This is a genomic window from Lachnoclostridium sp. An14 (genome assembly GCF_002160755.1).
Taxonomy (GTDB): domain Bacteria; phylum Bacillota; class Clostridia; order Lachnospirales; family Lachnospiraceae; genus Lachnoclostridium_A.
Genome location: NZ_NFLE01000001.1, coordinates 1 through 115343, shown reverse-complemented (window position 1 = coordinate 115343; position 115343 = coordinate 1). Strand labels below are relative to the sequence as shown.

General features: G+C 57.9%; 101 protein-coding genes and 1 riboswitch (1 of these 102 running past the window's edge). Of the genes, 7 read left to right on the top strand and 94 right to left on the bottom strand.

Going from position 1 to position 115343, the window contains the following annotated elements; translation table 11 throughout:
* From B5E84_RS00500 to B5E84_RS00340, 33 genes are all read right to left on the bottom strand, one after another.
* On the bottom strand, nt 1-855 hold the 5' portion of the coding sequence (locus B5E84_RS00500; protein ID WP_442911382.1) for a D-alanyl-D-alanine carboxypeptidase family protein. 111 nt of this gene lie to the left of the window's left edge; only the first 855 of its 966 coding nucleotides appear in the window; it begins with the start codon at nt 853-855; its stop codon lies beyond the left edge, outside the window.
* Nucleotides 852-1247, bottom strand: coding sequence for a methylglyoxal synthase (gene mgsA, locus B5E84_RS00495; protein ID WP_087217678.1), 396 nt, complete (start codon nt 1245-1247; stop codon nt 852-854). The genes B5E84_RS00500 and mgsA overlap by 4 nt, the downstream gene beginning before the upstream one ends.
* 18 nt (nt 1248-1265) lie before the next feature.
* The gene (locus B5E84_RS00490) at nt 1266-2390 is read right to left on the bottom strand and encodes an FtsW/RodA/SpoVE family cell cycle protein (RefSeq protein WP_087217677.1); all 1125 of its coding nucleotides are present in this window, start codon (nt 2388-2390) and stop codon (nt 1266-1268) included.
* A gap of 2 nt (nt 2391-2392) precedes the next feature.
* On the bottom strand, nt 2393-2668 hold the full coding sequence (minE, locus tag B5E84_RS00485; protein ID WP_087217675.1) for a cell division topological specificity factor MinE: 276 nt from the start codon (nt 2666-2668) through the stop codon (nt 2393-2395).
* A 12-nt stretch (nt 2669-2680) separates the two neighbouring features.
* A complete protein-coding gene (gene minD / locus B5E84_RS00480; protein WP_087217673.1) occupies nt 2681-3472 on the bottom strand; it encodes a septum site-determining protein MinD in 792 nt (263 codons plus the stop codon).
* Between the two features lie 68 nt (nt 3473-3540).
* Nucleotides 3541-4206 carry a septum site-determining protein MinC gene (locus B5E84_RS00475; RefSeq protein WP_087218198.1) on the bottom strand — a complete coding sequence of 222 codons (666 nt, stop codon included), beginning with the start codon at nt 4204-4206 and terminating at the stop codon, nt 3541-3543.
* Between the two features lie 104 nt (nt 4207-4310).
* On the bottom strand, nt 4311-7187 hold the full coding sequence (locus tag B5E84_RS00470; protein WP_087217671.1) for a penicillin-binding transpeptidase domain-containing protein: 2877 nt from the start codon (nt 7185-7187) through the stop codon (nt 4311-4313).
* Complete coding sequence (gene mreD, locus B5E84_RS00465) at nt 7177-7698, bottom strand: rod shape-determining protein MreD (RefSeq protein WP_087217669.1); 522 nt, start codon at nt 7696-7698, stop codon at nt 7177-7179. Before mreD ends, B5E84_RS00470 begins: the two co-directional genes overlap by 11 nt.
* A complete protein-coding gene (mreC, locus tag B5E84_RS00460; RefSeq protein ID WP_087217667.1) occupies nt 7695-8705 on the bottom strand; it encodes a rod shape-determining protein MreC in 1011 nt (336 codons plus the stop codon). The genes mreD and mreC overlap by 4 nt, the downstream gene beginning before the upstream one ends.
* Nucleotides 8706-9395, bottom strand: coding sequence for a RadC family protein (gene radC / locus B5E84_RS00455; RefSeq protein ID WP_087217665.1), 690 nt, complete (start codon nt 9393-9395; stop codon nt 8706-8708).
* Between the two features lie 92 nt (nt 9396-9487).
* Nucleotides 9488-9739 carry a DUF4321 domain-containing protein gene (locus tag B5E84_RS00450; protein ID WP_087217663.1) on the bottom strand — a complete coding sequence of 84 codons (252 nt, stop codon included), beginning with the start codon at nt 9737-9739 and terminating at the stop codon, nt 9488-9490.
* A gap of 67 nt (nt 9740-9806) precedes the next feature.
* Entirely contained in the window at nt 9807-11087 is a 1281-nt protein-coding gene (locus B5E84_RS00445) for a methionine gamma-lyase family protein (protein ID WP_087217661.1), read from the bottom strand.
* A complete protein-coding gene (gene miaA, locus B5E84_RS00440; protein ID WP_087217659.1) occupies nt 11084-12031 on the bottom strand; it encodes a tRNA (adenosine(37)-N6)-dimethylallyltransferase MiaA in 948 nt (315 codons plus the stop codon). Before miaA ends, B5E84_RS00445 begins: the two co-directional genes overlap by 4 nt.
* Nucleotides 12028-12609, bottom strand: a complete 582-nt coding sequence (locus B5E84_RS00435; protein WP_087217657.1) for an HD domain-containing protein — start codon at nt 12607-12609, stop codon at nt 12028-12030. Before B5E84_RS00435 ends, miaA begins: the two co-directional genes overlap by 4 nt.
* A 206-nt stretch (nt 12610-12815) precedes the next feature.
* Nucleotides 12816-15047: a DNA mismatch repair endonuclease MutL gene (gene mutL / locus B5E84_RS00430; protein ID WP_087217655.1), complete on the bottom strand. Its 2232-nt coding sequence runs from the start codon at nt 15045-15047 to the stop codon at nt 12816-12818.
* Nucleotides 15048-15057: 10 nt separating this feature from the next.
* Nucleotides 15058-17700, bottom strand: coding sequence for a DNA mismatch repair protein MutS (mutS, locus tag B5E84_RS00425; protein WP_087217653.1), 2643 nt, complete (start codon nt 17698-17700; stop codon nt 15058-15060).
* 24 nt (nt 17701-17724) lie between these two features.
* A complete protein-coding gene (gene miaB, locus B5E84_RS00420) occupies nt 17725-19170 on the bottom strand; it encodes a tRNA (N6-isopentenyl adenosine(37)-C2)-methylthiotransferase MiaB (RefSeq protein ID WP_242963195.1) in 1446 nt (481 codons plus the stop codon).
* Between the two features lie 490 nt (nt 19171-19660).
* Nucleotides 19661-20785, bottom strand: coding sequence for a M20/M25/M40 family metallo-hydrolase (locus tag B5E84_RS00415; RefSeq protein ID WP_330374136.1), 1125 nt, complete (start codon nt 20783-20785; stop codon nt 19661-19663).
* A gap of 151 nt (nt 20786-20936) precedes the next feature.
* Nucleotides 20937-22583 (bottom strand): ABC transporter substrate-binding protein, encoded by a 1647-nt coding sequence (locus B5E84_RS00410; RefSeq protein WP_087217651.1) that lies wholly within the window; start codon nt 22581-22583, stop codon nt 20937-20939.
* Nucleotides 22584-22872: 289 nt separating this feature from the next.
* Entirely contained in the window at nt 22873-23856 is a 984-nt protein-coding gene (locus B5E84_RS00405; RefSeq protein WP_087217649.1) for an ABC transporter ATP-binding protein, read from the bottom strand.
* Nucleotides 23857-24840 carry an ABC transporter ATP-binding protein gene (locus B5E84_RS00400; RefSeq protein WP_087217647.1) on the bottom strand — a complete coding sequence of 328 codons (984 nt, stop codon included), beginning with the start codon at nt 24838-24840 and terminating at the stop codon, nt 23857-23859. It lies immediately after the preceding gene.
* Between the two features lie 12 nt (nt 24841-24852).
* Nucleotides 24853-25746, bottom strand: a complete 894-nt coding sequence (locus tag B5E84_RS00395) for an ABC transporter permease (RefSeq protein WP_087217645.1) — start codon at nt 25744-25746, stop codon at nt 24853-24855.
* A 3-nt stretch (nt 25747-25749) separates the two neighbouring features.
* Nucleotides 25750-26766 carry an ABC transporter permease gene (locus tag B5E84_RS00390; RefSeq protein ID WP_087217643.1) on the bottom strand — a complete coding sequence of 339 codons (1017 nt, stop codon included), beginning with the start codon at nt 26764-26766 and terminating at the stop codon, nt 25750-25752.
* A 192-nt stretch (nt 26767-26958) separates the two neighbouring features.
* Entirely contained in the window at nt 26959-28605 is a 1647-nt protein-coding gene (locus B5E84_RS00385) for an ABC transporter substrate-binding protein (RefSeq protein ID WP_087217641.1), read from the bottom strand.
* Between the two features lie 817 nt (nt 28606-29422).
* Nucleotides 29423-30667 carry a glutamate-5-semialdehyde dehydrogenase gene (locus tag B5E84_RS00380; RefSeq protein WP_087217639.1) on the bottom strand — a complete coding sequence of 415 codons (1245 nt, stop codon included), beginning with the start codon at nt 30665-30667 and terminating at the stop codon, nt 29423-29425.
* A gap of 1 nt (nt 30668) precedes the next feature.
* Nucleotides 30669-31241 carry a 5-formyltetrahydrofolate cyclo-ligase gene (locus tag B5E84_RS00375; RefSeq protein WP_087217637.1) on the bottom strand — a complete coding sequence of 191 codons (573 nt, stop codon included), beginning with the start codon at nt 31239-31241 and terminating at the stop codon, nt 30669-30671.
* A gap of 4 nt (nt 31242-31245) precedes the next feature.
* Nucleotides 31246-31467, bottom strand: coding sequence for a DUF896 domain-containing protein (locus B5E84_RS00370; protein WP_087217635.1), 222 nt, complete (start codon nt 31465-31467; stop codon nt 31246-31248).
* 320 nt (nt 31468-31787) lie between these two features.
* Nucleotides 31788-32639 carry a glutamate 5-kinase gene (gene proB, locus B5E84_RS00365; protein ID WP_087217633.1) on the bottom strand — a complete coding sequence of 284 codons (852 nt, stop codon included), beginning with the start codon at nt 32637-32639 and terminating at the stop codon, nt 31788-31790.
* Nucleotides 32636-34279: an NAD(P)/FAD-dependent oxidoreductase gene (locus B5E84_RS00360; protein WP_087217631.1), complete on the bottom strand. Its 1644-nt coding sequence runs from the start codon at nt 34277-34279 to the stop codon at nt 32636-32638. The genes proB and B5E84_RS00360 overlap by 4 nt, the downstream gene beginning before the upstream one ends.
* Nucleotides 34280-34506: 227 nt before the next feature.
* A complete protein-coding gene (locus B5E84_RS00355; RefSeq protein WP_087217630.1) occupies nt 34507-35751 on the bottom strand; it encodes a BaiN/RdsA family NAD(P)/FAD-dependent oxidoreductase in 1245 nt (414 codons plus the stop codon).
* Between the two features lie 39 nt (nt 35752-35790).
* On the bottom strand, nt 35791-37191 hold the full coding sequence (locus B5E84_RS00350) for a L,D-transpeptidase family protein (protein WP_242963193.1): 1401 nt from the start codon (nt 37189-37191) through the stop codon (nt 35791-35793).
* Nucleotides 37192-37272: 81 nt separating this feature from the next.
* Entirely contained in the window at nt 37273-37677 is a 405-nt protein-coding gene (locus B5E84_RS00345; protein ID WP_087217628.1) for a hypothetical protein, read from the bottom strand.
* A 72-nt stretch (nt 37678-37749) separates the two neighbouring features.
* Nucleotides 37750-38835, bottom strand: coding sequence for a penicillin-binding transpeptidase domain-containing protein (locus B5E84_RS00340; RefSeq protein WP_242963191.1), 1086 nt, complete (start codon nt 38833-38835; stop codon nt 37750-37752).
* Nucleotides 38836-39156: 321 nt separating this feature from the next.
* Between B5E84_RS00340 and B5E84_RS00335 the strand changes: the two genes are divergently transcribed.
* Entirely contained in the window at nt 39157-39930 is a 774-nt protein-coding gene (locus tag B5E84_RS00335; protein ID WP_087217625.1) for a hypothetical protein, read from the top strand.
* Nucleotides 39931-40105: 175 nt separating this feature from the next.
* Here B5E84_RS00335 and fucO read toward each other — a convergent pair whose 3' ends face one another.
* The gene (gene fucO, locus B5E84_RS00330; RefSeq protein ID WP_087217623.1) at nt 40106-41254 is read right to left on the bottom strand and encodes a lactaldehyde reductase; all 1149 of its coding nucleotides are present in this window, start codon (nt 41252-41254) and stop codon (nt 40106-40108) included.
* Nucleotides 41255-41766: 512 nt separating this feature from the next.
* Between fucO and B5E84_RS00325 the strand changes: the two genes are divergently transcribed.
* Nucleotides 41767-42156, top strand: coding sequence for a helix-turn-helix transcriptional regulator (locus B5E84_RS00325; RefSeq protein ID WP_087217621.1), 390 nt, complete (start codon nt 41767-41769; stop codon nt 42154-42156).
* Nucleotides 42157-42203: 47 nt separating this feature from the next.
* Here B5E84_RS00325 and B5E84_RS00320 read toward each other — a convergent pair whose 3' ends face one another.
* The 6 genes from B5E84_RS00320 to B5E84_RS00295 all read right to left on the bottom strand — a co-directional run bounded on the left by B5E84_RS00320 (nt 42204) and on the right by B5E84_RS00295 (nt 48653).
* Nucleotides 42204-42899: a metallophosphoesterase family protein gene (locus B5E84_RS00320; RefSeq protein WP_162612778.1), complete on the bottom strand. Its 696-nt coding sequence runs from the start codon at nt 42897-42899 to the stop codon at nt 42204-42206.
* Between the two features lie 12 nt (nt 42900-42911).
* Nucleotides 42912-43472 carry a TetR/AcrR family transcriptional regulator C-terminal domain-containing protein gene (locus B5E84_RS00315; RefSeq protein ID WP_087217617.1) on the bottom strand — a complete coding sequence of 187 codons (561 nt, stop codon included), beginning with the start codon at nt 43470-43472 and terminating at the stop codon, nt 42912-42914.
* Between the two features lie 9 nt (nt 43473-43481).
* Nucleotides 43482-44417, bottom strand: coding sequence for a CPBP family intramembrane glutamic endopeptidase (locus tag B5E84_RS00310; protein ID WP_087217615.1), 936 nt, complete (start codon nt 44415-44417; stop codon nt 43482-43484).
* A 217-nt stretch (nt 44418-44634) separates the two neighbouring features.
* Nucleotides 44635-45579, bottom strand: a complete 945-nt coding sequence (locus tag B5E84_RS00305) for a CPBP family intramembrane glutamic endopeptidase (RefSeq protein WP_087217613.1) — start codon at nt 45577-45579, stop codon at nt 44635-44637.
* Between the two features lie 29 nt (nt 45580-45608).
* Nucleotides 45609-46199, bottom strand: a complete 591-nt coding sequence (locus B5E84_RS00300) for an SOS response-associated peptidase (RefSeq protein ID WP_087217611.1) — start codon at nt 46197-46199, stop codon at nt 45609-45611.
* Between the two features lie 354 nt (nt 46200-46553).
* Entirely contained in the window at nt 46554-48653 is a 2100-nt protein-coding gene (locus B5E84_RS00295) for an elongation factor G (RefSeq protein ID WP_087217609.1), read from the bottom strand.
* Between the two features lie 256 nt (nt 48654-48909).
* Here B5E84_RS00295 and aroF point away from each other — a divergent pair, with 256 nt between their 5' ends.
* Genes aroF through aroA form a run of 3 tightly spaced genes read left to right on the top strand, consistent with a single transcriptional unit; the run spans nt 48910 to nt 52365 of the window.
* A complete protein-coding gene (gene aroF, locus B5E84_RS00290) occupies nt 48910-49935 on the top strand; it encodes a 3-deoxy-7-phosphoheptulonate synthase (protein ID WP_087217607.1) in 1026 nt (341 codons plus the stop codon).
* 43 nt (nt 49936-49978) lie between these two features.
* The gene (locus B5E84_RS00285) at nt 49979-51073 is read left to right on the top strand and encodes a prephenate dehydrogenase (RefSeq protein ID WP_087217605.1); all 1095 of its coding nucleotides are present in this window, start codon (nt 49979-49981) and stop codon (nt 51071-51073) included.
* 17 nt (nt 51074-51090) lie between these two features.
* Nucleotides 51091-52365 carry a 3-phosphoshikimate 1-carboxyvinyltransferase gene (gene aroA, locus B5E84_RS00280; RefSeq protein WP_087217603.1) on the top strand — a complete coding sequence of 425 codons (1275 nt, stop codon included), beginning with the start codon at nt 51091-51093 and terminating at the stop codon, nt 52363-52365.
* 143 nt (nt 52366-52508) lie between these two features.
* Here aroA and B5E84_RS00275 read toward each other — a convergent pair whose 3' ends face one another.
* The 21 genes from B5E84_RS00275 to B5E84_RS00180 all read right to left on the bottom strand — a co-directional run bounded on the left by B5E84_RS00275 (nt 52509) and on the right by B5E84_RS00180 (nt 73811).
* A complete protein-coding gene (locus tag B5E84_RS00275) occupies nt 52509-53744 on the bottom strand; it encodes a Zn-dependent hydrolase (RefSeq protein WP_087218187.1) in 1236 nt (411 codons plus the stop codon).
* Between the two features lie 30 nt (nt 53745-53774).
* Complete coding sequence (locus B5E84_RS00270; protein ID WP_087217601.1) at nt 53775-56009, bottom strand: transglycosylase domain-containing protein; 2235 nt, start codon at nt 56007-56009, stop codon at nt 53775-53777.
* 135 nt (nt 56010-56144) lie between these two features.
* Entirely contained in the window at nt 56145-56717 is a 573-nt protein-coding gene (locus B5E84_RS00265) for a manganese efflux pump MntP (RefSeq protein ID WP_087217599.1), read from the bottom strand.
* A 382-nt stretch (nt 56718-57099) separates the two neighbouring features.
* Nucleotides 57100-57915, bottom strand: a complete 816-nt coding sequence (locus B5E84_RS00260) for a hypothetical protein (protein WP_087217598.1) — start codon at nt 57913-57915, stop codon at nt 57100-57102.
* Entirely contained in the window at nt 57896-58465 is a 570-nt protein-coding gene (locus B5E84_RS00255; protein ID WP_087217596.1) for an RNA polymerase sigma factor, read from the bottom strand. Before B5E84_RS00255 ends, B5E84_RS00260 begins: the two co-directional genes overlap by 20 nt.
* A gap of 124 nt (nt 58466-58589) precedes the next feature.
* The gene (locus tag B5E84_RS20515) at nt 58590-58754 is read right to left on the bottom strand and encodes a hypothetical protein (protein ID WP_162612777.1); all 165 of its coding nucleotides are present in this window, start codon (nt 58752-58754) and stop codon (nt 58590-58592) included.
* Nucleotides 58755-58786: 32 nt separating this feature from the next.
* Nucleotides 58787-59332, bottom strand: a complete 546-nt coding sequence (locus B5E84_RS00250; protein ID WP_087217594.1) for a nitroreductase family protein — start codon at nt 59330-59332, stop codon at nt 58787-58789.
* A gap of 46 nt (nt 59333-59378) precedes the next feature.
* A complete protein-coding gene (locus tag B5E84_RS00245) occupies nt 59379-59978 on the bottom strand; it encodes a nitroreductase family protein (RefSeq protein WP_087217592.1) in 600 nt (199 codons plus the stop codon).
* Nucleotides 59979-59980: 2 nt separating this feature from the next.
* On the bottom strand, nt 59981-60442 hold the full coding sequence (locus tag B5E84_RS00240; RefSeq protein ID WP_087217590.1) for a MarR family winged helix-turn-helix transcriptional regulator: 462 nt from the start codon (nt 60440-60442) through the stop codon (nt 59981-59983).
* A gap of 226 nt (nt 60443-60668) precedes the next feature.
* Nucleotides 60669-61700 (bottom strand): sugar kinase, encoded by a 1032-nt coding sequence (locus B5E84_RS00235; RefSeq protein WP_087217588.1) that lies wholly within the window; start codon nt 61698-61700, stop codon nt 60669-60671.
* A 61-nt stretch (nt 61701-61761) separates the two neighbouring features.
* The gene (locus B5E84_RS00230; RefSeq protein ID WP_087217586.1) at nt 61762-62406 is read right to left on the bottom strand and encodes a bifunctional 2-keto-4-hydroxyglutarate aldolase/2-keto-3-deoxy-6-phosphogluconate aldolase; all 645 of its coding nucleotides are present in this window, start codon (nt 62404-62406) and stop codon (nt 61762-61764) included.
* A 58-nt stretch (nt 62407-62464) separates the two neighbouring features.
* The gene (locus B5E84_RS00225) at nt 62465-63100 is read right to left on the bottom strand and encodes a GNAT family N-acetyltransferase (RefSeq protein ID WP_087217584.1); all 636 of its coding nucleotides are present in this window, start codon (nt 63098-63100) and stop codon (nt 62465-62467) included.
* Complete coding sequence (locus B5E84_RS00220) at nt 63093-65093, bottom strand: M28 family peptidase (RefSeq protein WP_242963189.1); 2001 nt, start codon at nt 65091-65093, stop codon at nt 63093-63095. Before B5E84_RS00220 ends, B5E84_RS00225 begins: the two co-directional genes overlap by 8 nt.
* Nucleotides 65094-65450: 357 nt before the next feature.
* Nucleotides 65451-66179: a YebC/PmpR family DNA-binding transcriptional regulator gene (locus B5E84_RS00215; protein WP_087217582.1), complete on the bottom strand. Its 729-nt coding sequence runs from the start codon at nt 66177-66179 to the stop codon at nt 65451-65453.
* 66 nt (nt 66180-66245) lie between these two features.
* Entirely contained in the window at nt 66246-67574 is a 1329-nt protein-coding gene (locus tag B5E84_RS00210; RefSeq protein ID WP_087217580.1) for a hemolysin family protein, read from the bottom strand.
* Between the two features lie 157 nt (nt 67575-67731).
* Complete coding sequence (locus tag B5E84_RS00205) at nt 67732-68079, bottom strand: type II toxin-antitoxin system PemK/MazF family toxin (RefSeq protein WP_087217578.1); 348 nt, start codon at nt 68077-68079, stop codon at nt 67732-67734.
* 251 nt (nt 68080-68330) lie between these two features.
* Nucleotides 68331-69512, bottom strand: a complete 1182-nt coding sequence (alr, locus tag B5E84_RS00200; RefSeq protein WP_087218182.1) for an alanine racemase — start codon at nt 69510-69512, stop codon at nt 68331-68333.
* A gap of 178 nt (nt 69513-69690) precedes the next feature.
* Nucleotides 69691-71169, bottom strand: a complete 1479-nt coding sequence (locus B5E84_RS00195; RefSeq protein ID WP_087217576.1) for an NAD(P)H-hydrate dehydratase — start codon at nt 71167-71169, stop codon at nt 69691-69693.
* Nucleotides 71166-71534 carry a holo-ACP synthase gene (gene acpS / locus B5E84_RS00190; protein WP_087217574.1) on the bottom strand — a complete coding sequence of 123 codons (369 nt, stop codon included), beginning with the start codon at nt 71532-71534 and terminating at the stop codon, nt 71166-71168. The genes B5E84_RS00195 and acpS overlap by 4 nt, the downstream gene beginning before the upstream one ends.
* Complete coding sequence (locus B5E84_RS00185; protein WP_442911381.1) at nt 71531-72187, bottom strand: redox-sensing transcriptional repressor Rex; 657 nt, start codon at nt 72185-72187, stop codon at nt 71531-71533. Before B5E84_RS00185 ends, acpS begins: the two co-directional genes overlap by 4 nt.
* A 139-nt stretch (nt 72188-72326) precedes the next feature.
* Complete coding sequence (locus tag B5E84_RS00180) at nt 72327-73811, bottom strand: glutamate synthase-related protein (protein ID WP_087217571.1); 1485 nt, start codon at nt 73809-73811, stop codon at nt 72327-72329.
* Between the two features lie 263 nt (nt 73812-74074).
* Here B5E84_RS00180 and B5E84_RS00175 point away from each other — a divergent pair, with 263 nt between their 5' ends.
* On the top strand, nt 74075-75988 hold the full coding sequence (locus B5E84_RS00175; RefSeq protein WP_087217569.1) for an ABC transporter ATP-binding protein: 1914 nt from the start codon (nt 74075-74077) through the stop codon (nt 75986-75988).
* A gap of 102 nt (nt 75989-76090) precedes the next feature.
* Here B5E84_RS00175 and B5E84_RS00170 read toward each other — a convergent pair whose 3' ends face one another.
* The gene (locus tag B5E84_RS00170; RefSeq protein ID WP_087217567.1) at nt 76091-77404 is read right to left on the bottom strand and encodes an amidohydrolase family protein; all 1314 of its coding nucleotides are present in this window, start codon (nt 77402-77404) and stop codon (nt 76091-76093) included.
* 167 nt (nt 77405-77571) lie between these two features.
* Between B5E84_RS00170 and B5E84_RS00165 the strand changes: the two genes are divergently transcribed.
* Nucleotides 77572-77844, top strand: coding sequence for a hypothetical protein (locus B5E84_RS00165; RefSeq protein WP_087217565.1), 273 nt, complete (start codon nt 77572-77574; stop codon nt 77842-77844).
* A 2-nt stretch (nt 77845-77846) separates the two neighbouring features.
* On the opposite strand, the gene B5E84_RS20510 is transcribed toward B5E84_RS00165, so the two are convergent.
* The 32 genes from B5E84_RS20510 to B5E84_RS00005 form a co-directional block, all read right to left on the bottom strand.
* The gene (locus B5E84_RS20510; protein WP_087217563.1) at nt 77847-78935 is read right to left on the bottom strand and encodes a choloylglycine hydrolase family protein; all 1089 of its coding nucleotides are present in this window, start codon (nt 78933-78935) and stop codon (nt 77847-77849) included.
* Nucleotides 78936-79143: 208 nt separating this feature from the next.
* Nucleotides 79144-80418, bottom strand: a complete 1275-nt coding sequence (locus B5E84_RS00155) for an adenylosuccinate synthase (protein WP_087217561.1) — start codon at nt 80416-80418, stop codon at nt 79144-79146.
* A gap of 97 nt (nt 80419-80515) precedes the next feature.
* A complete protein-coding gene (locus tag B5E84_RS00150) occupies nt 80516-81439 on the bottom strand; it encodes a LysR family transcriptional regulator (RefSeq protein WP_087217559.1) in 924 nt (307 codons plus the stop codon).
* Nucleotides 81436-82218, bottom strand: a complete 783-nt coding sequence (locus B5E84_RS00145; RefSeq protein ID WP_087217557.1) for a hypothetical protein — start codon at nt 82216-82218, stop codon at nt 81436-81438. Before B5E84_RS00145 ends, B5E84_RS00150 begins: the two co-directional genes overlap by 4 nt.
* The gene (locus B5E84_RS00140; protein WP_087217556.1) at nt 82215-83111 is read right to left on the bottom strand and encodes a DMT family transporter; all 897 of its coding nucleotides are present in this window, start codon (nt 83109-83111) and stop codon (nt 82215-82217) included. The genes B5E84_RS00145 and B5E84_RS00140 overlap by 4 nt, the downstream gene beginning before the upstream one ends.
* A gap of 339 nt (nt 83112-83450) precedes the next feature.
* Complete coding sequence (purB, locus tag B5E84_RS00135) at nt 83451-84881, bottom strand: adenylosuccinate lyase (protein ID WP_087217553.1); 1431 nt, start codon at nt 84879-84881, stop codon at nt 83451-83453.
* 121 nt (nt 84882-85002) lie between these two features.
* A complete protein-coding gene (gene purC / locus B5E84_RS00130; protein WP_087217551.1) occupies nt 85003-85710 on the bottom strand; it encodes a phosphoribosylaminoimidazolesuccinocarboxamide synthase in 708 nt (235 codons plus the stop codon).
* 136 nt (nt 85711-85846) lie between these two features.
* The gene (locus tag B5E84_RS00125; RefSeq protein WP_087217549.1) at nt 85847-86248 is read right to left on the bottom strand and encodes a hypothetical protein; all 402 of its coding nucleotides are present in this window, start codon (nt 86246-86248) and stop codon (nt 85847-85849) included.
* Between the two features lie 209 nt (nt 86249-86457).
* The gene (locus tag B5E84_RS00120; protein WP_087217547.1) at nt 86458-87564 is read right to left on the bottom strand and encodes a M20/M25/M40 family metallo-hydrolase; all 1107 of its coding nucleotides are present in this window, start codon (nt 87562-87564) and stop codon (nt 86458-86460) included.
* Nucleotides 87565-87619: 55 nt separating this feature from the next.
* On the bottom strand, nt 87620-88450 hold the full coding sequence (locus B5E84_RS00115) for a hypothetical protein (RefSeq protein WP_087217545.1): 831 nt from the start codon (nt 88448-88450) through the stop codon (nt 87620-87622).
* A 123-nt stretch (nt 88451-88573) separates the two neighbouring features.
* Nucleotides 88574-88876, bottom strand: coding sequence for a hypothetical protein (locus B5E84_RS00110; protein ID WP_087217543.1), 303 nt, complete (start codon nt 88874-88876; stop codon nt 88574-88576).
* A gap of 67 nt (nt 88877-88943) precedes the next feature.
* Entirely contained in the window at nt 88944-89699 is a 756-nt protein-coding gene (gene dapB, locus B5E84_RS00105) for a 4-hydroxy-tetrahydrodipicolinate reductase (RefSeq protein ID WP_087217541.1), read from the bottom strand.
* Between the two features lie 15 nt (nt 89700-89714).
* A complete protein-coding gene (gene dapA / locus B5E84_RS00100) occupies nt 89715-90602 on the bottom strand; it encodes a 4-hydroxy-tetrahydrodipicolinate synthase (RefSeq protein WP_087217539.1) in 888 nt (295 codons plus the stop codon).
* A 208-nt stretch (nt 90603-90810) separates the two neighbouring features.
* Nucleotides 90811-90983: riboswitch (Lysine riboswitch) on the bottom strand.
* 250 nt (nt 90984-91233) lie between these two features.
* Nucleotides 91234-91719 (bottom strand): cob(I)yrinic acid a,c-diamide adenosyltransferase, encoded by a 486-nt coding sequence (locus tag B5E84_RS00095; protein ID WP_087217537.1) that lies wholly within the window; start codon nt 91717-91719, stop codon nt 91234-91236.
* Between the two features lie 102 nt (nt 91720-91821).
* Entirely contained in the window at nt 91822-92448 is a 627-nt protein-coding gene (locus B5E84_RS00090) for a single-stranded DNA-binding protein (protein ID WP_087217535.1), read from the bottom strand.
* 133 nt (nt 92449-92581) lie between these two features.
* Nucleotides 92582-93349 (bottom strand): hypothetical protein, encoded by a 768-nt coding sequence (locus B5E84_RS00085; protein ID WP_087217533.1) that lies wholly within the window; start codon nt 93347-93349, stop codon nt 92582-92584.
* Nucleotides 93350-93418: 69 nt separating this feature from the next.
* Nucleotides 93419-98293 carry a PolC-type DNA polymerase III gene (locus B5E84_RS00080; RefSeq protein ID WP_087217531.1) on the bottom strand — a complete coding sequence of 1625 codons (4875 nt, stop codon included), beginning with the start codon at nt 98291-98293 and terminating at the stop codon, nt 93419-93421.
* Nucleotide 98294: 1 nt separating this feature from the next.
* The gene (ispG, locus tag B5E84_RS00075; protein ID WP_087217529.1) at nt 98295-99386 is read right to left on the bottom strand and encodes a flavodoxin-dependent (E)-4-hydroxy-3-methylbut-2-enyl-diphosphate synthase; all 1092 of its coding nucleotides are present in this window, start codon (nt 99384-99386) and stop codon (nt 98295-98297) included.
* Between the two features lie 24 nt (nt 99387-99410).
* A complete protein-coding gene (locus B5E84_RS00070) occupies nt 99411-100466 on the bottom strand; it encodes a M50 family metallopeptidase (RefSeq protein ID WP_087218180.1) in 1056 nt (351 codons plus the stop codon).
* A gap of 4 nt (nt 100467-100470) precedes the next feature.
* The gene (locus B5E84_RS00065; RefSeq protein ID WP_087217527.1) at nt 100471-101613 is read right to left on the bottom strand and encodes a 1-deoxy-D-xylulose-5-phosphate reductoisomerase; all 1143 of its coding nucleotides are present in this window, start codon (nt 101611-101613) and stop codon (nt 100471-100473) included.
* Between the two features lie 41 nt (nt 101614-101654).
* Nucleotides 101655-102467 (bottom strand): phosphatidate cytidylyltransferase, encoded by an 813-nt coding sequence (locus B5E84_RS00060; protein WP_087217525.1) that lies wholly within the window; start codon nt 102465-102467, stop codon nt 101655-101657.
* A 19-nt stretch (nt 102468-102486) separates the two neighbouring features.
* Nucleotides 102487-103212, bottom strand: a complete 726-nt coding sequence (locus B5E84_RS00055) for an isoprenyl transferase (protein ID WP_087217523.1) — start codon at nt 103210-103212, stop codon at nt 102487-102489.
* Nucleotides 103213-103297: 85 nt separating this feature from the next.
* Complete coding sequence (frr, locus tag B5E84_RS00050; protein ID WP_087217521.1) at nt 103298-103855, bottom strand: ribosome recycling factor; 558 nt, start codon at nt 103853-103855, stop codon at nt 103298-103300.
* Between the two features lie 12 nt (nt 103856-103867).
* Nucleotides 103868-104569 carry a UMP kinase gene (gene pyrH, locus B5E84_RS00045; RefSeq protein WP_087217519.1) on the bottom strand — a complete coding sequence of 234 codons (702 nt, stop codon included), beginning with the start codon at nt 104567-104569 and terminating at the stop codon, nt 103868-103870.
* Between the two features lie 392 nt (nt 104570-104961).
* Nucleotides 104962-106332, bottom strand: a complete 1371-nt coding sequence (locus B5E84_RS00040; protein WP_204248514.1) for a UPF0236 family transposase-like protein — start codon at nt 106330-106332, stop codon at nt 104962-104964.
* A gap of 385 nt (nt 106333-106717) precedes the next feature.
* Entirely contained in the window at nt 106718-107932 is a 1215-nt protein-coding gene (locus B5E84_RS00035; RefSeq protein ID WP_087217516.1) for a metal-dependent hydrolase family protein, read from the bottom strand.
* A gap of 16 nt (nt 107933-107948) precedes the next feature.
* Nucleotides 107949-109163: a metal-dependent hydrolase family protein gene (locus B5E84_RS00030; protein WP_087217514.1), complete on the bottom strand. Its 1215-nt coding sequence runs from the start codon at nt 109161-109163 to the stop codon at nt 107949-107951.
* Between the two features lie 226 nt (nt 109164-109389).
* Nucleotides 109390-110604, bottom strand: a complete 1215-nt coding sequence (locus B5E84_RS00025; RefSeq protein WP_087217512.1) for a hypothetical protein — start codon at nt 110602-110604, stop codon at nt 109390-109392.
* Nucleotides 110605-111058: 454 nt separating this feature from the next.
* Nucleotides 111059-111697: a type I phosphoribosyltransferase gene (locus B5E84_RS00020; RefSeq protein WP_087217510.1), complete on the bottom strand. Its 639-nt coding sequence runs from the start codon at nt 111695-111697 to the stop codon at nt 111059-111061.
* A 107-nt stretch (nt 111698-111804) separates the two neighbouring features.
* Nucleotides 111805-112902 carry an aldo/keto reductase gene (locus B5E84_RS00015; protein WP_242963185.1) on the bottom strand — a complete coding sequence of 366 codons (1098 nt, stop codon included), beginning with the start codon at nt 112900-112902 and terminating at the stop codon, nt 111805-111807.
* A gap of 3 nt (nt 112903-112905) precedes the next feature.
* Nucleotides 112906-114039: an aldo/keto reductase gene (locus tag B5E84_RS00010; protein ID WP_087217508.1), complete on the bottom strand. Its 1134-nt coding sequence runs from the start codon at nt 114037-114039 to the stop codon at nt 112906-112908.
* Nucleotides 114040-114408: 369 nt separating this feature from the next.
* Nucleotides 114409-115278: a DUF1266 domain-containing protein gene (locus B5E84_RS00005; protein WP_087217506.1), complete on the bottom strand. Its 870-nt coding sequence runs from the start codon at nt 115276-115278 to the stop codon at nt 114409-114411.
* Between the last annotated feature and the right edge of the window lie 65 nt (nt 115279-115343).

The following is a 115343-nucleotide window of genomic DNA, read 5'->3' as shown; positions in this document are numbered from 1 at the left end:
AATGATCAGGCAGTATCCGGCGGCACTGGTGGTGCCGGTCTTTCCGCCTGTCACGGTCACTCCCTCAGGAGTTTCCCGGTCTCCGGTCAGAAACTGGTTTCCCATCTTCCATGTCTGCGTTACGGTCTCCCCTGCTTGGTCCACGTATTCCGCATAGTAGGAAGGTGTCCCCACGATCTTCCGAAATTCCGGCTCCTTCATCGCTTCATTGTAAATCAGGTACAGATCATAAGCGGTGGTATAGTGATCTTCATCCGTTAATCCATGGGGATTGGTAAAATGGGTGCCGGTGGCGCCGATGGCCTTCGCCTCCTCGTTCATCATGGCGGCAAAATCCGGAATGCTCCCGGCAATATGTACGGCAATGGCTGCCCCGGCGTCGTTTCCCGACGGCAGCATCAGCCCGTAAAGGAGCTGTTCTAAGGTCAGCTGATCTCCCGGATGGATGTTGCACAGGGAGGCGCCCGCCTCCGTGATCACCGCGTCCTCTGTCACAGTCACCAAATCGTCCAGATTCCCATGGCGGATTGCCACCAGGGCCGTCATCACCTTGGTGATGCTGGCCGGATAAAGCCGCTCGTACATATTTTTATAATAGGGAACGGTTCCGTCTGAGAGGGAGAACAGGGCCGCCGCTTCCGCAGTGACCGTCCCGTCTTCATAAGCTCCGCTCCCGTCGGGCACGCACAGATCCGCCGCGAAAAGCTCCGCCTGAGGAAAGCCGTCGGAGGAAAATTCCCGCTCCGCCAGCGTATAAGGCCGCTCTGTCACCTCTCCCCGGCAGCCGGTGAGGCCTGCTGCCGCGAAAAGAAGAACCGCCGCCCCTATCCGCGCCCGTCGTTTTAACGTAGTTATCTGTATGCTTCTCTCCATTCCATATCTCCACGGTCCAGGGACTTGATGAGCAGCTCTGCCGTAGCCACATTGGTAGCAAGGGGAATATTGTAGAGGTCGCAGAGGCGGACCACGTCATTGACATCCGGCTCGTGCTCCTTCGGATGGAGCGGATCCCTCAAAAAGATCACCAGGTCAATGGTGTTGTGCTCGATCTCCGCGCTGAGCTGCTTGTTGCCGCCTAAATGGCCGGCCAGAAACTTGTGTACGTTTAAGTTTGTGACCTCCTCGATGAGGCGTCCTGTGGTCCCCGTCGCATACAGGACATTCCTGCTTAAAATCCCCCTGTAGGCGATGCAGAAGTTCTGCATCAGCTTTTTCTTTGAATCATGGGCTACTAAACCGATATTCATTTACGAAATCCTCCTTCTTTAATGCTTATTTCTCTGAAGTCCAACATTTAATAAAACCCCCAGCCCGATGTACATACTGACAAGCGAGCTCACTCCGTAGCTGATGAACGGAAGGGGAAGCCCCGTATTGGGGAAGATCCCCGTGGCCACAGCGATATTGGCAAAGGTCTGGAAGGCTAAAAGCGCCGACACCCCACAGCAGATCAGCTTTCCCGACAAATCCCTCGCCCGGTGGGCCATCCAAAGACATTCAAACACCAGCACGGCAAACAGCGCGATCACCAGCACGCAGCCGATAAAGCCCAGCTCCTCGCCGATGACGGCAAAAATAAAGTCCGTCTGCTCCTCGGATAAAAAGTTTCCGTTTTTCACAGACGCCAAGGTATTGTTATTCAGCCCCTTTCCCTTTAGCATCCCTGAGCCGATGGCCATAATGGAATTGGCCTGCTGATAGCCGGTGGACGCGTAGTCGTCAGGGTTTAGCCAGGCCATCACGCGGGTGATCTGGTAGCCCTGAAGGAACGGAATCTTCGTGAGGATGTCCGTGAACCTGGCCAGATAGATCAGCAGTCCGCCTACGGGCAGAACCACCGCCAGGGCTCCGAAAATCCATTTATAGCTCAGGCCCGCCATGTATACCATGCAGGCCAGAACAAACAAAAGTACCAGGGTGGTGGAGAGGTTCGGCTCCTCCAGAATGAGGAAGGCCGGCACCGCAAACACCGCCGCCGTTAAAAGCAGGGTCCGCACCGAGTTCAGGGACTCCCGGTTTTTTGACAGAAACCAGGAGCCAAACACGATCATGCCGTGCTTGACAAACTCCGAGGGCTGGAACTGGATGCCGCCGATCTTGATCCAGCGGGTGGCACCGTTTACGTTTTCACCGAAAACGAGAACCGCCAGCAAAATCAGGATGCAGCCGGCGTAGATGACCCAGCTGTAAATCTGGAGTTTCTGGTACGGGATCAGGGAGATCACCAGGGCCATCACAAGGCCCAGGGCAATTCCCACCGCCTGCTTTCCCACCATCCCCGCGTCCTGCCCGGAGGCACTGTTGATCACCAGCAGTCCGATGAAATTCAGCGCCAGCACGTACAGGATCAGACGGATGTTGTAGTTTCTGAAATTGTAATCAAACAGCATAGTTAAAATGTCCCCTTATTTCCCATATGCAGGATTGGTATATTGGCATAAAGGGCCGGCATTTTTCTTCCGGCAGCAGCAGTCTCCTGCCGGATCTGTATCTCAATTCCCCCCTGGTCGATCTCCATGTAGCGGGAGACGGCGACCGCAAGGTCCTCTTTTACCATTTCGATCAGCTCTGGGGAACAGTCTGTCCTGTCTGCCGCCAGGATGAGGCGCAGCCTGTTTCTGGCCAGCTCCCCGGAATTTCTCCTCCGGAATCCGGATAACCACCTCATGCTCACTCCCCCTTACGCCCGTTTCAGAAAACCGGACAGCCGGCGGATGATGCTTTTGGATGCCTCCAGATTCATGAGGGGAACATTCTCCCCCACAAGCCTTCTGCATATATTCATGTAAGCCTGTCCCGCCAGGGATTCTCTCCCCGCCAGGGGCTCTCCCTGGTTGGTGGAAATGACGATGTCCTCGTCATCCGGGATGGCTCCGATCATATTGACGGAGAGGATGTCCACCACATCTCCCACCGACATCATGTCGCCGCGGCGCACCATATCCATGCGCACCCGGTTTACGATCAGGTCGATCTCGCCCATGTCCTCCGCCTCCAAAAGACCGATGATCCGGTCGGCGTCGCGGATGGCGGATACCTCCGGGGTGGTCACCACAAAGGCCCGGTCCGCTCCGGCTACGGCGTTCTTAAAGCCCCGCTCAATGCCGGCGGGACAGTCTAGGAGAATGTAGTCGAAATCGCCGCGGAGGTCGTTGACCAGCTTTTTCATTTGGGCCGGGTTGACAGCGGTCTTGTCCCGCGTCTGGGCCGATGGCAGTAAATACAGGTTGGGATATCTTTTGTCTTTAATCAGGGCCTGCTTGATCCGGCAGTTTCCCTCCACGACGTCCACCAGATTGTAGACGATGCGGTTTTCCAGGCCCATCACCACATCCAGGTTGCGCAGTCCGATGTCGGTATCAATCAGGACTACCCGGTAGCCTAAGATGGCCAGGCCTGTTCCCACGTTCGCGGAGGTGGTCGTTTTGCCTACCCCGCCTTTTCCGGAAGTAATCACAATGACTTCACTCATAATGAATATCCTCCTGATATGAAATTGCCATAGTATATTGTAGCAAATTTTCTGGAAATTTTCCAGTATTAAATAAAATTAATCCGGCTGAGAAGGTTCTTTTTCAGAGATTTCACCGCGATGCGGCCATTCTCAATGCCGGCGATCATGGGGCCGCGGCCCAGGCGTCTGGGACGGTCCCCGAATTTTTGCTGGATGCCCGCGATTTTTATCTGTATGGGAGCCATCTCCAGGGCTACGGCCACCGCTTCAAAATCTCCGGCGGCGCCGGCGTGGACTGTTCCCCGCAGCTCGCCGAGGACGATGATGTTTCCCTTGGCGGTCACCCGCGCTCCCTGGGCCACATCCCCGATGACCACGATGCTGGCCTCTGACTCCAGGGTTTCCCCAGGGGCCAGGCTGCCTTTGTAAAAGTTGCCGGTCCGGGAGTTTAACTCCATGAGCTTGTCGTTTAAGGCCTTCTCGCACCGCTCAATGCGGTGCACGTCCCGGTCTAAGAGGCAGAGAATCTCAATCTGGGAGTTTTCTGTGATGGTGTTCACCACCGCGAATTCTTCCTCCGGCGTCATCTTCCGCCCCTCTAAGGTCAGGGCCATCTGGACGGAGCCCCAGAATTTGGCGCTCTCCCGGAATTTGGCGGCCACGTCCGCCAAAAGCTCCTCAAAGGGAGGGGCCGGGTCCAGAAAGACCGTAAGCCCCGATTTGTTTCCTTTTATCACCACCGTATTGTGCATCATGCTGATCCCTCCCAAGCGCAGGCAGCCCATTTGCCGCCGGAGCGTCCATTTTTCTAATCCCCGCTGCGGGTCTTTTCTGGTGTTGGTCTCACGCGTCCGGGTTAGTCCCGGATGTTGACGTTGGTGGCCTCCGAAGCGCCGGTGTTTAGGATCTGATCCAAGGGCGTGTAGCCGAAGTAGAATTCGTACACGTTTTTGGCCAGGGCCGCCGCGTTTCCGGAGGTGTATCCGTTGGGAATGTTTACCGTCACGCTGATCTGCGGGTCCTCGTAGGGGCCGTAGGAAATGAAGAAGGCGTGGTTGGCATGGCCGCTGGTCTCCTGGGCCGTACCGGTCTTTCCTGCCACGCTCACCTCCAGATCCTTGAAGATGCGGTTGACGGAGCTGTTGGTAATCACCTGCCTCATGCCCTGCTGGACGGTGTTCCAGGTGGAATCCGCCACCTCCACCTGAGAGTAGACCTCAGGGGTGAAATCCTCGATCAGATTTCCGGAGGCGTCCGTCACCTTGTCGATCAGGCTTAAGTTGTAGACCGTGCCCCGGTTGGCCAGGGCGGTGACGTAACGGGAGAGCTGGACGTTGGAGTAGGCGTTGGTGGCCTGTCCCATGGCGGAACGCTCCGGGTCCTCCGTGGTCATATGGGGGGCTACCTCCGGCAGCTCCACTCCGGAGGTGCTGTCCAGGCCGAATTTGGCGGCGTACTCCCGGATGATCTCCACGCCCCTGGACGGGGTGTAGAGCCCGTTTTCATCCATGGAGAGACGGTGTCCCATCTCGTTGAAGTAGTAGTTGCAGGAATTCTGGATTCCCTCAGCCATGGTCTGCGCCCCGTGGTTTCCCGGATAGATGGAGCAGCGGATGGGCTTTGCCACCTCCTCGTACACGCCGGTGCACTCGATCAGCTCTCCGGAGGAAACGACTCCCTCCTCCAGGGCGGCGATGGCGGTAATCGGCTTAAAGGTGGAGCCGGGAGCCTTTACCACCTGGGTGGCGTTGTTGTACAGGGGGTTGGACAGGTCGTTTAACAGGCTGTTGTAGTAAGCCGTGTCCATGGTTCCGGACAGGCGGTTGTTGTCATAGCTGGGGTAGGTTACCAGGGCTAATACCTCCCCCGTATCCACATCCGTGACGGTCACCCCGGCAGTGCAGGGCTCCAGGGCCATCTGGGCCGGGGTCAGCTCGATGTTGGAAATCTTTTTCTTTATGAACTGGAAGGCGTACTCCTCTCCGTTTCCGGTGAGGGCGGCGACTTCCGCTGGATCGTATTCCAGGACGCCCTGGTCGTAGAGGGCCAGGCACAGCTCCCGCCCGGTGATGGTCCCGCCGTGAATCAGATAGTCGTAAATCTTTTTGTCGAAGGCGGAATCCCCGTAAAGGCCGGCCAGAGTCTCCTCCACCAGGACGGAGTAGATGTCGTCGGCGCTGGAGTATTTGTTGTCGATTTCCAGCTTGGAGGTGTCGATCCAGCTGCCGGCGATGCCGGCGTAAAGGTATTCCCGCAGGCTGCAGGTGTTGTTCTTCCACGCCTGATAGGCCTCGCTCTCCTGATCCACATTCTTTGTCACCAGGATGCCCACTTGGTCAGAGGCCAGGTAGGAGCTGATGTAGGACATATAGTCAGCCATGTCCTCCGGGAGCTGATCCATGGGGGTGGGATGGCTGCTGTAAAGCTCATTTCTCAGCCGCTCAAAGATCTGGTCCTTGGAGGAGGTAAATTTCCGGTAAATGCCCGCCTCTGTCCCGGAGGCGTCCTCCGCCGCGAAGTGGCTGGCGGAGAGCACGTTGTTGTTGATCAGCTGGAAATAGGCGTCGGCGATGGGGATCAGACGGCTGGAGCTGTCCCGGGTGGCGTTGACGCTCTCGTCGGCGTTTACCAGCTTGGAGGCCACGATGCCGGCCAGCTGTTTCTCCACCAAATGGTAGATGCCCTTCTGCAGGTCCCGGTCCAGGGTCAGATACACGTCCTGCCCTGCCTCCGGATCCGTCTGGGACAGAACCTCCATTACCCGTCCCACGTTGTCCACACAGATGGTCTGGTGGCCTTTTTTGCCCTGGAGAGCCGTTTCCATATCGGCCTCGATGCCGGTTCTTCCCACGATGTCCGTGAGCTCGTAGTCGGAATTTTCCGCTTTTAAAAGCTCCAGCTGGTCCTCCTGCACCTTTCCGGTGTAGCCGATGATGGGAGCGAAATATACGCTGTCGTTGTAAACTCGGATGGTGGTCTCCGCCACGTCCACCCCTAAAAGCTCCGCGGAGTGCTCCGTGATGTCGGCCATGGTCTCCTCGCCGATGTAGGAGGTGACCTGGGTGGCCTCGTATTTGCGGTAGGCCGTCAGGCCCATGGTGTAGCGGATGTTGATCACCTGGAGTGCCTCCTCGTCGGTCATCTCCACCGGATTTCCGTCCTCGTCCTTTAAGTCGTTTAAGCCGTACTCTTTCATCCTGTTTTCAAACAGCTCCCTGGCGGTGACGTCCGGGTATTTCCCGTCGGGGCCGGTGAGCTCGTCGATGGTCTTTAAGCCGTAGAGATCGCTTAAAAACCGCTTTCTGGAGGTCTCTGACGTGGAGGTATAGTACATTTCCCCGCTCTCGTCTATGGCCACCTCAAACCGTCCGATGACGCTTTCGCCGTGGCGGTTTAAAATGCGGACCAGGCGGAGGAACATATTGTTTTTCTCCGCGGAGGTGGAATACTCTCCGTTGTCCTGGATGGTGACCACGTAGGCCAGCTCGCTGTAGGCCAGGACGTTGTCGTTGCGGTCGTAGATATTGCCCCTGGTGCCGGGGGTGCTCACCTCCCGCTCCGTCAGCTGGATGTAGTCCCGCAGGTAATCCTCGCCGTGGACGATCTGCAGATCGAACAGCTTGGAAATGAGGACCGCGAACATCCCGGAAAATACAATGGCCATGACGGCCAGCCGGGAGGAAATGAATTTTCCCGCCAGGGTCTTTATCAGATCAAGAATGTCATGAAACAAAATCCGTATCTCTCCTTTTTTCCAGCTCCTCCATCTTCCTGGTGATAAACAGGAACACCCGGTAGATCACCAGGGTCATAAGCGTGGTGAAAATCACCTCCGGAAGGATGATTTCCCGGAAATAATACAGGAAATGCAGCCGGTTCCGGATCAGAAAGAGGAAGATGTAAATGTAAAGGTTGTAGGCCAGATCGTTGACCAGGCTCAAAATCAGGGGCAGGGGAATGTAATCCTCATAGTAGTATTTGGTAAAAATCCCGTTTGCATACCCCATCCATACGTAAAACAGGGTGTGAAACCCAAAGGGGCCGCTGTAAAATAAGTCCATCAGGACTCCGCAGAGAAAGCCGCAGAGCATCCCCGCGTCCTTGCCGCAGATGAACCCGAAGGAGAAGGTCAAAATCAGCATCAGGTTGGGCGCCGCGGAGAGGAAAGGGATCTGGGGGAAGACGCAGCTTTGAATGATAAAGGCCGCGATGGCCAGCACCAGATTGATCACCAGCCGTCTCATGCCTCGCCCTCCGTGCCGGCGGATGTGGATCCGGCATCCTCTGCCGTGTCACCGGAGGCGTCTGCCGCAGTTTCCGCGGAACCGGTTCCGTCTTCCGGCGCCGTGCCCTCGGAGGTTCCGTCCTCCGCGCCCTCTCCTGCGGTTTCCCCTTCCGCCGGGGCAGTCTCCCCGTTTTCTGACAGCTCACTCTTTAAGTCGGTGATCACAAGTACCTCCTGAAGGGTGTCAAACTGGGCGGCCGGGATGAGATAGCCGGACCGGGTCACCCGGTTGTTGTCAATGGAAATGTCGGCGGCGTAGCCGATAAACAGGCCCGGCAGGAAGACGGAGCTGATATTGGAGGTGACAATGCGGTCCCCCTCCTTTACATCTCCCTCTAAGGGGATGTGGGTCAGGCGCAGCCTTCCTTCCTTATATAATGTGAGATCGCCCTCCACCACGCAGTTCACACCGGACTGCATGGCCATGGAATAGACCTCGCTGGAATCGTCAATGATGGAGCGGACGGTGGCATAGTTTGCCCCCACGTCCGTCACGATCCCTACCAGGCCGCCTCCGGCGATCACGTTCATGTCCTTACGGATGCCGTCGTTGGAGCCCTTGTCAATGCGGAAGATCTGGAACCAGTCCCCGGAGTCCTTGGCAATGACCCGCGCGCCCACCTTCTGGTACTGCATATATTCCTGGTCCAGGCCGTAAAGGCTGCGGAGCCGGTCCAGCTCAAACTGCTCCTGCTGCAGCCGTCCGTTCTCCTCTGTGAGGGCGGCAACCTGGCTTTTTAACTCCTCGTTTTCCTGGAGGGCGTCCTGCAGATTGGAATAGTTCCGGAGCTTTTCGTAGGCGGCCGATCCGGCCCGGTTTACTCCGGACTGGATGGGCGTGAGCACGTAGCCCACCCCGTTTCGCAGAGGGGCCAGAAAGCCATCGTTTACGGAAGAAATTCCGATCAGCAGGATGCAGAATACACTCAGTCCGATCAAAATATATTTGCTGCGCTTTGATTCCATCTATAACATTCCCCGTTCTTTTAAACTCATAAATGCGTTATCTCCGATAATGATGTGATCCAGCAGGGCGATGCCTACCACCTCTCCCGCCAGACGCACCCGTTTCGTAAAAGCCACGTCCTCCCGGCTGGGAGAAGGATCTCCGCTGGGATGGTTGTGGACTAAAATCAGGCTCACCGCCCGGTAGCGCAGAGCCTCGATGAAGATTTCCCTGGGGGTGGCCAGGGAGGCGTTCACCGTGCCTCTGGAGACCAAAAGCTCTTTGATGAGCACCTGCTTGGTGTTGAAAAACATGGCCCGAAGCTCCTCCTGCTCCCGGTGGCGCATCTCCTCCATGTAGTAGCCGGCGATGGCTTCGGGGCTGTGAAAAGACAAGGTCTCTCCCGACGCCGCCTGGCGCCAGATCCGCCTGGACAGCTCCCCGATGCAGAGCAGCTGGCTGGCCTTTACGGGACCGATCCCGCGGATCTCCATCAGCTCCGGCAGGGAGCGGTGGAGAAGGCTTAAAAGCCCGCCGTCCTCTCCCTCCAGAATCTTTCTGGAGAGGGCCAGGGAGCTGTCTTTTTTCGTCCCAGTGCGGATGATGACGGACAAAAGCTCCGCGTCGCTTAAGGCCTCCGGGCCGTGGGTAAAACATTTTTCGTAGGGGCGTTCCTCCAGGGGAAGCTCCTTCATGGTAATCTCGCTCATCGTTCCTCCTGTTCTGACGTGACTCTCCAGGTACGCGTTTCAGGAGCGCCGGATGGGTTTCCGGCAGATAAGCCGGCGAAATCCCGCCGGACCTAGATCCAGCGGAATACCAGCAGGGCGATGACGACTCCGATGATGCTGGCCATGGTGATTTTGATGCTCAGTCCAAAGGTGATCACCAGGATCCCCAGATCTAAGGTCATGGCGGGGGTGATGCCGAAGGACTGGCCGAAGTTTAACCAGGACAGCATGGGGATGCCGGCCGCCAGATTTCCCATAAAGCCGCCCAGCACGATTCCCGCCAGAAGAAGGATCAGAAGGATCCAGAAATTTTTATTTCTCATTGGTAAGCACTCTCCCATTTTAGTTCGTACTATTCTATCACAAGATTTCCTTCCTGTATAGACCGATTTACAGGCGCACGATGCCGGCGTCCGTCAGTTTCTGTAAGGACATGAGGATGCCGAGCTTGGCGTGATACCAGGTGAGGCCGCCCTGGAAATAGACGGCGTAGGGAGGCTTTATGGGGCCGTCGGCGGAGAGCTCGATGGAGGAACCCTGGACGAAGGCGCCTGCCGCCATGATCACCGGGGCGTCGTAGCCAGGCATATCCCAGGGCTCCGGGGTCACAAAGCTGTCCACCGGGGCTGCAGCCTGGATGCCCTTGCAGAAGGCGATGACGCCCTCCGGGGTGCCGAAGGTCACGGCCTGGATGATGTCGTGGCGGGACTCGGTGCTGTCTGGCACCACGGAAAATCCCAGCTTTTCATAGATGTTGGCGGCGAAAATCGCCCCTTTTAAAGCTCCGGCCACCACGGTGGGGGCCAGGAAAAAGCCCTGGAAGAAGGACTGGTTAAGGCCTAAGCTGGCGCCCACTTCCTTGCCTAAGCCGGGGGCGGACAGGCGGTAGGCGGCCCGCTCCACGCACGCTTTCGTGCCCACGATATAACCGCCGATGGGGGCTAAGCCGCCGCCGGGGTTCTTGATCAGGGAGCCTACCATCATGTCGGCCCCCACCTCCATGGGCTCTATGCGCTCCACAAACTCTCCGTAGCAGTTGTCCACCATGCAGATGATCTCCGGCTTGATGCCTTTGATGAAGGCGATCAGCTCTCCGATCTGGGACACGGATAAGGTGGGGCGGGTGGCGTAGCCTTTGGAGCGCTGGATGGCCACCAGTTTCGTCCGCTCGTTGATGGCGGCGCGGATGCCCTCGTAGTCAAAGGAGCCGTCCGGCAGCAGGTCCACCTGGCGGTAGGTCACGCCGTACTCCTTTAGGGAGCCGGCGGCGTCCCGGATGCCGATGACCTCGTCCAGGGTGTCGTAGGGCTTTCCCACGGGGGAGAGGAGCTCGTCCCCGGGGCGTAAGTTTCCGGACAGGGCGATGTGCAGGGCGTGGGTGCCGCTCATCACCTGGGGGCGCACCAGGGCGTCCTCCCCGTGAAAGGTTTTGGCGTACACCTCCTCCAGCACGTCACGGCCCAGGTCATTGTAGCCGTAGCCGGTGGTGGCGGCAAAATGGATGTCGCTGACCCGGCACTCCTGCATGGCCCGGATGACTTTCATCTGGTTGTACTCCGCCGTCTCGTCGATGGCGGCAAACCGCTCCTTTAACTGTTTCTCTATGTCCAGTCCGAACTCCAGCACGGCGTCGCTGATGCCGAGGGATCCGTACATTTCTTTCATTTTCATTGTATCTCCTTCTCGCAGTCGGAACAGATTTTCTGCAGCATCCGACTGCTGTTAAACTGATATTCTTCCTGGGTAAGCCAGCGGGTGTCCCGCTCCCGTTTAAACCAGGTGAGCTGCCGCTTGGCGAAGTGGCGGGTGTCCCGCTTGATGATTTCCACCGCCTCCTCCAGGGTGCAGTCCCCGTTTAAGTAGTCTAAGATCTCCTTGTAGCCCAGTCCCTGCATGGAGACCATGTCTCTGGTACAGCCCATTTCCTTCAGGCGGCGCACTTCCTCCACCAGCCCCTGTTCCACCATCTTGTCCACCCGCAGGTCAATGCGCTCATAGAGAGCCGCCCGGTCCATGGTGATCACATAATATAGGAAATCATAGGGAGAGGTCCTGGCTTTCTCCTCCCGGTTGTGGTCGGACATCCGTTTTCCTGTCTGGCGGTAGTATTCGATGGCGCGGATCACCCGTTTCCGGTTGTTGGCGTGGATGGCGGCGGCGGATTCCGGGTCGATTTCCGCTAACATCTCGTGCAGGTACTCCGCCCCTTTTTCCTCTCCCAGCCGCTCCAGCTCTCTGCGGATGGTGCCGTCTTCCTCTGTCTCCTGGAAATGGATGTCGTAGAGGAGGGCCTGGATGTAAAATCCGGTCCCTCCCACGATGATGGGCAGCCGTCCGCGGCTTCGGATGTCCTCCACCGCCTGGCGGGCCATGTTCTGGAAAATGGCCACGTGAAACGGCTCCCACGGCTCCAGCACGTCGATGAGATGGTGGGGAACTCCGTCCATCTCCTCCTTCGTCACCTTGGCGGAGCCGATGTCCATGTGGCGGTATACCTGCATGGAGTCGGCGCTGATCACCTCCCCGTTTAAGGCCTTGGCGGCCTGGATGGAGAGGGAGGTCTTTCCCACTGCCGTGGGGCCGGTGATGATTAAAAGGGGACAGCGGGCGCTCATGGCTGATCTTCCTTTCCACCCTCCCTGCGGATTTTTTCCAGGCAGGCCTCTTTTAAGGTCTCCTGAAGGGCTTTGGTGTAAGGAGAAAAGGCGCACTGCTCTTTTCCGTAGACCAGGTTCAGCTCATATTCCAGAGGCAGCCAGGTGGAAATCGGGGCCTCATTGTGCTGGACAATGGCCTCCATCCGGTCCAGGGACTTGTAGAGTTTGGCCTCCTTCGTCTCCTGGGCGTCCATTTCCCGGTAGAGCTCCCTCATTTCCGTACAGAAAGGCTCCGGAAGGCTGGCCACCCACTCCGCCAGCACCTCGGCCTCGTGGATCTCGTTTTCCCCGGTTTTTAAGAACGTGGGGATGTCCCCGGTGAAGGCCTCTCCCAGATCGTGGATCAGGCACATCCGAATGACCTTGTCCATGTCCAGGTCCGGGTATTCGTCCTTTACAAAGTAGGCCATGAGGGCCACCCGCCAGCTGTGCTCCGCCACGCTCTCGTGACGGTTTTCAGAGGTCCAGGAATGGCGGGTATTGTTTTTCAGCCGTTCCGCTACGGCCAGAGCGTCGATAAACGCTTTGATCTCCATAAAACTCCTCTCTCCGGAGGAATCCGCCCGCTGTAATCAATATATGATGGTTCCAGGAAAAATAGACGGGGGAATCCAGCCGGTGCTCCTAGTATAGCATGGAATGAATTGGTTATTTCTTACAATTTGCGTAAGATTCCTTTTATAGTTTACATAAAATTATTATGTAAACTATTTTCTGCTTTTCGTGTTGGATGCGCCCGCGTTTATACGATGCGCTTAAACTTCTTTTCCAGCTCGTATTTGCTCATGGAAATAATGGTGGGCCTGCCGTGGGGGCAAGCGTAGGGGTTTTCCAGGGTCAGGAGCTGGTCGATGAGCTCGTTGGCCTCCGCCGCTGACATCCGGTGGTTTCCCTTTACCGCCGCCTTGCAGGACATGGAGGCCACCCGCTCGTAGATCATGTCCGGATCCGTCACGGAGGAGTCGTCGGAGAGCTGGTCGATCATCTCCATGAGGAGCTCCTTCTTGGCGATGGAAAATAAGTTGGCAGGGACGCCGCTGACGGCGTACTCCCGGCCGCCGAAGGGCTCGATCTCGAAGCCGATCCTGGTGAAGTAGTCCATGTATTTTTCTAAGAGCAGCTGCTCGTTTCCGCTTAAGGTGAGAATGATGGGCGGGCTCACGGCCTGGGAGGTGTACTCTCTGCTCTTTAGGGATTTCATGGTCCGCTCGTAAAGCACCTTCTCGTGGGCGGCGTGCTGGTCGATGATAAAGAGCTGGTTGTCAAACTCCACCAGCCAGTAGGTGTCAAACAGCTGGCCGATGAGCTTGTGGCGCAGGCGGGAGCTGGGCTCCAGCAGCTTTTCCCCAAAGAGGTTTAACTGTTCGGCCGTCTGCTGGGGGGACGTCTCCCCGGAGGAAACCGTTTCCGCCCGGGAGATGGTTTCGCCTGCCGGAAGATGTTTCTCCGGGGAAAGAGTTCCAGCAAAGGGGGCGTCCGGATGGGGTTCACCTGCCGGGAGTGCCGCCGCGGAACCCGCGTTTTCGGCTGTTTCCGTTTTCAGCGTTTTTTTCCGTTCCGTCGCGCTTTCCGGTTCCGCCGGGGCTTTGCCTGCCTGGTATTCCCCGCTCTCCTCTCTCACTCCGCCAAAGCCTTCCGTTATGCTAAAGCCTCCGGTTATGCCGGTGCCGGGGCGAAAGCCGGAGCCGGTTGCGGAGCTGCCGCTTTCATCATTTCCGGTGCCGGAAACCGGCCGGCGGCCCGCTGTCACGGCTCCTAAAAGGCTGTATGGCTTTTCCGCCCCAAACCGTCTCCCGACGGCTCCGGCGGCCTCTGTCTCCGCCTGCACCTGGGCGGCGTCCTTTGGGCGGATGCGGAGGGATTCCATCCGGCTTCGCTCAAAGGGTTCCACGAAATGCTCCTTTTTCCGCAGCTCCTCCGCCTGGCGGCGCAGCTCCAGAGCGTCCCGCTTGTCCTGAGCCGCCAGATCCACCTCCGGGATCAGCTCCTTGTGGGCCAGGGCGTTCTGGAGGGCGGTAAAGACCATCCGGTACATCCCCTCCCCGTCCCGAAACCGCAGCTCCATCTTCGTGGGATGGACGTTTACGTCCAGGAAATCCGGCTGAATCTCAAAGTGCAGCAGGGTAAAGGGATATTTGTGCTGCATCATAAAAGGCTTGTAGGCGTCTTCGATGGCCTTGGCGATGATGCTGCTCTTGATGTAGCGCCCGTTGATGTAGTAGTTTTCATAGTTCCGGTTGCTGCGGGCGATTACCGGCTTGCCGATAAACCCCTTTACCTTCACCGGCCCGCCCTCCGCCTGGATGGACAGCAGGTTGGCGGCGATCTCCCGGCCGAAGACGGTGTAGATGATGTCCTTTAGGTTGTGGTTTCCGGAGGTGTGGAGCTTATTCTGGTTGTTCTGGATAAACCGGATGGACACCTCCGGGTGGGACAGGGCGATCTTTTCCACCAGATCGGCCACGTGAGCCCCCTCCGTCTGCGCCGTCTTTAAAAATTTGCGCCGCACCGGCGTGTTGTAAAAGAGGTTGCGGGCGATGAAGGTGGTTCCCTCCGGCGCCCCCACCTCCTCCAAGGACTTCTCCGCGCCGCCCTCGATCTGATAGCGGACGCCCGTCAGCCCCTGGCTCGTCTTGGTGATCACCTCCACCTGGGCTACGGCGGCGATGCTGGAAAGGGCCTCGCCCCGGAAACCTAAGGAGGAGATGGTAAACAAATCCTCCACGGAGGAAATTTTGCTGGTGGAGTGGCGTAAAAAGGCGGTGGCCACCTCCTCCTTGGGGATTCCGCAGCCGTTGTCCGTGACCCGGATAAAGGAGATCCCCCCTTCCCGGATCTCCACGGTGACGGCGGTGGCTTTGGCGTCGATGGCGTTTTCCAAAAGCTCCTTCACCACGGAGGCCGGCCGCTCGATCACCTCGCCGGCGGCGATTTTATTGATGGTATTCTGGTCCAGTACAGTGATATGAGGCATGGATTCCCTCCTATTTTCCGTCCCAACGGTTCTTCAGCCGGGTCTGCAGCCGGTACAGGGTGTTTAAGGCGTCGATGGGGGTCATGCTCCCCAGCTCCATCTCTCCGATCTCCTTTATGATGTCGTCTTCCCGCACCGTGTCAAAGAGGGTGAGCTGGGAGAGCTCCACGTCGTCCGGTCTCGGCACCGGTTTGCGCTGGCTGGCGTTTGCGTTCGCCTCGGCGATCTCCTTGGCCTTGGCGGTGATGTCCGCGTTTGACAGCTCCTCCACCAGCTCCTTGGCCCGCTGGATCACGCCCTCCGGGACGCCGGCCAGTTTCGCCACCTGGATGCCGTAGCTCTTATCCGCCCCGCCTTTTATGATCTTTCGCAGGAATACGATGTCGTCCCCCTGCTCCTTCACGGCGATGCAGTAGTTGTTCACCCCGGCGAGAGCGCCCTCTAATTCCGTCAGTTCGTGGTAGTGGGTGGCAAACAAGGTTTTTGCCCCCAGAATCTTCGTGTTGCAGATGTATTCCACCACGGCCCAGGCGATGGCCAGACCGTCGAAGGTGCTGGTGCCCCGGCCGATCTCGTCTAAAATGAGCAGGCTGTGCTTGGTGGCGTTTCGGAGAATGTTGGCCACCTCCGTCATTTCCACCATGAAGGTGCTCTGCCCGGAGGCCAGGTCGTCCGACGCCCCTACCCGGGTGAAAATCCGGTCGCAGAGGCCGATGTTCGCCTCCTCCGCCGGCACGAAACTGCCGATCTGGGCCATGAGCACGATGAGGGCCGTCTGGCGCATATAGGTGGATTTTCCCGCCATGTTGGGGCCGGTGATGATGGAGATCCTGTTTTTCCCGTTGTCTAAGTAGGTGTCGTTTGCCACGAACAGGTCGTCCCGCATCATCTGCTCCACCACCGGGTGGCGGCCGTTTTTGATCTGGATCACGCCCTTTTCATTGATTTTGGGCTTGCAGTAGTTGTTTCTCGTGGCCACTAAGGACAGGGAGGCGAACACGTCGATGCCGGCCACGGCCTTGGCCGTCTTCTGGATGCGCAGCACCTCCGCTGCGATCTGGTCCCGCACCTGGCAGAACAGCTCGTACTCTAAGGACACCAGCTTGTCCTCCGCTCCCAGGATCACGTCCTCCAGCTCCTTTAGCTCCGGGGTAGTGAACCGCTCGGCGTTTACCAGGGTCTGTTTGCGGATGAAATAGTCCGGCACCAGGTCCTTGAAGGAGTTGGTCACCTCAAAATAGTAGCCGAACACCTTATTGAACTTGATTTTCAGGTTTTTGATGCCTGTCTTCTCCCGCTCCTTCACCTCCAGCTCCGCCAGCCAGGTCTTGCCCTCGGTCTTGGCGTTGCGGAGGCGGTCAGTTTCCTCGTGAAATCCTTCCCGGATCATGCCCCCTTCCCGCACGGAAATGGGGGGCTCGTCCACGATGGCCGCGGCGATCAGGTCCCGGATGTCCTCCAGGGGGTCTAAGTCCTCCCAGATGTTCTTTAAGATCTGGGAGGTGAAATCCTTTAACAGATCCTTGATGTAAGGCAGCATATCCAGGGAGTTTTTAAAAGCCAGCAGATCCCTGGGGTTGGCCGTCTTATAGCTGATGCGGCCGATGAGCCGCTCTAAGTCGTAAATGGAATTTAAGTATTCCCGCAGCTCCTCCCTGGAGATGTAGTTGAGGTTTAGCTCCTCCACCGCGTTCTGCCGGTTTAAAATCTCCTCCCGGCGGATCAGGGGCTGTTCAATAAAGCTGCGCAGCAGCCTGGCGCCCATGGCGGTCTTTGTCTTATCTAACACCCAGAGCAGGGTCCCCCGTTTCTGCTTTTCCCGTAGGGTCTCCAAAAGCTCCAGGTTCCGCCTGGTGGAAATGTCTAAGACCATGAACTGTCCCGTGGAATAGGGGGTGATGGCGGTGATGTGGGAGAGATCGCTTTTCTGCGTCTCGTACATATACTCCATGACTGCTCCGGCGGCGATAGTGCCCACGGGGTAAATCCCAAGGCCCAGTCCCTCTAAGGAGGCCACGCGGTAGTGTTCCTTTAGCACCTTCCGGCACCCTTCATCAGAAAAGAACCGGGGGTCCAGGGAAGACAGATAAGCCTGGCACCGGTTCTTCAGTTCGTCCATGTCAATGCCGGACATGAAAAAGGCGTCGTTGCAGACAATCTCCGACGGGGTGAAATGGGCCAGCTCGTCAAAGAGCTCCCGCTCTGATTTCACCTCCGTCACAAAGAAATCTCCCGTGGTGATGTCGCAGGAGGAGATGCCGAAACAGTCTCCCATGTAGACGATTCCCATGAGGAAATTGTTCTTCGTCTCGTCCAGGGCCTGGCTGCTGGTAAGGGTTCCCGGTGTCACCACCCGGATGACCTCCCGGCGCACCAGCCCCTTGGCCTGCTTGGGATCCTCCATCTGCTCGGCGATGGCCACCTTGTAGCCCTTCTGCACCAGCCGCGTCAGGTAGGACTCCAGGGCGTGGTAGGGGACGCCGCACATGGGCGCCCGCTCCTCCAGGCCGCACTCTTTGCCGGTGAGGGTGATCTCCAGCTCCCTGGACGCCGTCAGGGCGTCGTCAAAGAACATCTCATAGAAGTCCCCCAGCCGGTAAAACAGGATGCAGTCCTTGTACTGCTCCTTGGTCTTTAAATATTCTGTCATCATTGGTGATAGCTTTGCCACTGTCTCTTAAACCTCCCGGCGTCCCATATAGTAAAAGCCTTTGGATTCTTCCAGATACACGTCCGCAAGGGTGCCGATGAGTTCCTCTCCCCCCGGGAAATGCACCAGAGTGTTGTTGCTCATCCGGCCGGTGACGTAGCCGTCCATATGGCTGTTTTTCTCCTCCACCAGCACCTGTTGCACCGTGTGGACATCCCGGCCGCAGACCTCGGAGGAAATCTGCTGCACCTCCTTTAACAGCCGGTCAAACCGCTCTTTTACCACCGCCTCCGGCACCTGGTTTTCCATGGCTGCGGCTGGGGTGCCGGTGCGCTTGGAATAAATAAAGGTAAAAGCGCTGTCGTAGCGGACCTGGCGCACCACGTCTAAGGTATCCTCAAAGTCCTCCTCCGTCTCCCCGGGAAAGCCTACGATGATGTCTGTGGTCAGGGAAATGTCGGGGATGGCCTCCTTGATCTTAAAGGCCAGCTCCAGATACTGCTCCTTCGTGTAGCGGCGGTTCATTTTCTGTAAAATATCGGTGCTTCCGGACTGCACCGGCAGATGGAGGTGGCGGCAGATCTTTTTGGACTGTCTCATCACCTGGATCAGCTCGTCGGAGAGATCCTTTGGATGGGAGGTCATGAAACGGATCCGCTCAATGCCCTCGATCTCCTCCACCCGGCGCAGTAACTCCGCAAAGCTGATGGGAGTGCTCAAGGTCTTTCCGTAGGAATTCACGTTCTGCCCTAAGAGCATCACCTCCACCACGCCGTCCGCGGCCAGGCGGCGGATCTCCTTTAAAATCTCCTCCGGCTCCCTGCTTCTCTCCCGGCCACGCACGTAGGGGACGATGCAGTAGCTGCAGAAATTGTTGCAGCCAAACATGATGTTGACCCCGGATTTGAAGGGGTATTTCCGCTCCGCGGGAAGGTCCTCCACGATCTCCGTGGTTCCCTCCCACACGTCCACCTCCATATGGCCGCTCATCAGGCGGTCATAGAGCAGCTCCGCCAGCTTGAAAATGTTGTGGGTGCCGAACACCAGATCCACGAAACGGTAGTCTTTGCGGATCTTTGCCACCACCTCCGGCTCCTGCATCATGCAGCCGCACAGCCCCACCAGCATGGAGGGGTGTTTCTTTTTCAGGCTGTGGACGTAGCCTAAGTGGCCGTAAACCTTCTGGTTAGCGTTCTCCCGGACGGTACAGGTGTTGTAGAGCACAAAGTCGGCGTGCTCTGACTCCACCTCTGTAAACCCGGCCTTTAACAGGATTCCGCACAGCTTTTCCGAGTCCTTGGCGTTCATCTGGCAGCCGTAGGTCTCAATGTGGAAGGTAGCTGAGAACCCTTCCTCGGCTTTCTTCTTCTCCACCACTTCCCGAAGGCGGTCCAGGAAATAATATTGGCGCTCCGGCTCTCCCGCCGGGGCGCGGTCTAAGGTTTCTGCAAACTGCTGTCTTGTATTATTCACGCGTATATTCACTCCAATATCCTTTGTCCCGCATATGCGGGTTCTTCTTTCCGTGCCCGCAGGCACACTCCATTAAATTATAGAACAGAATCAGGGGGAGGTCAAATGGTTTTGGGAAGAAATAAAAATGAGAAAAAAATGGAGCGCGGCAGCAGCAGGATGATGGCCTGCCGCCGCGGCGCTCCGTTCGCTATGGGAAATCGTTGTAGTTTCCTGCCTTACACAGGCTGAGGTGCCCCGCCATCCGCGGCGCCGGTGGATTCCCATCTGCCCCGCAGGCCTGCGGGCGGGACACCCCAAGTTGGAAGTGGCAGCGGTATGTCAAGGAACGCAAACCGCTTTAACGGAAACAACGTGATCGTCATACCCTTATCCTACCAGGAAAATCTAAAGATTCTACTGGTATAATTCTGAAGAAATCTGAAGATTTCCCGGCGGGGATGTCTGACACGGCCCGTTCCCTTGGAAAATGCTGCCGCCGGACCGTCCTCTACTGAAAATAAGACAGCACCGTATCAAAGGCCACCTGGTATCCAAGCTCCAGGGAGTCTTTCTCCACGTATTCCTCTCTGGTATGGGCCCCGTCCCCGTAGTAGGTGCCAAAGCACACGGCGGGGATGCCGAGAGACAGGGGGATGTTGCAGTCTGTGGAGCCAGGCTCCCGTTTCGACCGTTTTCCCGTGATCCGCTCCATGCGGGCCTCTGCCTGGCAGATCAGCGCCTCCCGCTGGGCCTCCGCCTCTGGGCTTAAATTTTCGCAGGGCCGCTCTCCCACCAGCTGTACCTCGATCCCCGGCCGGTCAAAGATGGCCCGGAACTGTTTCTCCATAAATGCCAGCCCCTCTTTGTTGTCAGAGCGGAATTCGCAGAGCATATGGGCCTCCTGGGCGATGGTGTTGACGGAGGTGCCTCCGGAAATGGTGCCCACGTTGTAGGTGGTCTTTCCCTCTTTCGGCACCTGGATGGCGTAAATGTCGCCGATCACCTTCGCCAGCGTCTGGATGGCGTTCTCCCGGCCGAAGTTTCCGTAGGAGTGGCCGCCCTCGGTGCGGGCCGTCACCAGGAACCGGTGGGAGCCCACTGCCCGGCTGATCACCTCGTCCATCCGTCCGTCAAAGCTGTAGAAGGCCTGGATGCGGGAGCCGTAGGTCTCGCAGATCTTCCGGCTGCCTTTTAAGTTTCCCAGCCCTTCTTCCCCGGAGTTGCACACGAACAGGATGCCGGCATCTTTTGGCTTCAGCCCGTTTTCCGTCACGAACTTGGCGGCCATCAGGATGTTTACCAGGTTGGCGGTGTCGTCTCCCACGCCGGGACAGCAAAGCCGTCCGCCCTCCTCCTTCCAGGGAAGGGGCGTCAGGTCGGGAAACACCACGTCCATGTGGGCCATGAACACTACCACCGGCCCGTTCTCCGTGACGCCGTAAGGGTAGATCACATTCATAGCCTCGTCGGTGAACACTCCCTGGGCCCCCATTTCCTCCAGCCAGTGTCTGCAAAATTCCATCCGCCGCTCCTCCCGGTTGGACGGGGCGGGGATCTGGGCGATGGTCTTTAAAAGCTCCAGCGCCTCCTCTCTGTGAGTCTCAATAAAGGCTGCTGCCAATTCTGAAAGCATGGTAAAATCCTCCTTCTTTTTATGGATCTCGGAACGGTTTTCTGTCAGTGGTTCCGGTCCGGCTCCAGGCTTTTAAAAGCCGAAAGCCGTTTAAAAAGGGCGCCCCGGCCAGGCAAGGCCTGGGGGACACCCTCGTTTTCGTCTCCGTCAATTAGTTCTTATAGGTCTTGCTTAAGAACACGTTTCCGGTGGGATGATAGATGAAGTTGTTTACGTTAGACACGTAGGCGGATAAGCTCTCCTGATGGGAGATGGGCAGCCATACGCACTCGTCTGCCAGTTTCTGCTCCATGGCAGCGTAGGCAGCGTTTCTCTCGTCGCCGTTGGGCAGGGCAGCCGCCTCGGCTAACATCTGCTTGTACTCCTCGTCGTTGTAGTGAGCCACGTTCATACCCGGATCCTCATGAGCCAGCAGGTACATGAAGTTGTCGGGGTCGCCGTTGTCGCCGTTCCAACCGTAAAGACATACGTCGTAGCCCCCGGCGTTGACCTTATCCTTGTAGGTGGTCCAGTCGTAGGAGTCAATGGTGCACTCCACGCCTACCTTTGCCCAGTAGCCCTGGATCGCCTCTGCCAGGGTCTGGCCCGTAGCGGTGTTGTAAGGTCTGGGGTTGGTGTAAGCCAGCATATGGATCTGGGTTACGCCCTTCTCCTGTAAGGTGGCCTGAGCTGCCTCCGGATCGTAGGACGGTCTGGTGATGCCATCGCTGTAGCCCGGCATAAAGCTGGGAAGAATGGTGGTCGCCTCGGTGGCGTAGCCTCTGTACAGGCTCTCCACCAGCTCCGGAACATTCACTGCCTGAGACAGTGCCTTGCGCACCTCCGGATCGGTGATCACATCGGTGTTAAAGCCTAAGTAGTTGATGTTCATGCCCTCTACTTTATTTAATACGCAGCCGGCAGCGGTGATCTGATCCACCACGTTGGCGTCGATGCCGTCGATGATGTCTACCTCGCCGTTGGTAAGGGCTACTACGCGGGCGGAGTTGTCGGTGATGGTGCGGAATACGATATTCTTCGCAACGCCCTTCTCACCCCAGTAATCCTCGTTTCTCTCCAGGACAACGGCCTCGTTCTTATCCCATCTTACGAACTTGTAGGGGCCGGTTCCCACAGGGTTCTCGTTTAAGTTGTTGCCGTACTGCTCGCAGGCCGCCGGGCTTACCATGGGCGCGCCTAAGGACATGGCCAGGTTGTTTAAGAAGGGGGTGCTGGCCTTGGTCAGCTTGAACTCTACGGTGTAGTCGTCAATGACGTTGCACTCCGCCACGTCGCCGTACACGAAGTCGCCGTAGGTCATATCCACCGTCTTGTTGATGGTCTGGCGCTCTACGTTGAATTTCACCGCCTCAGCGTTGAAATCGGTGCCATCGTGGAACTTTACGCCCTCTTTCAGATGGAAGGTGTAGGTCAGGCCGTCATCGCTGATGTCCCAGCTCTCTGCCAGGCAGGGCTCTACTTCCGTGTTGGAATCGCCGAATTTTAACAGGCCCTCATACATCTGTACAATGGGCTTGGAAGACTCACCGTCGTCTACGATGGCCGGGTCCAGTCCTCTGGGATCTGCGCCCTGGGCGAAGGTGATGGTCTGCTCTCTGTCCACATCCTCCGGAACCTCGCCGAAGGCTGTCAGGGCCTCTCCCGCTGCCTGGGTCTCCGGTGCGGCCGCCTCGGTCTGCTCTCCGGATGCGCCCTGGGTGGAAGTCCCTGTGGTCTCGGATGTACCCTGTCCGCCGCAGGCAGCCAGGGAAACAGCCACAGCCGTGCACAGCAGCGCGCTGACTACTTTCTTTCTCATAATTTGCTCCTCCTGTTTTTATTTTTCGTCCCGGTTTTTTGCGCTCCATTATCACGGCAGCACGTTAAAATCGGGACGTGTTAAACACCATTATATTACCATTTCAGGGAAAACTCAACCATTTTCCCGCGGTTTTGCCTGATTTTCCAGGCATTTCCTTCTGTCACAGGAACCTGCGCCCCTGTGGCAAAAGCGTTTCCAAGGGGGATGCGCGCAAAGGAATATGGCTGTTTACGCAGCCGCGCTCCGGCGCGAGTGTGCGCTGTTGCGCACACTTTTTACGTTCCTCTTACTGGTCGTAGAGATGGCAGGCCACCATATGGCCGCCGCCCACGTCTTTTAACTCCGGGACCACGTCGTCGCAGCCCTGGCACTTTTTAAAGCACCGGGAGCAGAACCGGCAGCCCTTCGGCGGGTTGATGGGGGTGGGCACATCGCCGGTGAGGATGATGCGCTCCTTCTTTTTCGTGATGTCCGTGGACGGAATGGCCGACAGCAGGGCCTGGGTGTAGGGATTTAACGGGTTGTCGTAAATCTCGTGCTTTCCGGCTACCTCCATCAGCTTTCCCAGGTACATAACGCCCACCCGGTCGCTGATGTGCTTCACCACGTTCAGTCCGTGGGCGATGAACAGGTAGGTCAGTCCAAACTGCTCCTTTAAGTCGTCCAGAAGGTTTAACACCTGGGCCTGGATGGATACGTCCAGGGCGGAAACGGGCTCGTCGCAGACGATCAGCTTCGGCTCCACCGCCAGGGCCCTGGCGATGCCCACGCGCTGGCGCTGGCCGCCGGAAAACTCGTGGGGGTAGCGGTTTCTCTGATGGTTTGCCAGTCCCACGCAGTTTAACAGGTAGGTGACCCGGTCCTCAATCTGGTTTTCCGGAAGGAGGTGGTTGATGCGGATGGGCTCCGCGATGATGTCCCCGATGGTCATGCGGGGATTTAAGGAGGCGTAAGGATCCTGGAAAATCAGCTGGATGTCCTTGCAGTATTTCCGCCTCTCCCTGGGAGAAAGCTTGGAAATGTCCACTCCGTTGTATAAGATTTCCCCCTCTGTGGGCTTATAAAGGTCCACCAGCATTTTTCCGATGGTGGACTTTCCGCAGCCGGACTCTCCCACCAGGCCGAAGGCCTCGCCCTTGTAGATTTTAAAAGAGACGTCGTCCACGGCTTTTAAGATCTGGGTGGGTTTTCCAAAAAAGCTGGTCTCCACCGTGAAATATTTTTTCAGGTTCTTGACCTCTAACAGAACCTCTCTCGTTTCTTCGCTCATTTAGTTCTCCCCCTCCACTTCCTCGTCGTCGCTCACCAGGAAACAGCGGACTTGCCTGCCGTCCTCTGTGGTCACCAGCTTGGGCATATGCTCCTTGCACTTTTCCATGCAGTGGTCGCAGCGGTCCGCGAAGGAGCAGCCCTTGGGCAGCCTGGTGGGATCGGGCACGATGCCCTTGATCATGTAAAGACGCTCTCTGTCCTCGTCCATCTTGGGGATGGAGTCCAAAAGGCCCTGGGTGTAGGGATGCAGCGGTTTTGTAAAGAGCTGCTGCACCGTGGCCTGCTCTACCACCCGGCCGCAGTACATTACCACGACCCGGTCCGCCGTCTCCGCCACCACGCCCAGATCGTGGGTGATGAGGAGAACGGCCATGCCCAGGTCATTTCTCAGACGGTTGATCAGATCCAGGATCTGGGCCTGGATGGTCACGTCCAGAGCGGTGGTGGGCTCGTCGGCGATCAAAAGCTCCGGGTGGCAGGAAAGGGCCATGGCGATCATCACCCGCTGGCGCATACCGCCGGACATCTGATGGGGGTAGTCGTGGGCCCGTTTCTCCGGGTCCGGGATGCCCACCAGATCCAGCATTTTCACGGCCCGCTTGTAGGCCTCCTCTTTTGATACCTTTTCATGGGTCAGGATGTTCTCCATGATCTGGTCCTTGATCCGGTACACCGGGTTTAAGGAGGTCATGGGCTCCTGGAAAATCATGGAGATCCTGTCACCGCGGATTTTCTCCATTTCCTTTTTCGATTTCTTTAACAAATCCTCGCCGTTAAACAGCAGCTCGCCTCCCGCTACACGGCCGGGGCTCTGGATCAGTCCCATAACGGAGAGGGAGGTAACGCTCTTTCCGGAGCCGGACTCTCCCACCACCGCCAGGATCTCTCCTTTATCCACCTGGAAACTGACGCCGTTTACGGCTTTGACAGTTCCACGCTTGATCTTAAATTCTGTCTCCAGATTCTTTACTTCCAATAACATGACGGCTCCTCCTTATACGCGTTCCTTCGGATCCAGGGCATCTCTCAAGCCGTCTCCGAACAGGTTGAAGGCCAGCACCGCCAGGGTGATGGCAAGTCCCGGGAAGATCAGGGTGTAGGGGGCGGAGAAAATGTAGGTTCTCGCCCGTCCCAGCATATCGCCCCACTCGGCCATGGGCGGCTGAACGCCCATACCCAAAAATCCCAGGGCCGCCGTGTCCAGAATGGCGGTGGAAATCCCCAGGGTGGCGCGGACCACGATGGAGGATACCACGTTTGGCAGGATATGGCGGAAAATAATGCGGCGGTCGGAGTTTCCGATGACCTTGGCCGCGGCTACGTAGTCATTCTCCTTTACGGAAAGAATGGAGCTTCGCACAATGCGGGCATACTCCGGGATGGAGACGATGCCGATGGCGATAATGGCCTTGTCCAGTCCCTTTCCCAGGGCTGCCATCAGGGTGATGGCAAGAAGGATGGAGGGAATGGAGAGCATAATATCCATACATCTCATGATGAAACCGTCCACCCGGCCGCCGAAGTACCCGGCCACAGAGCCTAAGATGGTCCCGATAATCAGGGAGAAGGCCACGGCGCACAGTCCCACCATCAGGGAGATCTTCGTTCCGGACAGCACCCGGGAGAAAATATCCCTTCCCAGCTGGTCCGTTCCGAACAGGTACTGGGAGCAGGGCTTTACGAAGGTGTGGGCCATGTCGGAGTACTCCGGGTCATAGGGAGCCAGAAGGTCCCCGAAAATGGCTAAAAATACGAGAAGGACGATAACCACCAGGCCGCCTAAGGCCGCTTTGTTTTTCTTTAAGGTGTCCCACATCATGCGGATCTGGGACTCCGGTTTTTCGATGACCTCTCCGGCCACCACTTCTGTACGTCTTTTCTTACCCATGGTCTACGCCTCCTTTCCGGAATATTTAATCCTGGGATCGAGGAAGGCGTAGATCACATCCACGATCAGGTTCATCAGCACGAAGATCACGGCAATGAGCAGCACCACGCCCTGCACCACCGGGAAATCCGATTTCATAATGCACTGCACGGTGTAGTTGCCGATGCCCGGCCAGGAGTACACAGACTCCGTCAGCACGGCGCCGCCTAACAGGGAGCCGAGCTGCAGGCCGATCACGGTGGAAACGGGAAGCATGGCGTTTCGCAGCGCGTGGCGGCGGTTTACCTTTCCGTCAGCGACGCCCTTGGCGCGGGCGGTGCGGATATAGTCCTGGTTTAAGGTCTCCAGCATACTGGAGCGGGTCATTCTGGCGATGATGGCCATGGAATACAGGCTTAAGGTTACCGCCGGCAGCACCAGATGGCGCAGTACGTCCACCAGGGCCTCTGTATCTCCGGAGATGATGCTGTCAATAATCATAAAGCCTGTCACCGTATCCGGACGCAGCGCCGGATCCACCCGTCCCGTGGAGGGCAGCCAGTGCAGAGTGCCGGAAAACAGGATGATGAGCATGATGCCCAGCCAGAAAATCGGCACGGAAACGCCCACCAGGGACAGGAGCATTCCTCCGTTGTCGAAGATGGAGTTTTTATGTACCGCGGAGATCACTCCGACGATGATTCCGAATACGGATGCCAGGATGATGGCGATGATGGCTAACTCCACAGTGGCCGGGAACCGGGACATGATCTCCTGGGTCACCGGGGCCTTGGTGTAGTAGGACGTTCCCAGGTCGCCGGTAAAGGCTCCCTTCATGAAGTCCACGTACTGGACGACCACCGGATCATTTAAGCCGTTGGCCTCTCTCCATGCGTCCATGCTCTCCTGGGTGGCGTGCTGGCCCAGTACGATGGGGGCCGGATCCGGAGCGCAGACGCGCATCAGGAAGAACACGATGAGGGACACCCCGAACAGCACCGGGATGAGCAGGAGCAGTCGCTTGATAATGTACTTGATCATTTCTTCTACCTCTCTTTTTTTGATACGGTGGTACGGGCGGAGCAATCCATTTCTGAACCGTTCATCCCCATTTCAGCTCAGAAACGGACTGTTCCACCGGAACCGGCCGAACCGCCTTTTTCCAGGTTTCCCCAGACATCAGTAAGGGCAGATCGCTCTGCCCTTACCCAAAGGCCGGTCCGTCCTCCGGCTTTAGTTTTTGTAGGTCTGGCTTAAGTAGGTGTTGCCAGTGGGATGATAGATGAAGTTCTGCACGTTGGACACGTAAGCAGCCAGGTTCTCCTGGTGGGAAATCGGCAGCCATACGTTCTCGTCGGCAATCTTCTGCTCCATCTCCCCGTAGGCAGCGTTTCTCTCATCCCCGTTGGGAAGGGAGGCGGCTGCAGCCAGCATCTGGGAGTACTCCTCGTCGTGGTACTGAGCCAGGTTGATCTCGATGTCCTCGGAATCCAGCAGGTTTAAGAAGTTGTCCGGGTCGCCGTTGTCGCCGATCCAGCCGTAGAGGCAGACGTCGTAGTCGCCGGTGCCGATCTTCTCCTTGTAGGTGGTCCAGTCATAGGCGTCGATGGTGCAGGTGATGCCCACCTTGGACCAGTAGCCCTGCAGAGCCTCCGCCAGGGTCTGGCCCGTAGCGGTGTTGTAGGGTCTGGGGTTGGTGTAAGCCAGCATATGTAACTCGGTTACGCCCTTGTCCGCCAGAACCTTCTGAGCCTCCTCCGGATTGTACTCCGTCTGGGTCACGTCCGCGCTGTAGCCCGGCATGAAGGACGGCAGGATGGAGGTTGCCTGGGAGGCGTAGCCTCTGTATAAGCTCTGTACCAGCTCCGGAACATTCACAGCCTGAGAAAGGGCTTTTCTCACTTCCGGATCGGTGATGCGCTCCGTGTTGTAGGCCAGGTAGTTGATGTTCATTCCCTCGGTCTTGTTTAACAGGCAGCCGGCAGCGGTGATCTGATCCACCACGTTGGCGTCGATGCCGTCGATGATGTCCACCTCGCCGTTGGTAAGGGCTACCACACGGGCGGAGTTGTCGGTGATGGTGCGGAATACGATTTCTTTGGAAACGCCCTTGTCGCCCCAGTAATCATCGAATCTCTCTAAAACCACAGCCTCATTCTTATCCCATCTCACAAACTTATAGGGGCCGGTTCCGCAGGGGGCCTCGTTTAAGTTGTTTCCGGCAGCCTCACAGGCAGTGGGGCTTACCATGGGCGCGCCCAGGGACATGGCCAGGTTGTTTAAGAACGGGGTGCTGGCCTTGGTCAGCTTGATCTCCACGGTGTAGTCGTCGATGACGTTGCACTCTGCCACGTCGCCGTATACGAAATCGGCGTAGAGCATATCTTCCGTCTTATTGATGGTCTGGCGGTCGATGTTGTACTTTACGGCCTCAGCGTTGAAATCGGTGCCGTCGTGGAACTTCACGCCCTGTTTCAGCTTGAAGGTGTAGGTCAGGCCATCATCGCTGATCTCCCAGCTCTCTGCCAGGCAGGGCTCTACCTCCGTATTGGAATCGCCGAACTGGGTCAGGCCCTCGTACATCTGTACAATCGGCTTGGAAGACTCGCCGTCATCCACCAGCGCCGGGTCCAGACCTCTGGGATCCGCGCCCTGGGCGAAGGTAAGGGTCTGCTCTCTGTCCACGTCCTCCGGAACCTGGGCAAACTCCGTCAGGTTCTCCGCCGCTGCCGCGGTGGCAGCCTCCGTGGTCTCTGCTCCTGCCGCGTCTGCGGACGTCTGAGCCGCGTCCGTAGCCGGCTCGCTCTTGCCGCCGCATCCGGAAAGTACAGCCGCGGTCATGGCGGTGCAAAGCAGTGCACTGACTAACTTCTTTTTCATAATAGCTCCTCCTTTTCCTTTTTCCATCCGGCCGGCAACATTCTGCTACTACTTTAATGTGCCAAAACCGCAATGTTGAAACCGATTATAGCCCGAACGCAGGCAAATTACAACTGTTTCTTGCAAATTTGTTCATTTTTGTATAAATATACAACAATTTGGCGCCTGCTCCCCATATTTTATCGTATTTGGTAAACGGGCATCTGTGCGCATATTGCATACAAACTATGCGCTGGGAGGGGAAATGTATCAGGATCGGGCGGATGTCCGCGTATAGCGCACATTCTCTCGGGGAAACCGGAGGACTGGCGATCTAAAAGAGGATGGGAAAAAGCGGGGCAGCATATTTTTTGTGTTTTTATGCGTTCCTGGAAATGGCTTGAAAATGCGGAGAAAAATCGGAACCCTTCCAGCTCTCTCCGCCTGGGTCCGGCGCGGAAAAAGGGAAATGGCTCTTGCGGCACAGGGAAACCGGGGGATGGCCATTTAAGACGAGCTGGCGGAATGTACGCTGTATGCGTACAGATGACTTGGAGACGGAGAATGAGATTGTACGGACTGGCGTGCCCGCTCCAGGCAGTTCCGCCGCGGCCAGGCTGCACCGGCAGTGATGTTCCCGGGGCAAAAAAGTATACGCCGCAGCGCACACTCGCGCCGGAGCGCAGCTGCGCCGGCAGCCATCTTCCTCTGCGTGGAATGTGCATTTCGCCGGAGGCTTTTGTGTCATGGGGAACGCAGTTTCCTGTTGATACAAAAACGGCCCTTTGGGGAGAAGGCGATCTCCCTCCCAAAGGGCCGTTTCCGGCTGACAAAAGCCTTACGGGCGTACCTGCCCGTTTCCGTAGATGATGTATTTGGTGGTGGTCAGCTCCCGCAGGCCCATGGGGCCTCTGGCGTGGAGTTTCTGGGTGCTGATGCCGATCTCCGCCCCGAACCCGAACTGGGAACCGTCGGTGAACCGGGTGGAGGCGTTTACGTACACCGCCGCCGCGTCCACCTCGTCTAAAAACCGCTGGGCGTTTTCATAATCTTTGGTGACGATGGCCTCGGAATGGCCGGTGCCGTAGCGGTTGATGTGGGCGATGGCCTCGTTTACGCTGTCCACCTGTTTCACCGAGAGGATGTAGTCCAGATACTCCGTTCCCCAGTCCTCCTCCGTGGCGGGAACCATGTCGGGAAGAATGCGGCGGCTGTCCTCGTCTCCCCGCAGCTCCACCGCCTTTTCCTCCAGGCGGGCCTTTAAGAGGGGAAGGAACTCCCCGGCCACAGACCGGTGGATCAGCAGGGACTCACAGGCGTTGCAGACGCTGATGCGCTGGGTCTTGGCGTTGTAGATGATGTCCGCGGCCATGGAAAGATCGGCGGTGGCGTCCACGTAGACGTGGCAGTTTCCCGTGCCGGTCTCGATCACCGGGACGGTGCTGTTTTCCACCACGGAGCGGATCAGCCCCGCTCCCCCTCTGGGGATCAGCACGTCCAGGTAGCCGTTGAGCCGCATCAGCTCCTTCGTGGTCTCCCGGCTGGTGTCTGTGATCAGCTGAATGGCCTCTCCAGGCAGGCCGCAGGCGGAAAGCCCCTCCTGGATGGCCTCCACAATGGCCACGTTGGAACAGAGGGCGTCGCTGCCTCCTTTTAAAATCACGGCGTTTCCCGATTTAAAGCAGAGGCCGAAGGCGTCCGCCGTCACGTTGGGCCGGGCCTCGTAAATGATGCCCACCACTCCTAAGGGAACCCGCTTTTTGCCGATGAGCAGGCCGTTGGGCCGTTTTTTCATGGACTCCACCTCTCCGATGGGATCGTCCAAAGCGGCCACGTCCCGCAGGCCGGCGGCCATGTCCGCCACCCGCGCCGGGGTCAGGCGGAGCCGGTCCACCAGACCGGGGCTCATGCCCTTCTCCACCGCTTTCTCCACGTCTGTTTCATTGGCCGCCAGGATGGCCGCCTCCCGGTTTAACAGGGCGCTGGCGGCCGCCTCCAGGGCGTCGTTTTTCTGCTGCTGTCCCAGTTTCCCAAGAAGGCGGGACACCTCCTTCGCCTTTGCTCCGATTTCTTTCAGATTCATCCTATCCCTCTTTTCTCCGCGCCTTCGCGCAGTCATAAACCCGTTCCTCTGTGACGATCCGGTCCACCGGGCGGTCATGGGGAGAGAGGGCGATCTCCTCTCCCATCACCTGAAATGCAAAGCACAGCCCAATGGCCGGGTGATTCCCTTCCCTGGCAAAAAAGCGGTCGTAGTAGCCGCCGCCGTAGCCGGCACGCCCTCCCGTCCGGTCAAAGGCCAGGCCGGGGGTGATCACCGGCGCCGTGGGACAGGAAAGCTCCCGGCAATGGGAACGGGGCTCTCGGATGCCCATGGCTCCCGGCTCCAGATCTTCAAGGGAAGTTACCTGGTAAAATGCCATCTCCTGCCCCTGCACCCGCGGCAGGCCCACCTGGACGCCTCTGGCCCAGAGGGCTGCTAAAAGCTCCTCCGTCCCCGTCTCCCGCGGCAGGCTGGCGTAGCAAAACACCGTCTGTTCTCCCTCTAAAAGGGGAAGGAGGCGGCGGACGGCCAGGCGGCTCTTTTCCCGCCCTTCCTCCTCCGTCAGGCGGCGTCTCCCCTCCCGCGCCAGGGCTCTGGCCCGTTCTTTTTCCATGGGCTTACACGTCCTTTACGCCGCCGAATTTCTTCCCCAGGTCGGTGATGGTGCCGTCCTTTTCCTGGATGGAAATGTTGTTTAAGCTGCCCCGCAGGCTGGCGCGGATGGCGGCCACGTATTCCTTCCGCAGGCGGGCCTGCTCCTCTTTCTCCTCCTCCGTCAGTCCCACGGACTGGGATTTGTGGTACAGTGCGTTGATCCGGTCAATGTCTTCCTGTCTCATATTCGCTCCTTACTTTGAAAGCCCCGGATGGCGACGATATAGATAGGCGTGCTCGCACGCACAGATATATCGGCATCAGACGGGCTTTCATGATTTGTTATGGTATTATCAGTATGATGTTGGGGGCAAAAGGTATTTTACCCCCTTTGATCCCGGATTGTTTCGCACTGCGTGTTTCCGCAATCCTTAAAAACATTCATAATCCGCTCATTTTTCTGCGAAAAATGGCTGCTTATTCATGTTTTTGGCGGGTCCCAAGGTCAAAAATCCTCTTGCAAGCAAGCTTGCATCGGATTTCCGGCCGTTTGACCCTGGTATCGTCAATATTCGTTGGTTATGTAATGGATTAAGTCAAAATCCAGGTTTTCATGGGCGAAAAACAGGGTTCCCCGCTCCTCTCCCTCCAGGATTTCCTCCACCACCTCCACCCGGTCCCCGTTGGCGATCACCATGTCGGAGCCGGAGTCGGTGGCGATGCGGGCGGCCGCCAGTTTGGCAGACATCCCGCCGGTGCCCACGTCGCTTCCGGTGGTGTCCTTTCCCATCCCCAAAAGCTCCGGGGTGATCTCGTCCACCGTGCTGATGAAACGGGCTTCCGGATGGGTTTTGGGATCGTCGGTGTAAAGGCCGTCGATGTCGGAGAGCAGGATCAGAAGATCCGCCCCGATGAGGGCCGCGACGATGGCGGAGAGCCGGTCGTTGTCGCCGAACTGAATCTCGTGGGTGGAAACGGTGTCGTTTTCATTGACAATGGGAATGGCCCCCAGTTTCAACAGTTCGTCGAAGGTATTCTGGGCGTTGTACCGGGAATCCTCCACGATGATGGTATTTTTCGTCAAAAGCACCTGGGCGGCCGTCTGGTTGTACTCGGAAAACAGTTTCTGGTACACCATCATCAGCCTGGCCTGGCCTACGGCGGCGTAAGCCTGCTTTTCTGAGACGGTCTCCGGCCGTTTCCGGTTTCCCAGGGCCTGGCGGCCGGCGGCGATGGCTCCGGAGGAGACTAACACCACCTCCTTGCCCTGGCCCTTTAAATCGCTGATCACCCGGATCAGCTTTTCTATTTTCATCAGGTTTAAATCTCCCGTCTCCGGATGGGTCAGGGAGGAAGAACCGATCTTGATCACGATCCTTTTTTTATTCTGTAAATGTTCCCGTCTTACGCTGTTCATGGCTGTGTGGGCTCCTCCTTTGTGTAATTCCTGCTGTCATGGCGTTCCGTGGGCGGCGGGGCGTAGCGCCGGACCAGCTCCTCCGCCACCCGGACGCCGTCCATGGCCGCGGAAGTGATTCCACCGGCGTAGCCCGCTCCCTCCCCGCAGGGAAAGAGCCCCCGGACGGCGCTCTCCAGGTTCTCGTCCCTGGGAATCCGCACCGGGGAGGAGGTGCGGCTCTCCACTCCCGCCAGAATGGCGTCCGGTCGGTCAAAGCCGCGGATCTTGCCGCCGAAGGCCTCTACTCCCTCAATGAGGGCCTGGGAAAGAACCTCCGGAAGGACGGTCCTTAAGTCGGCAAAGGCCCAGCCCCCCTTCATCTCCGGCGTCACCTCCCCCAGGGCTTTGCTGGGGCGGTGTTCTTTAAAGTCCTCATAGAGCTGGATGGGGATGGCCCCCTTTCCCGCCTCATAGGCCCGTTCTTCCAGGCGGCGCTGGAACTCCACCCCCGCCAGGGGGCCGTCCCCGCCGAAATCCTCCGGGGTGACAGTGACGATCAGGGCGCTGTTGGCATTTTTTCCGCCCCGGTCGTGGTTGCTCATGCCGTTTACCGCCAGGCGGCCCTCCTCGGAGGAGGCGTTTACCACGTAGCCGCCGGGGCACATACAGAAGGAGTAGACACCCCGGCCGCCGGAGGCCTGATGGGTGAGCTTATAGCTGGCGGCACCCAGGTGCTTTGCCCCCTCCGGCCCGTACTGGGAAAGGTCGATGAGGGCCTGGGGATGCTGGATGCGTAGCCCTACGGCGAAGGGTTTCGGCTCCATGGGGATGCCGCGGGCAAGAAGGGACTGGAAGGTGTCCCTGGCGCTGTGGCCCACCGCCAGCACCACCGCCTGGGCGGGGATCTGCTCCCCGCTCTTTAGGATCACGGCGGCGACAGCCCCGTCTTTCAGCTCTAGATCCGTCACCTGGCTGGAAAAGCGCACCTCTCCTCCCAGGCGCAGGATCTCCTCCCGGATGGCCCGTACCACGCCGCTTAAGACGTCGGTGCCGATGTGGGGCTTGGCCTGGTAGGTGATGGCAGGATCCGCCCCGAACGCAGCCAGGGTCTCCAGCACCAGCCGGTTTCTCCCCGTCCGGTCCTTTACCAGGGTATTGAGCTTTCCGTCGGAAAATGTCCCGGCCCCGCCCTCTCCAAACTGCACGTTGGAATTGGGGTCTAGGGGGCCGCCGGCCCAGAAGGCCTCCACCCGTTTCGTCCGCTCCTCCACCGCCTCTCCCCGCTCTAATAGGAGGGGACGGTAGCCGGCCCTGGCCAACATCAGGCCGCAGAACAGGCCCGCAGGCCCTTCTCCCACGATCACCGGGCGGCAGGAAAGCGGCTCTGTCCCCGGTTTCGGGAACCGGTAGGGCCTCTCAGTGGAGAGCTGGACGTTTTGGTCCTTGGCCCGTCTTACCACCTGGCTCTCCTTTTCCGTCTCCACGTCCACAGCGTAAATATACCGTAGCTCCTCTTTTTTCCGCGCGTCCACGGACTGGCGAACCAGCCGCCAGCTCTTAATTCTTTCCTTTGGCAGCCGCAGGGTCTTTTCTATTTTTTTCTCCAAATCTTCCTGGCTGTGGGTCACAGGAAGCTTTAACTGGTTGATTCTGATCATGTCTGTCTCCGTATGCTTTTTACTGTGAAAGCCCCGGATGGCGACGATATAGATGGGCGTGCTCGCACGCACAGATATATCGGCATCAGACGGGCAAGACGGTATGAGAAAGTAGGGCGATAGCCCGGATTTCGAATACCGTCGGCAGATGGCGGGAACGCCGTAGGCGTGGAGCCATCTGGCTTTCATGATTCGGGATGACCGCGTTAGCGGTCATGTCCGTTTTATCAGTGATTCCGTCCGGCCGCGCTTCGGCCTGCCAGAATGCCGGTGGACCAGGCCCACTGCAGATTGTAGCCGCCGCAGATGCCGTCGATGTCCAAAAGCTCTCCTGTCAGGTAGAGGCCGGGAACCAGCCTGGACTCCATGGTGGCAGGATCCACCTGATCCACGGAAACGCCTCCGCAGCAGATCTGGGCGCTGTCAAAGGACTTTGTGCCGGTGATCTGGGCGGGAAATGCCTTGATCTGGCCCGCCAGGCGCTCCAGTTTCCGGTCGGGGATCTGTCCCGCTGGGTCTGTGAGGGAGATGCCGGAGGAAGAAAGCAGGACGCAGCCCAGCTTTTTGGCAAAGATGCCGGTGAGGAACTCCTCTCCCGTCCGGTAGGGCAGCCGGTCTCTCCGCTCTCTTAAGAAAGAGAGTACCTGACTCTCCTCCCGGTCGGGCCAAAAATCCAGCTCTGCCTCCACCTTTCGTCCCTCTGCCAGGCCTACGGAGGCGTACCGGCTCACCTGAAATACCGGGATCCCGGAGATTCCATAGTCTGTAAGCTGCAATTCGCCCCGGTCCCTGGCGGCTAAGGTTCCGTCCAGATATAGGCGCACCTCCCCTTCTGCCCGGATCCCCGCCAGCTGCCGGAACACCTTTCCACGGCAGATTACCTGCACCAGGGCCGGCAACGGGGGAATGATGGTATGGCCCAACGCCTCTGCCAGCCCGTAGCCGCTGCCATCGGAGCCGGTGGCGGGAGCCGCCTTGCTGCCGGTAGCCAGAATTACGCAGTCCGCCGGGATGTTTATATCCCCCTCCGGGGAGGCGGCCCGCACCAGAAAGGCGCCGTTTTTTCGTTGTTCCACCTGGCGGACGTGGACGCCGCAGAGCAGCCGCGCCCCCAGATGTTCCGCCTCCAGGATTAAGGTGTCCGCCACCGCGGCCGCCTGGGCGGAGCGGGGATAGACGTAGCCGTCCCGGTCCCGCACCGGCAGGCCCATATCCTCAAAAAAGGCCAGGGTCTCCTCCACGGTCACCTTAGACAGCACGGAGGTCGCAAAGCCGGGAGTGCCGCCGCGGTAGCCGGTGTCCGGGTCCAGACGCAGGTTGGTTAAGTTGCAGCGGCCGTTTCCCGTGGCCAGGATTTTTTTTCCGGGCCGCTCCTTGTGTTCCAGCACGGTCACCTGGCAACCCTTTCTGGCGGCAGTGATGGCGGCCGCCAGTCCGGAGGCCCCGCCGCCCACGATCACGATTTTTTTCATGTGTCCTCCATCTGTGCCTGATTTGTGCCGGGAACGCCTTTAGCTGTGACAGATCACAGGCACATTTTTATATAAGTAGTCGTAAAGCTCTTTGACCTGGCTCGGGGGAAGGTTTACGCAGCCGTGGGAACCGTTTGTCTCGTATATGGTCCCGCCGAACTTGCTCCTCCAGTTGGCGTCGTGGAGGCCGATGCCGCCGTTAAAGGGCATCCAGTAATCCACCGGGCTTTCGTACTCATAAGAGCCGTCTGCCTGCTTGGCCCCCCGCAGCACCTTGTCCTTCTGCTTGTAGTAGAGGCCGTAAATGCCGTCGGGGGTTCCGTAATTCTTTGCCAGGTTTCCGGTGACGCAGGGCGCGTCCCACACCAGTTCGCCGTCCTTGTAAAAATAGACGTGCTGGCCGGCGATGTCCACTTCCACATAGGTGGTTCCGTAATCGTTTCCGTCGTGGGAGGCCGCCTGGGAGGTGTAAACCGGCTCCCGGCTCCCGCTCTCCCCGGCCCGGATGGCGGCGATCAGGCTGTCGGTCTCCGCCGCCTGGTCGATGGTCCATCCGTAAGGCCCTGTCAAGGTCACGTCCGTTCCTCTGGTGGTGTGGAAGACGCGGGCCGTTCCGGCGGTGTCGTAGGTTTCTGCCAGGGTTTTTACAAAGGCGGCGGCTGCCTCCCGGTCCACCTCCATCTCCGCCCCCGTCCCCGGTTTCAGCCAGGAGGCGATGACTGCCCCCTCCAGGACTTCCTGCCGTTCTCCGAAGGTGTAGGTGAGGCTCATGGAGGCACTGCGGTTCATGGCGTCTTTTTTCGCGTTTAAGGCCGGGTCATCTGCCCGCACCTGAATCTCTATGTAACAGCCGGCGCTCTCCAGATCCAGGGAGGAGGCGCCGTCCGCCAGGGCCTGTTTCACTGCCTGTTCCAGACGTTCTCCGTCCAGCTCATTTCCCTGGGTTTCCGGGAGGATCACAAAGCCTGTTTCCTCATCCCAGGGAGCGATGGAAGCGTCCGCCGTGGGGCTGGCCCCGGTCACAAGGGGCAGGGCCGCCAGCCGTTCCTTTAAGGCCGCCTCGTCGTAGACGGCGGTCATGGGCACCTGGTAGCGGTTGTCCACGGAGGGACCGCTCACCCGCCCCCCTTCGTTCTGCCCCTGCAAAATCTCCTCCAGGCCGCCGGCAACCTCCACCCGGTATCCGATCTCCGGCCCGGAAAGGGAGGTTTCCGCCCCGTCTCTCCCGTGGATGGTCAGGGTGTAGGAGCCGTTATAGAAGGACTCGATCCGTTCCTCCGCTTCTGCCGGCGTCATGGCCGCCACTCCCACATGGTTTATCTTCGTACCGGAGACAAAGGTCCCCGTGTCATCCTGCGCATAGGCCGCCGTCACGCCTCCTGTCACAAGAAGGGCGCACAGCGCTGCCGTCAACATTCCTTTTCCAACAATTTTTCTCAATCTCTCATTCCTTTCCGCCCGCCTCTTGCAGGCTATACGGAACCAGTATAGACGAAACGGAATGATTAATCAAGAGCGAATCTAGCTGGTGTAGGACTCCAGATAGTTGAAAATGTCCAGCATGGAGGAAAACCAGATGCCCGCCCGCAGCCGCTCCTGCTCCTCCTCCGGGAAATCGGTGACGGGTACGTGGGTGTACATACAGACCCGGTCCCCATCCCTGGGAAAGACCAGCAAAAACCCGTCCTCCACCACCAGATAATAGCGGTTTTCCAGGTCGTGGTTGGCCGCTTCCGCCGTCCCGGCCTCTGTCTCCCCGGTCTCCGTCTCCGCCAGAAACGGCTCGGATACGGTCTCTGTCGCCAGCACCGTATTGGGAATGGCCTTCTCCTCTTTCACGCTCCACCGGGTGATCCCGTATCCCACCGCCAGGCACACGGCGCTGACGCCCAGAAACAGAATCAGGATGTACAGATATTTTTTCATGGAATCGTTCCTCCTTTGGAGGAGAGTATTTCCAGATGGGGAGAATTTATGCAGGCCGTCCGCCGGTTCCCATCAGGCGCCGCCGTACTGGGAAAGAATCTGAAGGGCGATGGCTTTGGCCTCCTGGCTGGTCACCTGGAGGCCCTCCGACTCTCCCAGGTACACGCAGAAGTATAACCTTCGGTCTTCCGTGTCCGCAAAACCAGTAAACCAGGCGTCCACGGTCACGCCCCGGTCTTTTCCCATGCCGGTTTTTCCGTAGACGGCCGCCTCTGTTTCTGACAGACCGGTGAGTTTCATGGCCTGTTTTAAGGGCTCTGTGACCCTTTCCGGGTACTCCGAATCCCCTCCGAAGATCCGCCGCAGCACCTCGACCTGTTCCATGGGGGAAATTTTCAGGGAGGATTCGATCCAGAAACCGGTGAGGGCCCGGTTTTGATTGTTGGTGTTTAACCGGCCCTCCCAGTCGGAAATGTCCTGGTTTCCGTATTGGAGCCGCTCCAGGGTGTCCCCCATCCGCTCCGCCCCGATCTCGTCGATCAGCTCCCGGAAATACCAGACGCAGGAGGTGCGAAAGGCCGTCTCAAAGTCCAGATCCCGGTTCCAGTCCTCATTCCAGAACACCTCCCCGCTCCAGGCGCGGGCGGAATGCTCCGGCGTCAGGATCCCGTTTTCCAGGGCCGACAGGGAGGAAATGATCTTGAAGGTGGAACAGGGGGACCGCCTGGTCCGGGCCAGCTCCGGCTGGTAGACGAGGACGCTGTTTTCCTTTTCATCGTAAAGGACGGCGGCGCCGTGAAATGCCCCAAAGAGGGCGGACCAGTCCGTCTCCTTGAGGGCAGGTGGGGACGCCTGGGAGCTGTCTTTGGTCTCGCTCTCCTCTGGATTTAGCTCTCCATTTTCCGGGGAGCTCTGAGAAACTGCCTCCTCCTTGGAATCGGACGGCTCCCCTGGAGCAATAGACGGCTCCGGGGAAGAATCGGACGTTTCCAGGCCGGAAATCTGGTTCTCTGCTCCGGCACAGCCGTTTGCCAGGAGAGCGGCAGCGATCAGAAAAATGGCGGCAGTTTTTTGAATGTGGTTCATGTTCGTTTCCTTTCCTATATCAATATTTGCGGATACCAATGCCTCCGGCGGGGCGTGTACTGCTGACAACATAACACAGCTTTCCCGATTTGGCAACCGGCTACCGGCCCGGTTTTGACGGCGAAAAGGGGAATCCGAGGTCTTTTACGAATTTAGTGCACATGGTATAATAACGAGGAAAATATGGATCATGCTTGCATGAATCCCTATTTGACGAGAAACTCCATCGAGACGTAGTCGAGATGGTATAATGTGAACACTTGGCGAGGTTTTTCACGAGCCTAGTGAGAATATATGCCTGTGCACTTAATGAGGTTTTTACGAATTTAGTGCACATGGTATAATGAGAGCAGAAAACCAGAAAACCAATTTTTCAATTTCAGGAGCATCCCCATGAACCTTTCCCTTCCCAGCCTTCCAGATGAAACAGTAAAAAACCTCCGGGCCCGCGCCTATACCCGGACGGAGCTGTTAAAACTCCACCGGGCCGCCGTGAACCGGCACCGGGAACTGCAGCGAGGCTTTCGCCACGCCTGCCGGATCACCGCCGGCGCCATCTTCCTCACCTTCCTCCTCTCCCTGCCCTTCCACTCCCCCCTGCTGCTGTGGTCGGTGGGCGCCGCCGCCGGGATGGTGATCCTGATTCTGGCAGCGGTCAAATACGCGGCGGCGGACCGGATCCGGCGGCAGTTCTGCCGGGGGCTGCGGGCCGGTTACCCGGAATGGGAGGAGGAGCTGGGAGCGGAATCTTTTTTCACCTGGCATTCGAAAGGGGATGTCCCTGCCCCGGAGACGGCAGGTTCCTTCGATATTGGGGAACCGCTGACATCCCTGTGCCGGCAGGAAGTCCAGGAGCCCTTTCTTTTTTCCATTGAGGAAGTGTTTGAGCTGCGGGAGGAGCCGGGCCTGGTGGCGGCAGGTATCGTTCAGGGCACCGTCCGTAAAGGGATGACCGCCTACGTGGTATTTCCCCGGTATAAAACGGCCCGGAAAACGACGGTCCGGGAGATTGAGGTGCCCAAAAAGAACGGCTCCGCCTGGAAGGCCGCCTCTGCCTCTGACTGTCACGCCGCCCTCCTCCTCAGCGGATTTGCCCATCCTTCCCAGGATCTAAAACAGGAGCTGAAACGTGCGGTGGTGACCAATGATTGGAATCGCTTTTTTTAGGTTCCCTCTTAAAAAAACAGTGCCGTCCGGCCCCTGCAGCATTAGCGGCGGCCTGAACGGCACTGTTTTTTTATTTGCGCAAAGGAAAATGGCTGTTTACGCAGCCGCGCTCCGGCGCGAGTGTGCGCCAAGCGCACACTTTTTTAGCAAGCACTCATTTTCATCCCAATTTCCATTACATCAGAGAACGGTACAAAGCTGCGATCTCCTCCACGCTGGTGTCCCTGGGATTTCCAGGGCAGCAGGCGTCTGCGTAGGCGGATTCTGATAAGAACTGCACATCCTCCTCCCTGGCAATTTCCTTTAAATCAGCGGGGATTCCCACATCCTGGGACAGCTTGCGCACCGCGTCCACGGCCGCCTTGCGGTACTCCTCCTGGGACATCTGATCCACGCCCTCTACGCCCATGGCCCTGGCGATCTCCCGGTACTTCTCCCCGGTGGCCGGAGCGTTGTACTCCATTACAGTGGGAAGGAGAATGGCGTTTGCCACCCCGTGAGGCGTATCATAGACGGCTCCCAGGGCGTGAGCCATGGAGTGAACGATCCCCAGTCCCACATTGGAAAAGCCCATTCCGGCGATATACTGGCCCAGAGCCATGCCTTCCCGGCCTTCCTTGGTGTTCTCCACAGCCCCTCTCAGATACTTGGAAATGATCTCAATGGCCTTTAAGTGGAACATATCCGTCATCTCCCAGGCCCCCTTGGTGATATAGCCCTCGATGGCATGGGTCAGAGCGTCCATTCCTGTGGCGGCGGTCAGGCCCTTGGGCATGGAGGCCATCATCTCCGGATCCACGATGGCAACCACCGGAATGTCGTGGGTGTCCACACAGACGAATTTCCGTTTCTTCTCCACATCGGTGATCACATAGTTGATGGTCACCTCCGCGGCAGTCCCGGCGGTGGTGGGCACGGCGATAATCGGCACGGAGGGATTCTTCGTGGGTGCCACGCCCTCCAGGCTGCGCACGTCGGCGAACTCCGGGTTGGCGATAATGATGCCGATGGCCTTAGCCGTGTCCATGGAAGAACCGCCGCCGATGGCTACGATGTAGTCAGCGCCGGAGGCCTGGAAGGCGGCTACGCCGGTCTGCACGTTCTCAATGGTGGGGTTGGCCTTGATGTCGGAGTAAACCTCGTAAGCCAGGCCCGCCGCGTCCAGAACCGCCAGCACCTTTCCCGTCACCTGGAATTTGATCAGATCCGGATCGGAACACACAAATGCCTTGTGAAATCCGCGATTTTTCGCCTCGTTTGCGATCTCCTGGATAGCCCCTGCGCCGTGATAGGACGTCTCGTTCAATACAATTCGGTTGCTCATGATACACCTCTCCTTTTCCGGCGGAAGTCCCGCCTTCCGCCTGCTCATTGATTATGATAAAATTTTAACATACCCATGAGAAAAAGCAAGTGACACTTCCGCCGGTTTGTCACATAATGCCCCTCTGTTCGCCAAAAATCCCCGCTGCTCTGCCCTTTTCCCATGCTGAGCCGGTTCCCGCCTTGAAAACAGCCCCGCAACCTCAAGTTGCGCCATAGTTGGTGGAAACAGCCTGGAAATTTTGCTAAAATAGAATTATGAAATTCATAAGACGCTTGGGGAGAACCAGCATGACAGCCGCGGCATCGCGGGCCTATCCGGCTGCAAAATAAAAAAGCCAGCAGCCGTCTTCCTCTGCGCGGAGTGTGCCTCCTTGCGGAGCATTCTTATTTAACAGGAAGCGAAGTTTCCTGTTAAACGAGAAAAACGGAAAACAGGTTCCCGAACTGGTTGGAAATGGCATCTCTGAAATACCCGCGGAAAAACGGCCAGTACGGGGGAAAGTAAGACATATGGATATGACAGATATTTTAGACACTGGTTTTCTGATTTTTAATAGTATGCTCCTAGCTGCGCTTGTGGGAGCGGCGGTCTGCCTTTTCCTGCTGATCGTGAAGGCTCTGAACCGCTATATCCGTTCAACGGAAGTCAGGGAGGAAAGGGAAATCCCCTGCGGATCCCTGGGCGAGGTCCTGAAAGAACACCGCCTGCGCCGAGAAATGACACAGGAATTCGTCGCCGAAACGCTGGGAGTGAGCCGGCAGGCCGTCTCCAAATGGGAAAGGGGCACCTCGGTCCCAAGCACCTCTCATTTAATTGCCCTGGCCAAATTGTACGGGGTTTCTTCGGAAGAACTGCAAAAAAGCGTAAAGGCGGGAAACGGGGACAAAACAGAAACGTAGCCCCCATTTCCCGCCCTGGGGCGGAGAGTTTTCACTTTTCGGAGTTTCTATGGATTCCCCTCCGCCGACCACAGGGAGAAGATTCCGTCCTCCACCACCATGGCCGTCAGCTTTCCCTGAAACACGCATCCGGTGTCGATGCAGATCATCCCTGTTTTCGGCAGGCGGTACCAGCATTTTTCCTTTAAAGGAAGGGCTTGTCCGCCTTTGCCGTCCATATACACCGGCGCGGACAACGGAGTGTGCCCTACCACCGTCAGCGGGCCGCCGTACTGATTGTCCAAAAGGGACATCCGGTCCCACAGCAGCACATCCGCGGAAATCTGGTCCGGCTCTTTATCCTCCATCCCCGCGTGGGCGCAGCGAATCTCCTCGTCCATGTAGTACAGCACCGTATTTTCCTCGATCCAGGCGGCGGAATTCTCCACGAAAGAGCCGCGTCTCTCCCAGGATTTGATGGTGGATTTTCCGCCGTTTTGGCTCCACATCTGACGGAAGTTCGGGTCCCTGGAGTCCTCGATGAGGATTTGTTCGTGATTTCCCCGGATCAGCACACACCGCTCTTTCATCGCTCCCTTTTTCCGGCGCAGAAACACGTAGACCCCATAAGGATCCGGCCCCCGGTCAATGATGTCTCCCAACTGGATCAGCATATCCTGTTTCTCGTCAAAATCCACCGTTTCCAGCAGCTTTTTCAGAGGACGGATGCACCCGTGCACATCCCCCACTATGATTTTCCGCATTTCCATTCCTCCTCACGGCCGTTCCTCCAAAAAAGACAGCAGGGTGTCCAGCTTCGCCGGCAGCGCCTCCACCAGCAATTCCGCCAGCGTCTCCGGCTCCTCCTTCATCCCGGTGCGCACCCACTCCACCGTCATGTGAATGGAGCCATGGCAATACATTTTAAGCAGAAATTCCACGTCCGCGTTCAGCTCCCGCCCCAGCTTCTTTTTCAGGATTCCCCGGTAAAAATTCAGGATGTACTCATAGTCGTATTTTACCAGGGAATTGTAGTCGTTGGAGTTGAAAGCGCAGGTGAAAAACACCCGCTCCTCCCGGATAAACTGAAACTTTTTCGTCAGCCCCTCCCGCAGAGTCAGGCTCACTCCCATTTCCTCAAAGGACTGCTCCACCAGCCGCTCGAAGTACCAGTTTACCAGGTCGTATTTGTCCTTAAAATTCCGGTAAAAGGTCTGGCGGGTCAGCCCGCAGTCCGCCACGATGTCCGTCACCGTGATCCGGTCCAGAGGCATCCGGCCCATCAGATGCTTGATGGCCTCCGCCAGCCGGAATTTTGTCCTGTCCTGCTGTCCCATTCCGTCCTCCTATTTCATATTAATCCAAAACTGCCACAGGCAGGCGCCTAAAAACAGCGCCATCCCCACGTTTCCAAAAGCGGTGGGAAGGATCCTGGCGGCGGGCAGCTCCTCCGGGCCCCGCAGAAACTTTCTCCGTTTCCACAGGCAGACCGCCAGCACAGCTCCGGCCACCGCCACGGAAAAGATCAGCAGGGAATACACCATCACCAGCACATCCGCCACCCAGGTATAGCGGCTCAGCTGCAAAAGCAGCGTCGAGATCACACTTCCCTGAATATTAATGCACATATGGAGAAGAATGGTATGTTTCACCTTTCCCGTGCGCAGGTAGACGTAGGCGAGGATCATTCCCAGCCCCCAGGCGTAGAAAAACTGGTAAAAATTCCCGTGAAACAGCCCAAAGGTTATGCCGGAAACTAAGATCACCGCCCGGTCCCCGTAGTTTCGGATCCGGTCAATGAGCAGCTTGCGGAACATGATCTCCTCAAATACCGGAGCTACCACCGCGGTAAACAGCACCATCACCACCAGATTTTCCTGGCCTAAAATATCGTCCACCGGGTTAAACAACTCCCGGTCCAGCAGGGCGGACACCAGGGCTAACAGTACCCTGGAAAACAGGTTTCCCGCCTGCATCACGCCAATGGACACCACCAGGCAGACCACTGCCCTGCTTAAGGGAAAGGCCTCCCGCCCTCCCTCCGGCTCCGGCTGTACCGGCACGCGCCGGATAAAAAACAGATATACGGGGAACCCCACCAGATACATTCCCCCCATGGATAAGAGGACGGAACCGGTGGTTCCTAACAGGCTGTCCCACCCCATAAGCCGAAACAGGAGCACCGCCAAAAACTGGGCCGCCATGGCAGCCGCCGAAAACATAAAGTATGCCAGTCCAATGTCAGAAAACTGTTTTCTGATCTGCCGGTAATTCAAATTCATATAGGATCCTCCGTTTTCCCATGTACGGGAGTTTTTCCCAGAGCAGACGAAACGGTAAAAAATGTGCGCTTGGCAAACACTCGCGCCGGAGCGCGGCTACGTCAGCAGCCATATTCCTCTTACAGGCAGGCCCGCGTCAGATTTCCCGCCGTTTGACTCTGGTATTTCATTGTAGCATACTTTTTTCTGGGATACTACTTAAGATTCCTCCCTCCGGTCAACGGATACTGATGCGAAAACTCAGGGCGCAGACAGCCAAAAGCAGAATCATCCCCACATTTCCAAAGGCCGTCCGCGCCAGGAGAGGCAGAGACAGCTCCTGCTCGCCCCGGCGAAAGTGACGCCTGTTTCTCAGGCAGACCATCATGCAGATCCCGCCAAAGGCGCACAAAACCAGAAGGGCCGAATAGGCATTGAATAAAATCTCCACTGGAAACGAGACCATTCCCCAGAGAAACAGCCCCCTTCGCATATTGATGACAAACAGATTGATGGCCATACGAAGAAGGATGGTATTTTTTACATTCCCGGTGCGCAGATAGAGATAAGCTAAGACCATTCCCATCCCAAAGGCGGTAAAGAGCTGTAAAAAATTTCCACAGACCAGCCCAAAGATCAACCCGGAGATAAGGATCGCCGTCCGATCTCCATAATCGCGGATCCGGTCGATCAGCATTTTCCGGAATATCAGCTCCTCCACAATGGGGGCAATTCCTGTATACAACAGGACTTCCAGCGCCAGATTTCCGCCGAAGGAATATCCCGGTGAAAGCAGAAGAAGATCCAGCGGGAGGCCGCGCAGAATGGAAATGACCAGAAACGCCAGCCTCCCCAACAGGCTGCCGGCCATCACCATGCCCATGCAGACAGAAAAACTGACGGCAAATCCTGTGGGGGACAGCCGTTTCTCCGTTCCTTCTGGCAGGGGCTGCGCCGGTATCCGCCCCATCAGCAGCAGATACACGGGAAATCCCACCAGATACATTCCGCCTGCGGCGATGACAAGCGCGGCTGTCCGAAGGGAAATCAGCCGGTTCACTCCCGTTTTGTTGAGGATTGTCCATATCAGAAACTGTCCCCCAAAGGATGCTGTCCAAAAAGCGCAGAAAACCATGCCAATGTGGGAAAACCGCTTTCGAATCTGCCGAATGTCCCGTTCCATAGGCCCCTCCCTTCCTCCTTTTCGCTGCCTCACACCGAAAACAGCGTCATCTGCTCATACTCCGCCTGCCGCGTCAGCTCCATGGGAGTCTGGCGAAGCAGTCTCTCCGCGGCGTTCCAGTCTCCCAGCCAGTCCTGGATCTGCTCCCGTTTCAGGATCAGAGGCATCCGGTCGTGGACCGGTCTCATGGATCCGTTCGCCTCCGTAGTCAGGATGACGAACCGCTCCTCATTGTCCCTGATGTCAAAGCATCCGGCCAGGTACAAAATCTCTCCGTTCCGGCTCTGAAAGGTGTACCTTTCCTTTTCCCGGTTCCACTCGTAGAACCGGCGGACGGGCACCACCGCCCGGTGGTAGCGGATTCCCTCCGCGAACATTCGCTTTTCGGTCACGGATTCCACCCGGGCGTTGATCACCACCCCGGAGCCGGAAGGGCCGGGATAGCCCCATTTCATGGCGGAGAGACAGAGGGCTCCGTCCTTTTGGCGCAAAAGCAGGGCCCGTTCCGTGGGGCGCACGTCCCGCCCCGGTTCTATCATTTCCACCTCCCGGTCCGCCCTCTGAACCAGCCGCCTCATCTCCCCGATCAGCTCTCGATCCGTATAAAACAGACTGCACATTTTCCTATCCTTCCTTTTGTAAACTGCGCGCCCCGCGGGGAAGGCTCCTTCCGCCGGAGGCGGTTCTGCCACAGGAGACGCATTCTCCCATGACAGAAACAAAAACGTGTGCGCTTGGCGCACACTCCGCCGGAGCGCGGCTGCGTAAACAGCCATTTTCCTTTGCGCGGTGTGCGCCTCCTTGCGGAGCATTCTTGTTTAACAGGAAACGAAGTTTCCTGTTAAACAAAGAAGAAATGCCCTCCGTCCATGGAACGAAAGGCATTTCCTGTTTTCTATGATCCGGTCAACGGCATGGCGCCTGACGGTTCAAACGCGGCCCGCAGGACGTTCCCGCGGCGCCCGATGTCTGTCTTACGCCTCGCCGTCAGTCTGGGAGGCTCTCGCCTCCACTTCCCGTTTCTGCACATCGCCGGGAGCCTGCTCGTAGCGGCTGAACTCATACTCGTACTCGCCGATGCCGCCGGTCATGGAGCGCAGGTCGGTATTGTAGCCAAAGAGCTCAGACACGGGGATGTCCGCCTCAATGGTCTGCTTGCCGTGGTGATTGGAATTCATGCCAAGGACGCGGCCCCGTCTCCGGTTCAGATCGCCCATGACATCGCCGGTGAATTTATCCGGCACCGTCACCTTTAAGGAGGCGATGGGCTCTAGCAGCACGGGGTTGGCATCCATAAAGCCCTTCTTGAAGGCCATGGTAGCCGCCATCTTAAACGCCAGCTCGGAGGAGTCCACCGGATGGTAAGAGCCGTCCACCAGAGTCGCCTTCAGTCCCACTACCGGATAGCCGGCCAACGGGCCTTTGAGAACGCATTCCTGAATGCCCTTCTCCACAGCCGGGAAGTAGTTCTTCGGCACGGCGCCGCCGAACACTCTCTCCTCAAATACGTAGGGGATCTCTAAGTCGCCGGAGGGCTCAAACTCCATCTTTACATCGCCGTACTGGCCGTGGCCGCCGGACTGTTTCTTATATTTGCCCTGGACTTCCACTTTCTTGCGGAGAGTCTCACGGAACGCGAATTTCGGCTTGCTCAGCTCGATCTCCACTTTGTAGCGGTTTAAGAGCTTGCTCACCACCACTTCCAGCTGCTGGTCGCCGATTCCGTAGAGGAGCAGCTGGCGGTTCTCTTTATCATTGACCGCCTTTAAGGTGAGATCTTCCTCCATCAGCTTGGACAGGGCGCTGGACACCTTGTCGTCGTCGCCCTTGTTCACCGTCTTATAGCGCATATAGGTGTAGGGCTTGGAGATCTGCGGTTTGTGGTAGAGAATGGGGGCGGACCGCACGGCGATGGTGTCGCCGGTCTGGGTCACCGTCAGCTTGGCCACGGCGCCGATGTCGCCGGCCTTTAACTCTGGAACCTCGATGGCGTCCTTGCCTCTCAGCACGTAGAGCTTGCCCACTTTCTCCTCGGTCTCTTTATTTACATTGTAGATGGAACTGTCCGCCTTTAAGGTGCCGGTACAGATCTTCATCAGGGAATATTTTCCGATAAACGGATCCACGATGGTCTTGAACACTCTGGCAGATAAGGAAACGTCGTCGTTATACTTTGCCGTAAAGCGCTCGCCGGTGGAAATATCCACGCCCACGCACTCGTATTTGTCCGGTGACGGGAAATAGCGGTCGATGGAGCGGAGCAGAATCCGCAGTCCCTGGCAGTTTAAGCCGGAACCCATCATCACGGGAACAATGCTGCCGTCGATCACGTGCTCTCTTAACGCATTGGAGATCTCCTCCTCCGTGAACTCCTCTCCGGAGAAATAGCGCTCCATATATTCCTCGCTGGTCTCGGCAACGGCCTCGATCAGGGCATCTCTGGCGATGCTTAAGTTTTTCTGCACGTAATCCGGAATGTCGCACTCCTCATATGTACCGACGCCGGTGAAACGGCGGCCGCCCATCTTCACCACGTTTACGAATCCCACGAACTTCTCATTCTCACGGATGGGGAGCTGGAAGGGAGCGATCTTTCTTCCGAACTGTTTCTCCAGCTTTAATACCACCTCACGGTAGCTGGCCTGGTCGTCGTCCATGTTGGTGACGAAAATGATCCTGGGCAGACGGTATTTCTCACAGAGATCCCAGGCTTTTTCCGTTCCCACCTGGATGCCTGCCTTGCAGTTGACCACGATGACGGCGGCGTCAGCCACGCTCATGGCCTCCTCCACCTCGCCCACAAAGTCGAAATATCCGGGGGTGTCTAACAGGTTTACCTTCACAACACCCTCCTCTCCCTCATACTCCAGGGGAATCAGGGATGTGGAGATGGAGAACTGCCTCTTGATCTCTTCTTTATCATAGTCGCTGATGGTATTTCCATCAACTACCTTGCCCATCCTCTTGGTCACTCCGCAGACGAGAGCCATCGCCTCTGCCACGGTAGTCTTTCCGGCGCCGCCATGCCCTAAGAGCACGACATTCCGAATTTGCTGTGTTCCGTATACGTTCATAAATAGTCCCTCCTGTTGAAGAATTTCGCCTATGACCATATTGTACTAAAAATTCTGTAAATTTACAAGCTTAATATACAGTTTTGCTAAAAAATTTTGCATTCCCTTTTCACTGGCTGTCTCTTTCCTGGAAACCCTGCCCTTGTGGCTCTTTACTAATTTGCTTTAAAGTGCAAAACTTTAAAGTAATAAACGATTGACAATTTTATGCCTTTCCGATACAATCGGTATAATTGCAGAAAAAGGAGAGACAGTCATGATTATTATTATGAAACCAGGTGCCTCCAAAGAGGCGGTTCGGCATATCACCGATCTCATTGAATCGAAAGGGCTGACGGCTCATTTATCCGAGGGAACTCAGGTCACCATCGTGGGTGTGGTAGGGGACAAAACCCTTCTGGCCAATTCCAACCTGGAGCTGGCGGACGGGGTGGACAAGATCGTCCCCGTCACCGAGTCCTATAAGCTGGTAAATAAAAAATTTCACCCGGAGCCTACCACTGTCCAGGTGGGCCCCACTTCCGTGGGCCCGAATACCTTGACCGTCATGGCCGGGCCCTGCGCCGTGGAGAGCCGGGAGCAGCTGATGGAGACGGCCTTTGCCGTAAAAAAGGCGGGAGCCAATTTCCTCCGGGGCGGCGCCTACAAGCCCCGCACTTCCCCCTACGCCTTCCAGGGACTGGAGGAGGAAGGCCTCAAATATATGAAGGAAGCCAGGGAGGCCACCGGCCTGGCAGTCATCTGTGAGGTGACCAGCCAGCGGGCCCTGGAGGCGGCGGCGAAGTACGTGGATATGATCCAGATCGGCGCCAGAAATATGCAGAATTTCGAGCTTTTGAAGGAATGCGGCCGCGCTGGGATCCCGGTGCTCTTAAAGCGGGGCTTAGCCGCCACCATCGACGAGTGGCTGAACGCGGCGGAGTACATCATTTCCGAGGGAAATCACAATATTGTGCTCTGCGAGCGGGGCATCCGCACCTATGAGACGTCCACCAGGAACACCCTGGATTTAAGCGCCGTGCCGGTGATCCGCCAAAAGAGCCATCTGCCGATTATCGTGGATCCCAGCCATGCCACCGGCGTTTACTCCTACGTGCCGCCTCTGGCGAAGGCCGCTGTGGCCGCCGGGGCGGACGGCCTGATGATCGAGGTCCATCCCTGTCCGGAGCGCGCCCTCTCCGACGGCCCCCAGTCCCTCACCTTCAGCAATTTCGACGGGCTGATGGCAGAGCTGGAGCCTTACGCCAAGCTTTCCGGGCGGACCATCGCCGGAAAGAAATAAGGCAGGCGGCGCAGGCAACCACACACAGGGAGGAATACAGAATATGAAGGAATCGGTAATCGGCTTTATCGGCCTGGGGCTCATCGGCGGCTCCCTGGCCAGAGCCTTAAAAAAGGCCAGTCCTGAGCTGACGGTCATGGCCTATATGCGCTCCGCGGACAAGCTGCGTCAGGCCCAGGCGGACGGAGTGGTGGACGAGATCTTAGACGGGGTGGACGAGCGTCTGGGACGGTGTGACATGATCTTTCTCTGCACGCCGGTGGAGTACAACGAGGGCTATCTGCGGGCGGTAAAGCCCTATTTAAAGGAGGGCGCCCTGGTGACGGACGTGGGAAGCACCAAAACCAGCATCCACCAGGCCGTAAAGGAGCTTTCCATGGAAGGCGTCTTTGTGGGAGGCCACCCCATGGCCGGTTCAGAGAAAACGGGCTATGAAAACTCCACCGATCATCTGCTGGAAAACGCCTACTACATGATCACCCCGCCGGAGGGAGCGCCGAAGGAAAACGTGGAGCGTCTGGTGGCGGTGGCAAAGGCGGTGAGCGCCATCCCCATGGTCCTCTCCTGCGGGGAACACGATCTGGCGGTGGCGGCCATCAGCCATCTGCCCCATATCGTGGCCTCCAGCCTGGTAAACTTGGTGCGGGACGCCGACGACGACCGGGAGACGATGAAACAGATCGCCGCCGGAGGCTTTAAGGACATCACCCGCATCGCCTCCGCCTCCCCGGAGATGTGGGAGCAGATCTGTATGACCAACACGGGGAACATCGCGGAAATGCTGGAGCGCTACATCACATCCCTTCAGAGCGTCCTCTCCTCCCTCCGGGGACGGGACGAGGCGGCCATCCACCGGCTGTTTGACTCCTCCCGCGCCTACCGGAATTCCATTTCCGACCGGAGCCGGGGAGCCATTGAACCGGAGTATTCCTTCTCTGTGGATATTGTGGACGAGGTGGGCTCCATTTCCACCCTCTCCGTCATCCTGGCGGCGAAGGGCATCAGCATCAAGAATATCGGCATTAACCACAGCCGGGAGCACGGGGAGGGGGCGCTGCGCATTTCCTTCTACGACGAGGAGGCAAGAACCGCCGCCTGGAACCGGCTCACAGATTACAAATACACCCTCATCCCGTAGGGCAGAAAGGACGAACCATGAATTTTTCAAAAATTTCTTCCCTGAAAGGGACCCTGGCTGTGCCGGGGGACAAATCCATCTCCCACAGGAGTGTAATGTTCGGATCCCTGGCAAAGGGGACCACGGAAATCACCCATTTTCTGAAAGGGGCGGACTGCCTTTCCACCATCTCCTGTTTCCGGAGCATGGGGGTGCAGATTGAGGAGCAGGACGGAACCATCTTCGTGCGGGGAAACGGCCTCCATGGCCTGAAACGGCCGGAGCAGGTGCTGGACTGCGGAAACAGCGGCACCACTACCCGTTTAATCAGCGGCATCCTGGCGGCCCAGCCCTTTGACGTCACTCTTACCGGGGACGAGTCCATCCAGAAACGGCCTATGAAACGGATCATGGATCCCCTCTCCCTCATGGGAGCCAAAATTGAGAGCGTCCGTGGAAACGGCTGCGCCCCCTTACGCATTTCCGGCGCTCCCCTGCGCGGAATCCACTACTCCACTCCCGTGGCCTCCGCCCAGGTAAAATCCGCTATCCTGCTGGCGGGGCTGTACGCCGGCGGGGAAACCAGGGTGACGGAGCCGGCCCTCTCCCGCAACCACACGGAGCTTATGCTCTCCGCTTTCGGGGCGGACGTAAGCACGGAAGGGACCACCGCCGTGATCCGTCCGGCAGAGGAGCTCTTTGGCCAGCGCATCCAGGTACCGGGGGACATCTCCTCCGCCGCCTTCTTTTTAGCCGCCGGGCTGCTGGTGCCGGATTCGGAAATCCTCCTGCAAAATGTGGGGGTAAATCCCACCAGAGACGGAGTGCTGCGGGTATTCCGGCAGATGGGGGGAGACATTGAGACGGTGAAAACGGTGTGCGGCGGCGGGGAACCGGCGGCGGACCTGCTGGTAAGGACCAGCCGTCTCCACGGGACGGTGATCGGCGGAGACATCATTCCCACTTTGATTGACGAGCTGCCGGTGATCGCCGCGGCCGCCTGTTTCGCGGAAGGGGAAACGGTGATCCGGGACGCCGCGGAGCTGAAGGTAAAGGAGTCCAACCGCATTGAGGCCATGGTGACCAATCTGACGGCCATGGGAGCCGACGTCCGGGAGACGGAAGACGGCATGGTGATCCGGGGCGGGCGTCCCCTTCACGGCGCCCTCATCCACAGCCACAATGACCACCGCATCGCCATGACCTTCGCCGTGGCCGGACTGGCCGCGGAGGGTGAGACCCAGATTCCCGCCTGGGACTGCGTGGATATTTCCTATCCTACATTTTTGGAGGATCTGAAGGCGTTGGTGTGAGGCGGCGGGAATCATTTGACAATTCCATAATCGTGAAAAACAGGCGGTATGCAGCTTTTTTCCAACTGCATACCGCCTGTTTTGCCATTATGTGGTTTTTCTGCGGTTTCTACATTCTATATCTGTATTCAATGATCGCCGTTTCACGCTTTCGCCAGTTTCTCCACCGCCGCGCACACCACTTCCACGCCCTTCTGGAGCTGGTCGTAGTCTGTCCACTCCTCCGGACAGTGGCTGCGGCCGCCTTTGCTGGGCACAAAGACCAGTCCGATCTTCGCAATATCTGCCATGATCATGGCGTCGTGCCCCGCGCCGGAGAGCATCCGCTTGGAGGTGATCCCCAGTTCCCCGGCAGACTCCTCCAGAATCCGGCACACTTCCCGGTCCGTCTCCACCGGATCCGTCTCCATCATCACCCGAATCTCCCAGGTAATGCCGGGATTTTCCGCCTCTTTCTGGAGGGTTTCCCGGATGGCCTTCTCCACCTGGTCGATGCAGGCCTTGTTCCGGCTGCGGATGTCCACGAAGAAGGTAACGGTGCCTGCCACGATATTGAAGGAGCCGGGAAGAACCTGGGCCTTTCCCACGGTGGCTACCGTGCCCTCTCCCGCCTGAACTGCCGCCTCCGTGGCCGCCAGGGCCGTCCTGGCCGCCGCCAGAAAGCTGTCCGCCCGCATATTCATGGGGGTGGTGCCTGCGTGATCCGGACGGCCGTGGATGGTCACCTCCAGCTCCCGGATGCCTACGATGGTTTCCACGATTCCCAGCTGTTTCTGCTCCGCCTCCAGGATGGGGCCCTGCTCAATGTGGAGCTCGATGAAATTCTGGATCTCTCCCGGTTTTCTCACTGCTTCCTGGAACCGGTCCGGATCCAGGCCAAAAGCCTTCATGGCCTCGCCGGTGGAGATCCCGTCCCCGTCCCGGAAGGTGGCCAGTTCCTGGGCCGTGAGCCGCCCCGTCATAGCCCGGCTGGCAAAGAGGCCGCCGCCGAACCTGGCGCCTTCCTCCTCCACCATGGCGATGAATTCCACCGGACGGCGGAATTTCAGACCGTTTTCATGGAATACCCTGGCGGTCTCTAAGGCCGTGATCACGCCGGCAGGGCCGTCAAAGTTGCCGCCGTTGCGGACGGAGTCAAAGTGGCTACCGGTCATCACTGACGGGGCGGAAGGATCCTCTCCCTCCAGCCGGCCGATGATGGTGCCGCAGGGGTCGATCCGCACCTGCAGTCCGGCCTCCTCCATCTGTTTCACGATGTAGTCCTGGGCCTTCTTATGCTCCTCGCTGAAGGAAAACCGGGTCAGCCCGGCTCCCGGTGTGGAGTTGAAGGCCGACAGGGCCTCGATGTCCCGCTGAATGCGCTCCAGATTCGTTCTCATACTCATTCCCATCCTTTCTTTCTCTTGAATTTAATCCAATCCGATTCCCGGTCCCCCGTGGATTCCCGTTACCGGCTCCGTGGGAACCTCCGCAGGCGGAGCGGTCTCCTCCACCGCGGGAGTCTCCGCCTGGGTGGTAATGGGCTCCGTGTAAACCACTACGTCCTTTTTCGTCCCCGTTTCCGGTCCCGGTTCCTCAAAGGAGGCCGGCTCCAGCCCTTCCACGTAGTGGGACATGGCCGTTTTCCAGATCTGGGCGGGATAGGTGCTGCCCCACAGGGAGGACAGGGCTCTGGGCTGGTCGTAGCCCACCCACACCGTCATGGTGTAGTAGGGGGTCATGCCGCAGAACCAACCGTCTTTGCTGTTGTTGGTGGTGCCGGTCTTTCCGGCGGCTTCGATGTCGCCTCTCCAGCCCATGCCGCTGGCCGTTCCTCTGGTGACCACTCCCGTCAGGATGTCCACCATCACCAGGGCGGCGTTTTCCTCATATACCCGGATGGGTTTCGGATCTTCATAGATTTCTTCCCCGTTCTTGTCCTTCATGGACTGGATACAGGTGGGATCCCGGTACATTCCCTTGTTGGCCAGGGCCGCGTAGGCCCCTGCCATCTCCTCCGTGGTGACGCCGTGGGTAAAGCCGCCCAGGGACGCCGCCAGGTAGTAGTCGTCCGGCACAATGTTGTCAAACCGCATTTTCGTCAGATAGGACATTCCCACTTCCGGAGTAATGTCCGCGTAGACGGACCAGGCCACGCCGTTGCGGCTCCGCTCCACGCCCTGGCGCAGGGGCATGGTGCCTCCCGGGAGTTTCGTCAAGTCGTCTCCCTTATCCGCCTTTTTGGCAGCGTCGATACTCACGTCTTTTACGATCGTGCTGGAGGTATAGCCGTTTTCCAGGGCGGGGGCGTACACGATAATGGGCTTGATGGAGCTGCCCGGCTGCCGGTCGCTCTGGTAGGCCCGGTTTAAGCCGTATACGTCCGTCTCCTGGCTGCGGCCACCTACGATGGCTACCACCTTTCCCGTGGAGTTGTCCACCACGGTGGCGGCGCCCTGGAAGGCGTAAATGCCGTTAGCTGCCGTCTCGTCGCTGAAACTTAAGCCCTCGTCGATGGCGTTCTGGAGATAGTCCTGTTTCTCCGGATCCAAGGTGGTGTAAATGTCGTAGCCTCCGGTGTAGAGCTCCTCCTTGGCTATGGCGTAGGCCTCGTCGTAGCGCTCGCTGTAGTCCTTGTACGCCTGATTGCTCCGGAACCCGTACTGGAAGGCAAAGCCGTCCAGTTCCATAAGGTAGCGCACGGCGCAGTCGATGGCGTAGGTGGTCTCGTAGTTGTGGAACCCGTAGTCCGGTTTTTCGATGGTGATGGTCTCCGCCACCGCCCTGTCGTGGTCTTCCTGGGTAATATAGCCCATTTCCAGCATATCGTCCAGAATCTTATCCCGCCGTTTCAGAGCGTTGTCCGGGTGGCGGTAGGGATTGTAGTAGCTGGGGGAGTTGGGGATGGCGCAGAGGTAGGCGATCTGGCTTAAGCTCAGCTCCCGGGAGGATTTCCCGAAATAGCCGATGGACGCCGCCTCTAAGCCGTAATATGTATTGGCAAAGCTGATGTCGTTGATGTAGAATTCCATGATCTGTTCTTTGGAATACTTCTTCGTCAGCTCCTGGGAAATCAGCATTTCCTTGGCTTTTCGCACCAGGGAGACCTCTCTGGTGAGAAACCGGTTCCTGGCCAGCTGCTGGGTGATGGTGCTGGCCCCGTGGACCTCCTCTCCCTCTGTGGTCAGGAAACGCAGGCCCACCCGGAAAATGCCCTTCCAGTCGATGCCGGAATTCTCCCAGAACGTCCTATCCTCCACGGCCACAAAGGCCTGGACGGCGTACTCCGGGATCTGGTCATAGGGCAGATAGAAGGAATCCTCGTCCTTCGTCAGCTTGGCGATGATGGCGCCCTCACTGTCATAAATGTAGCTGGATTCCTGCAGGCGGAAGGTGTCCAAATCGCTGTCTGCCACCACCTGGACGGCCATCTGCTTGTATTCCACATACCGGGGGTAGATCTCCGTCACTCCCACCACGGCCCCCACCGCCAGCGCCAGCACAAACACTACCGCCAGGGTGACGCCCAGAATCTTGAAAACCAGAAACAGCGGGCGGAACAACAGCCCCAGGTAATACCCGGCGTTTCCCGTCTTTCCCGCCCTTCTGTTTTCCGGCGCCTTTTTCTGTTTTTGTTTCTTTTTGGTGTTGGAATGAATCTTCATACTAACCTCATCCTATATGCACAATCATAAAGTGGTAAAACCTCTGTTTACCACTTTATCACAGATTCCATCGTTCTACCAGACATATTTCAAAAGAATTCCTCTGTTTTTTCTTAAGATTTTGGGATACGGTTCTCACGCCAGAATTCCCAGATGTTCTAAGAGGATTTTCGTCCCCAGAAGGATCAGGATGACGCCTCCCACGATCTCGGCCCTGGCCTCGTATTTGCGGCCGAACACATTTCCGGCCTTCACTCCCACTACAGACAGGGAGAAGGTGGTAATTCCGATAAAGCTGATGGCAGGAAGAATCTCCACGTCCAGGAAGGCGAAGGTGATGCCTACCGCCAGGGCGTCGATACTGGTGGCCACTGCCAGCAGAAACATTTCCTTGACTCCCAGGGCCGCGTCCCCGTCCTCACAGCACTCCTCCTCGCCGGAAAGCGCCTCCCGGATCATGTTGATGCCGATAAAGGCCAGCAGGACGAAGGCAATCCAGTGGTCAATGGCCGTGATCCTGTCCCGGAACTGAATGCCCAGTACGTAGCCCAAAAACGGCATCCCGGCCTGAAACCCGCCGAACCACAGGCCCACGATCACCGCCTTTCCCACAGTGATCTGTTTCATCGCCAGGCCCTTGCATACGGCCACGGCGAAGGCGTCCATGGAAAGACCTACAGCAAGCGTAAAAAGTGTCAGCAAATCCATAATTTTTCCCCTCCGATGGTATGGAAACAGGTGTGGGAAAAATTCCCACACCCGTTCTTTCAAAGCGTGTATAGTTTACCACAGGAGAGGCTTTGTTGCAAGACTTATTTAGTGTGAAAGCCCCGGATGGCGACGATATAGATGGGCGCGCTCGCGCGCACAGATATATCGGCATCAGACGAGCAAGACGGTAGCACAAAAAGTGTGCGCTTGGCCCGGATTTCGAATACCGCCGGCGGATGGCTCCACACCTACGGCGTTCCGCCATCTGGCTTTCAAGATTCGCGATGACTGCGTGAGCGGTCATGCCCGTTTTGTATCACGGGAAAGGCGGTTTTCTGTGGTACAAACGCCTCCGGCAGCTCCTGCTTTGCCCGCTTTTTTATTCCGCGGCCCCGCTGTCGATAATTTCTTTTGCCATGGCAAGCAGTTCCCCGGAGGAAAGTCCGTTTTCCTCTCCGCTGGTGAGGGTGTAGGCGCCGCCGCCGTCCTCCCAGCGGACGAAGGAAAAGCCAGTCTCCTCCTTCTCAGAGCCTTCCGGAAGGCCGTAGCCGATGTTTAATTTCCCTTCCTCCGACAGTTTCTGCTCCTCCTCCGTGGGGGTGTAATCCACGCTCACGAAGATGGAATCCAGATGGGAATACTCCAGCTCAATGCCCTCGTAGACCTCTACCTGGTCCGGCTCACCGTTGTCCAGACCTCCGGGGCTCTGCATATCCAGGGTCAGGAAATGGTCTCCCTTCCGGTAGTCCAAAATCACGGAAGGGATCTCCGCCACCCGGTTCATCTCCTCGTCAAAGCCTTCCATCATGGAAAAATAGCCCTGGGAGAAGGCGTAGCCGTTGGAAAAGCTCTCCACGGCCTTAGGGGTGAAACCCAGCCGGTCCCCGTCCTTTGTCACCTCCGCCGCTGTCCGGTAGTCCGGCTGGTCTGTCCGCACGGACGAGGACACCGACACGATCTTTCCCGCGGCTACCGCCGTAAACACTCCCACCATACACATGGCTGCCGCCATCACTGCTATTTTCTTTCCTGTAAACCGTCTCATCATCCCAAAATCCTCCTTTTGTCCTGGCTCTCCCACTCTGTTTAAGATGCGGTCAAGGACCTGTTCCTGCCGCTCTCCCGTCATGGTTACGTGGTCCGCCTGTTGTCTCAGCAGTTCTTCTATCCTGTTGTCAAACGGTTCTCTTTTCATAGAGCGCCTCCTTTTCCCATGCGTCCAGCTTCTGCTTTAGGTTTTTCCTTGCGGTGTGCAGCCTGGACTTTACCGTTCCTTCCAGACATCCCATGGCCTTAGCGATCTCTCTGGTGGACATTTGATTGTAGTAATAAAGCACCACCGCCGTCCTCTGGCGCAGCTCCAGAGACTGCACCGCCTCCCAGAGGGCCGTCCGCTCCTCTGAGTAGATCACGGCCTCTAACGGGGCGTCCGTCCGCAGAGGTTCCTCCTCCCGGATTTCCTCGGCGGGCTGTTCCCGCCGCCCCTTTTTCACCATGCGCCAGGCCGTCCTGGTCATAATCTGATAAAGCCATGGCTCAAACCGCTCCGGTTCCCGCAGATGCCTTCGGTATGTATAGCATTTGACAAAGGTTTCCTGCACAATGTCCTCGCTGTCTGCGTAGTTCCCGGAAATCAGATACGCCATGCGCAGGACACGGCTTTGGTATTTCCGGAACAGCCAGGAAAAGGCCTCGTCCTCCCCCTGCTGCATCCGTATGATCATTTCTCGTTCCGTCCCGTCCATGCCTATCTCCTTTCCGCTTGTTTTCGGTGCACCTGTCATATAGAGTCCGGCTGTGGGAAAATGGTTCATTTTGGAGGATAAATAGTTTGAAAGGCCGGCCCGCAGCGTTCCGGGCCGGCCTCCATCACCGCCATCCTCCCATATGAATATGCCCCTCTGGGCTGCTGTCATACTGTTCCGGCACGGCCTCGTCCTCCTTCGGGTGGCCCACTCCGATAAAGCAGGGAGTCATCCAGCCGCGGGGCACGCCCAGGGCGTCCAGCACCACGTCGTGCTCCTTCTTATTCAACAGGAAACCGTGTTTCCTGTTGAATAAGAATGCTACGCAAGGAGGCGCACTCCGCGCAAAGGAATATGGCTGCTGACGCAGCCGCGCTCCGGCGTGTGTGTGCGCCAAGCGCACACTTTTTTAAAGAGAATGCGCAGGGAGTAGCCAAGGCCCTCTGCAGTCACCGCCAGCATGATGTTTTCCGCCACACACCAGGCAGTGGTGAGAGGGTTCAGCTTGCTGACCCATTCCCCGTTCAGTTTATTGCAGGGAAACAGGGGAATGATCACGTAGGGACAGTCCACCAGCATGGTATACTGCCGCGGCATGGCGTAGACATACATTTTCTGGGCCAGGTTCAGCTTGCGGTTTTCGTAACGGCCCGTGTCAAATTTCCTCGCGATGGATTTGGCGTAGCGGAAGGCGTTCTCCTTCTCCTCCCTGGTGTGAAGGACGATGAACTGCCAGTTCCTGTAGTGATCCCAGGAGGGCGCCTTCATGCCGGCCCCGATGATCCGCTTTATGACGGCAACATCCACCTCCTGATCCGTCCACTCCCGGTTTGTTTTCCGTTTCTCAATGACGTCGTAAAATTCCATAATTCTCCTTCTCTCTATTCGAAAGTTTTCTATCCGCAACTTCCAGTTACCACTTGTTCCAGTGCACCTTGTTCTCCACCGTCGCCTTCACCTGGGCGGGCACGAGGGCGTCTTTCCTGGCGTAGCCTAAGATTACCAGCGCCGGCAGGTAGTAGCCGTCCGGGATCTTCAAAAAGGCTTTGATCTGCTCCGGTTCCTTTTTCACCGGGATGTGGACAACGGATCCCAGGCCCTCGGCAGTGGCCGCCAAAAGCAGGTTTTCCACCAGCGCCCACGCGCCTCCGTAGTCCATAAGGCCGTAGTCGTTTTTGGGATTGTCAAAGGCATACTTCTGCCGGAAATAGGGCAGGATCACGCAGGCAGACTCCTGGATCATGGTGCGCTGCCTGGGGTAGGCGATCTGAAACATCTCCTGCTGAGGCGTTTTCGGTTCCCGGATCCGGCAGGGATAGGGGCGAACCAGCTTAGCCAGCTCCAAAATAGCCGCTTTGTCCGTGAAGGTCACCAGCTCCCACCGCCGCTGATGGTCGGAGGAAGGGGCTTTCAGGCCCGCGTCCAGAATCCGCTCCAGCGCCTCCCTGGGGATCTCCCGGTCCTCAAACTGGCGAATGCTCCGTCTTTTATTGATTACTTCGTAAAATTCCATGGTCAATCCTCCTTTTTTTCCCATTCTTCATTTACCAGCATGGTCAGGTTCTTTGTGAACGTCCGGGACAGTTCGATCAGGTTCTTCTGCTCCTCAGGGGAAAACAGGGACATGGCCGTGTCCTCCGCCCAGGTGATATGGCGGACCACCTGTTCGCAGTAGGCCCGGCCGGCCTCCGTCATCCGGACGATCTTGTTCCTCTTGTTTTCCGGCACCTCCGTCACGGTGACGTAAGCTTCCGCCAGAAGGTTTTTGACAATGAGGTTTACAGTCTGCTTGGATTGGAACGTCCGCTGGCACACCTCCGTCTGGGTCATCCCGTCCTTCGCGTAAAAGAGGGCGTTTAACACCAGCAGGGTTTTCATGGACATTCCGTGGCGTTTGGCGTACTCGTCGTACAGGGCGAACTGCTCATCCCGGAATTTGCAGTAGAGATAGGCGTTTTTTCGATCTTCTTTTGTCATGGGTCACCGTCCTTTTTGTCTATAGTCAATTTCTTTATAGTCAATTTCTTTACTATTATTATAGCACAAATCCGGAAAGTTGCAAGTGGAAATTGGGAAATGAAATTATGCCACAGGGAACGCCGTTTCATGGCATAAAAAAAGCCTCATGCCAATGGAACATCCATTTACACAAAGCTTTTTTCACGTTTTATCTGATTTTAATTTCTGCCGGTCTCTCCGGGCCTTACCGCTGCACCCGGCCGGAGCTGTCCCCCTTCACCAGGGCCTTTACCTCTGCCCGACTCACCAGGTTGAAATCCCCGTGGATGGTGTGCTTGAGGGCGGAAGCCGCCACCGCGAACTCCAGGGCGTCCTGGAAGGGCTCTCCGTCTGCCAGGGAGCTGATAAGGCCGGCAGCGAAGGCGTCCCCGCCGCCTACCCGGTCCACGATGGGGTTTAAGGTGTAGCGGGTGGAATAGTAAAATTCTCCGCTCTGCCGGTCCAGAATGCAGGCGGACCAGCCGTTGTGGGAGGCGGAGTAGCTCTCCCGCAGGGAGCTGACCACATAGCGGAACCCGAACCGCTCTCCCATCTCCTCAAACATCCGCCGGTAGCCGTCCAGCTCCAGCTCCGCGCTGGAAACATCCGTATTTCCCGGCTGGAACCCCAGCACCTGGGCGGCGTCCTCCTCGTTTCCGATGCACACGTCCACGTACTCCATCAGGGGCGTCATCACCCGGCGGGCTTCCTCCGGGGTCCACAGCTTTTTCCGGTAGTTTAAATCCACGGAAACGGTCACCCCCGCCGCCTTCGCCGCCTTCAGGGCGGTTTCTGTCAGGGCCGCCCCCTCTCTGCTGATGGCCGGGGTGATCCCGGTGATATGAAACCAGTTAGCACCGCGGAAAATCGTTTCAAAATCGAAGTCCTCCGGTTTCGCCGTGGCCATGGAGGAACCGGCCCGGTCGTAAATGACCGTGGACGGACGGAGGGAGGAACCGGTCTCCAAAAAGTAGATGCCCAGCCGCTCCCCCTGTCTGGCGATGTGGCCCGTTCCCACCCCGTACTTGCGCAGGGCCGCCACGGCGCAGTCTCCCAGCCCTCCCGCCGGCACTGCTGTCACATACTCCACCTGGTGGCCGAACCCGGCCAGGGATACGGCCACATTGGCCTCTCCGCCTCCGTAATTCACATCAAAGCTGTCCGCCTGGATCAGGCGTTCGTGCCGCGGCGTGGAAAGCCGCAGCATGATCTCTCCCATGGTCACAATGTTTGCCATCTGTCCTTGTCTCCTTTTCAGCAAAGCAGGATGGGAGACACGCCCCCATCCCGCGCAAGATTTACGCTCTGGCTGCCTTTACGGCTGCCACAAATTCTCTGGCCTTCTCCGTCACCGCGGCGTAGTCTCCGGTTTTCGCCCCCTTCGTCAGGCTGCTTCCGGTGCCTACGGCGCAGGCCCCCGCCTTCATCCACTGATCCACGTTGTCCACGTCCACCCCTCCTGTGGGCATATAGTCTGCCTGGGGCAGCGGCCCGCGGAAGGATTTGATGGCTCCCGGCCCCATCACGTTTCCCGGGAATATTTTCAACAGGCCGCAGCCGGCCTCCAGGGCCGCGATGGCCTCTGTGGGCGTCATCACCCCTGGGATCACGGGAACGCAGTAGCGGTTGCAAAGCCGGATCACATCCAGGTTTAAGGCCGGACCCACGATGTAGGCCGCCCCCGCCAGGATCGCCGCCCGGGCGGTCTCCGGATCCAGCACCGTCCCGGCGCCGATGACGATGTCTGGGCTGTCCTTATATTTCTCCGCCATGGCCTCAATGATCCCCATGGCTCCCGGCACCGTCATGGTGATCTCAATAAAATGGATCCCCCCCGCCACCACGGCGTCGATAATCTTCTCTCCCTGCTCCTTGCTTTCCGCCCGGACGACGGCCACCAGGCCCTCCGCCTTCATGTTCGTAATGATCTGCTCTCGTTTCATCTGCCTTCTCCTTTCAAGTCCTCTCAAAGTCTGGATCTGCCGCGGGTGCCGTTTCCTCCTAGAGCTCCCTCACCATACAGTACTGCTTTAAATGGAAGTATTCCTTCTCCACCACACCGTAAACCTTAAACCCGAAGTGCTGGTACAGGCTCACGTTCCGCTCATTGTGGGTCTCCAGGGAAATCATCATCCGGTGCTCCCCCGCGTAGCGGATGGCCTCGCCGATGAGCTGGCCGGAGATCCCGTGGTGCTGCATACTGGGCCGCACCGCCAGATAGATGATGTGGAGCCGGTTCTCCTGGTGGAGCTGGTCGGTCCAGCGGGAATTGAGATAGTCCCGCCCCAGAAGAAAGTTGCGGAAGGTCTTTAAGCTCATATCCTCCCGGATCAGATACTCGTCGGTTTTTAACAGGGCCTTTAACTCTGTGAGGTAATACTGGAACACGTTATAGGGTTCCGATTCGTCGGAAACCACTAAAACGCCGTTTAACTCCCGGCTGTCCGCGAATATCTCACAGTTTTCAAAAAATTCCGACAGGTCGCACTCAAACAGCTCCGGCAGGAGCCGTTTTCTCGTCTCGTCGTCCGGTATGAGGCTGTGGTAAAGGGGATCCTCCGCAAAGCTCTCCGTCAAAAGTTCCCGAAGCTTTGGCAGGTCCTCCCTCTGCACACGGTATAATATCTGGCTATCCACGCAAGCTACCCCTCTCCAGTTTTTTCATCTCGCCGGTCAGTTTCTCCACTGACCTGGTGATGTAACGGATGTCATCATCATAACATACTTTCTGCTGTTCTTCTACCTTTTTTACCATTTCCAGCTCCTCCGCCACGTCCCCGCAGCCCTTTCGGTGCTTTTCCTTTAAACGCTCCACCAGGCGGTAGAGGTTTTCGTGGTGGACGATCCGTCCGGCTCCCCACTGGAGCCGGTCCGCCGGCTGGCTTAACACGTATTCCGTGAAATACTGGTAAACCTCCTCGTCAAAGAGGAAGGCGTAGCGGCTGTTGTCAATGCGGTAGAGGGCCTCCAAAGCCCCGCCTGTGTCCCCTGCCTCCAGACATCCGGCCGCCGCCCGCAGGGCGCGGAGGTTGTTCTGGATGGCCTCCTGGGGAAAGAGCACATTGTCCTGCCAGTCCAGGCGTACAAAGTAGTCCTGGCTTTTCTGAAACAGGTTTAGGAGCCCGGCCTGGAGCTCCTCGTCCCGCTCCCCGGCCCTATTCTTCTCCTTTACCAGAGAGAACAGATGTTCACCGAGTTTCTCCGCCTCCTCCAGTCGTTTCAGGAGCCCGCGGATGGCCTCCTGGTCCTCCTCTCCCGTCACCGGCCGGATGCTGGCCCGGAGAGCGCGGAAGGTCTCCGCCGGATTTAAGGGCGCCACTGCCGCCTGGTCAAAGGCCATGGCCAGCAGGCCGTACAGCTGGTGATGAAACCGGTATACCACCTCGTCGTAGAAATCGTCGTTGTCAAACTGGGAGTGGTAATGGGTCTCCATAAACCGTCCGCCGGAAAAGTCGTTTACCGTGGACGGGATTCCGGCGATGGCCATGGAAAAATCGTCGGACCAGGTCTCAATGGGGGCGTACACCGTAATTCCCTCCGGATAGGCCTCCTTCGGATTCACCTGAGGCGGCAGCTCCCTTAAAAACCGCTCCAAAAACTCCCGGTACTCATAGGTCCCCCGGATGGCGTCCTGCCGGTCATGGGCGTGGGCGGGCAGCTCGAAATTCAGATCCACCACCGTATTGCCCCGCCACTCCGGCCGCCGCTTAAACACCTGATTCCAGGCCCCCGCTGACCAGTCGTACTTGGAGTTGATGACGCCCCACTCCTCCGCCGCCAGGGCGCATACCACAATGGTGCGCTCCGGCCGGTAGCCGCTGCGGATGAGGGAGCGGGCCATGCTGATGATCATGGAAACGGCTGTGTTGTCGTCCTGAAACCCGGTGAAATAGGAATCGTAATGGGCGGTGAGCAGGATCTGCTCCTTCCTCTTTCCGGGAATCACCCCCCACACATTGTAGGCCGGCTGCCTCTGCCGCACCTGGCTGTCGGCATCAAAATACACCTCCAGGCTGCCGCTCTCCCCAAGCTCCCGCCGGAGAAGGGCGGCGTCCGCCTGGGACATGGAAAAGGCGGGGGCATCCGCCGGGCCGGCCAGGTCCTGGGCGTTTAAGGCGGTGCCGTCGATCTCCCCGTAGCCGTTTTCCTGGACGGCGATCAGGGCCGCGGCCCCCTTTAGATGAGCCTGGTATACGGGAAAATTGATCCACCACTCCTCCCGCTGGTTGATGTCCACCATCACCAGCTTTCCGGCCACGTCCCGGCCCTCGTAGTCCGCCGCCGTCCCTTTTCCCAGGTCTACCACCTGGAACGGCCTGGGGCCTCCTGTGACAAAGTTGGCCTGGTAAGCCCCCAGCTGGAACTGGTGTTCCCGTCCCTCATGGTCTGTAAAGCGCATCACCGCCTTGCGAAACTCCCAGGAGTCCACGGTAATCTCGTCCATATGCACATCCTGAAGGCCCACAGCCTTCATCTCCTCTGCCAGCATCCGCCCTGTGGCGATTTCCGCCTGGGAGCCGGCCGTCCGGTAGCCCAGCACCTCATTGGTGCGGAAGGTTTCCATTTTCTTCGCCAGGCGGTAGGAATACTCCGTGTCCACCGCCTGGAGATACGCCTCTCTCTCGTCCATCTGTCTCACTCCTCCCTGGACAGGCAGGACACGCCTGTCCCCGCACATCAGGAAGGCGCGGCACGATCCCTCGTGTCACGCCCGGTCTGATCCGCATATCTGTTTGGCCGCTGTAGCTGAAGGACAGTATAGCACAGTTTTGGGGAAATGGGAAGGAAAATTAAAAAAGGGTGCGCCTCCCGCTGTAAGCTTTTGTGTCATAGGGAACGCAGTTTCCTACTATGACATGAAAAAAAGGGACTTCGCTCCCCACCCTTTCGTGAAGATGCAAAGTCCCTTATCATTATTATAATTACCGCGTTTCCAATGTCCCCGCGGGACGCTGAAACGTATTTCCGGCTCCGGCAGGAAACTTACTTACTCGTCCCAGTTGTGATAGGTGGCCTGCACGTCATCGTCCTCGTCCAGCATATCCAGAATGCGGTTGATCTTTTTGATGTCGTCCTCGTCGGTGAGCTCCACCCAGGTCTGAGGGATCATGGTCACGTCCGCCTCTGCCATGGGAACGCCGGCTGCCTCCAGGGCCTCACGCACCGCGCTGAAACTGTCGGGGTCGGTGAGCACCTCAAAGCTGTCCTCCTCCTCGGCAAAGTCCTCGGCGCCGGCGTCTAACGCCAGCATCATCAGCTCGTCGGCATCCATCTCGCACTCCTCTTTGTCGATGATGATCTGCCCCTTCTTGTCAAACATATAGGATACGCAGCCGGTGGTGCCCACGTTTCCGCCGCCCTTGGTGAAGGCGTTTCTCACGTTGGCCGCGGTGCGGTTTTTATTGTCCGTCAGGGTGTCTACGATGATGGCCACGCCGTTGGGGCCGTAGCCCTCGTAGGTGATGGTCTCGTAGTTTACGGCATTGGCGTCTCCGGCGGCTTTCTTGATGCCGCGGTCGATGGTGTCGTTGGGCATATTGTTGGCCTTGGCCTTGGCGATCACGTCGCGGAGCTTGCTGTTGTTGGCCGGATCCGGGCCGCCCTCTTTTACGGCCACGGCGATCTCTCTGCCGATGACGGTAAAGATTTTGCCCTTCGCGGCGTCGTTTTTCTCCTTTTTATGCTTGATATTCGCAAATTTGGAATGTCCTGACATACTCTCTCTCCTCTGTTTTTCTATTTCTTCTATCCATCCCAGCCTCAGGGGCTGAAAACATCTTTCCTATTCTACCACCATTTTTTCCGGCTGACAAGTCCCTGAGTCCGGGCGGCGGACGGCGCGGACGGCGGCGATGCGCTTGTTCTCCATCCGTTCCACACAGAAATCGTAGCCGCCGAAGGGAATCACAGGGCGCTCCTCCTCCCCCGGGATGCGGTCCAGACGGGAAATCAAAAATCCGTTTAAGGTGTCGTAGGCCTCCTGGTCTTCCTCTCCCAGCTGGATTTCCAGGGTCTGCGCCACCTCCTCCAGGGGTGCCAGACCGTTGATCAGGAAACTGCCGTCCTCCAGGGGGCGGATAAATTCCTCCTCCTCGTCGTACTCGTCCATAATGTTGCCCACGATCTCCTCCAGAATGTCCTCCATGGTGACGATGCCGGACATCTGCCCGTACTCGTCCACCACCACGACCATGTGGACCTTCTGGGACTGCATTTCCCGAAACAGGCTGTCCACGCTGCGGCTCTCCGGCACGAAATGGGGCTCCATCATCAGGTCGGGAATCTGGCGGATGGGGGTGTTCTCCCAGGCCTCCTTTTCCGCCCACACCATCACGTCCCGCAGGTGAATGACGCCCACAATATCGTCCTGGTCATCTCCGAACACCGGGAACCGGGAGTGGTTTCCCTCAGACAGAATAAAATGGATGGCGTCCTTTAAGCTCATGCTGCCGTCCAAAAGCACCACGTTCTTCCGGTGGGTCATCACGTCCTCCGCCTGTTTGTCGTTTAACTGGAAGATGTTGGTGATCATCTCCGCCTCACCGGCCTCCAGGACGCCCTGCTCATGGCCTTCATTGACCATGGACATAATGTCCTCCTCCGTCACGTTGTCCTCTTTGGAAAACATATCAATCCCCACGGCCTTCAGCGCCAGGAAACACACGGCGGTGATCACGGCCGTCAGAGGGCGGAGCACCGTCATAAACAGGGATATTATGGGCAGGGTGGCGTATCCCCACTGCTCCGGATTTCTCGCCGCGCAGCGTTTGGGGATCACCATGCCGAAGGATACCAGGAAAATTATGTACACCAACGCCTCCGCCAGGATGGAAACAGGGTTCTGGCTGCTCCATACCGCCTTTCGGAAGATAAAAGCCCCCACGATCAGGGTGGCGGCGCTGGTAAACACCTGAATGGTATTGATAAACAGGGTGGGACGGTTTAAAATCCGCAGGAGTCGGGCCGCCTTCCTGCTGCCGCTCTCCATCTGGGATTCCAGCTCTGTCTCGTTCACATTCTGGAGCGCCGATCCGAATCCGTAAAACACCGCCTCCAGAATCACCAATCCTATGAGCACCAGTATCTGTATGCCTGTATAACCGTCGTCCATTCTCTCGTCTTTCTCCTTTTCCGTAGGTTGCTGTGAGAACCGCGGGGAGCCATTTCCACCGCTTTTGTCCGGGGATAGCCGCTTTTTCCGCCATTTTCCAGTGATTTCCGATCAATAGGAATATCATATCAAATCTGCATCTGTTCGTCAATGTGGACTATGTAGAAAGTTCCAGGCTGACCATCAGGGCACAGTCCACCTTCCGCTGCAGCTCCCCGTCGATGTGGCAGATTTTTTCCTTCAGCCGCTGCTTGTCAATGGTGCGCAGCTGCTCTAAAAGGATCACGGAGTCCTTGACCATGGCGCATTTGTCCTTGTCTAACTCCACATGGGTGGGCAGCTTTGCCTTGTTCATCCGGGAGGTGATGGCGGCGCAGATCACCGTGGGGCTGTGCTTGTTCCCAATGTCGTTCTGTATGATGAGCACCGGGCGGACACCGCCCTGCTCTGAGCCTACCACCGGCCTCAAATCCGCATAATAAATATCGCCTCGTCTGATGATCACGTTTTCACACTCCGTCACTCGTTATTTGCCGGGAAAGCTTTGGCCGCGGACCGGCGGAGGGCTTTCCGCTCCGGGGATGGCCGTCTGCGCGGTCACGTCCCGTCTACTTTCAGTATGGCCCGTTTCCCTGAAAGTATTCTCTCAGCCGCCGGAAAATCCGGCAGGGCATACCAGGACGGGGCTTGCCCGCCGGGCGCGTTTCCTATTTTATGGTATGACGAAAGGATAAAACCTGCCACCAGGCAGAGGCTTTAGTCAAATCCGAAATACTCGTCTCCGAAGTAATCCTTTGTGCCGGCGATTTTTCCGCCTTTGACGTACACCCGGGGCACCCGCATTCCGATGCCGCAGAGGATCTCATAGTGGAAACCGCCGCTGCGCTCCGCCAGCTCCTCCACCGTGATCCGCTCTTTGCCGTCGGCCCCGATGAGGGTTACGCTGTCCCCTTCCTCCACGTCCGGGATGCCGGTGACATCCACCATCATCTGATCCATGCAGACACGGCCCAGGATCCTGGCCCGCCGGCCCCGGATGAGCACATCCCCTTTATTGGAGAGATTCCGCAGGTAGCCGTCGGCGTAGCCTACAGGGATGGTGGCGATCACCGTCTCCCGCTCCGTAAAGCAGGTCCAGCCGTAGCTCACCGGAGTTCCCGCCGGCACCGTCTTTTTATACACCACCTCGCTTTTCCACTCCAGGGCGGGGGTCAGAGTGATGCGTTCCTTTTCCACCTCGTCAGAAGGATAGACGCCGCAGAGGATGATCCCGGCCCGCACCAGGTCGAAATGGGAGTCGTCCATGTCGATGATCCCGGCGCTGTTGGCGCAGTGTTTTACGGGGATTTCCACCCCCCTCTCCTTTAGCAGCTCCAGGAAATGGTTAAACAGGGCCAGCTGGCGGCCGGCGCTCTCCTTGTCCGTCTCGTCCGCTTTGGCAAAATGGGTGAAGATTCCCTGAATCTCGATCCCCGGCAGGCGGCTGATCCGTTTCACCTCGTCGGCGGCGGCCTCGTCCGGTTTCAGGCCGATGCGGCTCATGCCGGTGTCCACGGCGATGTGGAGTTTCCCCTTCTTTCCCAGGATTCTGGCCCGCTTGGAGAGGCGCTCCGCCTTCTCGTACTGGAAAATGGTGGGGGAAATGTTGCAGTTTAACAGGTCGTCAAACCGCATTTTGGGCGTGACGCCCAGCACCAGGATGGGCTTTGTGATGCCGTGGCGGCGGAGAATCAAGGCCTCGTCGATGGTGGCCACCCCATAGCCCTCCACGTAGGGCTCAATGGTCTTTGCCACCGGCACGGCGCCGTGGCCGTAGCCGTCCGCCTTCACAATCCCCATGACGCCCACCCCGGCGCCTGCCCTGGCCCGAATGGCCTGGATATTGGCCTCCAGGGCGTCTAAATCTACGGTTACATATCCTCTCTCGTACTGATCCATCTTGTTCATTGTCCGTTACTTCCTTTTTTTGATTTCCGCGGGTCTTTTATGCCCGGCGGGGCCCGCTCTCCTGTGGGAAAAGCGAAGGGCTCCTGGCCGAGACAGGCTCCCGCGGGGAAACACGGCCGTCTGCGCGGCCGCGCCCCGGTGCCCCAGGGCGTTTCTTTCCCTTATTTATTTACAGGGCGTCCGCGATGTCCCGGGCCAGCACTGCCCGCTCGCCCTTCTCCTTCGCTGCCCGCTCTCCGGCCAGGCCGTGGAGGTAAACCCCAAGGGCCGCCCCCTGGGCCTCATCCATCCCCTGGGCCAGCAGCCCGGCGATCACGCCTGACAATACGTCGCCGGAGCCTCCCTTTGCCATGGCCGGACAGCCGCTGCCGTTGATGTACAGGCTGCCGTCCTTTCCCGCTACCACCGTGGCCGCGTCCTTTAACACGCAGGTGATCCCATACCGGTCGGCGTAGTCCCCGGCGGCGGCGATCATGTTTTCCTGAACCGACTCCAGAGGGACGTGGATTAGGCGGGCCATCTCCAGCATATGGGGGGTGATCACAATGTTTTCCGTAAAATACCGGGTCAGCTCCTCGTGGGCCGCCACGGCGTAGAGTCCGTCGGCATCCAGGACCACCGGGGAGCAGGCGGCACTCAACACTCCGCGGGCCATTCCGTAGGCCTCCTCATCCCGTCCCAGGCCGGGGCCCAGGACCACGGCGGAGGCCTCTTTGCACAGGGATTCCAGCTCCTCCGTGCCGGGGCCATCCTCCCGCCAGGGAATCAGCACCGCCTCCGGAAGAAGGGTCTGCAAAATCTCCCGGTTCTCCTCCAGCGAGAGGATTTTCACCAGCCCGGCTCCCGCGCGGTAGGCCCCCAGGGCCGCCAGATAAGCGGCCCCCGCCATGTGTTTCCGTCCGCCCACCACCAGCACCTTCCCGAAGGTTCCCTTATTGGAGTGAGGCGGACGCGCCGGCAGGCGGCAGAGGTCCTCCTCTCCGTAGGTGAAGGCGGAAACCCCGGCATGGCAGGCAGCCGCCTGAGGGAACCCGGCGTCCGCCACCACCAGCCGACCGCGGTAGGCCTTTCCTGGATAGATAGCCGTGCCGAATTTCTCATATCCAAAGGTGACCGTCACGTCCGCCCGCACCGCCGGCCCCAGGACGGCGCCGGTGTCAGCGCTGATCCCGGAGGGCAGGTCCACAGCCACCACCGTCCCCGCCTGCACCGTATTTAAAAACCGGAGGAATTCCGCGTAATTTCCCTCTACCGGGCGGTTTAGTCCCACGCCGAAGACTCCGTCGATGAGCACCTCGCAGCGTCCCGGGATGAAATCGGCAAACTCTGCCGTATCTACCCCCAGCCGCTCCGCGATCCTTACCTGCAGTTTCAGCTCCTCCGTGCCCCGCTCCGGGTCTCCCGCCAGGACCACGGAGACGGGATGGCCCTGCTCCTTTAGCATCCTGGCTGCCGCCACGGCATCGGCGCCGTTGTTCCCCAGGCCGGCGGCCACCAGGATCCGGCCTCCCGGCCCTGCCGCCTTTCCGGCCTCCTGGGCCACCGCCAGGGCCGCCCGCTCCATGAGCACCAGGGAGGGGATCCCCACCTCCTGGATCGTAAAGCGGTCGATTTCCTTCATCTGCCTTCCGCTTACCAGATACCTCATTTCCCTTCTCCTTCCCCCACCGCGAACGCCATGGCATAGCCCTCTGTGTTCGTGATGGACACATGGATCCGCGTGATGTTCAGCTCCTTTGCCTTCTCCTTTGCCCCGCCGTGAAGGACCACGAAGGGCTTTCCAAGCCCGTCCCGCAGCACCTCCACATCTCCCGGCCAGAAGGAGCGGAAACCGGTGCCGAACACCTTGGACACTGCTTCTTTTACAGCAAAACTGCCGGCCAGCCGGGACGCGCTGCCCCCGGCCTGCCGGCACTCCTCCTCTGTATAGACGCGGGCCAGGAAGGACGGTTTCTCACACGCCCTGCGGATCCTGTCGATCTCAACCATATCTGTCCCAACGCCAATGATCATGATGTTCCCTTTTCTCCGTTTTCGTCATCCTGCATACTGCACACCCGGTAGCAAAGCCGCATCAGGCTCTCTGACAGGTGCACGTTCTCCACCACCACGTCGTCCGGCACGTTTAAATCCACGTGGGCGAAATTCCAGATGCCCTTCACTCCCGCCCGGATGACCCGGTCGGCGATCTCCGGAGCCTTCGTCTTCGGGATGGTGAGGGCCGCGATCTGCACCTCGTTTTCCACAATGAAGGTTTCCAGATCGTCCACGCCCCGGATCTCAATGCCCCGGACCACCAGGCCGATGAGCCTGGGGTTGATGTCAAACATTCCCTTGATCACAAAGCCCCGCTTTTCAAAACTGGAATAATTGGCAATCGCCTGACCTAAGTTTCCGGCGCCGATGATGATGACATTGTGCTGCCGGTCAATCCCTAAAATCTTCGCGATCTCCGTATAAAGATACTTTACGTTATAACCATAGCCCTGCTGGCCAAAGCCGCCGAAATTATTGAGATCCTGGCGGATCTGGGACGCGGTCACCCGCATCCGCTGGCTCAGCTCGTTGGAGGAAATTCTCTCTACGCCGTCCTCCATCAGCTCTCCCAAATATCGGTAATACCTAGGCAGTCTGGAGATCACTGCCTTGGATATTTGCTTTTCCACTGTCTCCATCTCTCCTCGTCTCTTATAGTCTGTTATTTTTAAGTCAGCATTGTTAAATTTTATTATACCTATCTGATAAAATAATGTCAAACAATTTATGGTTGGAAACAGGGATTCTCCGTCAAATTCCCGCAGCCGTTCAGGCGTGGGGGATGGAGGTAAATTCGGAAATCTCCCGGCTGACGGTGCAGAGGTCTTCCACCGTCATCTCGTGGACATCCCCGTGGCCGGTGATCCGGGCGAAGGTCTTTAACTCCTCTAAGGACACCTGCAGGAAGTTGGCCACCCGCCGGGCCGCTGCCTCCTGGGGGAACCGGCCGCGGAGGGTTTCGTCATGGGTGGCGATCCCCACGGGGCACATCCCGCTGCCGCAGATGCGGTACTGCTGGCAGGCAGCGGCTATGAGGGCGGCGGAGGCGATGGCGACGGCGTCCGCCCCCATGGCCAGGGCTTTTGCGAAGTCGGAAGACACCCGCAGCCCGCCGGTGATTACCAGCTCCACATCGCTGCCCACGCTGTCTAAGTATTTCCTGGCCCGGTGAAGGGCGTAGACTGTGGGAACGCTGGTGGAATCCCGGATGAGCTTGGGGCTGGCGCCGGTGGCCCCGCCTCGGCCGTCGATGGTGACAAAGTCAGGCCCGGCGGCCAGACAGAAGGCCAGATCCCGCTCGATCCGCCCGGCGGCGATTTTGATGCCCACCGGCCGTCCCTCCGACCGCTCTCTTATGCTGTCTACCAGCCGTTTCAAATCCTCCTTTGTCTCAATCCCTGGAAAGCGGGACGGGCTGATCACGTCCTGGCCCACCGGCTTTCCCCGGACGGCGGCGATCTCCGGCGTCACCTTCACTCCCGGAAGGTGGCCGCCCATGCCAGGTTTGGTGCCCTGGCCGATCTTGATTTCAATGGCGTCGGCGGCCTTTAAGTTCTCGTCGGTGACGCTGTAAAGGTTGGGGACGTACTCAAAAATGTACTTGGCGGCCGCCGCCCTCTCCTCCGGCAGAATCCCTCCTTCTCCGGAGCACATGGCGCTCCCGGCCATGGCGCTGCCGGCAGCCAGGGCGATCTTTGCCTCTCTCGATAAGGCGCCGAAGGACATATGGGAGATGTAAACGGGATGTTCCAGCACCATGGGCTTTTTGGCGTGCTTTCCGATCACTGTCCTGGTGGACACAGGGGCGTGCTCGTCTAAGGGCATGGGATCTAACTGGGCCCCCAGAAACAGGATGTCATCCCATCCCGGCATGGGCATTTTCGTCCCCATGGCGTCGATGATGGAACGGCCGCTCACTGCCATCTCGTGGATCTCGTCCATATAGCGGTCGCCGGTGCCGCGGCGGATAAGCTCCGGCGGATAGGAAAGATCCTCCTGTTTTTGTCCGCGTATGGCGGACATTTTTCCGTCCGCAGCCGGTGACCCTCCGTACTCCGAACTGGCGGCGGGGGCGGCTCCCATTTTCTCCTCTCCCGATTCGCTGTCCGAAACCGCTCCGGCTGGATCCTCCACCAGGGCCATTTTTTTCGCGGAGACGCCGCACACCGGGCAGACGTTTAAACGGCTCACGGGAACCCCTTTCTTTTCCTCGTCATACTGGGAACCACAAAATCTACAGCGATACAGTGCCATATCCTTCCTCCTTTTCTCTGATGCTCCGGGCCTGCGCGGCGCCGGAATTTTCTGAATAAAATGAAGTTGTTTTTAAAATTTGCGATCTTTTCTCAAGCATACCATAAGCTAACAGAATTGTACAGGAAAATACCGGAAAAACACAAAAGTCCAGACCTGTCGCCAAAATCCAAAACCTGTGCTATACTATAGCCGTAGCTTTTGATCCGGGCCGGAATACGGGCACGGCCGGCGGCGGATCCTTTACGAGTAGGAGGAATATCATGATTTTATCGTGCAGCCATTTGAGCAAATCATTCGGAAGCAAGGCAGTGATCGCCGACGCGTCCTTTCATATAGAAGACCACGAAAAAGCGGCCATCGTGGGAATCAACGGGGCAGGAAAGTCCACCCTGTTAAAAATGATCACCGGAGAGCTGCCCGCCGACTCCGGCGAGGCGGTCCTTGCCAAGGGAAAGACCCTGGGCTACCTGGCCCAGCACCAGGACCTCACCAGCAGCCGCACCATTTTCCAGGAGTTAAAAAAGGTCAAGCAGCCGGTGATCGACATGGAGGAGCGGATCCGCGGTCTGGAGCAGGAAATGAAAGGGGCTTCCGGGGAGGAACTAGAGAACCTTCTCGCCCTCTACAGCCGCTTAAACCACCAGTTTGAGCTGGAAAACGGCTACGCCTGGAAAAGCGAGATCACCGGCGTGTTAAAAGGGCTGGGCTTTGAGGAGGAGGAATTTGAAAAGCCCATCTCCACTCTCTCCGGTGGCCAGAAAACCAGGGTTTTTCTGGGAAAGCTGCTCCTTGCAAAACCAGACGTGATCATGCTGGACGAGCCCACCAACCATCTGGATATGGAGTCCATCGCCTGGCTGGAGACGTATCTGCTCAACTATCCGGGGGCCGTCATCATCGTGGCCCACGACCGGTACTTCCTGGACCGGGTGGTGACAAAGATCATCGAGTTGGACAATGGACAGGCCACCGTGTTTCAGGGAAATTACACCGCTTACAGCGAAAAGCGGGCCATGCTCCGGGAGGCGAAAATGAAGGCCTGGCTGAACCAGCAGCAGGAGATCCGCCACCAGGAGGAGGTCATCGCCAAATTAAAGTCCTTCAACCGGGAAAAATCCATCAAGCGGGCGGAAAGCCGGGAGAAAATGCTGGAAAAGATCGAGCGGGTGGAAAAGCCCACGGAGGTCAACGATGAAATGGCCATCCGCTTAGAGCCCAACATCATCAGCGGAAACGACGTGCTCACCGTCCGGGGCCTTTCCAAAGCCTTTGATTCCCAGCCCCTCTTTTCCGACGTAAACATAGACATCAAGCGAGGGGAACGGGTGGCCATCATCGGAAACAACGGCACGGGAAAGACCACCATTTTAAAAATTTTAAACCATTTGGTGGAGCCGGACGCCGGGGAAATCCAGCTGGGCTCCAAGGTGCACATCGGCTACTACGACCAGGAGCACCAGGTCCTTCACATGGAAAAAACCTTGTTTGACGAGCTCCAGGACACTTATCCCAACATGGACAACACCCAGGTGCGCAACATTCTGGCTGCCTTCCTTTTCACCGGGGACGACGTGTTTAAACGCATCGGGGACTTGAGCGGCGGCGAGCGGGGCCGGGTGTCCTTGGCAAAGCTCATGCTGTCGGAGGCCAATTTCCTGATCCTGGACGAGCCCACCAACCACCTGGACATCACCTCCAAGGAAATCCTGGAGGACGCTCTGATCCACTACACGGGAACGGTGCTCTACGTCTCCCACGACCGCTATTTCATCAACAAGACGGCTACCAGAATCCTGGATCTGAAAAACCAGACCCTGATCAACTACATCGGGAACTACGATTATTATCTGGAAAAACGGGAGGTGATGGAAGGACTCTACATCGCCCCGGAACAAAAGACGGAGGACAGTGCTCCCTCAGAAGTCAAGCTGGACTGGAAGGCCCAAAAGGAAGAACAGGCCAGAAAGCGGAAACGGCAGAATGAGTTAAAGAAAACGGAGGACGAGATCGCCGCCCTGGAAACCAGGGACGGGGAGTTGGACGAGCTGCTCACGAAGGAAGAAATTTACGTGGACCATCAGAAGGTCCGGGAGATCAATGAAGAAAAAGAAACCATCGCCGGACGGCTGATGGAGCTTTACGAGCTGTGGGAAACGCTGGCGGGAGAGGATTAAAATCCTCCCCCGCTTTTTCTGTCATCGGAAACCGCGTGCTCTATGACAGAAACGATTCCGGCGAACGCGCATTCCGTCCGAGGGAAATGGCTGCCGGCCCTTCTACTGCCCCGCCGCCCGTTTCTGGTACGCCCGCGCCTCCGCCAGGATCCGCTCCTCGTCCAAGCACAGCACCTCCCGGTTTCTCATGAGGACGCGGCCGCCTGCGATCACGTCCTGCACATCCCCCGGCTCCCCGCACTCAAAGAGGGTGTGGAGCAGGTTTCCCGTGGGCATGAGCCTTGGCTCGTCCAGACGGATGCTGATGAGATCCGCCAGACAGCCGGCCTTTATCCGACCACAGGTTCCCGCCTCGTCCAGAGCCAGGGCGCCGCCCTCAAACATCATGCGAAACAGGGTTTCCGCCGGCATAATCCTGGAGTTTCTCCTGGGCACCCCGTAGACGGCGTTCATCAGGGAGCGGAAAATCCGCATCTCCCCCCAGAGGCTTAAGCCCCCGTGGGCGGCCCCGTCAGAGCCGAAACCTGGCACAGTCCCCTGCTCCAAAAGCTCCAGGGTCTCCGGCACCGCCTTGCCGCAGTTGCTGAACGGGCAATGGCAGAGGCGGCTGTCCCGCAGCTTGATCAGCTCTCTCTCCTCCTCCGACAGCAGCAGGCTGTGGGCTCCCAAAAACCGCTCCGACAGCACTCCCATCCGCTCCAGATACACGTAAGGGCGCACCCCCGTGCGGGCCACCATGCCGTCCACTTCCCCCTGGTACTCATTCATGTGGGCCTGGAGAACAGCCCCCCGCTGCGCCGCGTGTTCCGCCGTCATGGCGATCAGCTCGTCGGAGCAGGAATTCAGAGCCCGCAGGGAATAGTAAACCTTCAGATTCCCCTTCCCGTGCCAGTTCCGGTACAGCTCGTCCGCGCGGGCCACCGCCTCTGCCCCGTCCATGGCGATGGAGGCAGGCAGGCCCGGTTCGTCCATGGTGGAACAGGACAGCCGCCCACGCAGCCCGCTCTCCCCATAGACAGCCGCCGCCTCGTCCATAAAGTACCCGCCGGACTCCACAAAGCCGGTGGTGCCGCACTTGATCATCTCCAGAGCCGCCAGACCGGCGGAAAGCCTCATTTTTTCCGGGGTCAGGGAGCTCTCAAAGGGGAGCATGACCCTGGTCCAGATCACCGGCTTGGCGTCCAGCACCAACCCCTTTAGAAGCTGCTGGCCGGTGTGCATATGGCTGTCAATGAACCCCGGCAGAAAGAGGCGGTCCTTCCCTTCGATCACCGTCCCCGCCTGGTAGGTTTCCTCCCCGTGGGGCCGCACCTCCAAAATCCGATCCCCCTCTATGGCAATGTCCGTCCCCTCCCGGATGGTCTGAAAGTCTGTCATCACCGCGCTGCCGCGGATCAGAAGGTCGCATTGTGTCATGATTTTCTCCTCCCGTAATCGTCATCCGGCTCCCCCGGCCGTCACATTTCCCTACCACTATACCAGAAAACCTCCCACAGGGCAACGGCGTCCAAAACCGCTCCCGCCCGTCCCCGCCCCTTTCGCCGGATTTTTCCGGCTGGATTTTTGCCGGGAGCTGCGATATAATGAGAGCACTTGATATTCAGGAGGATTTAAAAACCATGAAACAGAATTCCCAGACTCCCCGGTTCCGCCGCGTCCTGGCGTTCGCGGGCGTCCTGATTTTAGCCGGCCTCTACCTGGCCTCCTTGATTTTAGCCATTCTCGGCGACGAGCGCAGCGCTAACCTGCTCATGGCCTCGATTTTCGCCAGCATCGTGCTGCCGGTGCTGTTATATGCCTACCAGCTGGCATGGAAAATCACTCACAGAGACCGGGAGGAGGACGGCAATTCCTGACGTTATCCCAGAGGGAAGAATTCCGGCTCCTGATCCAGAAATCCCACCCGCGCCGGCGCCGTCCCCCGCGCCTGGGGGTATTCCAGCCGGGCGGTGCGGATCTGGCCGTTTTCGTAGGTTTTTATGTAATACTCCCCGGTGGCAGTGTTCAGGCAGGCGGTGTAGCGGGTGTAATCCTCGGCTCCGGAGGCCGTGCGCACCGCGCCCCGGGGGACAGAGACGTTTTCCAGAACGTGGAAACAGGCGCCCACCGCCTCCGTCCGGTCCTGAGGAACGGGCATATGGCTCTTTAAAAATGCCGCCCGCACAAACCGGGCCGGCGGCGTAAAGCCTCCCGGCAGAACGGATGTGCCGCCCCCCTGGCCAAAGGGCGTAAGCTCCGCCTCCTCCCATCTGGCCGCCTCCCGCTGCACGGGATCCGCCTCCACGTAATTCCGCAGGTTTGTGATCTGCCACGGGAAATCCGGGCTGTTGGTGAGGACGCCCACCGGGTTTTCCATCACCTTTACCCCCTCTGCCGTGGACTCAATCACCACGGAGCGGCCGCTCTGGTCCGCCACCATCCAGTGGAGAGGGGCGATGGTGCCGGTGACGGGATCTGCCATTCCCACCAGCTCTACGGCCTCCGCCGCCCTGGCCGCCCGGTCTACGCTGTCGCAGCTCCCCAGCAGAAACGGGAGAAATTCCACGGCAGCGATCCTGGGTTTCGTTCCGTTTCCGGAAAACCGGCCGGAGGGACCAGGTTCCCCCTGCCGCCCCATCCCCGTTCCGGGACTCATCCGCCCGCCGTTTCCCATATCCCCCGTCATCTCCTCCACGGCCCCGTAGGCCGCGTATCCCGGAAAATACAGGGCCGCCGCCCCCACTCCCATCTCATTTACTCCGTCCGCGAATAAAATTCCCATCCCGCTCTCCTGGCCGATCCCTATAAAGCTGTAGGGATTGGTGATCCGCACCGTCCCCAGGGCGTTGTTCCACTGGTAATTTCCCGGCATAACGTAGACTGCCGGCTGTATGGGATAGGAGAAATCCATGGTCCTTCCAAAGAAGGTCTCTCCCTCCGCTGTTTTCATGGTGATTGCCGTGCACATATTCCGTTCCTCCTCATCTCGTTCTATCTTAAGGTATTCCCACGGAAAGGAGAAAATGCAAAATGCCGGCTCCCCGTAAGGGAAACCGGCACAGCCGTTTTCATTTTGTGAAACTTGGAGGAATATGGACGGAAACTTACGCCCGCCCGCGCCGGAGCGCGGCTGCCAGAAACAGCCATGTTCCCCTGGCGGACACGCCGCCTCACTCTTATCTGTAGATGATCTCGTCCCGTCCCGGACCGTTGGACACCATGGTGATGGGCGTCTCGATCTCCTTCTCGATGAACTCCACGTACTTGCGGCAGTTCTCCGGCAGATCCTCGTAGTTCTTGATGCCGCGGATGTCGCACTTCCAACCGGGGAGCTTTACGAACACCGGTTTTGCCTTCTCCAGCTTGGCGGTGGTGGGGAAGTCCTTCGTCACCTGGCCGTCGATCTCGTAGCCCACGCAAACCGGGATCTCATCCAGATAGCCCAGCACGTCAAGCACCGTCAGAGCCGCCTCCGTGGCGCCCTGGATGCGGCAGCCGTAGCGGCTGGCAACGGCGTCAAACCATCCCATTCTTCTGGGACGTCCCGTGGTGGCGCCGAACTCTCCGTGATCGCCGCCCCGCTTTCTCAGCTCGTCTGCCTCCTCGCCGAAGATCTCGCTGACAAAGGCGCCTGCGCCCACGGCGCTGGAGTAAGCCTTTACTACCGTAGTGATGCGGCTGATCTCATAGGGCGGAATACCTGCGCCGATGGCACCGTAGGCCGCCAGGGTGGAGGAAGACGTCACCATGGGGTAAATGCCGTGATCCGGATCCTTTAAGGAGCCTAACTGGCCCTCCAGAAGGATGTTCTTCCCCTCCTTGATCGCGTCGTAAAGGTATTTGGAAACGTCGCAGACGTAGGGAGCTACCATATCCCGGTACTCCAGCAGGGTCTGGAACAGCTCCTCCGGATCTAAGAGGGGCTTGTGGTACAAATGCTCCAGGGTCACGTTCTTCGTCTCGCAGACGCGGTACACCTTCTCTTTTAAGGTCTCCTCCTCGAACAGCTCGCTCACCTGGAACCCGATTTTCGCGTATTTATCAGAATAAAAAGGCGCAATGCCGGATTTGGTGGAGCCGAAGGATTTTCCGCCCAGGCGCTCCTCCTCGTACTCGTCAAACAGGATGTGATAGGGCATCAGGATCTGTGCCCGGTCAGACACCAGGATCTTCGGCGCAGGCACGCCCTGGTCCACCAGGGACTGGATTTCCTTCACCAGATACGGGATGTTTAAGGCCACGCCGTTTCCGATGACGCTGGTGGTGTGCTGATAGAATACACCGGACGGAAGCAGGTGGAGGGCAAAACGGCCGTAGTTATTGATGATCGTGTGGCCGGCGTTGCTTCCTCCCTGGAAACGGACGATAATGTCGGACTCTTTCGCAAGCATATCGGTGATCTTGCCTTTTCCCTCATCTCCCCAGTTTGCTCCAACTATTGCTCTTACCATTGATTATTTTCCTCCTTTGAGTGAATCCCGGACTTCCGGAATCAACATTACCTTATTACTTTACTATAAACGTCAGCATAAGTAAAATCAATATTATTTATATAAGAGATAATCCCTTCTTATGTTTTCCCGAAAGATCCTCCTCCATCATCTCCAGCATCCTCCGGCCGGGGATGGAGATGAGATCCCGCCGCCCCGTCACCAGGCAGAACTGCCGCTCCGGCATTTCCTCCTCAAACTCCAGGCGGAACACTTCCCCGTTTTCCAGGGCCGTTTTGGCAAACTCCTCCTCCACGCAGCCGATTCCTAAGTTCCGGATGGCAAACTGCACCACCATATCGCTGATGGCCAGGTCAAACTCCGGCGTGGGGGTCACCCCCCGCTCCTCTAAAAAAGCGTCCATAAACTGCCGGGTGCTGGTGCGCTTGTCCAGGAAAATGCAGGGATTTTCCAGCAGGCACCCATAGCTCAGCCGCCTTCCCTTCAGATGGGAAAACCGGCTGCCTGCCACGAACACGTTGCGGATGTTTTTCACCGGCTCCGCCCGGAATCCGTCGGCCAGCTGAAAGGGCGTACTCACCACCGCGAAGTCGATGTCCCCCTGCTCCAGAAGGCCGATGGTCTCCGGCGTGGGGCCATTGGAGACGTTGACGTGGATGCCGGGATACTCCTCGTGGAACCGCTCCAGATAGGGGAGAAGGTAAAACCGCAGGGTCATGTCACTGGCGCCGATGCGCACGCTGCCCCGCTCCAGGTTCCGCAGCCGGTCCATGGCCTCCTCTCCCTTTAAGAGGCATTCCATGCCCCGCTCCACGTAGCCTGCCAGGGTTTTCCCCTCCTCCGTCAGACGGACGCCCTTGGCCGTGCGGATAAACAGGGTCACTCCCAAAGCCCGCTCCAGCTGTTTCACCGCCTGGCTCACCGCCGGCTGGGAAATGCAGAGCTGTTCCGCCGCCGCGGTGATGCTGCCCAGCTGATTCACGTAATAAAAGACCTTGTAATACTCCAGATTTCCGTTCATGGCTGTTCTGTCTCCATCGCCTCTGTCTCCATCGCCTGCGCCCCCGTTTCCTCATAGAATTCCCTGGGTACGGAGCTTAACGCCATCTGGCCGGAAAGGGGCAGGCGGTTGTACGCCTCCAGCCAGTTTTTCGTCTCCTGGGACAGGCTGGATCCATCCCGCACCTGCCAGTTGTAGGAGACCAGCCCCTCCGACGGCTCAAAGTCTGTAAACACCGCCGTGACCACCGTCACCTTTCCGCTCTCCCCCGCCAGCTCCGGCAGGTCGTAATAGGACACCGGGTAGGAGGGAAAGCTCACATGGCCGTCCTCTCCGCCATACCCGATCATCGCCAGGGGGATTTTCCGGTTGTAGGCAATCTCCTCCTGATCCTGGGCCAGGATGCCGGCGCCCCAGCTCTCCTCCGCCTCCGTCACGGTTTGAATTTCCAGGCGGCCTGTGGTGCCGTCCGGAAGGGAGGCGATGGCCTCTTTCTCCGTCAGTCCTAAAAGGAGACGGCCCTTATTCTCCGTCAGAGGTGCTCCCCACAGGCTGGTGGTGAGAAAGCCGTCCTCATACTGCTCCAGGGTCACATAGACGTAGGCGCCGGTCCCGTCCGTCTGGTAGCTCCAGGCCTGTTTCCAGACGGACCCCTCCAGGGTTTCCAGCTCCTTTTCCGTGAGCTCCGCCCGCTGAAAGGAAAGCGCTCTCCGATTCCTCGCCTGGTCCAGGCCATAGGCCGCCGCTAGTCCCAACAATCCTACCAATACAGCGATCCCGATTTTCACGGGTTTTTTCATTCATTCTCCCCCTTTTCCGGAAGTCCTAACACCACCAGAGCCGCCACAGTGACAAACAGGCCCACCAGGGACAGGGCCGTGGGCATTTCACGGAAGAACAGGATGCCGAACACCATAGCGGCCACCGGCTCGCAGGCCGCCAGGATCGAGGCCTTTCCTGCCTCCACGTAGTTTAAGCTGACCGTATAGAACACGTAGGGCAGCACAGAGGTACAGAGGGCGTGAAACAGCAGATACACCCAGATCCCCACGCCGCCGCCGGACAGGATCCGTCCCAGACAGGCCCAGTCCGTAAAAGGCAAAAGCACCAGGGCCGCCACAGCGATGCAGTAGAGGATGATGGTGAAGGCGTGGTATCCCCGCTCCATGGCCACCTTTGTGAAAATGCTGTAGAGAGCGTAGCAGAAGGCTCCCAGCCCGCCGATTAAAATGCCGGGCACCGTCCATTTCATCCCGGAGGCGCTCTCCAGCACTCCGCTGGCCAGGGCGCAGCCGGTGAGGGCCACCACCATGCAGATCACCTTGCGGCTGGTGACCTTCTCCCCAAAGAGGAAGGCCGCCAACACCAGCACGAACACGGGGGACAGGCTCAAAAGCACCGCCGCCAGGGACAGGGTGAGCTGACCGATGGCGATGTTGTAGCAAAAGCTTAAGCCCAGCATTCCCAGGGTGCCTCCGCCCACAAAGATCCACAGATCCTTCAGTCGGATCTTGAGGAGTTTCCGCTGAAACAGGAAAATTCCCGCGAATATCACGGCCACCGCCGTCATCATCCTGGAGGAAAGGAGGGTGTAGTCGTCCATTCCCATGGCTGTCAAATCCCGCACAAACACCCCCGCGCTCCCCCAGAGCACTCCGGAGAGAACGGGCAGTAAAAGCATCAGTTTTTTCATGTTGTCAGTTCCTTTCGTTTCAAATGTAGTCTCTCTTATATATTGTCATAAAATGGCAGATTTTTCAATATAAAGTGTGCGCCAAGCGCACACTCGCGCCGGAGCGCGGCTGCGCCGGCAGCCATATCCCTCCCCGGGGAGCGCGCCACCGGCAGGATGCTTTTGTGTCATGGGAACTCCTTTTCTCGTAGCAGGAAAACAAAGCGAAAGCCGGCGGCCCTCCATTTTGGAAAGCTGCCGGCTCCTTCTGGCCGCCAGGCAAAAACGCCGGCGGCCGGTCTGTGACAGATGATTTTATGTTGTATTTTGCTAATGGGATGGAACATCCTCTTTTTAACGTCAGACGTTGATCTCCGCCTTCAGTCCCAGCTCGTCTTTATTTGCCTCCAGGATGGGATTTACCACCTCGGTGAGGAATTCCTCCACCTGTTTCGGGGCGCGGCCCACGTAGCGGGACGGCTCCATGGCCTTCTTAAGCTCCTCTAAGGAGAGGCCGAAGGCGGGGTCAGCGGCGATCAGCTCCAGCAGGTTGTTGTCCAGGCCCTGCTCCTTTACGTTGCGCCCGGCCTCCATGGACAGGGTACGGATCCGCTCGTGCAGCTCCTGACGGTCTCCGCCGGCCTTTACCGCGTCCATCATAATGTTCTCCGTGGCCATAAAGGGCAGCTCCGCCATCATGTGTTTCTCGATCACCTTCGGGTACACCACCAGGCCGTCCACCACGTTTAAGTAGAGGTCCAGGATGCCGTCCACTGCCAGAAAGCCCTCCGGCACGCTCAGACGCTTGTTGGCCGAGTCGTCCAGGGTGCGCTCAAACCACTGGGTGGAGGCCACCAGCATGGGGTTGATCACGTCCGCCATCACATAGTTGGACAGGGAGGCGATGCGCTCGCTGCGCATGGGGTTGCGCTTGTAGGCCATGGCGGAAGAACCGATCTGGGTCTTCTCAAAGGGCTCCTCCACCTCTTTTAAATGCTGAAGCAGGCGGATGTCATTGGAAAACTTGTGGGCGCTCTGGGCGATGCCGGCCAGCACGTTGATCACCCGGGTGTCCACCTTTCTGGAATAGGTCTGGCCGGATACGGGATAACAGGAAGAAAATCCCATTTTCTCCGCGATCATGGCGTCCGCCTGGCGGCATTTCTCATGATCCCCGTCAAAAAGCTCCAAAAAGCTGGCCTGAGTGCCGGTGGTTCCCTTGGAGCCTAACAGTTTTAAGGAGCCTAACACGTGATCCAGGTCCTCCAGATCCAGACACAGCTCCTGCAGCCACAGGGTGGCCCGCTTTCCCACGGTGGTGGGCTGGGCCGGCTGGAAATGGGTGAACGCCAGGGTGGGCTGGTTTTTATAGGCATCCGCAAATTTTGCCAGCTCCGCCATCACGTTCAGCAGTTTCTTCCGCACCAGAAGAAGGGCTTCCCGCATGATGATGATGTCCGTATTATCTCCCACGTAGCAGGAGGTGGCTCCCAGATGGATGATCCCCTTGGCCTTCGGGCACTGCTGGCCGTAGGCGTACACATGGCTCATCACATCGTGGCGCACCATGCGCTCCCGCTCCTTTGCCACCTCGTAGTTGATCTCCTCCGCGTGGGCCTTCAGCTCGTCGATCTGCTCCTGGGTGATGGGGAGTCCCAGCTCCTTCTCCGTCTCCGCCAGGGCAATCCACAGCCGTCTCCAGGTCTTAAACTTCATATCCGGTGAGAAAATGTACTGCATCTCTCTGCTTGCATACCGCTCGGAAAGCGGGCTTACGTATCTGTCGTTCATAGCATCCTCCGCATTATAATCACGTTACCCACAGAGCAGTTGCCCTGTGGGTAATTCTTGGCATCCGCCTGCAATTTAGGCGGCTTGATTCTATCATATCGAATCCGGTAAGGAATGTCAATCAGTGGATTCCCAGACGGCGGAACACCTCCTGATAAGCGTCCTCCACGTTTCCTAAGTCTCTGCGGAAACGGTCCTTGTCCAATTTCTCGTGAGTTTCCTTGTCCCACAGGCGGCAGGTATCCGGGGAAACCTCGTCCGCCAGGATGATCTGTCCGTGGAAACGGCCAAACTCAATCTTAAAGTCGATGAGCTCGATGCCCAGGCTGTCGAAATACTCTCTCATCACGTCATTTACGATGAAGGCGTACTTCTCGATGGCGGCAATCTCCTCCTCCGTGGCCAGTCCCAGGGCCAGGGCGTAGTATTTATTGATAAAGGGATCTCCCAGGTCGTCGTTTTTGTAGCTGAACTCCAGAGTGGGCTGTTTGAACTTAATTCCTTCCTCCATGCCCATCTTCTTCGCGAAACTGCCGGCGGAGAAATTGCGGATGATCACCTCTAAGGGAACGATCTCTACCTTCTTCACAGCCGTCTCTCTGTCGCTTAACTCCTCCACGTAGTGGGTGGGCACGCCCTTGGTCTCCAAAATCTTGAAAATGTGGTTGGTCATGCGGTTGTTGATCGCGCCCTTGCCCACGATGGTGCCCTTCTTTAAGCCGTTGAACGCCGTCGCGTCGTCCTTATAGTCTACGATCAGTACATCCGGATCCTCCGTCGTGTAGACCTTCTTTGCCTTTCCCTCATACAGTAATTCCTTTTTTTCCATCGGTACCACCTGTCCTTTTCTAAGATTTATAAGATTTTAATATAAAAACCTCTCGTTTCAGTAGAAATTATAATGCTACAATCCGGTAAAAGCAAGTTTTCCAGTCATTAAATATGCTAATGAGTGTCTATGACGCTCACTTCACAACCTCCTCCTCCCCGTGGAAGAAATAGAGGGAGCCGTCCTTCCAGTCGGCCCCAAAGCCAAACCACCGCCTTCCGGCCGCTCCTTCTCCGGCATCTCCGGGGACTTCCCGCACCCAGGAGACCTCCCGTTTCCAGATCAGGGGGATGCCCTGCTGCCACGCTCCCCAGGCCAGCTCCGCGGCCAAAAGAAGAAGGCACACCCGCCGCACCGCCCGGTTTGTGAAACGGCCGCGGCCGGCAGCTGCCCGATCCTGGCTCCCGTAAGCTAAGCGCAGCCGGTTTCCTTTCCGCCACGGCTTTTTCCGCCTGTCCTTCCACCGGCGTTTTAGCGGGAGGCGGTTTGACGCATTTCCTTCCGGAACCTGCTTTTTCCCGTTCCAGCCTCTCTCCATCTGCGTCCCTTCTCTCTCCGGAACGCAATCCCCATGTTCGCCGGAATCTGCCGGTTTTCCGGCCCCGGTTTCCGGCTTTTCCGTCTCTCACGGACACCTGCCAAAAACTTGGGGCACAGGCCGGAAAGGCTGCCGCCCCTGACAGAACGCGGCAACCTTCCCGGCACTCTCCTTTTCCCGGCACTCCCGGGAAACCGTTTTTCCCCGTTTTATGCCTTAATCAGCTCCAGCACCAACAGAGCCGTCTTGTTTAACTGCTCCACCGCGATGCTCTCCGCTCCCGTATGGGCCTTGGTCATTCCGATGCCGATACCTACGGACTGGATGCCGTGCTCGTTGTGGATGTTGCTGTCGCAGCCGCCGCCGGAACGGACGTAGTGGATCTCACAGTCCAGAGCCTTGTAGGCCTTCTCCAACAGCTGGCAGACCTTGTCCTCCGGCGTCAGCTTGTACGGGTTGTAGGAGCGGGCAGTGGTGTATTTCAGCTGGGCGCCGTGCTTGTCGCAGGCGTCCTGCATGGCCTGGATCATGTCCTTCTCCTGCTGCTCCAGTTTCGCCAGGTCGGTGCTTCTGGCCTCCGCCACCACCTTGGCGTAGCTGCTGACGATGTTGGTGGGGCCTTCCGCCTTAAATACGCCGATGTTGGCCGTGGTTTCCTCGTCTACCCGCAGCAGTTTCATGTTGGTCACGCCCTCGGCGGCTGCCATGATGGCGCTGACGCCGGTCTCCGGCTCAATTCCGGCGTGGGCCGGCTTTCCAAACACCTCAAACTCAAAATTGATCTGGCCGGGGCAGGTGTAGCAGGTGGTTCCGATGTCGCCGCCCATGTCGAAGACTACGGCCATCTTTCCGTTTAGCTTGGAGTAGTCCGCGTTCTTGGCTCCGTGAAGGCCGCACTCCTCGCCCACAGAGAAAAAGATTTCCACCGGACGGGTCTTGATATTCTGCTCCAGCACCGTCTTCACCGCCTCCATGATGGCGCTGACGCCGGCCTTGTCGTCGGCAGCCAGGATCATGGTGTCGGTCTCGCTGTAGATTCTGCCGTCCTTCACGTAGGGCTTAATGGCGTGGCCCGGCACCACCGTGTCCAGATGGGCGCTTAAAATAATGGGCTCTAAGGACGGATCTCCCTCCAGATAGCCATATACGTTAAATCCGTTGGAGCCGAATTTCTCCCCGATCTCATCCACAGCCACCCGCAGGCCCAGATCCTCCAGGTCCTTCTTTACGCGCTCGCACATTTCCTTCTCATTTCTCGTCTCGCTGTTGATCTGCACGTACTCAAAAAACGTGTCCAGCAGTCTTTTCTCATTCATGGGTGTGTTCTCCTTTTGTCTTTTTCTCTATTTTCAGTGTGTATACTGAACGAACTTAATTCCACGTCTCATAGCCGTCCGTGGATGGCAGGGAAATGGTCACCGGCTGTCCCGGTGCCTGATAAACGACCTCCGTGTAGCAGATGAGATCCGTCTGATCCCGGCCCTCTCCTTCTGATCCCCGCACCTCCATCTTCTCCCGATGGATATAGCCGTCCGCCCCCACATAGTACTGCATGGCCAGAACGGTGATGCGCGTCTCCCCGTCGGAGATCAGGGCGCGGTACTCCGGCGAGCACACATAGGTGTAGACCCATCCGTCCCCGTCCGGGGCCACCGTCAGGGTGCTGGTTTCCTCCGCCTGCTCCAGCTGGGTTTTAAGGCTCTGTTCCTCCGCGGTCAGCTCTCCTTCCGGTTCCTGGGAAGATGCCCAGAGCAGCATGGAATAAAAGTCCCCGCTCATCCGCTCCAGGGCTGTATCCGCCGGCATCGCCGTTTTCATGGGAAAGCCGTAGTCCTCCCCATAGTAATATCCGCCGGTGTAAAAAGCCCTGGTCTCCTGGGTCTCTCCCAGAACGTCCATTTTCTGGACGCTTAGGGCCTCCATAGAATCCATGCCGGCATTTTTGATCTGGAACTGCTGCCAGGCGTTCGCCCCCATGGAGATTCCCATGCCGGGCATGGAAATGGTCACGGACATGGTCCCCACCGCGTCGTAGTCGGCCAGTGCCGCCGATTTTTCCAGGGCAGCGTCCAGCCAGGCCATCTGTTCCTCCGTCGCCGCCGTCTCCGCAGCCGCCCCGGCGCCCTCTGCCCCGAAGGCAGTCTGGGCCGCTCCCAGGGAAATACAGAGGCAAAATGCCAATATGGTTTTCGTTAATTTCATCGCCATCTCCCCTTCCGCCATTTTCTTACAGTGTATCGCTTTTTCCCCATTTTGGCAAGAAAAAAGAGAGCCAGACCGGAATCGTCTGAACTCTCCTTTTGTTTTCTTCGGTTCTTCCAGGGCTTACTGGGCTCCGGTGGTGGTTTCCTGGGCGGATTTGTCCTGACCGTTCATCTGGCGGTCCCCCATCACATCGTCCACCGCGTTGTCCACGCCTTGTTCCACGTCGTTTACCATCCCGTCGATCACTCCGGTGCTCTCCGTGGAGTCTCCCTCCCCGGAGCGGGTGGTGCCGGTATTTCCGGCCTGGGTGGTCTGGGATGTGGTATTTCCCATATTATTGTTATCGGATCTGCCGCAGCCGGTCATCATCAGGATGCCAAACGCCAGCAGAAATGACAGTGCAAATACTTTGATCTTTTTCATGATACATACTCCTTTCACACCTGTTTTCGTTAGTATGTGCAGGAGCAGAATCTATATTCTGGAAAATTTATCCAATGACGTCGGACATATCGTAAAGCCCGGCGGCCTTCCCCTTTAAAAATTTGGCCGCCGCCACGGCGCCTTTGGCAAAAATGGCCTTGGAATACGCCGTGTGGGAGAAGGTCACCACCTCGTCCTGGCCGGCAAAAATCACGTCGTGTTCCCCTACGATGGAGCCGCCGCGGACGGCCTGGATGCCGATCTCCTTCGGATCCCGTTTCTCCCGGCGGGCGCTGCGGTCGTACTGATAGTGGTACTGGTGATCCATAGCCTCGTTGATGGAGTCCGCCAGGGCCAGGGCGGTGCCGCTGGGGGCGTCCACCTTCTGGTTGTGGTGTTTTTCCACGATCTCCATGTCAAAGCCGGATGCGGCCAGCACCGCGGCGGCCTCCTTTACCAGCTTTAACAGCAAATTAATGCCAAGAGACATATTGGCGGAGCGCAGGACTGCCGTCTCCTTCGCCACCTGGCTCACCCGCTCCACCTGGGCCTCAGAGAGGCCTGTGGTGCATAAAACCACCGGCATCCGACGGGTTTCACAGTAATCTAACAGATGGTCCACCGCCTTCGCGGAGGCAAAATCAATGACCACGTCCGCCTCCACGTCACAGTCCTCCAGGCTGGCAAACACAGGATAACCGTTTTTCGCCTCTGTATTTAAGTCAATGCCCGCAACGATTTTGGCCTCCTCATCCCGCTCCACCAGGGAGGAGATCACCTGTCCCATGGCTCCGTTGCAGCCGTGCATAATAATATTTACCATTTGTCCATTCCTCCTTTACGCCAGAAGGCCGTAGGCCTGCAGCTCTCTCTTTAAGCGCTCCTGATGCTCCGGCTCCATCTCCGTCAAAGGCAGGCGCAGGGGGCCGGTCTCCTTCCCCATCAGGTTCATGGCCGCCTTTACAGGGATGGGGTTCACCTCGCAGAACAGGGCGGAAATCAGAGGGATCGCCTCCAGCTGCAGTTTCGCGCTCTCCTTCACATTTCCGTCAAAATAGGACTGGCAGATGCGGTGGGTCTGTCCCGGGGCCACGTTTGCCAGCACGGAGATCACGCCCTTTCCTCCCAGGGAGAGGATGGGGACGATCTGGTCGTCATTTCCGGAGTAGAGGTCCACGTACTCCCCTGCCATGGACATGAGGGTAGCGATCTGGGACAGATTTCCGCTGGCCTCCTTGACGCCCACGATGTTCTTCACGTTTTTGCAGAGGTAGGCCATGGTAGCCGCCTCGATGTTCACCCCTGTGCGGCTCTGGATGTTGTACATCAGGATCGGCAGGGACACCGCCTCCGCCACCGCGGTGAAATGGGTGATCAGGCCCTTCTGAGTGGCCTTATTGTAGTAGGGGGAAACTAGCAGCAGGCCGTCCGCCCCGGATTTTTCCGCCTCCTGGGACAGCTCAATGGCCGTCTGGGTGCAGTTGGAACCGGTGCCGGCAATGACAGGCACCCGTTTCTTTGCCGTCTCGCAGATGAAACGGATCACCTCGTTGTGCTCCTCGTGATCCATCGTGGCGGATTCCGCCGTGGTGCCGCAGGCAATGATCGCGTCAATGCCGCCGGCAATCTGCTCCTCCACCAGCTCCGCCAGTTTCGGGTAATTGATCGCTCCATCCTCTGTAAAGGGGGTAATTAACGCTACTCCAGCTCCTTCAAAAATTGCCATAATCCTTCCTCCTTATAACGTCCACCTTTTGGCCAGACTGTGTTTTCATCCTCCTGAAGGGGGCAAACGACGGTTTGCCTCCAGATACCGGATGGTTCCGCGCCGCGCGCTTTGGCAGCCGGTCCCGGTTACAGAAACGGCAGTTTCCCGCAACGGGAAAGGGGACCGTCCATCTGGACAGCCCCCTGAAAACTGCAAGTTTACTCACCTGATCAGTAGCTCTCCATCCGTCCGGATGACAGTCACAGGGCTCTTAACCCTATGCCCAGAAGTACGCCGGCAGGCAGCCCACTCCTTCGGCGCTTCCCCCTTTCCTCCGCCTTCCTCTGCCCCTGCGGCATCCGGCGGGTACTCTTAGGTCGCGCGACCTCTACCTTTTCTCTTTGCCTTATCCTATCACTATTGTCTGAAAATGTCAACCGTCTTCTCCGGCGGCACGCTCATTCTCGTAACCGTTCAGCCATGCCGTTCCTCATTGGACGGATTCTATAAAACCGGCTGACGCGAAAGGTTATCCGCCGTCCAATGATTCATGCCGGGCGTCCGCCCTATAGAACCATATGGCAAAACACTGCTCAGTGAGTAAGCTCTCACCCAGTATTTTACCGTATGTTTCCGCATGGCTGAACGATTACTCATTCTCCATGTGGGAGATGCAGTCCACAGAGGACTTCAGCCCCTCCGGGCATCTCCGCCCGGTGAGAATCAGCTCCATGCTGTCTTCCTTCTCCCGCACTAGATCCTTTAGCTCCTCCTCGGTCAGAATCCCGTACTCCAAAAGGTCCAGGATCTCATCCAGAATCAACAGGTCGCATTCCCCCGTGCCGGTGACCTTTCTGGCGAAATTTAAACCATTGCGGATGTTCATCAGCTCCTCCCGTTTCTCTCCGGGGGAGAGATGCTTAAAGCCTACCGCCTGCTTTTCAAAGCGGAATACCTTCATCTCCGGCTCCAGCCGTTTTAAAATCTCCGAATCGGTCCCGGCGGTGCTCCCCTTCATAAACTGGATGACGATGACAGTTTTTCCCTGGTTGAGCACCTGCAGGGCCCGGCCCAGGGCCGCACCGGTTTTCCCCTTGCCGGTGCCGTAGATTACTTGAACGGTTCCTTTATCCATCGTTTTCACCTCATAAGCGTGTTTCAACTTCTGCTTATCGTACCACATTTTTCCATATATTGCAAGATTGCGTGGCGATTTCCATGCGCTCCGGCGGGGCCGTCACTCCACGCATTCCAGCTTGCTGACGGAAACCTCGTAGGCCACCCGTTTCTCGCATTCGATGTCGCTGAGCTTTTTGGTGTACTCCCGGCTCTGCACCCGGCCCCAGACCCGGACCCGGACGCCCACCTGGAACCCGGAGGCGTAGCGGGCGTTTCTGCCCCAGGAAATGCAGGGTATGTAATCGGACTTGCCGTAAGGGCGGTTTACTGCCAGCAGAAGGTCGGCGATCTCCCGGCCCAGGGGCGTTTTCCGGTAAACCGGCTCCTTGCAGATGTAGCCGTCCAGGAAAATCTGGTTTGTCTTTGTGTAGTCCGTAAACTCCTCCAGGAAATTGATCTCCCGCACGAACACCGACAGCACCAGGCGGTTTTTGGCGCCCTCGTGGCGGTTATAGGAACGGAACTGGCCGATGGCCTCCACCGTACAGCCCTCGTAATTTCTGTCCACATCCAGCAGCCGCTCGGAAATCATCAGGGGAATCACATCCACCTGCTCGCTCAGCCGGTTCACCGCCAGCTCCACCATGTAAAAGCCCTCTCCGAATACCTCATGGCTGAAGGTGAAACCGGATACGATCTCCCCGATCACGCTGACCTTGTTGTTTTCCATCATTTTTTCCGACATAGTATCTCTCCTCTTTCTTGACCTTATTATTTGCCCGCAAGCTAATACTATGTCTATGACGAAAATATCCCGCCTATGACGGAAACCGGCCGCAAAATGCGACAGGAATCCGGCCAAGGCGGGACGGTGGTTGTTACAGGAAGTATTCGTTTTTTCTGGGCTGCGCCAGCTTTTGGGTAAACCCTTCCGCGAACTCTAAGTAGGCGGGAACATTCATGTTCTTGGCCTGCTCCGGACAGATGCGGATGCAGCGGAAACAGGCAATGCACTTTGCCGGGTCAATGGTCACGCAGTCCGGGGCGATGGCCCCCTCCGGGCACTCCGCCGCGCAGAGGCCGCAGCGGCTGCACTCCCCGGCGGTGAGGGGATGGAAATGGCCTCCTCCTCCGCCCTCGTCCCCCTTCACGTAGGGACGGTTTCCCGGCACCGTGTCCAGAAAACGGCCGGCGGCCAGGTTTTCCTTTACCTGCGCGGCGAAGGAACGGTCCTCCGCCAGATCCGCCTCATCCGGACGTCCCACCTGGATCTGGCCGTAGGTGTGCTGTCCGATAAGGGCCGCTGCCGCCACCAGGCGAAAGCCCAGCTCTTTTGCCAGGTCAAAAAGCTCCAGCAATGCGTCATCGTAGTGGCGGTTTCCGTAGGTGACAGTGATGACGCAGGGCGTTTTGTTTCCGTGAAAGGCCCGGAAACGCTCCTTGGAACCGCGGTAGAGGCGGCCGCCGTAGACGGGCGCCCCGAACACCACCAGATCCTCCGGGGAAAACTCCGTGACCTCCGGTCTGGCGTCAAACCGGGTCACGTCCAGGGAGACCACTTCCCCGCCGCCTGCAAGCTCCGCGGCGATGGCCTCCGCCCCCTTTTTCGAGGTCCAGGTGGGAGAAAAATAGATGGCTGCTGTCATTTCCAATCCCTCTTTTCGTTTTTATCTTTTTTGTATACAGGATACCGTATTCTATCCGGACGGCCCGGCCTATCCCACCAGGTCGAACAGGGAGAGCTGGTTGCTCTCCGGCAGGCCGCTTAAGATGTTCAAATCGGCCATCAGGTCGCAGATGGTCTTACTCACCTTGGTGCGGTTGCGGAAGTCCTCCTTGGAGAGGAAGGGCCCGTCGATCACCGCGTCCACGATGGCGTCCGCCGCCTTCTCCCCCAGTCCGTCGATGCTGGATAGGGACGGCATCAGCTTTCCGTCGATGATCTGGAAATGCCTGGCCTTGGCCCGGTAGACGTCGATGGGCAAAAACTCGTAGCCTCTGGCGTACATTTCCTGCACGATGCGCATATCCCGCAGGGTGGCCTGCTCCTTCTGAGACAGGGTGTCGGAACGCTTTTTGTAGTCGTCCAGATAGTATTCCAGCCGGTCTCTCCCCTGGCACATGAGCTCGTAGGAGAACCCGCTGGCCCGGATGGAGAAGAAGGCGGCGTAGTAGGCCAGGGGATAGAACACCTTGCAGTAGGCGATCCGCCAGGCCATCATCACGTAAGCCGCCGCGTGGGCCTTCGGGAACATATATTTGATCTTTTTGCAGGAGCCGATGTACCAGTCCGGCACGCCGTGGGCCACCATCTCCTCCTCCCACTCCGGCTTTAAGCCCTTTCCTTTCCGGACGCTCTCCATGATGGTGAAGGAGAGCTCCTGGTCTAACCCCATACGGATTAAGTACACCATGATGTCGTCACGGGTACAGATGGCCGTCTGAATGGTGGCCTTTCCCTCCTGGATGAGAGTCTGGGCGTTTCCCAGCCACACATCGGTGCCGTGGGCCAGGCCGGCGATGCGCACCAGGTCGGAGAAATACTTCGGCTTGGTGTCGATGAGCATCTGCATGGCAAAGTCCGTTCCAAACTCCGGCACGCCAAGAGCTCCTAAGGGACAGCCGCCGATGTCCTCCGGCTCCACCCCCAGGGCCTTCGTGCTCTGGAACAGGCTCATCACCTCCGGGGAATCCAAAGGAATGTCCTTTACGGGATCCAGTCCGGTCAGGTCCTGAAGCATCCGGATCATGGTGGGATCATCGTGTCCTAAAATGTCCAGCTTTAACAGGTTGTGGTCGATGGAGTGATAGTCAAAATGGGTGGTGATGGTGGAGGTCGTCATATCGTTTGCCGGGTGCTGCACCGGGGTGAAAGAATAAATTTCCTCCCCCAGGGGAAGCACGATAATGCCTCCCGGGTGCTGTCCCGTGGTCCTCCGGACGCCCACGCAGCCCTGGACGATGCGGTTGATCTCGCAGTTGCGCTTGCGGACGCCGTGCTCCTCAAAATAGTTTTTCACGTAGCCGTAGGCCGTCTTGTCCGCCAGGGTGCCGATGGTCCCCGCACGGAAGGTCTGGCCTTTTCCGAAAATGACCTCCGTGTAATCGTGAGCCTTGCTCTGGTACTCTCCGGAGAAATTCAGGTCAATATCCGGCTCCTTGTTGCCCTTAAAGCCTAGGAAGGTCTCAAAGGGGATGTCAAATCCCTCTTTTTTCAGCGGTTTCCCGCAGACGGGGCAGGTGCGGTCCGGCATATCGCAGCCGGCCAGGCCGTCGCACTGGCGCACCGCCTCGGAGTCGAAATCGTAGTAGTGGCAGTTGGGACAGATGTAGTGGGGGCTTAGGGGGTTTACCTCCGTGATTCCTGACATGGTGGCCACGAAGGAAGAACCTACGGAACCTCGGGAGCCCACCAGATAGCCGTCCTCGTTGGACTTCCACACCAGTTTCTGGGCGATGATGTACATCACGGCAAAGCCGTTGCTGATAATGGAGTTTAGCTCCCGCTCCAGCCTGGCCACTACGATCTCCGGCAGGTTTTCCCCGTAGATCTCGTGGGCCCGGTCGTAGCAGATCTTCCGCAGGGTCTTGTCGGAGTCGGGGATCACCGGCGGGCATTTATCCGGCCGCACCGGGGAAATCTTCTGGCACCGGGAGGCGATCATCCTGGTGTTGGTCACCACCACCTCGTAGGCCTTATTGGGGCCCAGGTACTCAAATTCCTTTAACATTTCCTCCGTGGTGCGCAGGTACAGGGGGGCCTGCTCGTCGCTGTCCTTAAAGCCCTGCCCCGCCATGATGATGCGCCGGTAAATCTCGTCCTCCGGGTCCAGGAAATGGACGTCGCAGGTGGCGCACACCGGTTTTCCGAACTTCTCTCCCAAATCCACGATTTTCTTATTGATCTCGATCAAATCGTCCCAGGATTTCACCGTGCTCTTTTCATCCTTCAGCATGAAGGCGTTGTTCCCCAGGGGCTGGATCTCCAGGTAGTCGTAAAAATTCACCAGCCTGGCGATGGCCGCGTCGGAGGCCCCCCGCAGAAGGGCCTGGTAGAGCTCTCCCGCCTCGCAGGCGGAGCCGATGATCAAGCCCTTGCGGTATTTTTCCAGCAGGCTCTTGGGGATCCTGGGCCGCCTGGAAAAGTATTCCAGGTGGGAGAAGGACACCAGCCGGTATAGGTTTACCCGGCCCTCGTCGCTGTCTGCCAGGATGATCACGTGGTAGGTGGGCATTTTGCGGATCATCTCCACGGACATCTGGCTCATGGCGTTTAAGGCGTCCACGTCGTTTACGCCCCGGTCCCGGAGCATTTTCACAAAGGCGGCAAAGATCTCCGCCGTGGCCCCGGCGTCGTCCACCGCCCGGTGGTGGTTTTCCAGGGACACGTTTAAGGCCTTGGCCACCGTGTCCAGCTTATAGCGGTTTAAATTGGGCAGCAGGTGCTGGGCCATGGAGACGGTGTCTAACACCGTGGGCTCGAAGGGGATGTCCTGTCTGGCGGCGTTGTGGGCCACGAAACTGACGTCGAAGGCGGCATTGTGGCCCACCAGCACCGCGTCCCCGCAGAAGGCTAAAAACTCCGGCAGCACCGTCTCGATCTTCGGCGCGCCGATGACCATGGCGTCGTTGATGCCGGTGAGCTTTTCGATCTCAAAGGGGATGGGGACCTCCGGGTTTACGAAGGTACTGAACCGGTCCACGATCTCCCCGTTTGCCACCTTCACCGCACCGATCTCAATGATCCTGTTTTTCTCCGGGCTGAGGCCTGTGGTCTCTAAGTCAAACACCACAAAATCCCCGTCGAAGGACTGGCCCCTGGGGTGTTCCACCAGCTGCTTTAAGTCGTCCACCAGATAGCCTTCCACGCCGTAGATGACCTTGAACTCGTCCCCCTTGTCCAACGCGTGGTTGGCGTCGGGGAAGGCCTGGACGCAGCCGTGGTCCGTGACGGCGATGGCGTCCATCCCCCACTTTTTCGCCCGCTTGATGATGTCCTTCACCTCAGAGACGCCGTCCATATCGCTCATCTTCGTGTGGCAGTGCAGCTCCACCCGCTTTTCCAGGCTGTTGTCCATCCGTTTGCCGGTGAAATCCTCGCTCTTTTTGATGCCCACCACGGAGCTTAAGGTCAGCTCCCCGTCGAATTTGTCAATGGTGATCACGCCCTTGACCCGGACGAAGGTGCCCTCCTTGACGGCGTTTTTCAAATCCTCCAGGGCCTCGCCCTCGGCGAAGATCTTTACGGTCATGGTGTCGGTGAAATCTGTCACGTCAAACATGAGCATGGTCTTGCCGCTGCGCAGCTCCCGGCTGTCCTTGTGGATGATCTTTCCCCGGATCACCGTCTCGCCGATGGCTCCGTCGATCTTGTCAATCTCCACCGCGTCCCCCTCAAAATCCCTGGCGTAGAGCACGTCGGGATTGTCGGAGCGGCGGTAGGCCTTGCGGAACTCCCCACGGCCGGAGTCGTTTTTGCGGAACCCGCTGCGGCCGCCTTTGCGGAATCCCTCCCGGCCGCCGTCACGGCCGGTGCGGGAGGCTGACGGGGAGGCAGTTTTGGGCGTGGGGGGTTTTCCTTGCCCGACGCCGGATATTCCGGCTGCCCCGGTTTTTCCAGCGGCTCCAGCCATTCCGGCTGCTCCGGCCGGGAAAGCCGCTCCGGCCGCTCCCGCTCCCGGCGCCGCGACGGCAGAGCTGCCCCCAGAACCGATGGCAGAAACCCCTCCGGGAGTCTCATCCCAGGGAGCCGGCTCCGCCCCCTCCGGTAGCACGTAGCTGTCCCCGGCCATGGCCATGGCACGGTCCCAGAACTCGTCCGGAGCGCCGGGGGCCTCCTGGGGATGTCCGCCTGGCGCGGACACTCCCTGTGCCGCCGCGTCCGTTCCATGGCCGAAGGAGCCAAAGGAGGAACCGCCGTTTCCCACGGAACTGCTAACGTCCTTCCTCCCTCCGGCCGCACCGGAGCCTTCCGCCCCGTATCCGCCACTGGATACCAGGGCGTTTCCCACGGCGGAGCGCAGGGTGATCTCCATCACCTCCCTGGCCAGCTGGTGCTGTTTCTGTTTCATCAGCGGATTTTCTTTCGCCTCCACGTACTGGAACTGCACCTCCACCGGCAGGCCGCAGCGCTCGTGGAACACCTTTTCCAGCACCCGCTTTAGCTCCCCCGCCTTCTCCCGGTTGACCATGGTGTCCTCCACCGTCATGTGGAGGAGGTCCGGCTCCGGGAAGGTGCACTCTGCCTTCCGCAGAATGGTGTACTCGATAATGCTGTAGTTTTTTAACTCCAGCAGCAGGCTGTCCTTGTAGATGTCCAGCAGTTTCTGGGGGGTGTACTGGCTGGAAAGGCGGTACTTCTCCATGATTTTTACGGAGAGCTGCTTTCCGGGAAACAGCTGGTCCCGGATACCCCGTTCCAGATCCAATATATTCTTTTTATGGATCAGCCGCGGGCTGACGATATAAATGCGGATGGAGCTCCGGTCCCGGTTGGAGGCCACTTTTTCCACCTCCACCAGGTTCAGAAGCTCCCTTAGGTCCTCCGTGATATGTAAATCCGGAAACACCTCCAAAAACGTCTTTGCCATTCTATTTCCTTCTCTCCCGGCGCATTTCCTCCAGTTCCCCGCGAAGGACAGAGAGCAGCTCGCCCTCCGGCACCTTGCGCACCGCCTCCCCCTTTTTGATGAGCAGGCCTTCGCCGATGCCGCCGGCTACGCCGATGTCCGCCTCCCTGGCCTCTCCGGGGCCGTTTACCACGCAGCCCATAACGGCCACTTTCACCCCATCCAGGTCGTCAAATTCCGTCACCATGCTCTCCACCTGGTTTGCCAGGCCGATGAGGTCGATGCGGGTCCTGCCGCAGGTGGGGCAGGAAACCACCTCAATCCCCCCTTTCCGCAGTCCCAGGGTGCGGAGGATGAGCTTGGCGGATTTGATCTCCTCCACCGGGTCGCCGGTGAGGGAAACGCGGATGGTGTCGCCGATGCCCTCATGGAGAATGATCCCCAGGCCCACGGCGGATTTGATATTTCCGGAGGCTACGGTGCCGGCCTCGGTGATGCCCACGTGCAGGGGATAGTCTGTCCGGGAGGCGATGAGCTCATGGGCCTTTACGCACATCATCACGTCGGAGGACTTGATGCTGATCACCAGGTTGTCATAGCCCATGTCCTCGATCATGGCCGTTTTCTGGAGGGCGCTCTCCACCAGTCCCTCCGCCGTCACACCGCCGTATTTGGCTAACAGCTCCTTTTCCAGGGAACCGCTGTTTACTCCCACGCGGATGGGGATATTCCTCTCCTTCGCCGTCTCCACCACAGCCCGGACCCGGTCGGAACTGCCGATGTTTCCGGGATTGATGCGGATTTTGTCCGCCCCGTTTTCCATGGCGGCGATGGCCAGACGGTAGTCGAAATGGATGTCCGCCACCAGGGGAATATGGATGCGGGAGCGGATCTCCCTTAAGGCCTTTGCCGCCTCCATGGTGGGCACCGCCACCCGGATGATCTCACAGCCGGCCCGCTCCAGCCTAAGAATCTGGCTGACGGTGGACGCCACGTCCTCTGTTTTCGTGTTGCACATAGACTGGATGGCCACCGGGTTTCCTCCCCCGATGGCCACGTTTCCGATCCGCACGACTTTCGTATGCTCTCTCATATGTTCCCTTTCTCCCTCCATCTGCGGGCGGGATCCCCCGCTCCGTCAGAAAAAGCTCCGTATATCGTTAAACAGTACAAATATCATCAGCACCATGAGAAGGAGCAGGCCGGCCATATGGACCATGCCCTCCTTTTCCTGGTCGATGCCCTTTCCCCGCACGGCCTCCAAAAGGAGAAATACCAGCCGTCCGCCGTCCAAAGCCGGCAGGGGAAGGAGATTCATAATCCCCAGGCTGGCGCTTAAAATCAGGCACCAGTAGCACAGGGTGAGGAGCATGACGGAAACGCCGATCTCCCGGCTCTCCTCCACGTTCTCCCCGATCATGGCCACGATCCGCACCGGACCGGCCACCGCCTCGTCCACCTCTACCTGCCTGGTAAACAGCATTTTCAGGCTGTCAAAGGTGGAGGTGATGCAGTATTTCACCTGATAAGCGCTGTAGTAAACTACCTCTCCCAGGCTCTCCGGCTTTACGTACTGGCCGGTGAAGGTGACGCCCATCAGATAGCGCCCCTCTGTTTCCGAATACTCCGGGGTGACCATCGTCTCTCTCGTCTCCCAGGAGGTTCCGTCCTCCGACGGGCGCTCATAGCGGACCCGCAGGGTCTCGCCGGGGTTTGCAAGCATATAGACCTGGACGTCCTCGTAGGCGTCGATTTTGCGGCTGTTCACCTTCGTGATCACGTCTCCCGGCTGCAGGCCGGCCTCCGCCGCCGGAGACCCCTCTGTCACGCCGTCGATCCAAAATTTCTGATAGCCCATGTTCATGACGATGATCACCGCGAACAGGAAGGCCAGAATAAAGTTAAAGGCCGGGCCGGCAAATACCACGGAGATTCTCGCCCAGACCGGCTTGTTGTTAAAGGCTTTCGGGTCTGTCTCCTTCTCGTCCTCTCCCAGCATCATGCAGGAACCTCCGAAGGGAAGGAGTTTTAAGGAGTACCGCGTCTCCCCTTTCTGCCGGCTCATCAGCCTGGGCCCCATGCCGATGGAAAACTCCACCACACCGATGCCGTTTGCCTTCGCCAGCAGGAAGTGTCCGAACTCATGCACCAGCACGATCAGTCCGAACACCAGGATCGCCGCTATGATATTCAGCAAATTACCACCTGCTTTCTATATAGTCGTAGGTCTCCCGCTCCGCCTCCAGGATCTGCTCTACAGACGGGTGCGGGATCACCTTATGGCGCTCCATGGCGCCCTCAATGATGTCCACTATGGTAAGATACCCGATTTTCCGATTTAAAAACATACTCACTGCCCGCTCGTTGGCCGCGTTGAACACGGTGGGCAGGGAACCGCCCGTCCTTCCCGCCTGGTAGGCCAGAGCCAGACCCCGGAAATTCTCAAAATCCGGCTCCTCAAAGCGGATGTCCTTCAGTTTCCAGAAATCCAGACGGTCTCCCGGCAGAGGGCGGCGCTCCGGATAGCAAAGGGCGTACTGGATCGGAAGTTTCATGTCCGGGGTGCCAAGCTGAGCCATCACCGCCCCGTCCTCAAACTCCACCATGGAGTGAATCACGCTCTGGGGCTGCACTACCACCTGCACCTGATCCATCCCCACGCCGAACAGCCATCTGGCCTCCATCACCTCCAGGCCCTTGTTCACCATGGTAGAGGAGTCGATGGTGATTTTCTGCCCCATGGCCCAGTTGGGATGCTTTAAGGCGTCCTCCACCTGGATGTCCTTCATCTGCTCCCTGGTGCGGCCGCGGAACGGCCCGCCGGAGGCGGTGAGCAGGATCTTGCTGATTTTATTGTTCTTTTCCCCGTTCAGGCACTGGAAAATGGCGCTGTGCTCACTGTCCACCGGCAGCAGCCGCACCCCCATTTCCTCTACCAGCGGAATGATGAGATGCCCTGCCGTCACCAGAGTCTCCTTGTTGGCCAGGGCGATGTCCTTTCCCGCCTCAATGGCGGCAATGGTGGGACGGATGCCGATCATGCCCACCACCGCTGTCACCAGAATGTGGGACAACGGCTCCGTGGCCACCTGCAGAAGGCCGTCCATGCCGGAAACGATCTTTACGGGAACGTCCGCCACCCGCGCCTTAAGCTCCTTCGCCTTTTCCTCCGACCACACCGCCGCCAGAGAGGGGCGGAATTTCCGGATCTGGGCCTCTAAAAGGGCAATATTGCTGCCGGCCGCCAGGGCCGTCACCTCCAGATCTTTGTTCTGCTCCACCACCTCCAGGGTCTGGGTGCCGATGGAGCCGGTGGAACCGAGGATCGAAATTCGTTTCATATGTTACTCTCCTATTCTGCATCCGGCAGAATGCCTGCCGCCTATAAAATACTCACTGCCAGAAAGTTTACCGCAAAGTAAATGGCCGGAGCCGTAAACAGCATACTGTCAAACCGGTCCAGCACGCCCCCGTGGCCGGGGATCAGATGGCCGTAGTCCTTCACGTCGTGGTTGCGCTTGACCGCGGAGGCGGCCAGATCGCCGATCTGGGAAATCACCGCGGCGATGGCGCAGGCGGCGGCACAGGCCAGCAGAGGGCTATCCACCTCCAGCATATGGCCGCCGAACACCGCCCCGTAGATCAGCCCCAGAAGGGCCGCTCCCACCACGCCGCCCACAGCGCCCTCAATGGACTTTTTCGGGCTTAGTACCGGGGCCAGGCGGTGCTTTCCAAACAGCATCCCCACGCAGTAGGCGCAGGTATCGCACCCCCAGGAGCTTAAGAAAATAAGCCACACCAGGTATTTCCCGTCGGGGATCATCCTGGTCTGGTACAGGTAGGACAGCATCACCGGCACGTAAAACACGCCGAAGAACGCCCCCGTCACCTCCTCCGTCTTGTAGTCGGGAAAGGTGACCACGTAGATGGTCATGAACACCAGCACCGCCAGGATCACCACCAGCTCCAGATACAGCTTTCCCCCGAACCAGAGGAGGGCAAAATAAGCCAGTGCCATGACGTATCCGGCGATGCCCACCGCTTTTTTCTCGATGGAGAGCACCCGGTAAAACTCAAACAGCCCCACCATGGAGATGGCACAGGTGACCGCAAACAAAAGCGGCCCGCCGGTGATCACCACCGCCAGGGCGACCGCCACCAGGACGATCCCGCTTATGAGCCTTGTCGTAAACATCCTACTCCTCCCTTCGGTCCTACGTGGCCTTTACACCGCCGAATCTTCTGTCTCTTTTATTGTACGCCGCAATGGCTTTTTCTAATTCCTCTTTGTCAAAATCCGGCCACAGGCAGTCGGTGACGTAGATCTCCGTGTAGGCCAGCTGCCACAGCAGGTAGTTGGACAGGCGCAGCTCCCCGCTGGTGCGGATGAGCAGGTCCGGATCCGGGATCCCCGCCGTGTCCAGGTAGGAGGCCAGGCTCTGCTCCGTGATCTCCTCCTTCTGCAAGGCTCCGGTTTCCAGATCCGCCGCCATCTTCCGCACGGCCCGCACGATCTCGTCCCGTCCGCCGTAGTTGACGGCGATGATGAAGGTCAGGCCGGTATTGTCCTTCGTCTCCCGCTCCAGGCGGTTGATCCCCTCCACAATATCCTTGTCAAACCGGTTTCTTTCGCCGATCATTTTCACTCTCACGTTGTTGGCCTTGGCGATCTTTAACAGGCGCACCATGTAAAAGCGGAACAGCTGCATGAGCGCTCCCACTTCCTCCACGGACCGTTTCCAGTTCTCCGTGGAAAATCCGTACACCGTCAGATACTTGATCCCCATGCGGGCCGCCAGCTCCACCGTTTTCTCCACGGTGACGCAGCCCTCCTTATGCCCCATGGTCCTGGGGAGCCCTCGTTTTTTGGCCCAGCGGCCGTTTCCGTCCAGAATCAGGGCCACGTGCTCCGGAATCACCATATGTTCCATATTTTCCATTCTTCCTCCGCTACTCGTTCCCGCATATGCGGCAAAACGGGAAACAGGGGCGGTCTCATTCGCCCGCCCCCTGATTGTCCATGTATTATACGGTCATGATCTCCTTGGTCTTGGCCTCCACAGCCTTGTCCACCTCTGCGATCATCTTATCTGTCAGCTTCTGGATCTTCTCCTCCGCCTCTTTTAAATCGTCCTCGGAAATCTCGTCTGCCTTTTCCATCTTCTTAAACGCGTCGTTGGCATCCCGGCGGACATTGCGGATCGCCACTTTTGTGGCCTCGCCTTTTTTCTTTACGTCCTTGGCCAGCTCTTTTCTGCGCTCCTCCGTCAGCTCCGGGAATACCAAGCGGATCACGGAACCGTCGTTGGTGGGATTGATGCCTAAGTCGGAGGTGAGGATCGCTTTCTCAATTCCCTTTAACAGGCTCTTTTCCCAGGGCTGAATCACGATCATGCGGGCCTCCGGAACGGAAATGTTGCCCACCTGCTGGATGGGGGTGGGAGTTCCGTAGTAGTCTACCTTCAGCTTGTCCAGAACGTGGGGGTTGGCCCGTCCGGCGCGGATGGAGGCGTACTCGTTCTGCAGCGTCTCCAGGGATTTGTTCATCTTGTGCTCGTAAACCTGTAATTTTTCCTTATCCATAATTCCTCCTAGTTATACGGTCACTACCGTGCCGTTTATTTTTCCTGTCATGGCGTCCGCGATGCTGTTTTCCTCGTTCAGATCGAATACAGCCATGGGCATTTTGTGCTCCATGCACATGATGGAAGCGGTCAGATCCACCACCGCCAGCTTTTTCTCGATCACTTCCTCGATGGAAATGGTGTCGTAGCGCTTGGCGTCGGGATTTAACTTGGGATCGCTGTCGTACACGCCGTCAATGGATTTGGCTAACAGAATGCAGTCCGCGTCCATCTCAATGGCCCTGAGCACGATGCCCGTATCGGTGGAGAAGTAGGGATGTCCCGTCCCTCCCGCGAAAAATACCACCATTCCCTTTTTAAAGCATATATTGGCCTTGTCCTTGGAGAACAGCTCCGTCATGGAGCCGCAGAGGAAGGGGGTGAAAATCTTCGTCTTCATGCCCTCTGCCCGGAAGATCTCCGACACGTAAATGCAGTTCATCACTGTGGCCAGCATTCCGATCTGGTCCGCTTTCGTGCGGTCGATGGCGTTGCTGGTGCGGCCTCTCCAGAAATTGCCGCCGCCGATGACAATTCCCACCTGGACCCCCTGGTCCACGGAGGCCTTTACCTGTCTGGCCACGCCTCTGACCGTCTCCTCATCAAAGCCTGTCTTCTTCGGTCCGGCAAGCGCCTCGCCGCTGAGTTTTAACAATACTCGGTTTGTTTTCATGTTCATCCTCTCCGGTTGTCTTTTTCCCTGCGCGGGATTTTACTCTGAAAGCCCCGGATGGCGACGATATAGATGGGCGCGCTCGCGCACAGATATATCGGCATCAGACGGGCAAGACGGTATGAGAAAGTAGGGCGGTAGCCCGGATTTCGAATACCGTCGGCAGATGGCGGGAACGCCGTAGGCGTGGAGCCATCTGGCTTTCATGATTTCGTGATGACCGCGTTAGCGGTCATATCCGTTTACTTTGAAAAGTATATCATATTCCCGGACGTTTGAAAAGCGGTTTGCGAGAAGAAAACAGAACAAGTCTCTGTCAAGTAATCGTTGGCACTTTTTTTCGATTTGTCTTTTCCTGTAATCCTGGTGGGATTTTTATCTTTATTCCAGCTTTAATATCCTGCCAGATGCAGCAGCCATTTCCTGTCTCCTTGGATTTTTCCTTCCAATCCTACGACATGGCCGATTGCTGGATAGTCATACCCTTTCCCTTCTTTTCTCGGCGCTTTCGCCGCAGTAAGGATTTCTTCACAGATTAATTCTGTCTTTTCTTGTTCCAATATCGGTTTCTTCAACCGCTCTGTTACCTCATACAGCTTTCCACTGCATTTTTTCGCCAGAATCTTTGCCAGATGGTTCCCTCCGCGTATACTGAAACTTCTGTGTCCGTGTTTCATCCGTCTGGCAATGATACTCCATGTATGGTTTTCCATTGTCCCCATATTCCGGTATTCTACCCCTTCCGGGCTTTCCGGCAGTTCTAAGCCCTGGGATTGATAAGGCAGCAGGCCCTCCCGATTATTCTCATAATACCGGATCAGTTCTTCTGTTTCCTCTATCTCCTTTTCTTCCTCTAATAGTTCCAATATAGCACGCTGTGCCGCCGGATGATGGATTTTTTCCCGCACTGCTTTATTCCGGTGAAATGGATCCAGCTGGAAACAGGTGCTCTTATTCTTTACCATTTTAATCCACGCTGCTCCGTCCGCGTTTAAAATCCTCTGCTCGACGAAATCCAAATCAAAGGTCTGTGCGATCTGCGCTTCCCGGTATTCGTGGAACTCCTTTGCTTTCGAAAACCCTGCCACAGCCACTTTGTCTTCCAGGGTATAGCGGTCCAGGCCGGTCTTTCTCCAGCCAGAATACGCAATTCCTACTTTCAGTTCCGCTTTATCCTGTCCCATCCTCTTTCTGTCTTTCCCTTGCAGACGGATATATACCCCATCTGTTTCTTCGAACAGAACCGGACTCTCTTTTTCTCCTTTTATATGGCCCTTTTTGTACTCCTCAGTCAGTTCTTTTTCTTCCTCACAGACCTGTTCTCCCAATGCCTGTATGACATTCCATACCCCCATCGCACTGATGGTCTGGCCGGTCATTTCACTGACTTTGGCCGCGCACTCCCGGTAGGACAGTTCTGTGATGCCTTTTACCAGCAGTTCTGCCATGTTGGATGAGATCAACCCTACATTTGCCAGCTCCAGTGTCTCATCCAATAGATATACAAAACGTCTGGTGCCTTCTTCCTCCACGGTCTCATAGACCGTTCTGCGGTATGTCACTTCCCCGTATACCGTCTTTACAGTCGTCTGGCGAACTCCTTTATTCCGGTATTTTTTCCGATCACGGTCTTCCATCAGCAACCGGTCATACCGCTCCAGGAATTCCTGGGTGAACTGACGCCCAATCTGGCAGACCCACGCATAAATATTTTTCTCTAAATCCTTGAAAGTTACGCCATTTTCCGTTATCATTAAATTCATCATGCAGACTCCTTATGTTTTTTCTCGTCAACTAAACAATAAGACAAATCTGTATGATTGGGAAGGGGTTTTTTGCTCCTTCCCTTTATTTTTACCAATAATAATTATACTCTAAGACAGAACAAAGAAAAACAGAATCCCAAAAAGCGGGATTCTGTCAAAGAAAACTGCCCATGGCAGCGGCTGATTTATTTATGGATCATATCTGCCCCTTTATCCGCCGGGCTCCGCGCCGGAGGCACGGGAACCCTTCGGGCAGCCAAAGGGGCAAACGATTCCGTCAGTACGCGCGGCAGCGTAGACCCGCGCCGGAACCCGGCTGCGCCAGCAGCCATTTCCCTTTGCGCGGAACGCGCCTCCGGCGGGTGTCTGCCGTCTGTTTCGCTTACTGCTTGAAAATTTCTCCGTCCTTCATCACGAAGGAAACACGCTGGAGCGCCCGGATGTCCGCGATGGGATCCTCGTCCACCGCCACCAGGTCTGCCAGCTTTCCAGCCTCCACGGCGCCTACCTTATGGCTCCAGCCCAGCATTTCAGCGGCGTTTTTCGTGGCGGAGAGAATGGCGTCCTCCGGGGTAAATCCGTCCTCCACCAGGAGCTCAAACTCCAGGGCCTGGGAGCCGTGGGTGCTGAAGGGAGTGGCGGTGTCGGTGCCGAAGGCGATCTTTACGCCGGCCTCGTAGGCCATTTTCGTAGATTTGCGGTGGCGCTCCGCCACCATGGCACATTTGTCCACGTTCTCCTTGGGGATACCGGCTTCCACGCCGTGTTTCATGATGTTGTAGGGGGCGCTTAAGGTGGGAACCAGCCAGGTGCCCCGCTCCAGCATCATCTGCACCCCTTCCTCGTCCAGCATGGTGCCGTGCTCGATGGTGTCCACTCCCGCTTCCACCGCCCATTTGATTCCCAGGGTTCCGTGGGTGTGGGCACTGGTGATCTTCCCTTTCCGCTTGGCCTCCTTACAGATCTCCCGCATCTCCTCCAGGGTGAACTCCGGGGCCCCGGGGTCGTCTCCCATGGACATGACGCCGCCGGTGGCCATGAGCTTGATCTGGTCGGCGCCCCGCTTGAAGTTCTCCCGTGCGGCGGCGCGGCCGGCATCCGGGCCGTCCACGATGATGCCCATGGAGCTGCGCCCCTCGATATAGGGGTTAAAATGGGAGTCTGCGTGGCCTCCCGTGGTGCCTAAGGGCATTCCGCTGCAGAAGATCCTGGGCCCCTTTACCACACCGCTCTCGATCATATCCCGCAGGGCAATGTCCACAAATCCGGCAGAGCCCTCGTCCCGGATGCCTGTGAAACCGGCCATAAGGTCCCTCATGGCATAGACATAGGCCTTGATGGCCAGGGCCCCGTCGGTGGCGTAAGCCATGGGAGTGACGCCGTCCGGCTCTCCGTTCATGCTCAGATGGACGTGGCAGTCGATCCAGCCTGGCATCACGTATTTTCCGGAAAGATCCACTCGTTCCACGCCTTCCTCCGGCTCTTTTCCGTACTCCACTTTTTCAATCTGGTTTCCGTCTATGTACACGTTGGCCCCTGCCCGGAACGCTTTTTCCCGGACGTCGAACAGATGGCCGCATATTACTACCTGTCTCATGCTCTCTCCTCCCCGTTTACTGCTTGTAGATGGTCCCGTCCTTCATGACGAAGGCACAGTCCATCATGGCGGTGATGTCCTCCAGCGGATTCCGGTCAAAGGCCACGATGTCCGCCAGCTTGTGTTCCTCAATGGTGCCGATCCGGTCCTCCCATTTTAAGAGGCCCGCGTTCACCCTGGTGGCCGCCAGAAGGGCCTGGGCCGGGGTAAAGCCGCAGCGGGTCATGAGCTCAAACTCAAAGGCCTGCTCCCCGTGACGGTTGAAGGCGGTGCCGCTGTCTGTGCCAAACCCGATTTTTACGCCCATGGCAAGCATCTCTTTTAAATGCGCCCCGTGGTTTTCCAGGCACTGTTTCGCCTTGCGGGCCATCCACTCCGGCAGACGGCCGCCTTCCGCGAATTCCACGATGCGGTGGGCGGCGATGATGGTGGGGATCAGATACACCCCGTATTCCTTCATCATCTCCATCCCTTCCCGGTCGATAAGCATTCCGTGCTCGATGGAGGTGATGCCGGCGCGGATGGCGTTTTTGATTCCTTCCGCTCCGTGGGCGTGGGCGGAGGAAATGCGGCCGCGGCTGTTGGCAATGTCCAGGGCCGCTTTCATTTCCTCAAAGCTTAACTCCGGCGCTCCCGGCTCGTCCCCGTTGCTCATAACGCCGCCGGTGGCCATAATTTTGATCTGATCCGCCCCGTATTTGAAGGTGTAGCGGGCCGCCTTTCTGGCCTCGTCAGGGCTGTTGACAATGGTGCCGAAACTGCCGCCGGAGACTGCCGGGGAAAAGTCCGTATCCCCGTGGCCGCCGGTGGAGCTGATGGCCACCCCCGATACAAACATCCTGGGGCCGGAGATGAAACCGCTGTCAATGGCGTCCCGGACAGCCACGTCCGTAAAGCCCACGGCTCCCTCGTCCCGGATGGTGGTAAATCCGGCCATGAGATCCTTCTGCGCCCGCACCATGGAGCGAAGGGCCAGCTCCCCCTCCGTCTGCCGGTAGATTCCGTCAATGTTCGGCTCCCCGTCCATATTCACATGGACATGGGCGTCAATTAAGCCCGGCATAACGAAACGGCTGGAGAGGTCCACCACCTCCGCCTCCGCTTTTTCCGCCTCTGCCCAGGGGGACACCCGGACAATCCGGTTTCCCTCGATTTCCACGGCCATGTTTTCCAACGGGGTCTCACTGGTCCCGTCAAAGAGCAGGCCGCATTTTAACACTGTTTTTTTCATATACCTGAAACTCTCCCTTCTGAGTGGATTTTACGAATTATAGAAAAATGTGCGCATAGCGCACATTCGCTCCGGAGCGCGGCTGCGTAAACAGCCATCTTCCTCTGCGCGGAGTGCGCCTCCCACAGGAGGCTTTTGTGCCATAGGAGACGCAGTTTCCTATGGCGTAGAAAAACAGTTTCCCGGCCCGCCGCCCTGCTGGGGCGGGGAGCCGGGAAACGGATGGTCAGAATATCATCGGGACAATGATCCCGGCAAAAATCACAGATGCCACGGAAACGGTGGTGAATCCGCCGATCAGCATTTTGGGAAGAAGGGCCACATGGAGCATCTCCCTCTGATCCGGGGTGGCATCGATGGTCTTTACCACTTCCTCCGTCACGATCTGGGTACAGGGGTAACCAAACAAGGCGGTGATACCCACTGCAATTGAGATGGGAGCGGAATAGCCAAGAACCTTTCCGGCTACTACGGACAGCACGGCGATTCCGATGGAACAGAACACCAGCATTCCCACCAGAGGAATGATCATGTCGATCAGGGACTCAATGGTCACGGAGCCGAAGTTGCCCGGCAGGATGGCCAGGGTGCCCAGCATGAAAATACCGAAGGCATTGGCCTTCTGGAGGGAATCCCGGTCCAGAAAACCGATCTCTGTAAACAGCACGCCGAAGATCAGGTAGGCGATGCTGGAGTTTAAAATGGGCTGGCTGGCGCCGGGCAGCTTGGTCAGGGCCGATACCCAGGAGGCGAACACGGCCACGAAGGCCAGCTTAAACATGATGATTCCGGAGGTCTGCATCCAATCCGGCATATGTTTGATAACGCGAAGATTCAGTTCTTTTCCGCCTTTCTTTTCCTCCTGCTTGCGCACGGCCGCAGCGTCCAGCTTTAACAGGCGGGCCGCCTCCATTTTCAGGCACTTGGAGGCCACGGGAAGGCCTACGAACATCTGCAGGGAGCAGACCAGGGTGGCAAAGGCCGCCAGATCGGGGCGTCCCGCTTCGTTTGCCGCGTTGGAAGTGAGAATGGTGGCGATAATTCCGCCGGAAATCGGCGGCGCGGAACAGAGGGCGTACTCCCTTCCAAACAGCCAGGTGCCCACGGTGAAGGCGATCACGGCGATGCCCACCAGGCCGGCGCAGGCCACTAACACCGTCTTCCACTCCCGGATCAGCTCTTTTAAGTTGATCATGGTGCCTAAGTTGGTGATCATCATGGCAATACCGAAGGAATTCATCACCGTGGTTAAGCCGGTGCTGTCAATGGAGTTTGTGGGGATGACTCCCGTGAGAAACCCTGCCAGATAGCAGAGACAGCCGACGATAACGGCGGATACCACGGCCTTGGTCTTATAGGCGATCGCGTCGCCGAACAGGCCAAATACCAGGGCAAATACCATAAAACTAAACAACGGGGTCCACAGTGATTCCATACTCATACCTATACCTCTTGTAATTCTTTCTGTCTGTATTTCCGCCTTCCGGATTCCCGGCCGGAAGGACCGGCTTTTGAAAGTATAGCACTTTAAAGCGTTGGTGTAAAGCACTTTTGAAGTTTGAAGTGAAAAAGTTTTTTTGAATTGGTCTCAATTTTAGTATTTGAGCAAAGTTTTTGGAAAGCGGTTTTTAACGGTTTAAAAGGGATTCAAAAAACGGTCTTTCTACCAAAGAAACGATTTCTCTGCCAAAAAGGAGACGGTTTCCCATAGAATGGTTGTTTCAGAAAGCATCGTCAGACGGGAGAAAGGATGGGGAAATCAGACGGGACAATACGCAGAAACGGCAGGGCACTCTCCTTCCTCGAAGAATGCCCTGCCGCGCAGTCGCGCAAAGGAATATGGCTGCTGACGCAGCCGCGCTCCGGCGCGGGTATGCGCCAAACGCACACTTTTTTTACAATTTGGAATATCCGTAGGGGTTTACCAGGCCGTCCAGTTTCTTTCCCGCCTTGCAGATGGGGCAGTTGCGGTAGTCGGCAAACTGGTAATCCGGCAGCTCTCTCATGCCGTAGACGGCCCGCACCGGGATGCCGTCGATGGCGTCCACGGCGGTAAATACGGCGCAGATGCACTGGATGATGCCGCCGTAATACTGGATGCCCTCAATGCCTTTGTTCACCGTCAGTCCGGTGGTCACGTTTCCCGTGAGGATCAGGACGTGCTTTCCCTCCAGCATGGGGTGGTAGTTTTCCTTGAAAATGATCTGGCTGTTGCTGTTGTACTCCGGCTTGATCACGTAGATGGTTTTGTGGGCGTTCATGGACAGCAGGCCGCTCTTTGTCAGCTCCTCCGCCAAAAGGGCTCCGATCACCTCTGTCCCCTCCAGGCAGACAATGGTGTCAATCACCATTCCCGTCAGGTAGTTCCTTGCTAGCACGTCGGCGGCCTCCCTGGCCTCGCTCACCCGGCTTTTCACTGTGGTCAGGTCGATGTAATAGTTGATGTGGGTGTGGTTGGTGGCGAAATGACCTCCTGCCACTTTGAGCGGGACGCTCACTCCCGGCGCCGTAATCTTCTGAAACTTCATTTCCATGAATCGTAGCCCCCTTCCGTGATTTTCCGGGACGTTCGCGGCCCCGGATCGGTTATAGGGCTATTATACCTGATTTCAGGCCGGTCCTCAAGGAAAACTTGGCGCTCTCACGCCCCAAAATACTCCTGGATTTCCTTCATCCGCTCCGTCTGGACCACGTGGAAGGGACAGCGGCGGTCGCAGTGGCCGCAGCCGACGCAGGCGGAGGCCTTTTTCTCCAGGTTTGCGTAGTGATCTCTGGCCAGGGCGTCGCCGGCCTTTGCCAGGTCGTAATACTTATTGATCAGGCCCACGTCCAGGCCGGCGGGACAGGGCTTGCAGTGGTTGCAGTACACGCAGGAGCCTTCCGCCTCCGCCGGGGCAAAGCTCCCGATCACGGAGTAATCCGTCTCCTCCGGGGACGCCTCAAAGTAGCCCAGAATCCGTTTTAGATCCTCTCTGTTCCGCACTCCCGGGAGCACGGTGAGGACGCCCGGCTTATCCAGGGCGTAGCGGATGCACTGGTACTCCGTCAGGGCCTTTCCGAAGGGGGAGGTAGCGTCGCTTAAGAGCTGGCCGCCGCTGAAGGCCTTCATCACGGAGATCCCCACTCCCTCCGCCTCACAGCGGCGGTACAGGGCCTGGCGTTCGTCCACCTCTCCCACCGCATACTCCCCGTGGCGGTAGTCGTAGGCGGGGTTGATGCTGAACATGAGCATATCCAGGATCCCTGTGTCAAGCAGCTTGTTGGCGATCACCGGGGTGTGGGTGGAAAGGCCGATGCGGCGCACCACCCCTGCCTCCTGCAGCTCTTTGATGTAGCGGATGGTGCCGGCAGTTTCCGCCTCCTTTAAATCCGCCTCCTCGTCGATACAGTGGAGAAAGCCAAAGTCAATGTAGTCCGTTTTCAGGGCCTTTAACTGCCAGTCCACCGACCGCTTGATGTCCTCCAGCTTTAAGGTCCAGCCGTAGGTGCCGGAGCGGTAATCCGCCCCGAAATGCACCTGGAAGTACACCTGGTCCCGGCACCCGGCCACTGCCCGGCCGTGGGCCTCAAAGGGGACGGCGTCGGAGGCCGCCAGGTCAAAGTAATTGATCCCGTTTTCCACGGCCATGGCCACTACGGCCTCCGTTTCCGTTTCTCCCGCCGTTCCCGTGGAGCTGTTTCCCAGGCCGATGACGCTGATGGTTTCCGTCCCTCGCGGCAGCTTTCTGTACTCCATCATGGATTAGCCCTCCAGCTTGCTGGTGAAATCCGCCATGGCCTCGGAAATCTTGATCTGCTGCGGGCAGACGGCCTCACAGCTGCGGCAGCCAACGCAGGCGCTGGGCCATTTGTCCTTGGGGATGGCAGACAGGGCCATGGGGGCTAAGAATCCGCCGCCGGTAAAGCAGTGCTCGTTGTAGAGGGCCAGAAGACCCGGAATGTCCAGGCCCTGGGGACAGTGGCTGGTACAGTAGCGGCAGGCGGTACAGGGCAGGGCGATCTTGTTTACCATGCCGTCGGCGATGGCCAGAAGGGTCTCCTGCTCTTTGGCGCTTAAGGGTTTCTCCTCCTCGAAGGTGCGGATGTTCTCCTGCATCTGCTCCATATTGGACATTCCGGAGAGAATCATGGTCACTTCCGGGATGGACTGGAGGAACCGGAAGGCCCAGGCGGGAACCTTCTCCTCCGGGCGGAGAGCCTTTAAGGCTGCCTCGTCCTCCGGCTGCAAGGAGGCCAGCTTTCCGCCCCGCAGCGGCTCCATCACCCACACAGGGATGTGGTACTCTTTTAACAGCTTCACCTTGCCCTTGGCGTCCTGGAAACTCCAATCCAGATAGTTTAACTGGATCTGGCAGAATTCCATGTCGTTTCCGTAGGCCTCCAGGAACCGTTTCATCACGTCGTAGCTGCCGTGGGCGGAAAAGCCCAGATGGCGGATCCTGCCGTTTTTCTTCTGCTCCATCAGGTAGTCGTAAATGCCGTATTTGGGGTCCAGATAGGCGTCAATGTTCATCTCACACACGTTGTGGAACAGGTAGAAATCAAAGTAGTCCACGGCACATTTGCGCAGCTGCTCCTGGAAGATCTCCTCTACCTTGTCCATGTTTGCCAGGTCGTAGCCGGGGAATTTGGTGGCCAGATAGAACTGCTCTCTGGGGTAGGCCTTTAACGCGCGGCCCATCACCAGCTCCGACTGGCCGTTGTGGTAGCCCCAGGCGGTGTCGTAGTAGTTCACGCCGTGCTCCATGGCCCAGGCCACCATATCGGCGGCGGCCTTCTCGTCAATCTTTCCGTCGTCTCCGCCGATCACCGGCAGTCTCATGGCGCCCATGCCCAGGGCGGACAGCTTTAAATCCTGAAATGGTTTGTAGATCATGATATACCCCTCTCTTTCTGTCTCACAGTTCCCGGAACCGCCCGCAAAAGGCGGGGAATCCTGGAACGGATCTGTTGAACGGTTATGTCCAGTATAGTACTTAAAGTTGGGTTTAAGTCAATGGTTTTTTTGAGGGGGTTGGAATGAAATGCAGATATTCCGGCCGTGGCCAGTAGGCGTATTTCCCCATCATCCTCAGCCCAGGTCCGGTTCCGGTTTCTGCCCGGCCGCATAAGAGGCTTTGCAGAACCGTGTCCCGACACGCCAGCGTCAAGAACAGAATGCCGTCCGCCGTAAACTTTCGCAAATAGGCGTTTGGGGCAGAGACCTTGTCCGGCCTCTGCCCCAATTTCTTTTTTTACCGATGATCTACCAGCTTTTCACCAGTTCAAGGTTCCAGTCCACCGCGTACGGATTCCACACGGAGGCCTTCAGGTTTTCATAGATGGTCCGGCGGGTGCCGGAGGTATCTCCTGACCAGGTTTCGTATCCGGCCAGGTAGCTTTCCATGAAGGAATCCCAGGAATCAAATTTCCCCTGGATCTCCTTCGCCACCTCCAGGGATTTGTCCAGGGCCTCGGTCTCTGTGTAGTAGCCGGCCTGATAGTAATTTCCCAGGTTTGTCATGGCGCGGCTGTAGTCCCAGGCGGAACCGGTTACGCGGCCGGAGGCCAGCAGCTCCTCCAGCACCCGGTCCGCGGATGATCGGCCGGTCACGTTCCAGCTCTCCTCCAGGACCTTCTGCTTTTTGCGGGCCAGGACGCTGTCTGCCGATACTCCGCCCGCAGGCCCGGAGGCAACCGTTTGCAGCACGCCTCCGAAAGCCCGGATGTTTTCCTTGTTCTGGCGGGTGAGCACGGCGCAGGTGGCGTTGAACCACTGGACGGTGCTGTCGTCTTTGTAGGGATTGTACTTCAGATTGGCCTTCTGCTGGTCGATGCTGATGGCCACAAAGACGCCGCTTAAATCGTCCAGATCCATGACACACCGGCCCTCCGGATCGAAGGTGTAGTACAGCCCGTCGATCTCCCTGGTGCAGTCCTTCACAATGTAGCCCGTTTCATCCAGGTAACACCAGGAGCTGGCTGACTTTTTGAATTCGTTGGTCACCCTCTGGCCGTCTTTGTCGTAGTAGGCGTAGGTGCCGTTCTCCTGTTTCCATCCAGCGTAGGCAGGAAAGGCGGAAAACAGGATGGATGCCGCCAGGACGGCGGCGATGAGATATGGATGTCGTTTCATTGATTCTGCCCCCTTTGAGAAATATGATAGATATGATTATTATAGCATATTGCGGGGGCGGGTGG

Bases quoted from the DNA above. Each gene is read 5' to 3' on its own strand.
- mgsA (WP_087217678.1), bottom strand. From the start codon at position 1,247: ATGAATATCGGTTTAGTAGCCCATGATTCAAAGAAAAAGCTGATGCAG.
- B5E84_RS00490 (WP_087217677.1), bottom strand. From the start codon at position 2,390: ATGCTGTTTGATTACAATTTCAGAAACTACAACATCCGTCTGATCCTG.
- minE (WP_087217675.1), bottom strand. From the start codon at position 2,668: ATGAGGTGGTTATCCGGATTCCGGAGGAGAAATTCCGGGGAGCTGGCC.
- minD (WP_087217673.1), bottom strand. From the start codon at position 3,472: ATGAGTGAAGTCATTGTGATTACTTCCGGAAAAGGCGGGGTAGGCAAA.
- B5E84_RS00475 (WP_087218198.1), bottom strand. From the start codon at position 4,206: ATGCACAATACGGTGGTGATAAAAGGAAACAAATCGGGGCTTACGGTC.
- mreD (WP_087217669.1), bottom strand. From the start codon at position 7,698: ATGAGACGGCTGGTGATCAATCTGGTGCTGGCCATCGCGGCCTTTATC.
- mreC (WP_087217667.1), bottom strand. From the start codon at position 8,705: ATGGAATCAAAGCGCAGCAAATATATTTTGATCGGACTGAGTGTATTC.
- radC (WP_087217665.1), bottom strand. From the start codon at position 9,395: ATGAGCGAGATTACCATGAAGGAGCTTCCCCTGGAGGAACGCCCCTAC.
- B5E84_RS00450 (WP_087217663.1), bottom strand. From the start codon at position 9,739: ATGAGAAATAAAAATTTCTGGATCCTTCTGATCCTTCTTCTGGCGGGA.
- B5E84_RS00445 (WP_087217661.1), bottom strand. From the start codon at position 11,087: ATGAAAATGAAAGAAATGTACGGATCCCTCGGCATCAGCGACGCCGTG.
- miaA (WP_087217659.1), bottom strand. From the start codon at position 12,031: ATGAGCGCCCGCTGTCCCCTTTTAATCATCACCGGCCCCACGGCAGTG.
- B5E84_RS00435 (WP_087217657.1), bottom strand. From the start codon at position 12,609: ATGGAGATCAAAGCGTTTATCGACGCTCTGGCCGTAGCGGAACGGCTG.
- mutL (WP_087217655.1), bottom strand. From the start codon at position 15,047: ATGCCTCATATCACTGTACTGGACCAGAATACCATCAATAAAATCGCC.
- mutS (WP_087217653.1), bottom strand. From the start codon at position 17,700: ATGATGACAGAATATTTAAAGACCAAGGAGCAGTACAAGGACTGCATC.
- B5E84_RS00415 (WP_330374136.1), bottom strand. From the start codon at position 20,785: ATGCTTTCAGAATTGGCAGCAGCCTTTATTGAGACTCACAGAGAGGAG.
- B5E84_RS00410 (WP_087217651.1), bottom strand. From the start codon at position 22,583: ATGAGAAAGAAAGTAGTCAGCGCGCTGCTGTGCACGGCTGTGGCTGTT.
- B5E84_RS00405 (WP_087217649.1), bottom strand. From the start codon at position 23,856: ATGAGCGAAGAAACGAGAGAGGTTCTGTTAGAGGTCAAGAACCTGAAA.
- B5E84_RS00400 (WP_087217647.1), bottom strand. From the start codon at position 24,840: ATGTTATTGGAAGTAAAGAATCTGGAGACAGAATTTAAGATCAAGCGT.
- B5E84_RS00395 (WP_087217645.1), bottom strand. From the start codon at position 25,746: ATGGGTAAGAAAAGACGTACAGAAGTGGTGGCCGGAGAGGTCATCGAA.
- B5E84_RS00390 (WP_087217643.1), bottom strand. From the start codon at position 26,766: ATGATCAAGTACATTATCAAGCGACTGCTCCTGCTCATCCCGGTGCTG.
- B5E84_RS00385 (WP_087217641.1), bottom strand. From the start codon at position 28,605: ATGAAAAAGAAGTTAGTCAGTGCACTGCTTTGCACCGCCATGACCGCG.
- B5E84_RS00380 (WP_087217639.1), bottom strand. From the start codon at position 30,667: ATGAATCTGAAAGAAATCGGAGCAAAGGCGAAGGAGGTGTCCCGCCTT.
- B5E84_RS00375 (WP_087217637.1), bottom strand. From the start codon at position 31,241: ATGGAAAAAGAACGGGCCAGAGCCCTGGCGCGGGAGGGGAGACGCCGC.
- B5E84_RS00370 (WP_087217635.1), bottom strand. From the start codon at position 31,467: ATGAGACAGGAAGACATTGACCGGATCAACGCACTGTACCACAAATCC.
- proB (WP_087217633.1), bottom strand. From the start codon at position 32,639: ATGAACAGCGTAAGACGGGAACATTTACAGAATAAAAAAAGGATCGTG.
- B5E84_RS00360 (WP_087217631.1), bottom strand. From the start codon at position 34,279: ATGATCAGAATCAACCAGTTAAAGCTTCCTGTGACCCACAGCCAGGAA.
- B5E84_RS00355 (WP_087217630.1), bottom strand. From the start codon at position 35,751: ATGAAAAAAATCGTGATCGTGGGCGGCGGGGCCTCCGGACTGGCGGCC.
- B5E84_RS00345 (WP_087217628.1), bottom strand. From the start codon at position 37,677: ATGAAAAAATATCTGTACATCCTGATTCTGTTTCTGGGCGTCAGCGCC.
- B5E84_RS00340 (WP_242963191.1), bottom strand. From the start codon at position 38,835: ATGTTGTCAGCAGTACACGCCCCGCCGGAGGCATTGGTATCCGCAAAT.
- B5E84_RS00335 (WP_087217625.1), top strand. From the start codon at position 39,157: ATGAACCTTTCCCTTCCCAGCCTTCCAGATGAAACAGTAAAAAACCTC.
- fucO (WP_087217623.1), bottom strand. From the start codon at position 41,254: ATGAGCAACCGAATTGTATTGAACGAGACGTCCTATCACGGCGCAGGG.
- B5E84_RS00325 (WP_087217621.1), top strand. From the start codon at position 41,767: ATGGATATGACAGATATTTTAGACACTGGTTTTCTGATTTTTAATAGT.
- B5E84_RS00320 (WP_162612778.1), bottom strand. From the start codon at position 42,899: ATGCGGAAAATCATAGTGGGGGATGTGCACGGGTGCATCCGTCCTCTG.
- B5E84_RS00315 (WP_087217617.1), bottom strand. From the start codon at position 43,472: ATGGGACAGCAGGACAGGACAAAATTCCGGCTGGCGGAGGCCATCAAG.
- B5E84_RS00310 (WP_087217615.1), bottom strand. From the start codon at position 44,417: ATGAATTTGAATTACCGGCAGATCAGAAAACAGTTTTCTGACATTGGA.
- B5E84_RS00305 (WP_087217613.1), bottom strand. From the start codon at position 45,579: ATGGAACGGGACATTCGGCAGATTCGAAAGCGGTTTTCCCACATTGGC.
- B5E84_RS00300 (WP_087217611.1), bottom strand. From the start codon at position 46,199: ATGTGCAGTCTGTTTTATACGGATCGAGAGCTGATCGGGGAGATGAGG.
- B5E84_RS00295 (WP_087217609.1), bottom strand. From the start codon at position 48,653: ATGAACGTATACGGAACACAGCAAATTCGGAATGTCGTGCTCTTAGGG.
- aroF (WP_087217607.1), top strand. From the start codon at position 48,910: ATGATTATTATTATGAAACCAGGTGCCTCCAAAGAGGCGGTTCGGCAT.
- B5E84_RS00285 (WP_087217605.1), top strand. From the start codon at position 49,979: ATGAAGGAATCGGTAATCGGCTTTATCGGCCTGGGGCTCATCGGCGGC.
- aroA (WP_087217603.1), top strand. From the start codon at position 51,091: ATGAATTTTTCAAAAATTTCTTCCCTGAAAGGGACCCTGGCTGTGCCG.
- B5E84_RS00275 (WP_087218187.1), bottom strand. From the start codon at position 53,744: ATGAGAACGAATCTGGAGCGCATTCAGCGGGACATCGAGGCCCTGTCG.
- B5E84_RS00270 (WP_087217601.1), bottom strand. From the start codon at position 56,009: ATGAAGATTCATTCCAACACCAAAAAGAAACAAAAACAGAAAAAGGCG.
- B5E84_RS00265 (WP_087217599.1), bottom strand. From the start codon at position 56,717: ATGGATTTGCTGACACTTTTTACGCTTGCTGTAGGTCTTTCCATGGAC.
- B5E84_RS00260 (WP_087217598.1), bottom strand. From the start codon at position 57,915: ATGAAAAGAGAACCGTTTGACAACAGGATAGAAGAACTGCTGAGACAA.
- B5E84_RS00255 (WP_087217596.1), bottom strand. From the start codon at position 58,465: ATGGACGGGACGGAACGAGAAATGATCATACGGATGCAGCAGGGGGAG.
- B5E84_RS00250 (WP_087217594.1), bottom strand. From the start codon at position 59,332: ATGGAATTTTACGACGTCATTGAGAAACGGAAAACAAACCGGGAGTGG.
- B5E84_RS00245 (WP_087217592.1), bottom strand. From the start codon at position 59,978: ATGGAATTTTACGAAGTAATCAATAAAAGACGGAGCATTCGCCAGTTT.
- B5E84_RS00240 (WP_087217590.1), bottom strand. From the start codon at position 60,442: ATGACAAAAGAAGATCGAAAAAACGCCTATCTCTACTGCAAATTCCGG.
- B5E84_RS00235 (WP_087217588.1), bottom strand. From the start codon at position 61,700: ATGGCAAACATTGTGACCATGGGAGAGATCATGCTGCGGCTTTCCACG.
- B5E84_RS00230 (WP_087217586.1), bottom strand. From the start codon at position 62,406: ATGAAACGAGAGCAGATCATTACGAACATGAAGGCGGAGGGCCTGGTG.
- B5E84_RS00220 (WP_242963189.1), bottom strand. From the start codon at position 65,093: ATGGACGAGAGAGAGGCGTATCTCCAGGCGGTGGACACGGAGTATTCC.
- B5E84_RS00215 (WP_087217582.1), bottom strand. From the start codon at position 66,179: ATGTCAGGACATTCCAAATTTGCGAATATCAAGCATAAAAAGGAGAAA.
- B5E84_RS00210 (WP_087217580.1), bottom strand. From the start codon at position 67,574: ATGGACGACGGTTATACAGGCATACAGATACTGGTGCTCATAGGATTG.
- alr (WP_087218182.1), bottom strand. From the start codon at position 69,512: ATGGATCAGTACGAGAGAGGATATGTAACCGTAGATTTAGACGCCCTG.
- B5E84_RS00195 (WP_087217576.1), bottom strand. From the start codon at position 71,169: ATGAGGTATCTGGTAAGCGGAAGGCAGATGAAGGAAATCGACCGCTTT.
- acpS (WP_087217574.1), bottom strand. From the start codon at position 71,534: ATGATCATTGGCGTTGGGACAGATATGGTTGAGATCGACAGGATCCGC.
- B5E84_RS00180 (WP_087217571.1), bottom strand. From the start codon at position 73,811: ATGGCACTGTATCGCTGTAGATTTTGTGGTTCCCAGTATGACGAGGAA.
- B5E84_RS00175 (WP_087217569.1), top strand. From the start codon at position 74,075: ATGATTTTATCGTGCAGCCATTTGAGCAAATCATTCGGAAGCAAGGCA.
- B5E84_RS00170 (WP_087217567.1), bottom strand. From the start codon at position 77,404: ATGACACAATGCGACCTTCTGATCCGCGGCAGCGCGGTGATGACAGAC.
- B5E84_RS00165 (WP_087217565.1), top strand. From the start codon at position 77,572: ATGAGAGCACTTGATATTCAGGAGGATTTAAAAACCATGAAACAGAAT.
- B5E84_RS20510 (WP_087217563.1), bottom strand. From the start codon at position 78,935: ATGTGCACGGCAATCACCATGAAAACAGCGGAGGGAGAGACCTTCTTT.
- B5E84_RS00155 (WP_087217561.1), bottom strand. From the start codon at position 80,418: ATGGTAAGAGCAATAGTTGGAGCAAACTGGGGAGATGAGGGAAAAGGC.
- B5E84_RS00150 (WP_087217559.1), bottom strand. From the start codon at position 81,439: ATGAACGGAAATCTGGAGTATTACAAGGTCTTTTATTACGTGAATCAG.
- B5E84_RS00145 (WP_087217557.1), bottom strand. From the start codon at position 82,218: ATGAAAAAACCCGTGAAAATCGGGATCGCTGTATTGGTAGGATTGTTG.
- B5E84_RS00140 (WP_087217556.1), bottom strand. From the start codon at position 83,111: ATGAAAAAACTGATGCTTTTACTGCCCGTTCTCTCCGGAGTGCTCTGG.
- purB (WP_087217553.1), bottom strand. From the start codon at position 84,881: ATGAACGACAGATACGTAAGCCCGCTTTCCGAGCGGTATGCAAGCAGA.
- purC (WP_087217551.1), bottom strand. From the start codon at position 85,710: ATGGAAAAAAAGGAATTACTGTATGAGGGAAAGGCAAAGAAGGTCTAC.
- B5E84_RS00125 (WP_087217549.1), bottom strand. From the start codon at position 86,248: ATGGAGAGAGGCTGGAACGGGAAAAAGCAGGTTCCGGAAGGAAATGCG.
- B5E84_RS00120 (WP_087217547.1), bottom strand. From the start codon at position 87,564: ATGAATGAGAAAAGACTGCTGGACACGTTTTTTGAGTACGTGCAGATC.
- B5E84_RS00115 (WP_087217545.1), bottom strand. From the start codon at position 88,450: ATGAAATTAACGAAAACCATATTGGCATTTTGCCTCTGTATTTCCCTG.
- B5E84_RS00110 (WP_087217543.1), bottom strand. From the start codon at position 88,876: ATGAAAAAGATCAAAGTATTTGCACTGTCATTTCTGCTGGCGTTTGGC.
- dapB (WP_087217541.1), bottom strand. From the start codon at position 89,699: ATGGTAAATATTATTATGCACGGCTGCAACGGAGCCATGGGACAGGTG.
- dapA (WP_087217539.1), bottom strand. From the start codon at position 90,602: ATGGCAATTTTTGAAGGAGCTGGAGTAGCGTTAATTACCCCCTTTACA.
- B5E84_RS00095 (WP_087217537.1), bottom strand. From the start codon at position 91,719: ATGGATAAAGGAACCGTTCAAGTAATCTACGGCACCGGCAAGGGGAAA.
- B5E84_RS00090 (WP_087217535.1), bottom strand. From the start codon at position 92,448: ATGTCGGAAAAAATGATGGAAAACAACAAGGTCAGCGTGATCGGGGAG.
- B5E84_RS00085 (WP_087217533.1), bottom strand. From the start codon at position 93,349: ATGACAGCAGCCATCTATTTTTCTCCCACCTGGACCTCGAAAAAGGGG.
- B5E84_RS00080 (WP_087217531.1), bottom strand. From the start codon at position 98,293: ATGGCAAAGACGTTTTTGGAGGTGTTTCCGGATTTACATATCACGGAG.
- ispG (WP_087217529.1), bottom strand. From the start codon at position 99,386: ATGGAGGGAGAAAGGGAACATATGAGAGAGCATACGAAAGTCGTGCGG.
- B5E84_RS00065 (WP_087217527.1), bottom strand. From the start codon at position 101,613: ATGAAACGAATTTCGATCCTCGGTTCCACCGGCTCCATCGGCACCCAG.
- B5E84_RS00060 (WP_087217525.1), bottom strand. From the start codon at position 102,467: ATGTTTACGACAAGGCTCATAAGCGGGATCGTCCTGGTGGCGGTCGCC.
- B5E84_RS00055 (WP_087217523.1), bottom strand. From the start codon at position 103,212: ATGGAAAATATGGAACATATGGTGATTCCGGAGCACGTGGCCCTGATT.
- frr (WP_087217521.1), bottom strand. From the start codon at position 103,855: ATGGATAAGGAAAAATTACAGGTTTACGAGCACAAGATGAACAAATCC.
- pyrH (WP_087217519.1), bottom strand. From the start codon at position 104,569: ATGAAAACAAACCGAGTATTGTTAAAACTCAGCGGCGAGGCGCTTGCC.
- B5E84_RS00040 (WP_204248514.1), bottom strand. From the start codon at position 106,332: ATGAATTTAATGATAACGGAAAATGGCGTAACTTTCAAGGATTTAGAG.
- B5E84_RS00035 (WP_087217516.1), bottom strand. From the start codon at position 107,932: ATGAGACAGGTAGTAATATGCGGCCATCTGTTCGACGTCCGGGAAAAA.
- B5E84_RS00030 (WP_087217514.1), bottom strand. From the start codon at position 109,163: ATGAAAAAAACAGTGTTAAAATGCGGCCTGCTCTTTGACGGGACCAGT.
- B5E84_RS00025 (WP_087217512.1), bottom strand. From the start codon at position 110,604: ATGAGTATGGAATCACTGTGGACCCCGTTGTTTAGTTTTATGGTATTT.
- B5E84_RS00020 (WP_087217510.1), bottom strand. From the start codon at position 111,697: ATGGAAATGAAGTTTCAGAAGATTACGGCGCCGGGAGTGAGCGTCCCG.
- B5E84_RS00015 (WP_242963185.1), bottom strand. From the start codon at position 112,902: ATGATGGAGTACAGAAAGCTGCCGCGAGGGACGGAAACCATCAGCGTC.
- B5E84_RS00010 (WP_087217508.1), bottom strand. From the start codon at position 114,039: ATGATCTACAAACCATTTCAGGATTTAAAGCTGTCCGCCCTGGGCATG.
- B5E84_RS00005 (WP_087217506.1), bottom strand. From the start codon at position 115,278: ATGAAACGACATCCATATCTCATCGCCGCCGTCCTGGCGGCATCCATC.